Raw genomic sequence first — 112,987 nt, forward strand, 5'->3', positions numbered from 1 at the left:
GGAGCTTATTCTCTAGGTACTGTCATTATCATCCCTAGTAAAAGAGCTTTACAACCCTAAGGCCTTCATCACTCACGCGGCATTGCTGGATCAGGCTTTCGCCCATTGTCCAATATTCCCCACTGCTGCCTCCCGTAGGAGTCTGGGCCGTGTCTCAGTCCCAGTGTGGCTGATCATCCTCTCAGACCAGCTATAGATCGTCGGCTTGGTAGGCCATTACCCTACCAACTACCTAATCTAACGCGGGCCCATCTAAAGGCGATAAATCTTTGGTCCGAAGACATTATCCGGTATTAGCAGTCATTTCTAACTGTTATTCCGAACCTAAAGGCAGGTTCCCACGCGTTACGCACCCGTGCGCCACTCACCCCGAAGGGTTCGTTCGACTTGCATGTGTTAGGCATGCCGCCAGCGTTCGTTCTGAGCCAGGATCAAACTCTCAAGTTTGTGTCACGAACCAACCGGCATAATCCGAAGATCATCAACCGTTTAGCCCGAATTTTAGGAGCCGATACCTGCATTCAAACGTATTTTATGGATACATTTGAGACATGTTTAGTCTTGGCGTGTACCAAGATTAGGCATCGACTTAATTTAACAGGTTACCAAGGCCTAAAAGCCCTTGGACCTGGCGCCGTCGCCCACATGTCCCTTCATCATAAACTAACAATGTCAAAGAGCCGTCCAACATGCAAAAGCGGACAACAATGGTTCCCCGATTGAAAACCGGGGGCCGGTTGTCCGTTGATATTGGCGACCAACATGGTGGGGCGTTTGAACCGCCCGCTCCGTGTCGGTGAGAGGGCTTCTAGACACGACTCACATTCCCGTCAAACCCTTTTTGCAATTTTATTATGGGCAGGCAGATACTGAACGATCTCCGCCCGATTCAGCGTTCGCCGAGCTGTTCAGGCTTGCGGAGCCGGCAGCCTTAGCAGCGGGTTTTTTCGCTGACGGCCCACTTACCATCGGCGTGTTACACTGACCAAAGGTAGGACTGCCCTCACCATAGGCAGGACAATCGCGGCAGACTGCAAACCTACGGACACTGCCATGTTGAACTAACCTGCGCAGCAAACAACGAGGCAGAGAATTGCGATTCGCGCCGATCATAATGATGATTCGTCATATGTAATTGGGATCTCGGATACGCCGGAAAGCTATTGAGTGCTGAATCACCACGCGAGAAATAAGCACAGCGAGCGTCGCGGGGACTTTGCCAGCCTAAGTGATGACAGGCACGCCCGGCGTCACCTAGTACTCTTCCTGATCAAGAAGCATTGTAGTTCAGGTTAAGGAGAGACCAAACCGCCACCGGTAGCTCTAATGCCGAAGAAGCGATGGCTCTTCGTCGGCTTCTTCGGCTTCTCCAGATATTGCTTGGAGGCACATCTCGTGAGACCAGTCCCAGCTCGTGACTGCTTTCCAAACGCCAGCCTCCTCGTCGTAGAAGAGGGAGATTTGCTTATCGCCGGTATATCCTCCCATGCGGTTCTTGGCGTTGGTCGTCACGCATGCTTTTCTGCCGTCAGAAGTTTCGACGATTGTGATTTCACCGAACTTTGCGGAGTCAGGGTCGATCAGAAATCCTCTCACGGCATTCTCGACAGCCGCTTTCTCGGAACACGCTGCCAGTATGGCAATAGGCGCCAACATAATTAGCTTCTTCATTTAATGTGCCTTTCTTCGGGCATGGGAAGAGGTATTGCTCGCGACTTTATCGAGCAAACCAACCAATGCCAGCAAAAATGAGATTCATAGTCCGTGGTTTAATGGACTACATTTCGGTTCAGTCTGGTGGATGGATGTCCGCTGCCGCCTCGCCGCCAACATGAAAGCTCTTAGGAAAGAGCGCGGCTGGTCGCAGGAAGCCTTGGCCGGTGAGGCTGGGCTCGATCGGACCTATGTCAGCGGGATTGAGCGCAAGGTGAAGAACCCCACGATCACGGTTGTTGAACGGATTGCCACAGCGCTTGGCTGCAAGCTGGGCGACCTGCTCGACTAGAATGCAAAAAGTTTTGTTCTTGATACGTTCCATATAAGATGGCCCGAACTGCGCGTCTGCTTTGCGCCCCAATCCCGGTCGCTCAAGAGCAAACTTCGACAATTTGGAAGCAGTCGTCGGACTGTTAGGCATTGATATCCAGAATAGGGTTGAAAGCGGGACTTGCAATCAGAACAACTGAATCGCGCTAAATTGGCTAGTCCCTTGATGCCCAAAACCAGCGAATTTGAGGCTGCTCTTGCGATCAATCTCAGTTATTTTCTCAGACATCACGCATATCCGCGAAATTGGTTGCTGATGCTAGCAATGTGTTCTGCACGCTGGCCATGTCCGCCGATTTTAGCTGCGTAGGCAGCGGCTGGACCTTTTCGGTTGGCGGGAATGTACCGTATCCTGCAAACAGACAATGCCAGCTCGCATTGGAGTAATATGCCTGATCGTAAGCCTCGCCTAGCGCAGCTGCCATATCCTTTTGTGTGAACCATGCTGTCATCATGGCTTTGAACCCGTCTGACAGCGATTGGTTCGCTGCGTTGGCGCGCCAATACTCGGTGTCGGAGCGCTGGTTCATCCGGTAATGTGCCACGATGTAATCCCGGATGCCCTCATATCGCGCCGCTGTACCGCGATTGAAAGCGTCGCGGTGTTGCGCTGAAAACCCGCCCGCTTGGTAAGCCTTTGCAAAATCGAGCGCGGTTGCGATCACCATATGCAGCGCGGTTGCTTCAAGCGGTTCGAGGAACCCCTGTGACAATCCAGCGGCAAGGCAGTTGCGCGTCCAGCTGTTTTCAACCCGTCCGACCCTCATTTTCAGGAAACGAGCATCCTGATCTCTGCTCTCCATTCCAATGGCAGCGCGCAGTTCGCGCTCGGCATCCTCGTCCGAGATATGCTGCGAGGAATAGACATAGCCATTGCCGATCCGGGAGGTCAGCGGGATCGACCAGCGCCACCCCGCTTTCATCGCGACCGCATCGGTTTGCGGTTTGAACGGGCCCGAATGCTGCGTCGGCATCACGACAGCGCGATCATTGAACAGATTGTCATCGAAGGGAATAAAGCGTTCACCTAGAGCCTGCTGCGCGATTACACTGCGAAAGCCCGAGCAATCAACGAAAGCATCGCCTTCGATCCGTTCACCGCCTTCGCACAGCAGTGCTGCGACATCACCAGCTTCGCTCTGCTCAACTTCTGTCACTTTGAGGGGTTTGTGCGTGACACCGCGTTCGGTCGCCCATTCTCTCAAAAACGCGCCAAGCTTGTACGCATCGAAGTGGTAACCGTAGCTCGGCGCGAACGGGAAGTTATCGGACGCTATCGGTGACTTGCGCTGCTCCGCGAGCGTCGCCGCCAAAAACCAGTCATCGGGATGCGCGGGGACATCGAAACCGCGCCGTGCAAGCCCGCAATTGTGAATGAACCCCGGTTCCGTGTGGAGATCGACTGGCCCGGGAAACGGATGGAAATAGCTCCCAAATCCTTCGCGTTCGCTCCACCCGCTAAAGCGTATGCCGAGCTTGTAGGTCGCGTCACATGCTGGCATCCACTCATCTTCGGCAACACCCAAATGGTCGAAGAAAGCCTTAAGCTGCGGCGTCGATCCCTCGCCAACACCAATGATGCCGATTTCAGGGCTCTCAACAACCGTGACTGAGCCGCCGCGCGCAGCCCACTCTTGGTGGAGCAAGCATGCAGTGATCCATCCCGCACTTCCTCCGCCGAGGATGACAACTTTGGGTGGTGTTGGCTCGCTCATTCCTTGGCTAATAGCCAACCGAGAACTTCGGGCAAGCGTTCCGCCCAAGCGTTTTCCTCGTGCTCCGCGCCATCATACTGCTCGCTGCGCCAATCGGTGCCCTTGTTCCAACCGGCGGCCATGAAACTTTTTTCGATTTCAGTTTGATAGGGCGGGTAGTACGCATCGAGCGTCTCCGTGCCATGATCCATCCAGATCCGCCGACCATCCGGATCGCCGAGCTTCTCGGACAGCCAATCACGCCAGATTGCGTCCACCTGGGCTTTGTTGGCCTCGGCTGATTCGGGCAATGCAATGGGCCAATGCGAACTGATGCACGCTGCGCGGCCGAAGATGTCAGGCCGCTCGACAATCGCATAGCAGCTCATAATTCCGCCCATGCTCGACCCCACAATCGCAGTGTTCGGTGGCCTCGTCAGGTTGCGATAATCAGCGTCGATCTGCGGCTTTAGCTCGTCAGCAATCCATTCGAGATAGCGCGCCGATACGATATTTCTGCCAAGCGCAATTTCAATCACGCTATCGCGCAATGATCCAGCGGCATTTTCAGCAGCAAACTGGGGAAGATACTGCCGGTACCGGTCTTCGCCATGCGGCCACATGCCGACGATGATGTGCGGCTCGATTGTGCCGCGCTCGGCGAGCCCGATGATCGCCTTGTCAGCTGCCCAGACTTTGTTGAAATTTGACTGTGCCGGATCGAACAGATTGTGCCCGTCATGCATGTAGAGAACCGGGTAGCGCCGCCCCGATGTGGCGTAGCCCGGCGGTAGCCAGATAGTTAGCTTCTGATCGGGAAGCCCCTCGACGGCGAAGGGGCCGGTCTCGAAAATCGTCCCTTCGGCAACTTGCGTGACTTCATTGGCCTGCGCTTCGTCTGCCAGCGGTGAGCAACCGCCAACCAGCAGCGCAATCGATAGTATGGCCGAACGCAAGATCACTCCGGCGCGATCTCCACCGCAAACCCTCCAGCGCGGGCAATCGCCAGTTCGAGAGTATTGTCCGCACCTACCGGACGGGTCTCCACTTCCATAGCGTGCCGGTCGTCGCCCAATCCATCGGCACCTGCACCGTCACGCCAGATCGTTGCGACATAGCGGCGGTCCTTGTCCAGAAATGCGAGATCGACGGTTACCATTCGGGCATTCTCATCGGTCACACCGCCGAGATACCACTTGTCTGAATTGCGGTCTTTGCGCGCCATGACTGCATACTCCCCAATTGCGCCATCGAGCAATTTCGTCTCCGACCAGTCTGCCGGCACGCGCTTGGTAAAATCGAGCGCGCGGGGATATTTGGCGAGATTTTCCGGCAAGTCTGCGACCATCTGGATCGGCGAATAGATCACCACGTAAAACGCCAACTGCCGTGCGAGCGTGCTGGGTATGTCTGGCTCTGTTGCGCCGCGCCCTTCGAGGCTGAACACGCCCGAGGTATAATCCATCGGGCCCGAGAGCATGCGGGTCCAGACCATCGTTGGGACATGATCGGGCTGGTTCTTTGGCACGGCCCACGCATCATATTCCGCACCCCGCGCGCCTTCGCGGCTGACCCAATTGGGGTATGTGCGCCGCAGCCCCGTCGCTTTGATCGGCTCGTGCGGGTTCATCGCAATTTTGTGCGCCGCTGCTTCTTTTACGACTTTCAAATGGTGGCGCGCCATCTCCTGCCCATCATGCCAGACGAAAGTCTCCCCGCCGTTCCCGTCGGGCGCAATGATACCGCCTGCATCTGCGACATAGCCCGATTTCACCGCATCAATGCCAAGCCGCTCATAGAACTCCATCGCATCGGGCAATTGACGCTCGTAGACATCGATATTGCCACCGGTTTCGTGGTGTCCGATGATCCGCACGCCTTTTTCGCGCGCATAAGCTGCGACGCGTTCGATATCGAAATCGGGATAGGCCTCTGTAAAACTGAAATCCCGGCCATTGCCGAACCAGCTCCCGTCCCAGCCAAGATTCCAGCCTTCGATCAGCACACCGCGAAAACCGTGCTCGGCAGCAAAATCGATATGTTTGATGGCGTTTTCGGTCGTCGCGCCGTGTTTCTCACCGCTTGCCCAACTGCTCTCGTGGAGATGCATTTCCCACCAGATGCCGATATATTTGTGCGGCGTGAACCAGCTGACATCGCCCAGCTTGTTGGGCGCGTTGAGGTTCAGCTCAAGATCACTCTCGTAGAGGCCAGCCGGACCGTCGGCGATCCGAATACTGCGCCACGGCGTATGGAAAGGCGCATCGCGAATGACCTTCGCGCCGCGCGGGCTCGGCGCAAGTTGCGCGCGGAAATTGGTGCCCTGCATCCGCCGGAGCCACATGCCCGAGTAGTCGACCAGCGCGGCTTCGTGGAGCGACATGTGCGTGCCATCGGCCATGTGAAATGTAATCGGCGTATGCGCGACCGAGACGCCGTCTACGGGCGTTTCGGTGTAGAGATGCTCGTAGCGATTCCAGTCACCTGCCTGAATCCACCACGCGCGGCCGCCATCAGCTTGTTCGGTGGCCAAATTGAACTCGGTAAGTTCTTCGGCGATGCGCGCAGTGGAAAAATGTTCCTGCTCGGGAAACTCGTATCGGAAACCAACACCGTCATCGAACACGCGCAGTCGCACGGTGATCTGGCGGGGTGTCTCGTCCTTTTCGGCGAAGGTCAGCGCGAGTTCATTGTGATGATCGCGCACGAATTGCCGCTCACCCCACGGTTGCTCCCAAGTGATGTCAGCAACCGCGTTTGTCGTGGCGACAACTTCAAAATTTCGCCGCATAGGGTCATCATCGGTGAAGTTAAAACCCAAATTGGATTTGGCAATCAAGGGCTTACCATCCCGCTCGATGGAGTAAAACGGGATGCCCTCGCCATCGGCATCGAGTGTTACTGTGATGCGCCCGTCGGGCGACTGAACGGTCTCGGCGTTGGCGGCTAAGCTGGTAAAGAGCGCAGCAATTGCAGCCAAGATATGCGTCAGTCGCATGGTGTTTCCTCGATAATGATGGCGGCGTATGCGGGCAGCGTTTCACTGCTCAAATCACCGGTCGTGAACAGCTCGTTCGCTCCACCATCCCAAGCCGCATCCACTGCAGCGGGCCCTAGGTTGAACAGGCACCGGATGCGCTGGCCATCAGCTTCGCGGACGAGCTCGAGCAGGCTGCCGTTCGGCTTGCAATCGACGACCTTGCCATGATTTAGCGCAGGATTAGCCCTGCGCAGGGCCAGCACTTGCCGTGTGTAACTGAGCAGCGATGCAGGATCATCGACTTGTTGATCAACGGCAATTTCCTGATTGACTGCACCGATCGGGAGCCATGGTTCGCCCACAGTAAATCCGGCATGCACTGCGTCAGAATTCCATGGCATCGGCGTACGCGCTCCGTCGCGAGACAGGGTCAGCGGCCAGTTCGCAATCGCCTCGGGATCGTGGAGCTGATCGAAGGGAATATCGACCTGAGTAAGACCCAATTCCTCACCGTAATAGATAATCGCATTGCCGCGTAGGCAGGCGAGCAGCAACATCTTGAGACGAGCAAAGGCACCGCGGTGTTCCGGCGCGCACCAGCGCGACAATGCACGCGGGGCATCGTGGTTTTCGAACGCCCAGCTTGGCCAGCCGACACCGTCCTTATCCGGCCATTCGGCTTGTGCTGCGCAGATCAGGCCCGGGGTGAAAGTGTCGGCGTAGAGGAAGTTGAATCCGTAGGCCGAATTGAGATGATCATCGCCTGCAGTGAAGCTTTTCATCTCCGCTTCGGCCTCGTCACCGCCCACTTCGGCGACGGTGAAAATCGCGCTATATTCGTCGGTTACTTCACGGATACGGGCAATAAAATCCGGTATAGCCGGATGAGACTGGTTGTGCGTCCGTAACTGGAAGTCGAACGGCCGTGTGCGCTGCTTGTTCGTTTCGGGCGCCGGCGGATTATCGCGCAGCTGCGGATCGTGCATCAGGAAGTTGAGCGCATCGATCCGGAACCCGTCGACACTGCGATCCAGCCAGAAGCGCGCGACGTCGAGCAGCGCGTTTTGTACATCTGGATTATGACCGTTGATCTGCGGCTGGCTGCTGAGGAAATTGTGCATGTAATATTGGCCGCGTCGCGCGTCCCATGTCCACGCGGGGCCGCCGAACACCGATTGCCAGTTGGTCGGCGGCGAGCCATCGGGCTTGGCATCGGCCCATACATACCAATCGGCTTTGTCGTTGTGGCGGCTCGATCGGCTTTCCGCGAACCACTCGTGTTCATCCGAGGTGTGCGAATAGACTTGGTCGATCAGGACTTTCAGCCCGAGCGAATGCGCGCGCGCGATCAGTGCGTCGAAGTCCTCCAATGTTCCGAAAATCGGATCGACATCGCAATAATCGGAGACGTCGTAGCCGAAATCTCTCATCGGTGATTTGAAGAACGGCGAAATCCACGTCGCATCAACACCCAATGAAGCGACGTGATCGAGTTTCTGCGTGATCCCCGGAAGGTCACCAATCCCGTCGCCGTTCGAATCCATGAAGCTGCGCGGATAGATCTGGTAAATCGCCGCACCGCGCCACCATGGCGCGCTGGTATCTGTGCCGGAGGCTGACCGGTCAAGACGCGACATTTCGTTCATTGCGCACGCTCGTCCAGACGACATATCACATAGCCGAAAGCGGGCAGGGTCATGGTGACAGCGCCAGGTGCAGCAATCGCTGCAGGACAATCCCCCGCAATCAGGCTGATGCCGGCCGCAGCATAATCAATCGCCAAGGTACGGGTGATCGCCTCTGCGCTGGTGTTGAATGCCAACACCACCCGCTGGCCGCTCTTTTCATCATGACGGGCGATTGCGAGCAGGCCCGGCCCTTCGAAATCGGCAGTTAGAACACGTGTCATCCCGTGGCGCAGCGCCGGATTGTCCTTTCGCGCTGCTGCGAGTGTGGCAATCTGCCGGTAGAGCGGATGCGTGGTGTCAAAATTGTCTTGCGCCGTCGTGGCGTCCGTGCCGATCAGCTTGTTGTCATTGTAGACACTGACCTGGCTTGGAAACATGTTTTCGCGTGCGAGCTGGTCGTTCCCGTCGGAAACGAAGCCCTGTTCGTCACCATAATAGACAACCGGCACGCCGCGCAGGCCGAACAGCATGGCATTGCCCAGCATCAGGCGGCTGAGCAATTCTTCTTCCCCGGCATCGGGATTGGCCTGCTTCACGAACATGCTGAAGCGACCGAAATCATGGTTGCCGAGGAAAGTGGGTAGCCGCAATCCCGTGGCAGCGCCCCCTTCGTAGAGCGGGTCATCCTCCAGCAGTCGCGCCATCGCAGAGGGAGGCAAAGTGCCCGACACAACCCCTTGGCTGGCCGCGGCAAAAGCCATGTCGAGATTGGTCGGCAGGCCAGCAATGCGGGTCCAGCGCGCGGTCAGCGCGGGATCGACCGTCTGCGTCGCAACCTCGCCGAAAATGTGGAAATTGGGGATGCCTTTGGCCTTCGCACGGTCGAGCATCGCAGGGACGAAGCGCTGCCAGAATTCCGGATTGACATGCTTTGCAGTATCGATGCGAAATCCGTCGATCCCGAAACGATCAATCCAGTCTCCATAAATGTCGATCATCCCGGCAACAACGCGCGGATGTTCGGTAAACAGATCGTCCAGCCCGACAAAATCGCCATAGACCGCGCTTTCGCCTTCCCAATAGCTGTCACCGCGATTGTGGTAATAGACCGGATCGTTGAGCCATGCGGGGACTTTCACATCCTTTTCCGCTTCGGGCACGAACGGGGTATAGGCATAGGACGGGTCGGTCAGCTTGGCGAAGTTTTCCTCCGTCATCACTTGGTCACCCATGAAACCTTCATTGATCTGCTCGCCTTTCACATCGCCGCGTGTGGAATAGGGATATTCGCCCAGATGGCGATAGGCATAGCCTGTCTCGTCGCCTTCCTTGTAGCGGATCACGTCGGCCGTGTGATTGGTGATGATGTCCATATAGACTTTCATACCGCGCGCATGGGCCGCGTCGACGAAGGCCTTGAATTCGTCATTGGTGCCGAAATGCGGGTCGATACTGGTGAAATCGGTCACCCAATAGCCGTGATAGCCAGCGCTTTCGCCGCCTTCCGGCCCCTGCACGGGCTTGTTCTTGAAGATCGGCGCGAACCAGATCGCGGTGATACCCATTTCTTCAAGATAATCGAACTTGGCAGTCAAGCCGGCCAGATCACCGCCATGGAAGAAGCCCTTGTGGGTCGGATCATAGCCGCTGACGAGTTTTTCGTCTGGCAGGCCACCCAGATCATTGGTCGGGTCGCCATTGGCGAACCGGTCAGGCAGGACAAAGTAAACCACCTCGTCCTCTGGCGGACGGTCGCGATACTCTTCCGCGCTGGCGCTTGGCGAAATCTGCTGGCAGCCCATTAGCAGGGCGGGGAGCAAAGCAGTGATGGCGGTTAGGGGGCGCTTCATCAGGCAGTCTTTCTGTTTTCTCGAGGCATGCAATAGGCACGCAGAAATTCGACATGGCCGGGCATGGTTTCGACCAGCTTGGTGTCGCGCTGTTCGATCCGGTCCATCATGGCCGAAAGGTCGTGCGCGGGCATGGCATTGGCCATCGGGTTCCAGCTTTCGGGCATCACATCCTGCCCGACAAAGACCTGGAGCCAGCCCTGCTCGGTGAACAGCTCTTCATGCTCGCGGTGGATAAAGCCGGATGCGCGGAACTGCTCGATCTTAGCGGAGAGCGTGTCCGGCAATTCCATCGCACGGCACCGGTCCCAAAAGGGTTCGCCTTCCCGGCCATTGGCGGTGTAGTGCAGGATCAGAAAATCGCGGATGCGCGTCCATTCGAACTCGGCCTGGCGATTGAACTCCGCGATAGTTGCGGCTGCAGGTTCGGCACCCGGCAACATCTGCAGGAAGCGAGCGAGCGAGGACTGGATCAGATGAATGCTGGTCGATTCCAGCGGCTCCATAAAGCCCGCTGACAGGCCGAGCGCGAGGCAATTGCCGATCCATTGCTGCTGCCGCATGCCGGTTGTGAATTTCAGACGGTTGGGCTCGGTCTGCGGTTCGCCATCGATACTGGCAAGCAGTGTCTCAAGCGCTTCGTGGTCGGACATAAACTCGCTGCAATAGACATGACCATTGCCGATCCGGTGCTGCAACGGAATGCGCCATTGCCACCCCGCTTTGCGCGCTGTCGACTTGGTATAAGGCGTAAAGTCACCCTTCGTTGCACACGGCACTGCAACCGCGCGGTCGCAGGGTAGCCAGTGGGTCCAGTCTTGGAACGGCGTTTCCAGAGCATCACCGAGCAGCAGGCTGCGGAAACCCGAGCAGTCGATGAAGAAATCGCCGAAGATTGTCCGGCCGCCCTCGATTGTGATCGAAGTGATTCTGGCTTCACCACGCGAAACCTCATCGACCTTGCCTTCGATCCGCGTAACGCCCTTCGCCTCGGCATATTTGCGCAGATAGGCAGCGTAGAGCCCCGCATCGAAATGGTAGGCCCACGGCATGTCGGGCACCTGCTCGCCCGGCTTGGGCCGCCACATCTGCATCTTGAGCGCACGGCCCGCGCGTTCGTTGAGCGAATATGTGCCGAGCGATTTGGCGACGCCTTCCTTACGAGCGCGAAGCCAGTAGTGGTGGAAAGGGAGCAATCCCGCCGGATGGCCGATATTGCCAAAGGCATGCATGTAGGTCCGGCCTTCACCGGCCCAACCTGCAAATTCGATCCCGAGTTTGAAGCTGCCGCGCGTCTCGCGGAGAAACTCCGTCTCGTCGATGCCGAGCCCGGCATTGAACAGGCGGATCTGCGGGATGGTCGCTTCTCCGACACCAACGGTGCCGATTGCATCGGATTCAACCAGCGTGATCTGCCGGTCGGTAAAGCGGGAAAGCGCCGCCGCAGCCATCCAGCCGGCGGTACCGCCGCCGACTATTATGATGGATTGCGATTGCTGCTCCGTCACGCCTGTGTCCTCTCCCGTGATCTGGTTTCAGCCCTTCCATACATCTTTCGGTACGGATGGCGGGCAATAAAGGGGCGGATACGGTTGGTGCGACCCAGTCCGTATCCGCCCTGATCAGTTCATCAGAACCTGTATGTGAAGCCAGCCAAGAAACGGCGACCATATTCCTGATTGTCGATCACGGCTTCAGGCACAGGAACGTTGAATTGCGACACGAATGGCGCGTTGGTCAGATTCTGGCCCTGCAGATAAACCGACAGGCCATCGAGAGGTCCACCATCGAAGTCATAGCCGATCTGAGCATCAATGATGGTCTCGGCACGCGCCAACCGGCGTGTGGGTGAACCACCGAAGCCAGTGAAGTCGGCGAGGAACTCGGAGCGATAGCGAACGCTGCTACGCGCATTGAAGCCGCCGCGTTCATAATAAATCGTGCCGTTGGCGACCCATTCCGAATAGCCCGGAATTTGGTCGGTATTGCCATTGGCGTCCTCGATTTTCGTCTTGGTGTAACCAACGCCGCCGGTCGCGCCGAAGCCCTCCAGAGCTGGAACAAAGGCATCAAACGGGACGGTTGCCGACAGTTCGATACCGTAGAAATCGCCACCGCCGGTATTCACTTCGGAATCGAGGAAACCGATTGTGGTCACAGGTGTCTGGCCAGCCGGCGTTGGCAGGCCAGCATAGTCAAAGATCGTCCGCGAACCATCGATGTAGTTCACGATGTCTTTGTAGAACAGCTGCAATGCGACGACACCAGCACCGTTGGCGAAGTACTTCTCGATGTTGAAATCGACGGCGTTCGCGCGATACGGGCGAAGCAGCGGGTTACCACCGCCACCGCTGATAAACGGCGCTTGGCCAGTCGGGCTTTCAGCCTGGTTGTTGTTGATACCGTAGCTAATCGCCGAGCGCAGATCGTCGAGTTGTGGACGCTGGATCTGGCGCGATGCGGCAAGGCGGAACACCCAGTCGCTATCAAGACGCAGCGAAAGGTTTACGCTGGGCAGCACGTCCCAGAAATCATCACCGAGCGTCACGTTGACCTGCTGGCCAGCAGCGAAAGCGATGCCAGATGATTTCTGGTTGGTATGGATCGCCTGAACACCGATATTGCCGGTCAAGACGCCAGCGCTGAGCTGCTTGTCGATATCGACCTGCAGAAAGGCCGTCATCAACTCCTCAGAGATGCTGTAGGCCTTCGCCGGAATATCGTTCGAGGTATTGCGGTCCAGCACCAGAACGCCAGCGTCAATCAGATCACGGGCATCATAGCTGACAATCGGGCCAAGACCCAGATAGCCAAGGTCCGTGGGGCGCAGCATGAACTCGGTCGGGATCGATACTTCGGTCGCGCCGTTAGCGGGCAAGATGAAAAACTCGTCCGGCGTCAGGCTCTTGCTGCGGTCCGTATAGGCCAGTCCGAAATTCACCGCCGAGAAGAAGCTGTCGAGCTCGCGGGTTACACCCAAACGGTACTGGAACAGTTCGTCTTCAATGATCCGGTCATTGAAGTAACCTGCCTGTACGCGGCTGCCGCCCCATCCGAGCGGATCGGTCAGTACAATCAGGTTCGGATCGCTGTAATCGAGCGTGGGACTGAAGCTCGTTCCGCTCGTGTTGGACATAAAGCCGATTGTGTCGGTCGCGCCAACATTGTTGTTGTAACCGGTGCCCGAATAGCTTTCGAGGCTCAGCTCGTTGCGATCAGTGCGCGAGTATCCGAAGTCAAAGAACGCGCTCCAACCATCATCACCCTCGTACTCAAGGTTGATGCCACCCGAATAGAGGTCAGCCTTGCGCTGGAAGATATCGTTACGGACAACGCCTTCGACATTCTCGAATGTGCCCGACGTGGCGAACTCACCGAACTGGGTCGTGGTGGTTGTCGCTGTGCTGGGATCGAAGGTTGTGCCGAATGCCTGGAAGCCAAGTGGCAGTTCGATGCCGCGTTTGATCGAGTCATCATTGAAGTTCGAATAGAACCCATCGAAGGTGAGCATCAGCGTCGGGCTGAGTTCGGCTTGGAAAGTACCGTTCACACCGAAACGCCGGAGCTGGGTCGAGGTGACAAAGCTCTTCGAGCCACCGATTACAAACGGGTTACCGGCCGAACCATCGCCTGCGTAACCCCAGGCGTTAAATTCCTGCAGCTGGTACGGTTCGTCCGTGTAGGCTGCAGCCAGCGCGATGCCGATAGTGTCATCCGCGAATTGGTCGACATACGTTGCGTTGGCGCGGTAGCCGAACTCTTTCGAGCCTGCGTTCAGAGCGCCAAGATCAGCGTATGAACCCTTTGCACCGATAGCGAGAATTTGCTCATTCGATTCGAGCGGGCGGATCGTGCGAACGTCAATCGTACCAACCAAACCCTGCCCTACAAGGCTTGCGGATGGCGATTTGTAAACCACCACTTGGCTGACAACTTCCGACGGATACTGGTCGAACTCGACAGCGCGGTTATCGCCGGTCGACGTTTGCTCGCGGCCATTGAGAAGCGTTTGCGAGAAGTCAGGGCCGAGGCCGCGAATTGCGATTACGTTGGCACGGCCATTGAGACGCTGTGAAGTAACACCGGGAAGGCGCGCAATCGATTCGCCGATCGAGTCGTCCGGAAGTTTACCGATGTCTTCGGCGCTAACCGACTCGAGAATCTGGTCGCTGTTGCGCTTCTCGTTGACGGCGCTTTCAAGCGAAGCACGGAAACCGCTAACGATAATGACATTCTCGTCTTCGTCTGCATCAGCCTCGTCAGCCGTGCCGGTGTCCTGCGCGAAGGCTGCTTGCGGCGCGAGGCCAGCTGCCAATGCGAGCGCCATTGCAGAACCGCTGATTCCCGCCTTGAAAAGGGTGTTCTTAGCCACAGTATTTTCTCCCAATCGGCCGCTCTCTGGCGGCTGAAAACCTTGTCTGTAGAGCACTGTCCGAGCGTCCCACCCGGCGTGTTACAACCGTGTCACTCTGCGGATTTTGGCGTTTGCGAAACCCAGCATACGTATGTTTGTGCAGCGCAGCAAAACCCAGTGTGGCGGTTTTGCATCAATTGTCCGGTGAGCTTCATAGAGGGCATGACGAATTGCGAATTGGGCAAAATTGTTGTTATGTACCTCGGGCGCAGGAGAGGCGCATCAGCCATCGCGGGACTTTAATGGGTCGCAATCCAACCGGAAGACCAACTTCGTTCGATATTGCGTATCGGGCCGGAGTCTCGCAGCCAACCGTCAGCCGCGCGCTGCGCGGAGACAAAGCCGTCAGCAAAGCGACCCGCGAGCGGATCGAAGCGATTGCGCGCGAGCTGAACTACACAGTCGATAAGAACGCATCGTCGCTCCGCTCGCAGCGATCCAACACCATCGCCCTGCTATTTTTCGAAGACCAGACGACTGATGACAGCATGATCAATCCGTTCTTCCTGTCGATGCTCGGATCGATCACCCGGGCGTGCGCTAATCGCGGTCTCGACCTGCTGATTTCGTTCCAGCGCATGGAAGACGACTGGCACACCCAATATCAGGACAGCCACCGCGCCGATGGCCTGATCCTGCTCGGATATGGCGACTACACGCTATACGAAGAGCGGCTCGAGCAACTGGTCGGCCAGAGCACCCATTTCGTGCGCTGGGGCTCTGTCCGGGACGACAATATTGGCGCGACGGTAGGTTCGGACAACTTCGGCGCGGGCAAGCAGGCCGGCGAGCATCTGATCGGCCTCGACCGTAAGAAAATCGCTTTTCTCGGACAGGCTGATGAAAGCTATCCTGAATTTGCGGATCGCTATGCGGGCCTGTGTGAAGCGCTGAAATCGGCTGGTGTCGAACCCAATCCGAAGCTGCTCCACAAGGCACTCACTACGGAATCCGACGGCTACGCAGCCGCAAAAGCGCTGATCGACAGCGGCGAGCCGTTCGATGCCATCTTTGCAGCCAGCGACCTGATCGCAATCGGCGCCATGCACGCACTGACAGACGCCGGCATAGCGGTGCCAAACGATGCCGCTTTGGTCGGTTTCGATGACATCCCCGCCGCATCGCAAATGAACCCTCCGCTGACGACATTGATGCAGGATATGCGCGGCGCAGGTGATTTGCTGCTGGATGTGTTGACCGCATCTATCGACGGCAAAGGCACCGGCGGACGCCAATTGCCCGCGAAACTGATCGTGCGCGAGAGCACCACAGGACACGCTGTCTCCTCCACCTGACAGGCTCGAAGTCGTCGCTCTTCGCAGCCGCACCACATTCGTATGCGATCTTGTCGGTCGGTCGGTTTGCTGCCAGCCCTTGGCCACAGCGTGACAAGAGCATCAGCCGATCCACGCTAGGAGGCCATCACGCCTCACGGGAGAGACAAGTGACATCGATTCAGGAAGTGGTCCAGAAACCGCGCCAAAGCTGGGCCGGACTGTTCAATATCAGTTTCGGGTTTTTCGGAATCCAGATCGGGTTCGCGCTGCAGAACGCCAATATGAGCCGCGTCTTCCAGTCGCTCGGCTCCGCGATTGACGATCTGCCAGCGCTGTGGGTCGCCGCGCCGCTAACCGGCCTGCTGGTACAGCCAATCATCGGTCATCTCTCCGACCGGACATGGCTTGGCAGGCTGGGGCGTCGGCGACCCTATTTTCTTCTCGGTGCTGTCCTCGCAGCGCTCTCGCTGTTCCTGATGCCGCTGTCCGAAGTGCTTATCATGGCAGCTATCCTGCTGTGGGTGCTCGACGCTAGCTTGAACATCTCGATGGAGCCATTCCGCGCTTTCGTTGGGGACATGCTGCGCAAGGACCAGCACACGGCGGGCTACGCGGTGCAAACCGCCTTTATCGGTGCGGGTGCAGTGATGGGCTCGATCATTCCGGAGATCATGACCTGGATGGGCGTGGCCAATGTCGCGCCCGATGGCGGCATACCGGATAGTGTTCGCTATGCCTTCTGGATCGGCGGCACAGCCTTGTTCCTCGCGGTGCTTTGGACGGTGCTAACAACCGAAGAATACGGCCCGGAGCAAATGGCCGGTTTCGGCGAAGAACAGGAAGGCGCCGGACTGGAGCAACCTGTCCGCGCACTTGCGTCGAAAGGCTATCTGAATTGCGGAGTGTGGATCGTTGCGGGCGCGATTGTCGCCGTCGGCGTTTCAGCGTTCTCGCTCGAAAAGGAAGTCTATTTGCTCGCTGTGCTGCTGGCGGCTTACGGCGTTCTCAGCGCCGTGGCCATTTCGATGGCCAAGCAAGGCAACACCACCGGGATGCTGACGTCCATCGTCGGCGATTTCTCCGGCATGCCCGCGATCATGAAGAAGCTCGCCGTGGTGCAATTCTTCAGTTGGTCGGCGCTGTTCATTATGTGGATCAACACCACGCCGGTGGTCACGCAATATGTCTACGGCAGCACCGACACCGCGAGCGCTGCATACAATGAGGGCGCGAACTGGGTCGGTTGGTTGTTCGCGACCTATAACGGCGTTGCGGCCATTGCCGCACTCACTTTGCTTCCGTTCCTCGCGAAGAAAGTCGGCAAGGCGAAAACGCATATCTTCGGGCTCCTGTGCGGCGCGCTGGGTTACGCCAGCTTCTTCTTCATCCGCGACCCGCAAATGCTGCTGATTTCCGAGATCGGTATCGGCATTGCCTGGGCCTCGATCCTCGCAATGCCCTACGCCATCCTCGCCAGCAGCCTGCCGCAGGCCAAGCTCGGCGTTTATATGGGACTGTTCAACGTCTTCATCGTGGTCCCGCAATTGCTGGTCGCGACGGTGATGGGGTCGATCATGATCATGTTTTTCCCGGGTGATCCGATCTGGACGATGGTGTTCGCCGCCGGAACTCTGGTGATCGCGGCGCTCGCAATGACGCGGGTCGATGTGCCGGGAGAAGAAGCATGAAGCGGTTCGCGTTTGCCCTCACCGCGTTGGCTCTGGCCGGATGTGATAACGCGGCAGAACCCGCCAACAATTGGGAACCCAAACCCTACGTTCAGCTGGAAAATCCCGAATGGTCGCGCGATGCCGTGATCTATCAGGTGAACACCCGCCAGTTCAGCGAGGAAGGCACGTTCAAAGCCGTGCAAGAGGAATTGCCGCGGCTGAAGGAACTCGGCGTCGACATTCTCTGGTTCATGCCGATCCACCCGATTGGCGAGGTCAACCGCAAGAGCACCCTCGGCTCACCCTATTCGGTCAAAGACTATTACGATGTGAACCCTGAGTTCGGCACAAAGGAAGACTTCAAAGCGCTGGTCGATGCCGCGCATGAGCAAGGTTTCAAAGTCATTCTCGATCTCGTCGCCAATCACACAGCATGGGATCACCCTCTCGCGAGCGAACATCCCGACTGGTACGAGAAAACATGGGACGGTGATTTCCGCCCGACCCCTTGGTGGGACTGGTCAGACATTATCGATCTCGATTGGACCAAGCCGGGCGTGCGCGAACATATCGGACTGGCGATGGAATACTGGGTCCGCGACTTCGGCGTTGACGGTTATCGCGCGGACGTCGCCGGTTATGTTCCGGTCGATTTCTGGGAGACCATGCGCGCCCGCCTCAACGAAATCCGACCGGTTTTTATGCTGGGTGAGGTTCAGGAAACAGCCTTCCACCGCGCGTCATTCGACGCCACCTACGCCTGGGATTGGCATCATACATCGAAAGATGTCGCGAAAGGTGCCGCCAATCCGACCGCGTTTTACGGCTATTACGCTGAGAACGAGAGCCTGTGGCCGCGCGAGGCCATGCGCATGACCTATATCGAGAACCATGACAGCAATTCATGGGAAGGCACCGTGCGCGAAAACTACGCTGCGGGGCTGGAAGCGGCGACAGCACTCGCCTTCACCGGCGAAGGCATCCCGCTGGTCTATAACGGGATGGAGGCGTGCAACAACAAACGCCTCGAATTCTTCGAAAAAGACGGCATCGACTGGAGCAAGCTAGGCGATGCGCGAACCTGCGAATACGGCCAATTGCTCGCCGATCTGATTGCCTTCCGCAAAGCCAACCCCGCGCTTGAGAACGGCAAATGGGGCGCGCGTATGCAGAAAGTCGAAACCGACCAGCCAGACCGCGTATTCGCATGGGTCCGCGAAGAGGACGGCAACAAGGTGCTCGGCCTGTTCAACTTCTCTGGTGAGACAACCGAAGTCAGGTTTGCCGATGGCTTGGCTGCAGAAAGCTACGCAGAGTTCCGTGGCAGCAAAACTACCGTTGCGTCTGGTGATAGCATTACCATCTCGCCATGGGGTTTCCGGCTATTCTCCAAACTCACTCCGTAGGCACCCTGTGCCGTATGGCTCGCGGGCCAGCGATTTGAGTGATCATGTGTCTCTAGCCGGCCCCGCAAATGGGCGGCTCCGGAATGGCAGCTTTCCGCCGCTCGCCAGCCAATAGCTGACGGCCTGCTATCGGCCCATATGAGGACCATCAATCGAGGTAAGTTTTATGTGGGCTTAGCGTGGGATCGGCACAGGTTTAACCAAGGTCGCCCCACTTGATACCCAAGCTCGCGACCAGCCGAACGGCCCTCCCGCCGTATCGTTCAAATTTCCCTAGTGAAAGTGGTGGTGCCGCTTAGAGGATTCGAACCTCTGACCCCATCATTACGAATTTAGTGGAATGGAATAGACTTTTCTATATTCACCAGAGGATTAGATCTCTCGAGCAGATCAAATTTTTCGTTGCCCCACAGAGAACCCAAAGTGCGTTGCTCGATCGTTCTCACGCTTACCTTGTGAAAGCGCTTTCGGCCAATTCAAACTCACAACAAGACCTGGGCCAGACCCACTCAAGGGCTGCCTTTGAGAGGGGACCAGCATGACCATTTATCCGAATTTGGAAGTGCAAGCAGACACCGCATAGAAAAAGCAATGCCCAAAGCCTAAACAGTTCCGCTAAGCGACCACCCTTTGCTCTGCTATTGCCCGTCGAGGCAGCTTACAATTGAGCCAACTTATTGCCAGCCTTTCGACAAGCCCCTCACAGAGCAAATTTATGTGCCTCGCATTGCACTGGCTAGCTCGAATTTGAATGCTTTGATTCCATTTTCGCGAGAGACTTCAATCTGCCTTAAAGTCAAATTGGCCTCATTGCGGCTTAAGACGCAGAAAGAACCGCACAGCTCCCAGTAAATGAGAGGGTCATGGGTTACTAGAAGGATCCCCTCAAACACTTTTGTGTGTTCAACCTTCACAAGATCCAAAGCGCGTGTGAGATTTGGAATATCCAGCGCTCGGAAGGCCTCATCGAGAAAGAGTAAATTTCCAACAGGGTTGACCAGAGATCTGACCAGAGCCGCGATTGCACGCTCCCCACCCGACAAATACGATGGCCATCTATCCAACACTTCCCTCATGCGAAACTCATCTAGCCAGTTCTGGATAGATTGTTCGGCTCTGTCGGCGTTTGCGGCTTCTAATCCCAGTAGCATATTTTCGCGTACGGACATCCATGGGAAAAGGTTGTCTCTTTGAAAGACTAATGAGGCTCCCGAATAGGTACCCTCACACACGTAACTTTGGGCGATTAAATTGCTTCCACGATCAATTTTGGACAAGTGACGTAGTAGAGTGGTTTTCCCAACTCCATTCGCTCCAAGCAAACCCACAATCTGCCCGGACGGCAAGCACAAATCGCCAGAGAGTGATAGACCTGCTCCAATATTAGCATCGGAAAGCCTAAACTTCATTGGCCGCGCCCCGCTCAATTGGCTGCCAGCGTGAGAAATAGGCGAAAGTGAACGAAGACAGTTGGTCTAGAATTATCGCAAAAAAGGCGATCGCAGCGGCACAAACATAGGCATAATCGTAATTCGTCAAGTCAACATAGGCTTTTGTCATCGCGCCCAAGCCATTCCTACCATCGCTCGACTTGACCTCTCCAATGTACGCGACGACCCAGCTGAAGGCTAATGCGATACGAAAGGCGACGCCGAGTGAAGGTATTGCATAAGGCAACAGCACCATCCTAAACTTGTCGAATGAGCTAAGTCGGTAAACATTGGCGATATCCAGCATCGCTCGCGGTAAAGCAGTAAATGCGGTGTAAGCGGCGGTTACAAATAAGAGAGTGCTAAGGAGGGCGACTAACAAGGTGACCTGCACGATACCGAAGCCAAAAAGAGAAATGGAAAATGGCAAATAAAAGACGACAGGTATTGGCGCGAATATTGACACGATCGTCAAGATCAGCGCCCGAACTTTAGGGAGCGAATAAGCAATCAAGGCGAAAAGATTACCGAATGCTAAACCTAAGAGGCTTCCAGCCAAGATCTCCATGGAAGAAATAAATCCTCCAATCAGCAAAGCTTTCCATTCATCAATTATGATTTCAATCATGCTTAGATTTAGCTCAATTCTGAATGGAACGCCCCTCGCACAGCTCAGTCTTCGATTACATACAAATTCGGAGAACCTAAGCGGTCAGTTGACGATATGAGCCCTTGGTTGCGCAAGAAGTCAGCCTTTTGTCTTATGTCTTTCTTGAGAGCGTCGTCTATTTGCGCGCTCCAGTCGTGCTTTCCCCACGCAAGGCGGATTACCTCTCGATCAAGCTTAAGGCGCTCAGCAACTATGGCCTGAGCTTCGTCAGGATTGCTAATCATCCACTCTTTCGCCCGAAGGATTTGCGAAGTCAAAAATGCGATAGCCTCTGGCTTGGTCTTTCTGCTCTCGTCAGACGATGCAAAAACACTTTGTATCTTTGCATCACCGCCGACAATTGGACGTCCAAGTCCTTCCAGTTCCAGCTTCTCAACAAAAGGCGGCCATATAGCCCAGGCCCTAATGTCTCCCGACCGGAACGCTGCCTCTGCCTGTGGCGGCGAAAGGAAGTCAAAACCGGGTTCAGGCAAACCGACCTGCTCAAAAGCACGAAGAACGCCGTAGTGTGAACTTGTGCCCTCGAGGACACCGATCCGAACACCAGAAAGGTCGCGGATACTGTTCGCAGACACTGTATTGCTGACCAAGATTTCCTGCCTGAGCGTACACGAAACGCCCTGAACACTTAGTTCAACTCCATTGGCTCGGTTTATCAGGATTGGGGGTGCCGCCGCAAATATGACATCAAGCTGGCCAGAGTTAAGCGCCGCCGCAATCTCTTGATTTGAGCCAAATGTAGTCACTCGCGCACTAAAATTGCCGTCGTCGAGCCAACCAAAATGTTCAGCAACATAAAGAGGACCATAATCTACGGCCTCTGAGAATGTTCCAATGGCAATGACCTCTGGATCACGATTTACGTTGGAGAGCTTGTTGGCAAAAAAGAGGCCGACTGCTAATAGCAAAATTGCCAAGCCGCCAATAATTATTGTTTTTCTATTCATGGCTTCACCCCCTTGAAGCTTGCTGGAAGCAACCGCTTTGGCGGTAACTTAGCCGAAGCGAGACCGTTCGCAAGATCTAGGTTTAGTACAAGGCGGAGATCGGTCCTTGTCAAATCAACACCAGTAAAGTTCGCTCCAGCCACGTCAGCCCCAGCAAGCATCGCACCGTCCATTTGAGCCCCTGCAAAATCGACATTGGTTAAATTTGCAGATGCAAATTCCACACCTGTAAGCCTTGCTGAATTGAATTGACTTCCGCTAAGAATCGAGTTTCGAAGGCTGACAGCCTGCAAGGAAGCGCGCTGAAATCTGCACGCCTCGCATCTGAAAAAGTCCATTTGAGCGGAGTCGAATACCGCACGTTCAGCGTTAAGACTGAGCGCTTTCGCTGATACCAAATTTGAACCGCTCAACTTTGAGTTGTATAAATCCACGCGATCAAGAGTGGAGTACGAAAACTCAGCTCGTTCAAGGTTCGCTTCTGAAACGCTCAATGCGCTGAGATCGGATCTAGAGAAATTCGCACCTGGTAGATTAGCTTCTCTCAACAAGAATTCGTAATCTGAAACGTCAGATCCATTCTCTTTTTCTGCATTAACCCAGTCGAGCGCGACAATTCCCAAACCAGTCGAGAACACCCTCTGGTCGACCTCGTTTTCGAAATGGGTCTCCTTGAGATAGTCGCGGAAGAGCGTTCTTCCCCTGTCAAGGTGCGCCTTTTCCTGATAGCCCAAAAGCCAACTCATAACATTAGTAAAAACGCCTGAAAATCCATGGCTGGGTGGTGTAGGTGAGTCTGAAAAAGATGCGAGGTAAAGCTGACGGATCGCTTCTGAACGCACGGCTGATGTGTCTGACGAGAGCCTATCGACTGCGGACGAAAAGCGAGATTCGACCTTAGCTATATCATCAGATGCTGTGCTCTCTACATACTGCGAGAAGGCGATCATGAACGGCAAAAGCACCGCCAAGCAAAATGCCGCGAAGGTGATAATTATTGATCGAACGTGCCTTGGCTCGTTCAACAGTTTCACCAGAATCGGTTGGTCGCATTCTTCGCTCATTTTCTTAAACGCTCTCCCCCAAGTAATACAATTCAGTTACATCGTAGGAGCACTTTATAGCAAGTGATTGTCAAATGGCCAAAGCCGACACTGTCCCTTGAACATAAACCGCATTATCATTCCGCCAGTGGGTTCCCGTATGGACATCGCGCCCCTCCGCTTGACCCACAATAGCGTTTCGCAGACTTTGGGAGCTGATAAACAAGTCTCTGAACGAAAGGAGAATGATGAAACGATTGTATGCCCTAGCCCTTCCGATCCTTGCCCTTACGGTTGGAGCGAAAGCGGAAGAGATCGATGAGACGATGGCAAGAGGTGTCCGGGCTGAACTCACAAGCCCAAAGCCGCCAGCCGAACTAGAAGTCTGCGTTGCCAATGCGATCACACAAATCGGTGGTGCAGTGCCGGTCCCACTTCGCAATGGTGGCGATAATGTGATGATGCTCGGCTATGGCCACACACCAAAAATCGTAATTCTGATTGATGCCAGAGACGATGGATCGCACCTGAAGGTCTATACCAAGTCCGGCGACATGGACGATAAGCTGGTCCGTAGTATGCTCGAGGCATGTGATGAAATGACGGTAGTTGAATGAATACGCTAGAAAGCATCAAGCCTAAAGCGCAACATAGCGTGTTTGACCTCGCCGAAGAGGCGGGATTTGATGTCTCAGACTGGATCGCCAGTTCCAATGACACGCGCGGCCACAAAGCCAACCCGAAATACTGCTACGAATGGTCTTTCATTGAACCAGGCCGCTTGATTATTCTCAATCTTTGGCACGCTGCAATGCGTGAGGAAGATGGTCGCATCACAACCACCGGTAATTTCCGAAAGGATGCGGACTATTACCGCACTGTAGTTCGAAAAGCCCAATGGGCAGAACGAGCTCAAAAGTTGGACGAAGCCTTGCAGGTTGCACTGAAAGACAACCTTCCGGTGCGGGTGATCATGCTGGACGGAAAACAACGAGACAAAAATGATCCTGATCGAAAACCGTCAAAAGTCGCGAAACGCGAATTGGATTCTGAACCCTGGACCATAACTGCCTACGACTGGGAAACCGGTCAATGTGAGCTAGCCAGGGGTGTATTCACTCAACAATGCGTCGATCAGTTCGACCTAGATCAAGTCGATAAAGCGAGCCCGAAGCGAACAGAGGCGACAAGCCAGCCTTTTGTGCGCGATCCTGCGGTTCGGCGTAACGTCTTGAGGCGGTCAAAAGGACACTGTGAGCTATGTGGTCAGCGAGGATTCCTAATGGTGAATGGTGCGCTTTATCTCGAAACACACCACGTTATTCCGTTGTCAGAAGGTGGACCCGACACCGAGCATAACGTGGTGGCGTTGTGCGCGGACGATCACCGCCGTGCGCACTATGCATCAGATCGCGACGGCATTGCTGCCAATCTCAAGTCCGTTGTAAATGAACGCCTGTAGTGCGGACGGGACAGCCGCTTAGCGAAAAAATAAAGGGCAGCCCGAGCACGCCTTCGCATGCCCGAGCCACAAGTCTTAGTCCTCTTATACCAGCCTTAACGCGTCATAGTCTTTGAGACCCTTCCCCTTTGCCAAGACCTTCGAGCAGCTTTTGCAGCGAAGAGAATAGGGTTCTCTGACAGGCATGCGATGCCAGTCAGCTTCGTAACGCGCCTGACAGTGTTGGCAGGTCAGAATGTCAGTTCCAGTTTGAAAGCCCATTCTGTGCCGCCTCCCCGATACCAGCCGCACCGGCCTCAACCGCCGCAAGCAGCGTATCGTTGGCAAGGTGCGAATACCGCATGGTCGATTGGTGGTCGGCATGGCCCAGGATACGCCCGATCGTGAACAGATCGATTCCGCCGTTGGCCATAAAACTAGCAGCGGAATGCCGTAGATCGTGGATGCGAAGGCCTGATACCTTCGCCTCCTTCCTCGCCGTCGCCCATGCCCTCTTAATAGTATTATAGGGCTTGCGGGTCTCAGGATTGGGCAGAAGCCACGGGCAGTTCGGGATTTCGGCCAAGCCTTCGATCACTTGGGCGGCTGGTCCAGATAGCGGCACCCGTCTCGCCTTCCCGGTCTTGCTGTCCGGTATGAGCCAGGACCGTTGTTCCAAATCGACGTGCTCCCACTTGGCGTTGAGCAGCTCGGACTTCCGTGCACCCGTATAGAGGAGCAGGCTGACGATTGCCCAAAGCTGCGGATTGCTCGAACCCTTGCAGGCTCTCAACAGACGCTGCGCCTCGTCCTTGCTGAGATACCGTTCACGAGCGTTGTCAAACTTGAAGCGAGGCACCGCCCTAACCGGATTGATTTCTGCGCCCGGAATATTCCACTGCCGCGCCAACTCGAATGAGCGGCCCAACATCATGCGGAGCTTCTCTACGGTGGCCGGAGCGTATTCTGTGCGCTTCTCTGCAAGCCACTTCGAGATGTCCTGCTGCGTGATCTCATCCAGCCGGTGCTTGCCCCATTTCGGTACCAGATGGGTATTCAGGACTGCTTCGGTGTTCTCTGGCCGCTTCTGATAGGTCTTCGCGTGGTCGATGTGTTGCTGCGCCAGTTCGGCGTACGTCGGTGTTGCTTTCTTCTTTTCCTTTCGTCCGGCTGGATTGCCGTTCAACTCGACCTCGGAGCGAAGCTTGCGCGCTTTAACTTTCGCCGCACCGAATGTGATCGCTTCGTACTTTCCGATCTTAAGCTGTCGCTGCTTTCCGTGTGGATCGATGTAGCGCAGATAATACGTCTTCCCGCCACTGGCGCGCACCTCCAGCACAAAGCCTGGAACGATCTTGTCCCAGTAGTCGGTTTTCTTTTTGCCGTACTGGCAGGTGGCGTCGGCGCACTTTGCGGCGCTCAATGTAACCTTAGTCATGTTCATTTCTCCTTCTCGAAGTTCGTTGTTCGGCAGTGCGAGAGCACGCCGGTTGGTGATTCAGGGGTGTGGGTGCCGGTCAGCCGGATCGGGGCTGCTGGGTTAGCGAAATTGCCAGCTACGGCGGGTTTCGAGCCAACCGCAGGCGCAGCTCAGCGCCGCCCGCTCGCACGGACGGGCACAGAAAGGCTGGCAAACTGGATTCCTGGCCAAGCAGACCAATGGACCGGCCTAAGGGTCGTCTGGCTCTGACCAATCGTGAGCAAAGAACACTTTCGCACCGCGCTCCCGGATTGAATAGTTCCAGAGGTGCTTGGCTGGGTCGTCACCGGTGTAGCGTTCAAGCACGTTGATTATGGCCCGGCGGCTGGCACCTGATCGCGCTGCTGCTTCTCGGCTAATGGCCATTTTTTGTTCGACACCGTCTGTGAGACAGGCACGAATTGCCTCGATGATTTGCTGGTCGCTGCGCTGTGCGTCAGCCTCGCTGTATTTGTCGAATTCCACTGCATCGACAGACTTTACCGACGCCAATCTTTCGGCATAGCTTAGGTCTTTGGCATCATCGTACGAGTAGGCCTCATCGTCGTTCGGGCCGCGCCGCTTTGTGAATTGGAATTGCACAATCTTCTCGTTTCGGCTGGTGCGTTCTTCGAGGGGCACAAGCAAACAAGCGGCATCAAAATCCTCAACAATATCGCTTGTCCCTCCATAGATCGGTTGACCGTCCGGTGAGCCGTTCTTGCGAGTATGTGCCAAGGCAACAAATGTCCCTCCCTTCAGCGTAAATTGTCTAACAAGGTTGCCGAAACCGGCACTTTTCGCTTTGTCCATTAAATCGACAAATTTTTTCAATGTATCGATTATGACAATCACGTCATTGCATTGGTCGGAGGTAACCATCTCGGCAATAGCCTCCGACAACCTGGAAGTGGTGAAGCCGCTCATACCGGGCACAAGCGTGTTCGCCTGCAGCTCGTCCAATAGAACGACCTTTTCGGCGACCCCGCGACCGCTATCGTCGGCATTGATGTAGTAGACGTTTTGTGCCCTGATCGTTTTACGATCAACGCCTTCAGACAAAAGATGGAGCACGATAAGGGTCTTACCCGCGTTTGGCGGCGCGTAGATCACTGTGGATTGTCCAAAGAGAATTGCCCCTCCAAGCAGTCCTGTGTGTTCCTTGGCGTGCCTCTCTAGTTCTGCTCCCATTCCTGCGAGGCTGAATGCGGCGAGCGGTGAATTCTCGACAATAGGCGGCAGGTTAGTGCTTTCTGTCTCTGCTGCATCTGGTTCAGCTCCGAACTCCTGCAAGGTATCAAGCACGGAAAGCGCAGAGGCGCTATCAACCCAGTCATTGGGTTGAAAATAGTCACCAGAGGGGAGTGTTATGGGGTCATCAGGTCCATATACTGTTGAACGCCCATCAAAGTGCTTCCTAATGGCGCTCACTGGTACGGATGAGTGCAAGGCGTACAAAACTACTTTTTGCAATGGTCCGGCATTGGCCCAAAGTAGTGGGAAAATCCCGATAGCTTGCAGTGATCGCCGCTGTGCCTCAACTTGCTCATTGCCATTCGCAACGAGTGCAACTGTATTTTTAGGGATTGTACCGATCAACGAACCTGAATTCGGATCGACAAAGGTATCAAAACCGAACGCTTGCCAAAAGCGCTCAGCTTCGCCCACGGGCGAACTTGTGAATTGTGTCATGATTAAACCTTCAAACTTGTGCTCGGCGAAACGAGCGATTGTTCTATTTGCGCGCCGCGCGAAGGTTCAGTTTGAAGTCTCGTTAAAGTCTGCTGGTCTTAGCCGAGCAGTGGCGAGAAAAATGGGGACACGGGGCCGGATTGTCAAGTCCACACCGAGACCCCCCAGATTCTCAGGATCTCAGTTCCCCGCCCTCCCCCTGCCGAAATGCCCACACAGCCGTGACACCAAGCCATCGGTTCTTGACACGAAAAGGACGAACGCAAAGCCGCTGTCGCCAACCGTGTAAATCAGCTCAAACCAGTCGGGATGCACCTCCAACCAATCCCAGTTCGGTTCGAAGTCAGGTTCACCAAATCGCTTGCCTGTCAGCGGGTTGTGCAGCGGTGAAAATCCAAGTTCTTGTACTATCACTTCTTCTGTGTCGCCTTCATCAATCACCGCGATGTGAGTGAGGTCTGAAAGGCCGTTCTCTTTTGCCGTTATCAGATGGCCTTCGATCAAGTCTCGCAGGTCGGTGGGAAGGTTTTGTGCCAGCCCAGTGTGTTGGTCATAGATAGAAATCATGGTCGTATCCTTCAGGCATAAAAAATGCGCCCGAGGCGGGATGCCTGGACGCTGTGTTTCGGTTGGGTAGTGGCTGGTCAGTTGGCTTGGTGTGACCTGCAGTGGTCGAGCAAGGCTTGATCGCCGTCAGGCCGATCTTCAACGAGCACCACTTGGCCCTGCCCGTCGTCGCTCAGGATGAACACGAGCTCGAACCAGCCGTCCGAGTAAGCGATGTATTCAGCTGAAGTGGGATCCAGCCGATCGTCCGGTTCGAGGATGAGGATTGTGCAAAGCTCTGCGAGCGGCTGGTCGTTAAAGTCGGCAAGCCTGTCGCGCGTTGCTGATATTACCGCTTTAGCGGCTGGATGTAGGCTGGAAGCTAGGACCGCCTGCAGCCCTTCCCATGTGTCGATTGTTGTCATGTCGGTTCTCCATAGAAAAAGCCCCCGGAATCGCTTCCGAGGGCTTCAGGGTTTTGATGATTGTTGAGTTAGAAGGCGGCGACCACTTTCACGTCCGGATGCCCAGTTATGCGAAGGGGTATTTCAAAGTACTCCTGCACATTCTCACAAGCGTTACGCTTGGCCACATCGAGCATCGCCCGCTGCTGTGCCTGTGCGGTGATGGCTTTCCTTGCCGTCGCGTAGGCGCGTTTGTTCAAGGCCTGCACCTTGTCGTCGTTCATCGTCAGAATGCCGCCATTTATGGCCGTTGCCCTTTCCGGCGCGAACGCAACGTCGGACAGTCTCAGCTTCGGCAGTTTGACCCGCACAAGCTTCGCCTTCTCGTCGTAGTCGACATCGGCAAGGGTCAGGTCTGCAAGGTTGAGCCGGTAGTCCACCGATGCCGGAACGATCAGTACCTGCTCGCTTTCGAAGATCCACCAGTCGGTGTCCTTGGCGCGAACCTTTGCTGTGCCCTGATAGGACCACACGACCATTTTGTTCTCGGCGCGAAGGCTCTCGACAGTGGCCGACAGCACCTCGCTTTCCTTGACCTGGAAGAAGCCATCTTCCTGCACCTCGTGGACGACTTGGACCTTCGGTGCGATCCAGTAGCCGAGGCCGAAGGTTGCGAGCGGTAACGACGCGACAATCAGGCTCCGCGCCATCCGCTTATCTTGCTCTCCTATCTCTGTGACATTGGTCATCTCGTTCTCCAGTAAAGAAGCCCTCTGACTTTCGTCCTCGGGCTTCGAGTTTGTGGGCTAAAAGACCGACAGAATGCCGTTCTCATATAAGATGCTCGATTTTCCGCACCCTTCGGCAGCGCAGTTTGCGCCTAGGGCTTCTCAGTCTATGGTGAGTGATGTCGCGGTGGGGAGGCGATGGGAATGAAGTCAGAGAAACCAACTCTCCGAACGGATGACCTCCTAAAGCGAGGGTTTATCCATGCCTGCGAGTGGCGGATCATCGAAAATCGCTTGAAGCAGTCAGCGCGCCTTCCCGATCATCCAGGCGTCTACGCCTTCTGCATAGATGGAGTCGCCCAGTACATCGGACTGGCCTCTAAAAGCCTTGCTCGGAGGATTTATGGTTACGAGAAGCCGGGATCTACACAACGAACAAATCAGCGCCTCAATGAGCTACTTCTGGCGCAGGCTAAGTCCGGGATTTCTGTGCAAATCGTGGTGGCCTCGCCGCCAGACTTCGAATGGAATGGCTGGTCCATCAGTGGGGCAGAAGGTCTCGAAGCGGCTTTGATCAGAGATTACTCACTTCCCTGGAATGTGCGGGGTTCTACTGCGAAAGTCTCAGCCCCGCGGCGCAATACGCCCTCACCCAAGAGACCAACAGAGGGTTTCAATACGAACCGTCATCCAGGCAAGTACGGCCCCCTGAGGAGCTTTCTGGAGGATTGTCGCCAAGACCGGATATCAATGACCTTCAGGCAGATCGAGGACCTCGTTGGCAAGCTGCCAAAATCGGCGTCCCTTTATCAGGCTTGGTGGGGCAACCATGAAGGTAACTCCCAAGCCAAAGCGTGGATGGGTGCTCGCTATCTTGTGGAGGCAAATCCAGCCGGAAGGTCGGTGATTTTCCGCAAATTTGAGTATTGACGCCGTGAATTGAGGTTAGCACCAACTCCGTCGCGAACCCGTCCAGTTCTCTGCCAAACCTTCGTTCACGAGGATGCTCCCGAGGCTTTGCCCGTTGCGGGTGATGATCCTCAGCTTACGGCCGTAGCGATCTTCGTCACGATCAATAGCTCTGAGGCGGAAGCCACCTTTATTGAGCAAGGCTGTTAGACGGCTGGTCGCTCGCTCTCCCAAAGCACGCTCGGCCGGGCAGTCTGGGCTGCTGACCTCAGGGGTGTTGATGTCAGCTATTCGGATCTTCTGCCCCTTGAGCCAAATGGTATCTCCGTCGACCACACAGGTAACCCGGATCGGTCCGCTGCAACGTGAGAAGGCAACTTCGTACTGCTCAGACCCTCCGGCAGGTGGTATTTCGGTTGGCGATGTTTGCCACAGCCAGGCGACGGCTATGCCAATTATCGGCGCGAAAACTAAAGCTCCGTAAGGCCAATTCTCTTCCCACCAGGCTTTGCGCTTCCGAGAACTTGGCTCGAAGTTCAGCACGTTCACCGGCCGCTTGTTCAGGGGTGGTGCTCGGAAAGGTCGCCTAGAGCGTGTCATCAATTCCTCCGACGTAGGGCTAGGAGCCTACCCAACAATTGAAATATTGTGTTGATTTTTCGTGTTTGAGCAAGGGTTTGATTTGATTGCGGCAGAATAAGTGGGCAACCCAACAGTATGAACCGAGCCTATGTTTCGATCGACGCATGCCACCTTCCTCAGGTCACCGATGCAGAGCTGCTGGGTCAGTTGGCTGCAGGACTGCCTTTTGCGTTGGAGCCAGCACAGCGTGCGGCCTGGGAGTTTCAGATTGCGCATCTACGCGAACTCGCTGTGGAGTTGCCACCGGCCCACTTCTTTCTTGAGTTCCTTATCCCGCGCATGGGCCGCCGGGCCGATCTCATTGTGGTCATCGATGGACTGATATTTGTCGTCGAGTACAAGGTTGGTTCGAGCCAATTCGACCGTTCTAGTGTGGATCAGGTCTACGGCTATGGCCTTGACCTCAAGCACTTCCACGAGACCAGCCATACTGCGTCGGTAGTTCCTATTCTGGTTGCCACTCATGCGGAGGAACCAGTTGATAACTCTCTTCAATGGGAAGACGACGGCCTGGCTCGCCCATTGAAGGTAAGCGCCGACGGGCTTGCACCCGCAATAAACTATGTCTGCCGCATCTGGGGCGGGCAGCCTATTGGACCGGTTGAATGGGCTGAGGGACGGTATCGGCCGACACCCACCATCGTTGAGGCTGCCCAAGCCCTCTATCGCGGCCATGATGTGGAAGAGATTTCACGTTCGGAGGCAGGCGCTGAAAACCTTACTCACACTTCAGACTACATCGCCTCCGCGATCGAAGATGCCAAACGCAATGATCGAAAGATCATCTGTTTCATCACCGGCGTCCCTGGTTCCGGTAAGACCCTTGCGGGTCTAAACCTGGCAACTGCAAGGCAGCGGGCCCACGGCGATGAGCACGCGGTGTTCCTTTCCGGTAATGGGCCGCTCGTCGAAGTGCTCCGCGAAGCCTTGGCGAATGATGCTGTCGATATCGCACGCGTCGCTGGCGAGAAGACTTCCAAGGTCAAAGAAAACCGCCGCGCTTCGGCCTTTATCCAAAACATCCATCACTTCCGCGACGATGCTCTTTCTACGGAGGCGGCACCGATCGAACGCGTTGCGATCTTTGACGAAGCGCAGCGCGCTTGGGACGTGGAACAGACGTCAAAGTTCATGCAGCAAAAAAAGGGCCAGCTCGGGTTCTCAATGTCCGAACCTGAGTTTCTGCTGAGCGTAATGGACCGGCACGACGGCTGGTGCGCCATCATCTGCCTGGTTGGCGGTGGCCAGGAGATCAACACAGGAGAAGCCGGCATTGCGGAGTGGCTTCGCGCGTTGCAGCGTTCCTTCCCGCACTGGCAGGCGCACATCCCGGAAACACTCGAGCACAAGATTGATCTGGAAGAAGAGATTACGGCTCCAGCCTTGCACCTGGCCACTGCCCTTCGCTCGTTTCGGGCTGAACGACTTTCTGACTTTGTGGGCGAGGTAATCAAAGGGGATGCTGAGGCTGCCCGAGCGATAAGCCATGAACTCCAAGATTTTCCGTTGTTCGTCACGCGCGACATGGACGCGGCACGCTCATGGCTTCGGAGCAATGTTCGCGGCAATGAAAGGTCGGGCTTGCTTGCTTCGTCGAATGCTGCGCGGCTTAAACCCTACGGCATCTTCACTAAGGCCAAGATCGAACCAGCGAAGTGGTTTTTAGCTCCTCCTGAAGACGTGCGGTCATCAAATGCTCTGGAGGACGCAGCAACCGAGTTTGACGTTCAGGGTTTAGAGCTCGACTGGACCTGTGTCTGTTGGGACTCGAATTTTCGCCGGAAAGGCAAAGTCTGGGAAACGATGCAGTTTCGCGGCACGCGGTGGCAGGCGGTGAATGATGCGGCGCGGCAGGCGTTCATTGCTAATTCCTACCGTGTGCTGCTGACCCGTGCGCGCCAGGGGATGGTGGTTTTCGTGCCTGAAGGGACTTTGGTGGATAAGACCCGTGAGCCGGAATTCTACGATGCGATCTTCGAGTTCTTGCGCCTCTCAGGGTTCAAGCCCCTGCCCTAATCTCTTTGGAGCAATGTCAGCTTTGCGCCCTAATGTCGGTCGTTGAAGACCTTACCCCGATAGTCCGGAAGCAGACGTTGAAAGTGCCCTCTTTAATGGCCGCAATGTCGGGCAACTATGTAGGGGGGCTCAAGAATGTATGGTGCTCGGACCCAAGGCAGCTCAACAGTACCCTCGCTTTGAAAGACTGTGCCGTAATGGCATGATCCCCTTGTTCAGCTCCGCCGAATGAAGGTCAGTGTCCTGCTTGCGAAGTTCACGAGCTCAGCATCGTTGATGTCTTCGGTTTGGTAAGTCGGATTTGTGTCGTGGTGATAGCGGTTTGCGAAGTCCAGTATCGCCCGCAATTCTTCCGTATCGGCGAGCGAAAGAATCTGGTTAGCGGTGCCGATGCGCTGATCACAAAGGGTCCAGAAACGTCCAACCATCGATCCAGGTGGGAAATGATTGGCGTAGGCGACCCGCAAGAACGCCTCGATCATGTAGCGTAAATCTGCCGCGACCGTTCGCTCTTGCGCTGGGTCGGCGTTTTGAACGTAGGCCATAGCACGAGCGAAACGGTGATCATGCTCGGTAATGCTGTCGTGGTTCACATCCCATGCCTCAATGATCGAACCGACGGCAGCACGAGCGATACGCAAAGCTGACCGGTTATCCCGGGGCGCGACCTTCCAAAGGGCAATCAGGAACGGCTTGGAGTGCGAAAGCACGATGACCTGCCTGACACGATCCAGCAGGCGCCGTATTTCTTGCACCGTAACCAGCGAACGATGCTCATCGAGGCTGGTCATTGGGTCATCAATGACCACGATCGCGTTGGCGAGGTTTGCCGATTGATGCAGCGAGGCAAAGAAGAATGCCAGCGCAAGGGTGTTTCGGTCTCCGGCGCTCAGCGCAGTGCGGAATGATGGCCCCGCGTCTGCTGCCAGCGGCACATCGACATTATTGATGACGACGTTGTAGGTGGCGGACGATCCGACACGATTGTTAACAGGGCTGACTCCGCCTAATCGGAACCCTGCGTTGAACCTGCCAAGGTAGTTATTGATCGACGCCTCGTAGGTGGGAAATATATTTTGGCGGTAGTTATCCAGCGCAATCCGAGCGTTGTCCCTCGCGGTTTCTGTCTCCTGTTTCGCGGCTCTTTCAGCCAGATAAGCGTTACAACGGGGTGCGATCTGCTCGCTATGTCTCGAACTGGTAGCCTTTAGGCGATTCAAATCAGTCGTCAGCGCCGCCACGTTGGCGGCCTGCGCCTGCTCCTTCACGATGGCGATCTGTCCATTCAACCCTACGAGCAGATCGGAAATAGCTGCGATCTCGTCCCGCTTGACGTGGAAAGCTTCGATGGCGGTGATCGCAGCTGTATCTAGAGCAGCGGCATCCAATGGTGCGGCGCGTTTCGCATTGAGCGCGGCTTGCACGGCATCCCGCGCGGCTTTCCAGGCGCGGGCGAATTCCGCTGTATCGATGGCGAACTCCGGCACTTCGAGAAAGCGAAGCCAAAACGCCCGGCGTTGCGTCGCAACACCAACTTCGCGTTCAAATGCAGCCTGAACTTCGCCACTATGCGCATTCGTCAAGTCGCCACTTGCGGCAGCGAGGTCCGCCTTCAGCGAAGTGTATTCAGCACTGAAAAAGGCTCGGTAATGATCAATGATTTGAGAGCCGTTGAGGGGTTGGGCACAGAATGGACAACTCTTCTCGGCCCAAGGTTGACCATCGCTGGAAAGGATGACCACTCCATCGCTGACCCACCGTTCACCATTGGTCCCGATCTGCGCCAAATGGGTCTGCACCTGCGCCGCCGCATCAGCGTCAAGATGCTCCATACCGCGCGCCAGTAATGCATTGATGCCATCAATATCGAAGGCTGGAAGTATCAGCGCGTCAAACTCCGGTTCGGTTTGCACCGCCGCGCCTGATTGCGCTGCGGCAAGCGCTCGTTCGGCATCCAATATGCTGGCATCAACGTCTTCGATATCTTGGAGCGCGCAGAACTCATCGACGGCAAGCCCGAACCTAGCGATCGCAGGGATCGCCGCCTCTTTCTGGCGAAGCTGCCGATTATGCTCTTCAATGGCTGCAATGTGACCTTGCAGAGCTGAATTTAGCGCAACGCCCTGCGCACCGAGAATGAGTTCGTGTAGATTTTGTCGATGACCTGCCTCGATCTCGATGCCGGAACATACATTCTCCGCTACAAAAGCATCGTCAAAAACGACTAGATCGCTGAGCGGCGCCGACCAAGCACCGTTTTGGAATGCGTGTTGCGCACCATCCAAATCTTCCAGGACGATGTGAGGCGGATTTGCCGCACCGACCCTATGACGGTCTGAGATCAATTTGGGATCACCGCTGCTCAGCGAGCGGAGGATGGCGGCCATCGTCGTCTTTCCGCGGCCGTTCTCAGCGTAAATAATGCTCATCCGCGCGAAGGGTAGCTGGCCACCGAGCGCAACGGCATCAAACTGTCCGACGTTGTTAAGTGAATTAATGTGACCGACCACGGTTTTCCCCAAATACGACGTTACAATGGTAGGGTAATTGCAGCGAAGCAGTTCTCTTGTCGATTCCTTGCCGCTACTACTATGGAGTATTTATGGCCAAACCAATCAACTTGCCAAATGGACGTTCTTGGAAGACGCAATCGGCAGCGTTGGCACATTTTAAGGACATGCTTGGCCGATATGATGACAATGAAGTGGTCGAAGACCGTAACGACCACGACGATCTGATCGCGCTTCTCGAACGTTATGATGGCGTGGTCACAGACCAGCCCTCGAAGATAGGCGCTGGTGTTGACGAGTTTTTTCGCAAGCGCAACTTGTTTGATGGCTTTTCGACGCCCAGTTTTTGGGCGCGCCGTACTGACGGTAGCGAAACCGACTTTAGCTACATCTGGGCAGTCAAAGGCGAACCGAAGTCCGGTGCGCAGGAATTCTACGACGCATGCCGTGCGTCCGTTAATGCCGATCTTGTCGCTGCCAAGCGCAATCACTTCAATACTTATGGGGATGCCACCGGGCGCGTTCCATGCGAACTGACCGGCCAGCTAATCGGCGTCGGTGAGGCGCATCTCGACCACGCCTATCCGACGTTCGGCCATTTAGTGGTGACATTTCGGGCTGCGCGTGGTTGGCAACATGAGGTTCCGAAAGGTGTGCTGAGCCCACCTGCCGATAGCCAAGCGACCACCACCTTCGTTGATCCCGCAGTATCTAAAGCATTCGCGGCGTTCCATCACAGCGCGGCGCTGCTTCGTATAGTCCGTGACAAGATGAATCTTTCCATGGCGGCAGGGCAACGCAAGCCGAAGGTGAAACAGCCAGTGGCAATATGACGTTGGCGGTCGCACACCAAAGAGCCTAGAACGGTGGCTGCCGACAAGAGCCGACGCTTTTTCGCCCCGCTTAGGTAGCGACAATTTGATCGACGTTTGCTGCTTGGCAGGCGGTTACGAACGGCAGCTATGCCGAGCTTGGCTCAGAAAGCCGCCTGTCAGCAACCGGCCCACAAGTGGACTCTCCTATGGGCTAAGCTTTATGTGGGATGAGCGTGGGATCGGCACACGAAAGAGCCAAGGTCGCCCCACTCGATACCCAAGCTCGCGACCAGCCGAGCGGCCTTTCCGCCTTAGTTGTCGAATTTTCCTACTGAAAGCTATGGTGCCGCTTAGAGGATTCGAACCTCTGACCCCATCATTACGAATGATGTGCTCTACCGACTGAGCTAAAGCGGCTCCGGCGGGGTCGATGGCCTGCGCCTGACCCGCTTGATGTCTGGAGGCCCGAGCCGGAATCGAACCGGCGTGCACGGATTTGCAATCCGCTGCGTCACCACTCCGCCATCGGGCCTCTGTTCCCATGGGCAAGGCCCATGGCGGAAGCGGGCATCTAGCGTCTCGCGCACTGATAGGCAATGCGATTCTTGCCGGTCTGCCGATAGTAAAAGCGGGCTGGCACATCAGACGCGTTTCGCTATGAAACCTGAATGAGTGTGAACAGTCTGATAGATCCGATTACCGCTGCTGGTGGCAGCGTAACACTGAACAACGCCGAAAGCTGGATGCAGGGCCGCACGCTGTATGGCGGCGCGTCCGCCTTGATCGCATACACCGCAGCTATCCGGGCCTTTCCCGATCTTCCCCCGCTCCGCGCGGGCCAAGTGGGTTTCGTCGCACCGGTGGGTGAGACATTCGAACTGCGCAGCGAGATGATCCGGCAGGGCCGCAATGTCGCACAATTGCGGAGCGAAATCCTTTCAGAAGGAAAGGTAGCGCTGACCGCGTTCTGGCTGTTTGGCACAGCGCGCGAACCGAATGCTGTCCATCCTGCACCCCTCCCCAGCCCCGATCCCGGCAGACCGGAAGATTCGCGGCCGGCCAACACCGACCGCGCACCTGAATTCCTGCGCAACAATTACGATGTGCATTATACGGCCGAACGGCGCGGGGCAGACGAGCCCGTGGTCAGGCGCTGGACCCGGCTGAAAGAGCCCGCAGACATCGATCCGATCTCCGAACTCATCCTGATGGGCGACACGCTACCCCCGTCAGCTGCACGGATCATGCAGCGGCGCGGACCGATCAGTTCAATCAACTGGTCGTTCAACCTGCTCGATCACCAGCCCAAGACGCGCGATGGCTGGTGGCTGGCAGAAACAGCCAGCGACCACGCCGACGAAGGTTATTCGAGTGAGCGCCTGCGGCTATGGAATGCCGATGGGAAGCAGATGCTGTCCGGCATTCAGGCAGTTGCGATTTTTGGCTAGCGCGCCGACGCGCTAGACGTCTTCAAACTTTGGCGCACGCTTGGCCATCCCGGCCATCACAGCCTCGATCTGATTTTTCGTGCGCATGATGCCGTGCTGCTCGATGCTTTCTTCCATCAGCAATTCGTCGCCCGCAGTATCGGCCATCTTGTTGTGCAGCCGTTTGGCCGCGCGAATTGCGTGCGGGTTGCGATTGGCAATTTCGGTCGCAATCGCAGTGGCCCGGGCATGCGGATCGCTGTCCACGAAAGTCGCCAAGCCATATTCCTGCGCTTCTTCGCCGGTGAACTGGCGGTTCGTGTAGACCAGTTCCCTCAGCACATCGTCACGCACCATGCCGCGCCACAACGCGTAACCGCCCATGTCCGGTACCAGGCCCCATTTGAGTTCCATGATCGCCATGCGGGAATCGGGCGCAGCAACCCGGATGTCCGCACCGCTGGCAATTTGCATGCCGCCGCCGAAACACACGCCGTGGATCGCGCAGATCACCGGGACGGGCAGCTTGCGCCACTGGGTTGCGACCTGCTGGAACTTGTTCGAATTGCCGAAGGTTCGCTCGGTCAGAGAAGGCTCGTCGGATGATGGTTCGCGGCCGAAGCTCGACGTGTCGAGGCCCGCACAGAAGCTTGCCCCTTCGCCCGAAAGCACAACCGCCCGCAGGCCTTTCATAGTGTGCAATGCCTGACCGGCCTTGATGATCTGTTCGAACATCTCCGGATCCAGCGCGTTCATCTTATCGGCGCGGGTTAGACGGACCTGCGCAACACCGTCATCGCCGAGTTTGATCGAGACACGCTCGTTCTGCTGAAATTCCATGCTCGTCACCTGCCGATTCTTTCTGATTATCGATTGGCAGACATGGTTGCGGATGCGGCGTTTGCTGTCCAGACCTTCTTGGGCTCTGCGCCTCAGAAGCGTCCGCCAGACCGCATGCTGTAGGCGCGGTCGGACGTCACGATCAGGTGATCGACAACCTTGATACCCAGCACCTGAGCGGTCAGCGCCAACTGCCGGGTGGAATTCACGTCGTCATCGCTGGGGCGGCAATCGCCGGACGGGTGGTTATGGGCGAGCAGGATCTTGCTGGAATCCAGCGTCAGCGCCCGTTTGAACAGCCTGGAAACATCGCAGCGGACCTGGTGGTCATTGCCCCAGCCCATCTCCTCATCGACCAGGTAGCGCTGCTCCGCGTCGCAAAATACGACCAACAAACGTTCCTCGTTCGCCCGGCACAGGCGCGAGCGCAGATAGATCAGCAATTGCGGATTAAGCGGGTCGACCGGAACGGATTGCAGTTGTTCGCGCTGCGCAGCCTCTACGATGGTTTTGGCAGCGACCAGCATTTCGCAGGCATTACCGAACTGTCCGCCGACTTCGCGCAATTCCGAAGGGGGCGCGGCAAGCGCCTGTGCGAGCGACCCGAAACGGCCCTTCAAAACTTCTGCTAGCTCGCCCGAGCGCTCTCCCGCGAAGGGCGAGAGGAGCTCCGCCATTGCCTGTAATTGCCGTGGAGGCTGACCCGCCGGTGGTGCAACCATATCCCGAACGCCAGGATGATGATCTGAAAATAGAACGGACCCATGTAGAGGATCGCGTAGGCAATCGGAGAGATCGTCTCCACCAGTTCCCGCGCCAGATGTGCCAGGAATGCCAGAATTTGTAAGCCAGCCAGCCATAGGGTGTACATCCGGTTGGCCCGCAGTGCGATTACGATCATCGCGGCGCATGCGGACAAATCTATAAACAGATGTCCGAAATCCACACCTTGCAAGGAGAGATCACGGGCAACGAACAAATGGTACACGTCATCGGACAGGATCATCCAGAGTAGTACCAGGCTCATTCCTCGTTCCGGCCCGCGTCCGAAACGAAACGCGGCGAGGACGAGGAGGAAAACCGCCACCGACTGCCCAATTTCCCGATATTCGTTCCAGAAATTTAGCGCAGCCAGAGCATTACCTTCCGCTTCTTCAGGTGAGCTCGCTCTCTACCAAAACAGCGTCGAGCGCGGAAGCAGGGATTACAGTGGGGACGCCTTCGTCCGACCCGGCATGTTCACGATAAATCTTACTCAGTTCGTCATGCACGCGCAGCAGGCTGGTCGACATCGACATCGCTTGCTGTTCAGCCTGGGTCAGACGAAGAACCGCCTTCTGGCCAACATCGATTGCGATGTCAGGATTTTGGCGGGCTGAAATCATCGCCTGCTTGAGCTTGGAACATGCGATCATCGCTTCATCCGAAAGGGCTTCGGCTTCGCGGATCAGCTTTTTAATGTTCAAGGCGTCATTGCGCATTGTGTCGTTCATTGAAAATCTCCGGCGGGTTGAGACCCGCGAAGATTACATTCACGAGTCTTGAGAACTCGCGTCGATGGAGGCTTTTCCGTCCAGAACTTCGCCGACCGATACAGCCGCCGAAACGACCAGGATGATCGCGGCGACCACTCCGAAAGCGATGCCGATCATTGCAGCCAAGCGCAAAAGAACGGCGTTTTCACCATCTAACGCAGTTGGGACGACCACCGGCTCCCGGGGTCCTGACCAAGGCACATCGATGAGGACGTGATGCGCATCAGAAAGGACGATCTCGCCGGGGTCGACCCGAGAACCCTGATCGGGGAAGATCGGTTCATCCGGCAGCTGAGAATTCCTGTATATAGGTTTTCTATAGGGGTCTTCGCCCTTGTATTCGTAGTCTGGTTCCGCCCTGTACGCCTCGACCAGCGCATTGAGGCTTTCCGCCTCGAATTTATCCTTCAGTGCACGGATATGCTGGTTTATGCGCGCCTCGGACACGCCGAGTTCGGCGGCGATTACCTTGATTGGCACGCGCCGATCCACACGCTCGAGCACGGCGCGTTGCTTCTCGGTCAGGTCAAGAGTGGCTGCCGATGTCATGGGTGAGGGAATGTCCTCATGGTGCAAAGAGTAAATTATTGTTCACGCCGAATCAACGCACAGAGGCACCGATTCGGTCCAGACAATAAAAATCCTTATATTTGAGCGAAGCGTTCAGCCATTTACGCCAAGCGAGGTAAGGTAACGCTTAACGTTACGCGCAGCCTGCCTAAGTCTTTGCTCATTTTCGACCATGGCGATTCGCACAAACCCCTCGCCCATCTCGCCGTAACCTACGCCCGGGGCGACAGCTACTTCAGCATTGGTAAGAAGTTGCTTGGAAAATTCCAGGCTTCCCATGTCTTTGAGCGCTGGCGGCAACGGCGCCCAGGCAAACATCGAGGCGGGCGGTGGCGGAATATCCCAACCGGCACGGCCAAATGCCTCGACCATCACGTCGCGCCGCTTCTGATACAGCAGCCGGTTGGATTCGACGATATCCTGCGGGCCGTTCAGTGCCGCACAGGCGGCGGCCTGAATCGGGGTGAAGGCGCCATAATCGAGATAGGATTTCACGCGCGTCATCGCCGCGATGAGTTGTTTGTTGCCCACTGCAAAACCCATGCGCCAGCCGGCCATCGAATATGTCTTCGACATGGACGTGAATTCAACCGCGACATCCTTCGCGCCGGGAACTTGCATGATCGACGGTGTCGGATTGCCATCATAATACAGCTCTGAATAGGCGAGGTCGGACAGGATCCAGACCTCGTTCTCCTTTGCCCACGCCACAAGTCGTTCGTAAAATGCCAGATCGACCACTTCCGCAGTCGGATTGGACGGATAATTCACCACCAGTACGCTGGGCCGCGGGACGGTGAACGCCATGGCATTTTCCAGCGCGCGCCAGTATTCTTCATCGGGCGTCGTCGGAACTGCGCGGATCGTTGCACCGGCAATGATGAAACCAAACGTATGGATCGGATAGGATGGATTTGGCGCCAGAATAACGTCGCCCGGGGCAGTGATCGCATTCGCCAGGCTGGCCAGACCTTCTTTCGAACCCATGGTCACGACGATTTCTGTTTCAGGATCGACATCGACGCCAAACCGCCGAGCATAGTAATTCGCCTTGGCCTTGCGCAGCCCGGGAATGCCTTTTGACTGCGAATATCCATGCGCATCTGGCTTCTGCGCAACTTCGCACAGCTTCTCTATCACATGCGCCGGCGGCGGCTGGTCGGGATTACCCATCCCCAGGTCGATAATGTCGCGCCCTTCATGCCGCGCGGCTGCCCGCATCGCGTTCACTTCGGCGATGACATAGGGTGGCAGTCGTTTCATGCGGTAGAAGTCGGTGTTCATTTTGTTACCTGCAGGGCCTTTCGCTTGGAATTCCTATTCAGAAACAGAAGATCTGCTGTTTCAATGTTGTGACCTATCCAAGGTCAGCTACAATCACGCAAGCCGCAATCTATATCCAGAGATAGATTCGTACCACGCCCTCGCACCGCAGGACTGTCATGACCGACCCCAAAGATCCGACTGCCCCCTTCGCCGAACTGATGAAAGGCCAGGCGGCCATGATGCAAGGTATGCTGCAGCAATTCATGCCGGGGATGACTGGCGCCGCAGGGTCATCGCCATTCGCAGGTGCCGCACCGATGACGCCCGGCGCCATGGGTGCGCCAGCGGACATGGATCACTGGCACGAAGTGTTCGGCAAGCTGCAGAAAATGTGGATGGATCTGCAGGCTGAGCAAGCGCAATCGACAGAGCCGAAACTGGCGATTGTCGATCCGCTCGAATGGTTTGGTGCAATGCAGAACTGGTATCGCCAGATGCCGATCACCGAACCTGCGAACCAGAAGAAGCTATGGGAAGACAGCCTTGAACTTTGGCAGACAGTGCTCGGCAGATACGGGATTGGGCCAGAAGCGGTCACCGAAGACGAGCGCGAGCTGCCGCGCAAGGACCGCCGCTTTGCCGATCGGCGGTGGAGCGACCAGCCTGCTTTTGCCCTGATCCACCAGACTTACCTGCTGATAGCCGAGCGGCTGTCCGGCATGGTCGATGAAATGGAAGGGCTGGATGAAGGCCAGCGCGAACAGCTGCGCTTTGCCACCCGGGCGGTGACCGAGGCGTTGAGTCCGGCAAACTTTCCGATGCTCAACCCGATCGTGATCGAGAAGACGCTGGAGCAGAAGGGCGAAAACCTGGTCAAGGGTATGGAGCATTTCGCGGCCGACATGAAAAAGGGGCAATTGACCCATGTCGATCCCGATGCGTTCGAACTCGGCAGGAATATCGCGGTTACCCCGGGCAAGGTCGTATACGAAACCGATCTCTACCAGTTGATCCAGTACACACCGACTACTGACGAAGTGCTGGAAACGCCGCTGGTGATTTTTCCGCCCTGGATCAACCGCTTCTATATTCTCGACCTCAATCCCAAAAAGAGCTTCATCCGCTGGGCCGTCGAACAAGGCGTGACCACCTTCGTAGTCAGCTGGAAATCCGCGGACGAAAGCATGGCCGATGTCGTGTGGGACGATTACATTCGCGCGCAAATCGATGCGATCAACCACATTCGTGCACGGCTGAAGGTACCGTCTGTCCACACCATCGGTTACTGCGTGGCCGGCACTACGCTGGCAGCAACACTGGCGATCCTCCACCGCCGGGACGAACAGGACAAGGTCAAAAGCGCGACCTTCTTCACCGCTCAGGTCGATTTTGCAAAAGCAGGCGAATTGCTCAACTTCATTGATGACCGGCAGTTGTCAGGCATCGAGCAGCTGACCAATTGCGGCTATCTCGATGGCCGATACACTGCGGCGGCATTCAACATGCTCCGCGGCAGCGATCTGATCTGGAATTACTGGATCAACAATTATCTGCTGGGCGAAGATTATCCGGCGTTCGACCTGCTGCACTGGAATGGCGATGTCACCAATCTGCCTGCCAAATGGCATCAGGAATATCTGCGCGACCTCTACCGCGACAACAAGCTGGTGCAGAGCGATGCGTTAAGCGCCGACGGAACCGCTATCGATCTCAAGCTGGTCGAAACACCGTGCTATGTTCAGGCTGGCAAGGAAGACCATATAGCGCCTGCCGAAAGCGTCTGGCACATTACCGACCACTTTCAGGGGCCGATGCGTTTCGTGTTGGCAGGTTCGGGCCATATCGCCGGAGTGGTCAACCCGCCCGGATCGGGCAAGTATCAGTATTGGACCAACGAGGCGGATGTGTCTTCGTTGCAGGAATTCCGTGAGGGGGCGACAGAAACGCCCGGCAGCTGGTGGCCCGACTGGATCGACTGGCTCAAACAGCAGGACAACACTCTTATACCCGCGACAGGCAAGCGAAAACCGGGCGGTAGAGGCGACAAAATTATTGAAGACGCGCCTGGACGCTATGTGAAGAGCCGCTAGTTCTGCTTTATAAACAATAGCTTGCAGGACTATGCTGCACTGCACAAAAACTTCTTGACTTCGCAGTCGCAATCCCTATTTTGTGCACTGCAACAAAAGGGTGCTGCACCCGCGAAGCAAGAGGTACTGACCATGGCTACCAACGCCAGTAAAATCGATGCTGCTGCTGAAAAGGCATACGCCGAAGCTGCTGCCAAGAAGACAGACGCCAAGCCTGCTGCTGAAGACGCAAAGTCGGATGTCAGCGTGAAGGCAATCGCGGAAGCCGTGAAGGCGGACGAACCTGCTCCGGCCAAGAAGGCACCCGCGAAGAAAAAGGCTCCGGCCAAAAAGAAAGCTGCGGCGAAGAAGGTTGCTGCCAAAAAGCCTGCAGCCAAGAAAACCGCAAAGAAAGCGCCTGCAAAACGCAAGGCCGCCGTCAAGAAAATCACGAAATCCCCCGCAAAGGAAACCATTATGACCAAAGCACAGACCAAAGCCACCGATTACACCGCACAGGTAAAAGAAGGTCTCGCTGACCTGCAGACCCGCGCCAAGACGGTTTACGACAAGGGCACCGAATACGCCGCTGAAATGGGCGAATTCACCAAGGGCAACGTCGAAGCAGTCGTTGAATCGGGCAAGATCCTCGCTTCCGGCATGCAGGACATGGGAAAGACCTATGTCGAAGACGCCAAGGGTGCAGTTGAAACCATGACCGCAGACGTCAAGGAAGTCGCAGCTGTTCGCTCGCCGACTGAATTCGTCCAGCTTCAGGGCAAGTTCGCTTCGCGCAATTTCGACGCAACCGTCGCTGCCGTTTCGAAGAACACCGAAGCATGGGTCAAGCTGGCTAACGAAGCATTCGCTCCGATTTCCAGCCGCATGAGCCTGGCTGCAGAAAAGATCCGCAAGGCTGCCTAATCTCCTGATCGCCCGAAAGGGCTGAACAGGAACGAGGTTTCAGCCGGAACTCTCCCTCTCCCTCTCCGGCTATTCCTCCTGCGGGTCGGACGGTAATCCCGTCCGGCCCGCTTTCTATTTGGGTCCGACATCTCTTTGGGCGTGAGACTTGAACGGCCCGGCTATTTGCCCCGGCCATTTGCCCCGGCCATTTGCGAGGCGTTAATTTGTCACCGGCAAGAACAGAATTCGACCACCTGCCCCCGCAGCGCCCAACTGGCCCTTGCAGTTCGCGCGCCGCATACGATATTGGCCACGCAATGATCACGACCCCACCCTGCCAACTTGCCGCCCATACCGCGAATCGCGCGGCTGGCGAGGATTCGCCTGACGATGGCGATATCGGTGAAGGCCAGGTCGGCATCGCGACCAAGTCAAAAGCGAAACCGAAAAAGCCCAGCCAGTACAAAGTGCTGCTGCTGAACGACGATTACACGCCGATGGAATTCGTCGTGATGGTCCTCAAACGGTTTTTCCGGATGGATCTGGAACAAGCGACCAGAGTGATGCTGCATGTCCACCAGAAGGGTGTCGGCGTGTGCGGTATATTCCCCTACGAGGTTGCTGAAACCAAGGTGAACCAAGTGATGGATTTCGCCAAAGAGAACCAGCACCCGCTCCAGTGCACGCTGGAAAAAGCCTGACCGACCAGCAATATTGTGCGGCCTGTGCATCGCGGGGCATGACCGCGGGCGAAATACGCGCTAGAGTTGTTTCAGCGACAACAATAACGAGCCAGGCCGCGTAAGCGTGTTCAATTTCATTCCCGCCATTGACCGATACATTTTCCGGCTGGTGATCCTGCCGATGCTGGGCGTGTTTGCGATTGCCGCCTCGCTGCTGCTGCTCGACAAGATGCTGCGCCTGTTTGATTTTGTCGCAACAGAAGGCGGGCCGGTAGGCATCGTTTTCAAAATGCTCGCCAGCCTGATCCCGGAATATGCGAGCCTCGCGATTCCTCTCGGGCTGCTGCTGGGCATTTTGCTGGCATTTCGCAAACTCGCCACCTCCAGCGAGCTCGACGTGATGCGGGCAGTCGGGCTGGGTTATGGCCGGCTGTTGCGCGTGCCTTATATCATCACTGCGGTGCTGATGGCGGTCAATGTTGCGCTGGTTTTCTATATCCAGCCGGTCAGCCGGTATTATTACGAACAGCTCGAATACGAACTTCGCTCCGGCGCGCTGGGCGCGTCGATCAAGGTCGGCGAATTCACCACCCTCGCTGACCGCATGGCGCTGCGGATCGAACAAAGCGAAGACGATGGCAGGCGGCTGAAGGGTATCTTTGCCCGCGCATCGAACAGCGAAGGTCAGGTGCTGTCCATCACCGCGCGCGAAGGCAATTTCCTGGCCACCAACGACAGCCCCGACACCATCATTCTGCGGCTGACCGATGGCACGATCGTGCAGGACACGGGCGGCGAGAAATCGACCCCGCGCGTGCTCAGCTTTACTCGTCACGACCTGCCCATCGACCTGCCCCGGATCGAGGAATTCCGCGACCGCGGCGATGCGGAGCGCGAGTATATTCTGCCGGAACTGCTCAGTATCGGCTGGTCGGACAATGAAAGCGAGGCCAAACGGGATGCGAGCCAGGCCAGCTTCAACTTCCGGTTGGTCGAAGTGGTCATGATGTTGCTGATGCCGTTACTGGCGGTGGCACTGGCGATCCCGCCCAAACGATCGACATCGGCCCTCGGGGTTTTTGTGTCGATCGTGATGGTCGTCGCCTACCACAAGGTGAACCAGTACGGAGAAGACATCGCCGCGCTTGGCCGGGTTGAACCGATCGTCGCCTTGTGGGGCCCGTTCCTGTTATTCGCCGCGCTGATCCTGTGGATGTATTACCGGGTCGCTTTCGTGCCCGGCGGTCAGGCCATCGGCGCGCTGGAGGCAGCGAGCGCCAAGATGGGCAAACGCGTCCGCAAGCTATTCGGCCGCAAGAAACGCAGCCGGCTTGCCGGACCGGCCATAGAAACAGCACCGGCAGAATAGACCATGCAGCTCGACTTCTTCCCTTCGCGAACGCTGACGTTCTATCTGGCGAAACTGTTCGTCGTGCGCATTCTCGCGATGCTGGCGGTGCTTGTCCTGGTGCTGATGGCGCTCGACCTGCTCAGCACCACCGGGGAAATTCTTGCCGCACCCGGCAATGGACAATCGGAACTGCTGACTTATGCGATGCTGCGAATACCGCAGCTGATCTCGCGTTTCCTGCCGTATTCGGTTCTGCTTGCCACCCTGATTACGCTGGTCACGCTCAACCAGAACAGCGAGGTCGTGGCGATGAAGGCGGCCGGGCTTTCCGCGCATCAGGTACTGGCACCGTTGTTGCTCACTGCCGCGATAGTTTCCGTTGTCAGCTTTGCCTTTAACGAACGTATCGTGACCCGCGCCACTGCCACGTTGAAGGCATGGGAAGGCGCGGAGTTTGGGCCGATACCGGAAGATTCCGCCGTGAAGACGAATGTCTATCTGACTGACGGCGCCAATATCCTCGCCGCAAGCAGGTTGACCGGAACCGGCGAAGCCATACGGATGGAAGGCGTCACCTGGTACAGCCGCGACAGTTCGGGAATGCTGGCCCAGCAAGTGCGTGCAGAGCGCGCCACCTATGCCGCGCCCGGCTGGAAGCTCGAGAATATAGAAAGCTTCGATGTTGCCTCTGCCGACACGCGGGCGCAGGACACCATGATCGTCGGTGAAGGTTTGACCGTTGCCCAGATAGAACTGGATAGCGTCGATCCCGATGCCCAGGATTTCTTTTCGTTGTCACGCTCAATCGATGCCTACGAAGCCGTCGGTCGGCGCACCAGCGAATTGCGGGCAAAATGGTGGCACAAGCTATCGGGTCCGCTTTCCGCTTTCCTGATGCCGTTACTCGGTTCGATCGCGGCGTTCGGGCTTGCACGGTCGGGCCAGCTGTTCCTGCGCGCAATTATCGGCATGGCGCTGGGTTTTGCCTACTTCGTGGTCGACAACGCCGCTTTGGCGATGGGCAATTTCGGCGGATACCCGCCATTTCTGGCGGCCTGGGCCCCGTTCTTCCTGTTTACGCTGATCGGTGAGACGGTCCTTATCCGTACCGAGGAGTGACCGACTGGTCGCTACGCCTGGCACGGCGGGACGATGCTGCGCATCTGCCGGGCATAGAAAGATCAGCCAGCGCGCTGTTCGCGCAAAATCCCGAACTTGCAGGCATCGATTTCAGCGATGTCTCGAGCGTTGCGCAGCATGAAGCCCTGATTGCAAAGGGCCATTCCCTCGTCTCATCTGCCGACGAAAAGATCGTCGGGTTTCTTGCAGCTGAACCTCACAGACGGGAACTGCATATCTGCGAAATGTCGGTGGATGCCAATTATCAGCAGATGGGGATAGGCGCCGGGCTCCTGCGCGCCTGCATGATCGATGCGCGAAATTCAGGCTTTTCCGCGCTGACGCTGACCACATTTCGGGATATTCCGTGGAACGCCGCATTCTATGCGCGACTGGGGTTTGCGGAAGTCAGCGACCTCGACGCGCACCCACGGCTTGCGGGCGAACTGGCCAGCGAAGAGACGAACGGTTTGCCGCGAAGCCTGCGCTGCGCGATGATCTATTTTATCGATTGATCCCGGCTAACCCGCATGGTGCTGCGCGCGATACGCGCAACCAGCGTGAACATACCTTTGTGGTTCGCACCGTCGAACGTCGATCCAGCGCCAAGATGCGCGGCCAGCCTGCGGTGTGCCTCCGGCAGCGAATGATAAGGCATGCTGGGCATCAGGTGGTGCAGCGCATGATAACGCAGGCCGACCGGTGCCCAGATTTCCGCGATCCTGCCCGGCGGCGGGACATTGACCGAATCCAGATACTGCGCAGTAACCGTCATCGCTTCGCCGTCATTCTCCCAAAGATGCGCGACCAGCGTCCGCAGCTGGTTGAGAACCGCGGTAAACGAGAACACGGCAAGTGCGACGAGGATCGGTTTCCAGCCGAAAGCAAAGATGCTGCCGATCAGGCACCACGCCCAGATCATTCCCAGCGTTTCCTGCCAGAAAACGCGCGGCTTCAACTCGCCTTCCGGCGGACGGCGGCGAAAATCGGGATTGATCGACAACGCCGAGACACGTTCCCATACGAGTTTGCGGATCGGCGGGAAAACCGCGCCAAGCGGAACCAGAATGCCAAACCGCAAAACCAGCGCTGGCGGCGCCAGCAGCGCGATCAGCACGAACAATGGCAGCGACCACGGCTTCATCAATGCCAGGGGCAGGTATTCAGGGTCTTCGATTGTACCGTACTGGGTGCGCTTGTGATGCAAGGTGTGAACCCCTTCATACATGAAGGACGGGGTCAGCATCGGGATACCAACCAGCAAGTTCCACGCCTTGCGAAATCCCGGCAGCGCGTTCCTGTGGATGTGCGACAATTCATGGATAAACAGCAGCGCACGGTACAGCAGCAGGGCGGATGCGAGGCCCGCAGCGATTGCCAATGGCACGCTGTCCGTAAGGATCGCCAATGCCAGCGCCGCATAACCCAAGCCTGCCGAAAGCAGCATGTCGGTCCAGTAAATTGACGCTTTTGCCTCCGCGATATCCTTCGTCAGGTCGCGGGCGGCGCGCAGCATATCCTTGTCGTCGGCAATCCGCGCGCGTTTTGCCGGCTCGGCAGTGGCGCGCGCGTTTGCCGCAGGATTGATCGTTTGTTGCATAGTCATAATTTCAAATCCGAGAGGGCCCATACCGCAATCCGGCGGTTCGCAACAGTCCTTGTCGCCTGTCATGCCGCATGCGGGCACTCTGGGCGAGACTGACCTGGGTCGCTTGACAAGACAGGATATGCACACACAGGGCTAATCCAGCATGAACAGGGCGCAGAAAGCGTCAGGCCGCAAGGTCAAGCAAGGGTACTAGAGTGAACGACATGCAGATAGTTATCGCCCCCGCGAAGAGCAAGAAGGAGCGCGCCGCCTTCGTCGACCTTGGCCGCAAGTTTGCAGCGGCGACGCCGCACAGTGTTCCGCAATTGCGCAGCGAAATGCTGGAACTTGTCGATCCGGCCAAGAACCCGTTTTTCGAACATGCCCGCGTTCAATTGCTGATGGCGTTCAGGGGCGGAAAGCCGGTCGGCCGAATTTCGGCGCATATCGACGAACTCGCGCTGGAATTGCCCGCCGAGCAGGGAATGGGCCGCGGCACCGGTATGTTCGGCTATTTCGATGCAGAAGATGAACAGACCGGTCACGCGCTGCTTTCTGCCGCAGAAGACTGGCTGCGAGCGCAGGGCATGACCCATGTCCTCGGCCCGATCAGCCTGTCGATCTGGGAAGAGCCGGGCCTGCTGACCTTCGGCCACGATCATTCGCCGCTGATCATGATGGGCCACCACCCCGCCCACTATCAGGGCTGGATAGAGAGCGCCGGGTACAGTGAAGCGAAGAAGCTGCTCACCTACGATCTGGACGTGGAAGTTGATTTTTCGCCGCTCATCCGGCGCATCGTTAAATCCGGTCAGAATAATGACCGCATTCACCTGCGCAGTGCAGACAAGAAAAATTTCGAAGATGAAGTCCGGATTATCCTGCACATCCTGAACGATGCGTGGTCAGACAATTGGGGCTTCATTCCGTTTACAGAGCGCGAAATATCCTATGCGGCGAAGAAACTGAAACCGCTGGTGCACCCGGAACTTGTCCGGATCATGGAGCTTGACGGACGCCCGGTCGCATTCATGATCGCGCTCCCCGATGTAAACCGCGTCCTCTCGCAAATTCGCGGCAAGATGCTGCCGTTCGGCTGGCTCAAATTGCTCCGCTGGTCGAGAAATCCGATCGGGAGCGACATGCGCGTTCCGCTGATGGGCGTGCTAAAGGAATTCCACAATTCGCGCTTGGCGAGCCAGCTGGCTTTCATGATGATTGATGCAGTGCGACAAGACGCACGCGCCGCGTTCGACACAAAACGGGCCGAAATCGGCTGGATTCTCGACGATAATCAGGGAATGATTGCAATCGCCGATGCCATTGGCAGCAAGGTGAACCGCGAATACGTGATCTTCCGAAAGGACCTCTGACGGTCTTCGCAGGGCTAAGCCGTTTTGCCGCAGCGACCAAACTACATCCGCTGCGGGAACCACCCGCACCGCCGCGACTTTAATTATCAATGTATCACGCAACTTCAGACGCATAGGGCCCATATGGTCAAAGCCGCTTCACAGCCACGCGACCGCACCATGCCTGAGTGCGTTCTTGTCGTGGAAGACGACACCGTTCTTGCACTGTCGATGGAGCAGACGCTGATCGAAGCTGGCGTGAAGTCGGTCTATAGCTGTGCGAGCACGGAAGAAGCGGTCAATCACCTGCGCGAAAAACGCCCGGACGCAGTGATCATCGATATTCATCTTGCAGATGCCGACGATGGATATGTAATCGCGGAAATCGTCTCGCTGCTTAGCCCGCGGTCGCCGCGTATCGTTTTTTCCACCGGTTCGCCGAAGGAAATACCGGCGAGTGTAGCCAAACTCGGCAAGATACTGGAAAAACCGTATCAGCCCGAGGAATTGCTCGCCGCAATTGAAGGGAAGCCAAAAGGCATTCTCAAACGGCTGATCTCCAGCAGCAACTGACCGCTGTCAGCACCTCGGTGCCGCCCAGATCCAAACCACAGCGCCGCCGCAAAACCGGTAACTTTGCCGGAGCGGACCGCACTGCATCCACCCACCGTTCCGTAGAGAATTGGCCAACTGACCTGTAATTTGCTCGCGCTCGACGCGAACTCGACGCGAAGATGGCATCAGTAAAAATAGAAAGGCCTCCGTTCTCTCATGGAGAAAGGAGGCCTTTCGGGATCATATCACCAGCCGTTTGGACGGGAGGGGGGTCTCGGCGGTGATACAAGAATAATGCTCGGCAATTTAGTCGGTTCCCGGCACCGTTCGTTTTGCTGCAAAAATTTTCCAAGTCCTTGATTTACTGCATGGAAAATTTGCCAAACGGTCATCCGCTTGTTCGATCGCTCTCGCGCGTTATAAGTCTCCCAGCATCATTCCAATCCGCTTGCTATCACCATTGGCGAATTGATTTTTCTTGGTGGAATGACTGGAACAATAGGGGTGAGCGAGCGTTTCACGCACGCACAGAATTCAAACGGAAGGGTATTCATGTCACTTGGAAAACGCGTCGCCGAGCATCTGCCATTTTTGCGGCGCTATGCCCGCGCACTGACCGGGTCACAAAAGACAGGTGACACATACGTTACCGCAACTTTGGAAGCCGCTCTTGCCGATGACGAGCTGAAAGCATCGCTGGAGAACGGCAGAGTTCCTCTCTACCGCGCTTTCAACAAGGTCTGGGCCAGCTCCTACACAGAAGCAGAGCCGGAAGGCGATGCGCTGACCGGGCATGAAGCTGCTGCCCAGGACCATCTCGGCCGGATCACTCCGCTCAATCGTCAGGCATTGCTGCTGACGACGCTGGAAGATTTCAGCATCGCCGATACCGCCACCATCATGGATATGAAGTCCGAAGACGTCGAATCCCTGATCAAGGAAGCAGTGCGTGAAATTGACGATGAATCGGCAACCAGCGTGCTGATCATCGAAGATGAGCCGCTGATCTCGATGCAGCTGGAAGATCTGGTGACGTCGCTTGGTCATGAAGTGTGCGGCACTGCCGCGACACGGACACAGGCTGCCGAAGTTGTCGCCAACAAGACACCCGGCCTTGTGCTTGCAGATATCCAGCTGGCTGATGGTTCTTCAGGCCTCGACGCGGTCGACGATATCCTCGCGATTTCCAGCGTCCCGGTTATCTTTATCACCGCATACCCGGAACGTTTGCTGACAGGCACCCGTCCGGAACCGACCTATCTGGTCACCAAGCCATTCCAGGAAGAGACTGTTCGCACAGCGATCAGCCAAGCATTGTTCTTCGGCTCCAGCCGGCCGCTCTGAGCTAAAATTGAGACGAAGCTGCGCCCGGCCACACGGCCGGGCCAGTTTCCCGACCGGCTATTTGAGCCGGTTTGCCCTGATCGAGAATTCGCTCGGGCGCCGCAGCGGAACCACCAAACGGCAGGTTACACCCTCTGGCTTGAAGCTAAGCTCCACCGGATTGCGCAGTTCGTGCGCAACAATCTTTTCGATCAGATTCGTGCCAAATCCGTTCTGCCTGTTCTGAGGCACGGGCGGACCGCCGCTTTCCGTCCAGAATACTTCTGCGAGACTGTCCGTCAGCTTGCTCCACTTGACGGTCACTTTACCGCCCGCAGTGCTCAGCGCGCCATACTTGGCAGCATTGGTCGCAAGCTCGTGGATAGCGAGGCCCAGCGAAAGAGCGTCATTGGGCGCCAGTTCGACGTCCGGGCCCTCCAGCTCAAGCACTTTGTCGTGGTGCCGCGCATAAGGGGCCATTTCCGCTTCCACCAGCGCACGTATCGGGGTGGTCCCCCAGTCCGATTGGGTCAGCAAATCATGCGTGGCCGAAAGCGCGCGAATACGGCCGTCCAGACTGTCGGCAAATTCGTCGAGACTGTTTGAGCGGCGGCGGGTCAGCGCGATGATCGACAAGACGTTGGCCAGCGTGTTCTTGACCCGGTGATTGAGTTCGCGGGTCAGCGAATTACGGATCGAATTCTGCTCTTCGAACCAGTTGAGCGATGCCCGGTCTTCCAGCGCCTGGCGGGTCAGCAAACGCGCGACAACAATCAACAGTGTCGCGACGAGGATACCGAACAGCAAAGTCAGCATGGAAAGCCGCGACAATGTGTTTCCTCTGGCGGATTCAACTTCGAGCAGCATCTCCCGCCCGCCGATCGTCACCGGTTCGGTAACGGTAAGCCCGGTGGACAGCGCCGGCTCAATCTCCGCCATAAGCTGGCCGGGGGCGACTTCACCGTCATACAGGCGAAGGCCTTTCTCTCCGCGCGTTTCGAGTTCCAGTGCCGACGACAGAATGTCCTGGGCGCTGAACGGACTGTAAACGAAGCCTTTCAACCGCTGTGGCGAGCGGCCGTCCTGAAAGACCGGCATGTACATGATGAACCCGGGATCTGACCCGGCCCCTTCCTGCAACAGGACGAGTTTACCCGATGCGATGGGGCTGCTCGTCCGCTCGGCTTCATCCATTGCCGCCCTGCGCGTGGCATCGGAATACATGTCGTATCCGATAGCCCGGCGGTTCCGCTCATTATCAGGACGGATATAGGTGACGGGAATAATCTGCGTCTCGTTCTCGGCAGACTTGGGATACACTTCGATCCGGCTTCCATATTGCTTGATGTACTGGCTCTCGAATTCGTCGACCTCCGACGGGCGCAAGCGTTTGGCCCAGCCAAACCCCTCCGATCCGCGATAGGCGGAATCAACCCGCAGATTGCTCACAAACCGGTTGAACAAGACCGGGCTGACATCATCGACCGAACTGAACAACGCAGCCCCTGCACGCAGATACGAGGCTGTCGAGCCGCCACGTCGCTCCAGCGCGGAAGCAACAGCCTGCGCACGTTCACGCAGCTCAGCATGCTCGCGCTGATGCTCGCCATCCTCGATAGCATAAACGCTCAGGCTGGTGATCGCCGCAATAAGCAGGAATATCGCAACGGGAACCGCGCGGGGGAACTGCATCAACAGGCGTCTGGCCTTACGTTCTTTTGGAAACTGCTGAACCAAGACACCCTTTCACGTTGGCCGGCAGACAAGGAAAACGATAACAGGACGCCGGCTAGGCTTCATAAAACTTCATGCTCGTGTGGCTGGAACCAAAGAGAGGCCCCATCGTTCCCCAATTAAACCGCATCAGTTATGGGTATATTCGGCGAGGGCCGGATTTGACAGAGGGTCTCTGGAGCTTTGATGAGCATTGATGGAAAAGATTGCGGGCCTCCGGGCTCGAAAAACGAGGCCGCTGCGGCAAAGAATGCAAAGGAATCCTCGCCGGAATGGGCGAATGGTTTGAAGCAGTTGTACGATTCCGTGGTGGATGAACCGCTTCCGGATGCGTTCAAGGACCTGCTGTCGAAACTGGATGACAATTCCTGATGGCCGAATCCAAGCGGACGGCCGCCGAGAAGGCCGATTTCAAACGCGAATTAACCGAGGTTGTCCCTCACCTTCGCGCATTTGCACGCGGCCTGTGCGGCCGCCCCGATATGGCCGACGACCTTGTCCAGGAAACCATGCTGAAGGCTTGGGCTGCGCAAGAACGCTTCGAACCGGGCACATCTATGCGTGCCTGGACCTTCGTGATCCTGCGCAACGCCTACCTTACCGATATGCGGCGCAACCGCTTCCGCGGCGAATATGACGAAGGTGTTGCCGAACGAATTCTGACGGCACCTGCCGGTCAGGAAGAACCAATCCATCTGTCCGACATGCACCGTGCATTGCTGACCCTTCCGCCTGAACGCCGAGAGGCTCTGCTGCTGGTGGGCGCTGGCGGCTTTTCCTACGAGGAAGCGGCCAGCATCTGCGGCTGTGCAATCGGCACAATCAAGAGCCGTGTCGGGCGTGCACGCGCAACGCTATCGTCCATGCTCGAAGATGGTGACATCCCGCAGCGTTCCATCAACGACGAGAGAGCGCACCGCGCAATCCTGGAGGAACTGGACGAAGTGGCAGCCGGCAACGGTCAAGCTGCGGCCAAGGCCTGACGCGATTGCCTGACAACCGCACCTTGTCCCCCGCGCATTAAGACGCCACACTAGGCAGATGAGCGGGGACAACTCAGCAACGGGCGCGGGCCAATCGCGCCCAAGCCGCCGGATGGCTTTTGCCGAGCAGGAATTGCGCCTTATTTCGGCACTGGTGCTACTTATAGGGTTGGGCCTGTTTCTGGCACTGCCCTTTGTCCTCTCGATAGGTTCGGTCGTATTCCTGCCGGTGACGACCGCGATAATCCTGACGATCATCCTGTCGCCGCTGGCCGACAGGTTGGCTGCATGGGGAATCCCCAATGTCCTCGCCTCGCTGGGCGCGCTGCTGTTCTTCTTTGCTCTCTTGCTACTGGCCCTCGCGCTGATCCTGCAACCGGCCGTAGCACTGTTCGACAGTGTCCCGGAAATGGCACGGCAAGTGGGTGACCGCTTCACCGCATTGCGGGATGAATTCGAATGGATCGCCATGGCGGACAAGCAATTGTCGGCCCTGATGGGCCAATCGGGTGCTCGCGAAGTGGTATTGGCGAGCCCCTCGGTGATCGAACAGCTTGCCTTTGCAACCCCGAGCCTGCTGATCGAAACCCTCCTCACCTTGCTGATGGCGTTTTTCATGATCGAGGCACGGGTTCGCCTGCGCCGGCACCTGCTGTTTGACCGCGCAACACACGGCACCAGCATCAAGGCCGCACGCGTCATGCGCGAGGTTCAGGACCGTGTTGCCGCCTACATTCTCACCGTTACGTTCATCAATGCCTCGGTCGGAATCGTGGTCGCGCTCGGCGCGTGGATGCTCGGGGTAGAAGCCCCGGTTATGTGGGGCGGGCTGGCCATGTTGCTGAACTTCCTGCCCTATATCGGGCCGCTGCTTATGACCGCGCTGCTTACCTTGTTCGGCATCGGCACTGCAGAGACGCTCGTTCTGGGGTTCATTCCGGCCGCTGCGTATCTTGGCCTGCACACCATCGAGGCAAACGTTGTTACGCCTTCGATCCTGGGTGCACGATTTACCATGAACCCGGTCCTGATCCTGATTGCGCTTAGCTACTTCTCATGGATCTGGGGCGTGTTCGGTGCGCTGCTGTCCGTGCCGATCTTGCTGATGCTGACCGCATTTTTCGACCACGTAGGCAGACCAAACCTGATCGGCTTCATATTCGGCGAACCGCTATTCGCGACAAGTCTGATGGCACTGGGTTCCGACGAAACAACAGACTGAACCCATCACTCACAACAAAAAGGCCCGCCAGTGCAGCAACACTGGCGGGCCTTTGTTTGTTCGATCAGGCTGTGATCAGGAAGGGTATTTCCATGTCGTGCCGCGCGCCAGATTTTCCGACGCGAATGCCCAGTTGAGCTTCTTGTTGATCACTCCGTCGAGGTAGGCCGGACGCGCATTCTGGTGGTCCAGATAATAGGCATGTTCCCACACATCGATCGTCAAAAGCGGGTTGGAATCGCCGTCTGCAAGAGTGTCACCGTCGTGGGTTTCTTCGATCGACAGCTTGCCGTCTTTTTCAGCCAGCCACACCCAGCCGCTGGCGAAGTGGCCCGCGCCGCGTTCTGCCAGCTTGCTCTTCAGATCGTCGACCGAGCCGAATGCTTCATTAATCATCGCGGTGAGTTCTGCGGAAGGCGAAGAGCTCTCTTCGGCCATCGAATGCCAGTAGAACCCGTGGTTCCAGCTCTGCGCCGAATTGTTGAACAGGCCCTGATTGGAACCGCGCGCCGCAGCGATCACTTCTTCCAGCGATTTGTCTGCGTGATCCGTACCCTCGATCGCGTCGTTGGTCTTGGTAACATACGCCTGATGATGCTTGCCGTGGTGAAACGACAGCGTTTCAGCAGAAATGACCGGCGCCAGTGCCGTGTCGGAATAAGGGAGCGGGGTGAGTGAGAAAGCCATGATATCTCCTTCGATCAATCGAATTGTTGTTAGTCTTTAGCCAACCAACGCCTAGTCAGCAAAATCGTTGCAGGAAAGTGATCAATTTTCCTGTGCGTGATCGACAGTCGCGGTGACCGCGACGTTCATGGTTACATTGGCGAGCGTGCGCATGATGTCCGGCAGCATCTCGACCGCAACAAGGATTGCCAGCGGCTCGATCGGGACACCCATCGCCAGCGCAATCGGGCCGATGGATACGACGAAGCTGATCGATCCCGGCAGGCTGACCGAACCGACGCTGATGATCAGCGCCACCGCGATACCGGCGGCAAGCAATGCCGGGGTCAACTCCACACCCGCCAGCGTCGCGACATAGATTGCCACCGCCATGTTCATCGCTGGGCTGGTGACCCGGAAAATCGCCACCGCCAGGGGAAGAACAAAGTCCGCAGTCGTATCACTCACGCTCAGGCGCTTGGCGCTTGCAAGCATTGCGGGAAGGCTCGCCAGCGAACTTTGCGTGGAAATTGCGACTGCCTGCGAGGGAAGCATTTCGCGGGCAAATCTGAGCGGGGATTTGCGCGCGCCCAACGCAGCAAGCAGGTAAGCTGCCAGCAGGACAATTGCGCCCATTGCCGAAACACTCAGAATATAGTGCGCCAAGGCAGCAAATGCCCCGCCCCCGCTGCGCGCCGCAACACCCAGCGCCAGCGCGAAGACCCCGATTGGAGCAAGCCAGAGGACCCAGCCGATGATCGTCAGCATGGCATTGGCGAGCGCATGGAAAAACCCGACCAGTGTTTCGCGTTGACCGGACGGAAGCCGCGAAATGGCCACAGCAAATATGGCAAAGAACAGGGTCAGTGGCAGCATCGCCGTTTCCGCTGCCGCGGCGATCAGGTTCGGCGCAATCAATGAGGTGATGAAATCGCCCACTTCGGGCACTGCCTGCGCCTCGACATTGTCTGCCACCAGCATGGATGATGCCGCATCCGGAATCGGGAATGCCGCAAGCAATGCCGGCATGAACAGGGCCGACACCAGACCGCTGAGCACCAGCATCCCAAGCATTAGCGCCAGCATGGTCCGGGCGACCTTGCCCGCCTTGGCAGCTTGCGCCATTTGCGAAATCCCCAGCACCAGCAAGGCTGCAACCAGCGGAATAATTGTCATCTGCAAGGCGCGAAGCCACAGCGTGCCGACCGGACGCGCGAGCGCCAGCAGCGGATCGATCAGGCTGGAATTGGCAAGTATCAGGCCAAGCGTAAGCCCGGCTATCAGACCGCCGAAGGTCCACCACACCGGCAGGCGGATGGTTACCAGTTCGACCGGCCCCTTTAATGTCTCGTTCAAATCATTGCCCCAATTGCTGTGCCAGCCCTTTCCTTTCAGGCCTAATCGCGCCAGAAGCGCGTGGCAAATCCCGATAGATCATTGCGCGCACAGCGCGAACTTTTTGACGACGAGAAAATATCAATGGCACGCAAGTTTTTCGGCACCGACGGTATCCGCGGGGAAACCAACAAGGGCGCGATGACCGCGACCATGGCCATGCGCGTTGCGCAGGCTGCAGGCAATTATTTCAATCGCGGCGACCACCGCCACCGGGTCGTGATCGGCAAGGACACACGCCTATCGGGCTACATGATCGAAAGCGCGCTGGTGGCTGGTTTCACCAGTGTCGGCGTTGACGTGATCATGACCGGGCCGCTGCCGACCCCGGCTGTGGCATTGCTGACACGCGAAATGCGCGCCGATCTGGGCGTCATGATTTCTGCCAGCCACAACCCGTATCAGGATAACGGGCTAAAACTGTTCGGCCCGGACGGCTTCAAGCTCTCCGACGAGGCGGAGACGGAAATCGAACGCATGATCGAAGACCAGCCCGATCTGGTTCCGGCCTCTGCCATCGGCCGCGCCCGCCGGATCGAGGATGCGAGGGGCCGCTACATTCACGCAGTGAAGCAATCGGTGTCGGATGAAACGCGGTTCGACGGGCTGAAAGTGGTGGTCGATTGCGCCAACGGCGCGGCATATCAAGTCGCCCCGTCAGCCATCTGGGAACTGGGTGCCGAAGTCGTGACCCTGGGCGTGTCGCCCAACGGCACCAATATCAATGACGGCGTCGGCTCGACATCGCTTGGCGCGCTGAAGGCCAAGGTGGTCGAAGAAGGCGCCGATATCGGCATTGCGCTGGACGGTGATGCCGACCGGCTGATCGTGGTCGATGAAAAAGGTCAGACGGTCGACGGCGACCAGATCATGGCGCTGGTCGCAACCCGGATGCACGAAAAAGGTGATCTGCGCGGCGGAGGGATCGTGGCCACGGTCATGTCCAATCTTGGCCTTGAAAGGTATCTCCAGACGCAGGGCCTGACGCTGGAACGCGCCAAGGTCGGCGACCGCTATGTGCTCGAAAAAATGCGCGAAGGCGGCTTCAATGTCGGCGGCGAGCAATCGGGCCACATGATCCTGATGGATTACGCGACCACCGGCGACGGCACGACCACCGCGCTGCGAATCCTCGCTAGTCTTGTCCGTTCGGGCGTGAAAGCAAGCGAGCTGATGCACCTGTTCGATCCGGTGCCGCAATTGCTCAAGAATGTGCGTTATGAAGGCGGCTCTCCGCTGGATAATGAATCGGTCAAAGCCGTGATTGCAGAGGCGGAAACCGAGCTGGCTGGCACGGGCCGTCTGGTCATTCGTGCGTCAGGTACCGAACCGGTCATCCGGGTCATGGCAGAGGGCGATGACGAGGCGCAGGTGAACCGTGTGGTCGACCGGATATGCGATGCTGTGCGGGATGCCTGCTGATGCTGGAAATGCGACCTGACTGCCAGCGGTGCGGCACCGATCTGAAGGCGGAAACACCCGGCGCATTCATTTGCAGTTTTGAATGCACTTTCTGCGCCGAGTGTACCGATGCGCTCGACGATATTTGCCCGAATTGCGGCGGCGAGTTGATGGATCGCCCCACCCGCTCGAAACAAATGCAGGAAAAATTTCCCGCCAGCACCGATCGCAGGTTCGGGGGCAAGAACTGATGGCAGGCTCACCGCCGCGCATTCTTTCGATCGCCGGCTCCGACAGTTCCGGCGGCGCAGGTATTCAGGCCGACATCAAGACCATTTCGATGCTGGGCGGCTATGCAATGACTGCGATCACCGCGGCGACAGCACAAAACACGCTGGGCGTTCAGGCCATTACACCGTTCCCCGGCGATTTCGTGGCGGCGCAGATCCGGTCCTGCACCGGCGATATCGGCGTGGATGCGATCAAGATCGGCATGTTGCACGACCCTGATATCGTTACCCATGTGGCAGACGAACTGGATCAGCTGGACGCGGGCATCCCGATAATTCTCGATCCGGTGATGATTTCAACATCCGGCGCGGCCCTGATTACTCCGGAAACCGTCGCCTTGCTGAGGGAGCGGCTATTTCCGCGCGCCCGCTTGGTCACCCCCAACCTGCCGGAACTGGAGCACCTGGCCGGGCGCACGCTGCGCACTACCGAACTGATGCGCGATGCGGCGCTGGAACTGGCCGAGCAATATGGTTGTTCGGTACTGGCCAAGGGCGGCCACACCGACGACCAGCGGATCATCGACACGCTGATCGGTCCGGGAGACGAACGCGCTGTTTCCTTCGACCACGCACGAATCGATACGCCGCATACCCATGGCACCGGATGCACCCTGTCTTCGGCGATCGCGACGCTACTGGGGCACGGCCAGCCGCTCGAACATGCAGTCCGGCTGGGGCGGAAATTTGTCTACCGCGCGATTGAGGCGGCACCGGGCTTTGGCGGCGGCAATGGGCCGCTGGGTCACCACACCGTTCGCCGGCTCGACTGAATCAGCAGTCGAGCTCGTAAAATTCGGCAATGTGACACCAGGCATCTTCAGCCGTTTCGCACCAATGGATCAGTTCCAGATCCTTGCGGTTGATGGTACCTTCTTCTGCAATCGCTTCGAAATTGACCACCCGGTTCCAGAATTCCTTGCCGAACAGGACAATCGGGATGCGCTTCATCTTACCGGTCTGAATCAGGGTCAGCAGTTCGAACATCTCATCGAATGTGCCGAAACCGCCTGGGAAGACCGCGACTGCACGCGCGCGCAGCAGGAAATGCATCTTGCGCAGCGCAAAGTAATGGAAGTTGAGCGACAAATAGGGCGTCACATAAGAATTCGGTGCCTGTTCGTGCGGCAGGATAATGTTGAGACCAATGGACTCGGCGCCCGCTTCCGATGCGCCGCGATTAGCAGCTTCCATGATCGACGGGCCGCCGCCTGAACATACGACGAACTGGCGTTTGCCTTCTTCGACGATCGCCTTTTCGCTAACCAGCTTCGCCAGCTTGTGCGCTTCGGTGTAATATTTCGACTTGGCCGCAAGGCTTTCAGCAATAGCCTTGTTCTCGGGATCGGCGTTTGCGACCAGCTCTTCAGCCTTTTCCGGGGACGGAATACGCGCAGAACCGTAAACCACCAGAGTCGATCCGACACCGGCCTCGTCCAGCAGCATTTCCGGTTTCAGCAGTTCCAGCTGGAAGCGTACCGGGCGCAATTCCTCCCGCAACAGGAAGTCCGTGTCGCGAAACGCCAGCTTGTATGCCGGATGCTGTGTCTGCGGAGTGCTGTGCGGTTCGGATTCGAAAAATTCGGCTTCTTTTTCGGCGGGGTAGAACTTGCGATCTTTTAATTCGTTTTCTTTATCAGTCATTCCCGCGCGATAGGAGCAGCCGCCGCTCCGCACAAGATAGCTAATCGCAAATCCGGCGCAGTGTGATTACGCGTTAATCCACAACCGGATGATCCAGGCGACAATCCCCAAGACAGTGACGCTGGCCAGCCATATCGCCGCCATCCATCCCAGCCGCTGCCACAGGGGCGTGGTTTCGGGGTCCGGCATCAGTGATACCCCGTGTCGTCAACTTTGCCGCGGAACACCCAATATGCCCAAGCCGTATAGCCGATGATCAGCGGCATGGTGATCGCCACGCCCACCAGCATGAATATCTGGCTGCTTTCGGGCGATGCGGCGTCCCAGATGGTGATTCCCGGAGGAACGACATAGGGCCACATCGTCACGCCAAGCCCCGCCATGCCCAAAAAGAACAAGGCAATCGCAAGCCAGAATGGTTTGGAATGACGCGATACAGACAGCGACCGGAGCAAGGTGACCGCAACGATTGCCGTCAGGATCGGTACCGGCGCGGCGAAATAGATTTCAGGCTCGGTCAGCCAGCGTGCAGCGTATTCGGAATTCAGCACCAGATTGTAGAGACTGACTGCGCCCATCAGCACGAAGGTGGCCAGCGCGGCTTTCTTTGCCAGGCTACGAGCGTGGTCCTGGCTCTCTCCGTCCAGCTTCCACACCAGCCAGGTCGCGCCCAGCAGAGCGTATCCGGCCACGGTGCCGATACCGGTCAGCAAGGTGTACGGGGTAAGCCAGTCCCACCAGCTGCCAGCATATGACCGGCCCGAAACCTCGATCCCCTGCAGCAATGCGCCCAGCGTCATGCCCTGCGCCATCGCAGCAACGAAAGAACCGCCGGTAAAGGCCGCATCCCAGAAACGGCGATGGCCGGGATCGCGCCAGCGAAACTCGAATGCAACGCCGCGGAATACTAGACCAAGCAGCATGGCAATGATCAGCGGATATGTCGCCGGCAGGATAACCGCATAGGCGAGCGGAAATGCAGCGAACAGTCCGCCTCCGCCAAGCACCAGCCAGGTTTCATTGCCATCCCAAACCGGGGCGATCGAATTCATCGCCCGGTCCCGCTCCGACCCGACTTTGAATGTCGGGAACAGGATGCCGATGCCCAGGTCGAACCCGTCCATGACGACATAAGCGAACACCGCAAAGGCAATGATGAACGCCCAGATGGTGGTCAAATCGATAGCAAATGCCATCAGGCGTCTCCTCTATCCGTTGGTCCCGAATCCATTGGCCCCGATTCCGTTGGCAGTGTTTCCTGCTGCCCCGGGTTCTGGGTTGGTCCCGGCGTGATACCGGCTGTGCGGATCGGCCCGCTATCGCCGCGCTTGACCCCGGTTTCGCCGGTATGCGGCTTGTGGCTCATCAGGCGCAGAATGTACCAGGTGCCCACACCGAAGACGGCGAAATACACGAGGATGAATGCAAGCAGCGATGCACCAACTGCCGGGGCATCGAGCGGGCTTGCCGCATCGGCAGTGCGCAAGAGGCCGTAAATCACGTATGGCTGGCGCCCGACCTCTGTCGTGATCCAGCCGGCAATGACAGCGACGAAACCCGAAGGCCCCATGATCAGCGCCGCGCGGTGCAGCCATGACCAATCATAGAGCCGCTTCCGCAGACGTCCGAGCAAGCTCCACATACCGATCCCCAGCATCGCAAAACCGATCCCGACCATTATCCGGAACGACCAGAAGACCACACCAACAGGCGGTTCTTCATCGTCGGGGATCGTGTCCAGACCGGCCAGCGGCGCATTGAGATCGTGTTTGAGGATCAGCGAAGATGCCTTGGGGATTTCGATCGCGTAACGGACCGTTTTCGCCTCGCTGTCAGGTATGCCGAACAGGATCAGAGGGGCACCGTCGGGATGGCTCTGGAAATGACCTTCCATCGCCATGACTTTCTGTGGCTGATGCTCCAGCGTATTCAGGCCGTGCATATCCCCGGCGAAAATCTGCAAGGGTGCGACGATGGCCGCCATCCACATAGCCATCGAAAACATCTTGCGCGCGTGGGGATTGGTACGGTCGCGCAGCAGATGCCACGCGCCCACCGCACCAACCACGAACGCGGTCGTCAGGTACGTCGCCATCAGCGTGTGCACCAGACGATAAGGGAAGCTGGGATTGAAAATGATGGCGAGCCAGCTTTCACCCGGCAGGAACTGACCATTTTCGCCCATGACATGGCCGACCGGCGTTTGCATCCAGCTGTTCACGGACAGAATCCAGAATGCGGAGATAAACGTGCCCAGCGCGACCATGCAGGTGGCGGCGAAATGCAATTTCTTGCCGACCTTGTTCATGCCGAACAGCATCACCCCCAGGAATCCCGCCTCGAGGAAGAACGCGGTCAGGACTTCATATGCCATCAACGGGCCGATCACCGGCCCGGCTATGTCGGAAAAGACCGACCAGTTGGTCCCGAACTGATAAGACATGACGATGCCCGACACGACGCCCATGGCAAACGCGATCGCAAAAATCTTCAGCCAGTATTTGAACAGGTCGAGATACAGCTGCTTTCCGGTTTTCAGCCACAGCCCTTCAAGGACCATCAGGTAGCTGGCCAGGCCAATCGAAAAGGCCGGGAAGATGAAATGGAAACTTACCGTGAACGCGAATTGGATCCTGGCAAGGAGCAGAGCGTCTAGACCGTCGAACATGAGGTATCCTACCGAAGGTTTTGCTTCGTCTCGAATGTAAATACTGCAAGAGCAGTGCGCTACTGCGCACTGCTCTTGGCAAGGGTTTTAGTCGACGCGGGTGGTTCGAAGGTAGGGGCGGTGTGCGGTCCAGCCTTGCGGGAACAGGCCCTTTGCCTCCTCATCAGCGATCGAAGGCGGAATGATTACCTCGTCCCCGCTGCGCCAGTCCGCCGGTGTCGCAATCCGTTTTGCATCGGCCAGTTGCAGCGCATCAATCACACGAAGAATTTCGTCGAAATTGCGCCCGCAGCTCATCGGGTAAGTCATCATCAGGCGGATCTTCTTGTCCGGATCGATGATGAATACCGACCGTACAGCAGCGGTGTCGCTCTGATCCGGGTGCAGCATGTCATACATCCGTGCAATCGACAGGTCCGCGTCGGCGACGATCGGAAATTGCAGATCTGTATTCTGAGTGTCGTTCACATCCGCAATCCACTTGCGGTGTTCCTCGGCGGTATCGGTCGACAAGCCCAGCGGCTTGGTGTTGCGCTTGGCAAACTCGTCCGCAAGCTGGGCGGTGCGTCCCATTTCGGTGGTGCAAACCGGGGTAAAGTCCGCCGGGTGGCTGAAAAAGAACACCCAGGAATCCCCAGCCCAATCATGCAGGCTGATCGGCCCCACTTGTGTGTCGACGGTAAAGTCCGGCGCAATATCTCCAATATGAAGGCTCATAATCCATACTCCAATTTTGATTTAATAGTTGATTGGTTCAGTCTGCGGTTGGCGGTGCCTCCGCAGTTCCGGTTCAGTTGTTCCGGCCAGGGCCGCCACCAAATCCGCGACCTTGTCCCGCGCCCTGCCCGGCCTGCCCGCCGCGGGCGACGCAGCGTTCAAAGGCTGGAAGATGCCGCTCTCGGGACGCCCACTGCAGCTTTGTCAGAGTTTCCCGAACTTGCGGGTCCACGATGCCCGGAAGTAGCCGGTCATAGAGCGCGATGTTCTCCTCCTCGGCGGTCACCCCGGTTTCGCATGCTGACAGGAGCGTCTCCGGCGCTTCGATCTGGCCGGCCAGGTCATTGCTGGGCGAATATTCCAGCCCGAGCCGGTCCATCTCGGCTTTTACCAGATCCGCATGATGGCGCTCGGCACTGATGATGTTCGAAAACGGGCGCACATTGCCGAATTTTTCCAGCACAGCAGTATAGGTTGCCTCGGCGAGATATTCGTCAGCCAAAGCCAGTTCGAGCGCCTCGGCATCGGTGGCTGCGGGGGCAGATTCTGCTGGCGTCGAGCAAGCTGGTGCCGAAACAGCAAGCGCTGCGGCGAGCGGGAGAATTTTGAAATGTCTCATTCCACGTCCTTTCCTTGTCCCCACCCTGATAGGATGATCCGCTAGGAAAGGCCAGAACGATTATACGATTACATAAATCGTAATTCTCAATCTATCGTCAAAGCGGCTCATTTGGGCGATTTGGGGCGGAAAGGAGCGATAATCCGAGCTTCACTTATATTTTTTGATTAATTGTGCTGGTCAGAAGTCAATGCTGCGCAAGGCGATTATCGAGGGCGTACGCTCCGCAGCCCCTGAACCAGAAATAGGCCAAGGCCCCCATGATCGCGATGTTCTTGAACAGCGGGCCTGTGTGCCCCGGAGCTATGTGCGTGAAGAATGTAATTGGCACCAGCGTGAGGAGAATAATGACAGCCGACAGGCGGGTCATGAAACCCAGCGCCAGGCTTATCCCGAAAACGATGAATACCGCGCCGCTCAACCACAGCAATAACGAAGGGTCGGCAATCGAGTTGACCACATCGCGCCATGGGGATTCCGCCATTCTGTCCAGCATCATCTGGTGCATGCCGAAATGGCCGAGACCGCCGATGATGAAGATCAGGCTGGTCATAACCCGGAACACCGGATCGATCAGCGCCGCTACGGGGCCAGAGGGCGTCAATATCGTTTCGATGCGTTCAAGCATGTCAGCCCGCTTCCCGCATCGCTTTGCGCCACCGGCCGAAGGTTTTCTCCGAAACACCGATTTCGCGGCAACTCTCGCACACGCCTTTGCCGCTAGCGATAAGCGCGGCGATTTCGCGGCATTTGCGATCTTTGTCGTGAATGGCGGCCATCAAATCATACCCCGGGCAAGATAGTGATCCACTGGCGGGGCGGGCTCACCCGTATCTTTCATGAGATCCGCGAACGCGCGGTCCTGCGAAAGATACAGATTGCCGTTCAGCTCCTCCAGGAAATGCGTCCGCTTGAGACGATCGGTGACAGGGCCCTTCACTTCGGAAAGGTGCAATCCGATCCCGCCATCACCAAGCCGGTGGTTGATCGCCTCCAGACTTTCGAGACCCGATGCGTCGATTTCGTTCACCGCGCTGCACATCAGGATGACATGCCGCAGCTGGGGCCGTTCGGCGACACGTTCTAGCACGTATTCTTCCAGCCACCGGGCGTTGAGATAAGTCAGGCTCTCATCAATCCGGATCGAAAGAACGTGCGGGACGGTGAAAACGCTGTGCCGCTCGACATTGCGGAAATGTTCGGTCTCCGGCACGCGGCCCACAATCGCGGCATGGGGCCGCGATGCGCGCCACAGATACAGCAGCAGGCCCACCCCGACACCGGCAATCACACCCATTTCGACCCCGGCCAGCAAGGTGATTCCGATGGTTGCAACATGTGCCGCAAAATCAGCTTTTGAATAACGCCACAACTGCCCCGGGGTCTTGAGATCGACGAGACTGAGAACCGCGACGATGATCGTGGCAGCAAGAGTGGCGATCGGCAGATTAAACAGCAGCGGCGTGAGGAACAGCGAGGCCAGAGCAATGCCGACAGCGGTGTAGGCACCGGCGGCGGGCGTTTCCGCCCCCGCATCGAAATTGACGACCGAGCGCGCAAATCCGCCGGTAACGGGATAGCCACCGGAAAATGCGCTGGCTATGTTGGATGCGCCAAGCCCGATCAATTCCTGGTCGGGGGCGATACGCTGACGGCGCTTGGCGGCCAGCGTTTGGGCGACTGATACACTTTCGACGAACCCGATGATGGAGATCAGCAGGGCGGGAACCCACAGCTTCTCGATCAAGGACATGTCGGTCGACGGGAGTGCGAAGGGCGGCAGCCCTTGCGGGATCGCGCCGACAATGTTCACGCCTTTTGCCTCCAGGCCGAACACCATCACCGCAATGATTGTCAGCGCAACTGCAACGACGGGGCCGGCCTTGGCCGTCATGTCGGCGGCACGCGATTTCAGACCCAGGGCCATCAGCGCCGGTTTCGCGCCCTTGCGCACCCAGAACAGAAACAAGGTCACGGGAACGCCGACCATCAGCGTCCAGATGTTGATATCGGCGATGTTGCTAGCGAGCGAACCGAGCATCGCCGGCCAGTTGTCACCGCCAGCCTTGATCCCGAGAACATGCTTCAGCTGGCTGGTCGCAATCAGAATACCGCTGGCTGTGATGAACCCGCTGATCACCGGGTGGGACAACAGGTTTGCGAGGAAACCGAGCCGCAGGAACCCCAGGATCGCCAGCATCACTCCGGAAATGGCAGCAAGAGTAATCGCCGCCTCGAGATATTCCGCACTGCCTTGCGCGGCCACTGCCCCGGCTGCACTCGCAGTCATCAGCGATACAACTGCAACCGGCCCGACCGCCAGGGTCCGGCTGGTACCGAAGATTGCGTAAGCGACCAGCGGAAGGATCGAGGCATACAAGCCGACAACCGGCGGCAAGCCTGCCAGCAGCGCATAGGCAAGGCTCTGCGGAATCAGCATGATCGTGACGATCACCGCCGCCATCATGTCATTGGTCAGGACCGACCTGTTATAGGTCCGGCCCCATTCAAGGATCGGGAAATACCGTCCCAGCATCAGGCGCTGCGGCTCTCTTTGGGTTTAACCATCCATTCATGCCCTTTGAGCATTCCGTTCCAGTAAACCCATGGCAGAATTTCGGATTTCAGGATCCACGACAGGCGGGCAGGACGGGTGCCGTCGATCAGCCATGAGGGGAAGCTTGGCAGCAATTTTCCGCCATAGCCAAACTCTGCGAGCACGATTTTGCCGCGCTCCACCGTCAGCGGGCAGGAACCGTAGCCGTCATATTCGCAGCGTGGATCGCGCCCGGCCAGAACTGCCAATGCGTTAACCGCCACCAGCGGGGCCTGTTTGCGGGCGGCCGCTGCGGTCTTGGCATTGGGCATGCTGCCAGCATCACCCAGCCCGAAGATGTTGGGATAACGCGTGTGCTGCAGGGTTGCCTGATCAACATCCACGAAACCGCTTTCGGCGGCCAGAGGGCTGTCGGCAATGAATTGCGGCGCAACCTGCGGCGGCACGACGTGCAGCATGTCGAACTCGCGTTGATCAAGACCGTCTGCCGTTTCGAATGTCGCGACCTTCTTGTCGCCATCGACTGAAACCAGCTTCGACCCAAGCCGCAGATCGATACCGTAACGTTCGACATATTCCATCAGCGCCGGAACATACGCATCGACACCGAACAGCACGCCGCCAGCATTGCAAAACTCGACCTTGATATCGCCGAGGACCCCGCGATCTTCCCATTCATTGCAGGAAAGATACATCGCCTTTTGCGGCGCGCCGGCGCATTTGATCGGCATTGGTGGCTGGCTGAATATAGCCCGTCCGTTTTTCAGATTGCGGACCAGTTCCCAGGTGTAAGGGGCAAGATCATACCGGTAATTCGATGTGACGCCGTTCTTGCCAAGCGTCTCTTCGAGACCCTCGATCTGTTCCCACGCGAGGCGGATGCCCGGCGCAACGATCAGCACCTTGTAGGTCAGCTGCGTGCCATCTTCCAAGGTTACCTGGTTCTGTTCCGGCTGGAAGGTCGATGCCGCTTTCTGGATCCACTGTGCGCCAGAGGGGATGACATCAGCCATCGCGCGCCGGGTCACTTGCGGTTCGAAGACGCCCCCGCCAACCATGGTCCAGCCTGGCTGATAGTAGTGATCTTCGCTTGGATCGACGATGACCAGGGAGACGTCACCGTTTCGCTTGAGCATCGACGCTGCGGTGGCAATGCCAGCCGCGCCGCCGCCGATGATAACAACGTCGTAAGATTTGGCTTCAGCCATGCTTGTTCTCCTGAGTGCGGCTTACTTGCCCAGCCGGTCCCGAAATTGGGAAAGATCGTATCCGGCTGAAGCAGCGCGTTCGATAAGGCCATCCGCATCGAGGCCAGCAGTATTCGCCAGCGTATCGAGGGTGATCGACCTTGTGCCAGTCCGGCAATAGGCCAGCAGCGGGCCATCGGTCCCCCTCCGTACCGCGCCGAACGCGGCGACGGCAGCTTCGGGGAACTGACCGCCCCAGACCGGGATGTGATGGAAAGCGAGACCCGCATCCTGCGCTGCAGCGCGCATATCAGCGATCGTGGGCTGGCCCTCCTCCTCGCCATCGGGCCGGTTGCAGATGACCGCGACGTATCCGGCATCGGCAAGCGTCTGCATCTCGGCCGGCTGGAATTGAGGGGCAACTGCGAAGCCTTGGTCGACAGTGCGAATATCCATGATCAGTCTTTCTCTATCAGGCGGACAATGCCCATGCCGGCAATCATCGCCGCCACGAAAGTCGCAGCGGAGGCCGGTTCGATAACCAGTGCCGCCACGGCAGGTCCGGGGCACAGACCGGCAACGCCCCAGCCGATACCGAACAGGGCAGACCCGCCTATCAGCTTGGGTGTCAGGTCAGTGCGGGTCGGAAGCGCGAATTTCGGCGCGAACAGCGGATGCGCGAGACGCGCCTGTATCCGCCATGCGATCGCCATCACGATCACCGCACCACCCATCACGAAGGCAAGCGTTGGATCCCAGTTGCCGAAAATATCCAGAAAGCCGCGAACCCGCGCCGGATTGGTCATGCCGCCCAAGGCCAAGCCGCCCCCGAACAAGGTGCCTGAAAGAAGCGGCGGGAGATAACGCGCGATCATTGCAGCACCTCCAGGCCCATCGCGTTCATGATCGCGACTGTGGCGATCCCTGCGGCCATGAAAGTCACCGTTGCCACAACAGAACGCTGCGACAACCTGCTGACACCGCAAACGCCGTGCCCGCTGGTGCAACCACTGCCCAGCCGTGTGCCGATCCCGACAAGCAAGCCGGCTGCGATCAAGGCGCCGGTACCGGCAAACTTAGCATCCAGTCCGCCAGACCAAACGGCCACGATAAACGCGCCAAGCGGCAGCCCGATGATGAACATCCACGCGCTGCTTTTAGACATACCGCTGTCGCTGATGCCCAGCGCGCGGGAAGCTATGCCGGAAACACCGGCGATACGCCCGGCACCTAGCAGCATAAGCGCCGCAGCCAGGCCAATCAGAATGCCGCCGCCAAGACCGGCGAGCGGAGCCGCATCGGGAAATCCGGGAAGCATCATACCGCGTTCACCGGAATCTTGATGTAACTGACGCCATTATCCTCAGGCTCGGGCAAGCGCCCGCCGCGAATGTTTACCTGCACGCTGGGCATGATCAGGTTCGGCATCGCCAGCGTCTTGTCACGGGTTGTCCGCATTTCGACGAATTCATCTTCGGTCACGCCGTCCTTCACATGGACGTTCTCTTCACGCTGCTGCTTGACCGTGGTTTCCCACGCATATTCATCGCGGCCCGGCGCCTTGTAGTCATGGCACAGGAACAACCGCGTAGCTTCAGGGAGCGACAACAGCCGCTTGATCGACTGGAACAATTGCCGTGCATCGCCGCCGGGAAAATCGGCGCGGGCCGTGCCAAAGTCAGGCATGAAAATCGTGTCACCGACGAACGCTGCATCACCGATGATGAATGCCATGTCGGCCGGGGTATGGCCGGGCACATGCAGGGCGATACCTTCAATCTCGCCAAGGCTGAATGTCTCGCCATCGTTAAACAGTTTATCGAACTGCGAGCCATCGCGTTCGAAATCGGTGCCCGCATTGAACAGCTTGCCGAAGACTTCCTGCACGCGGATGATATCCGCACCGATCGCCAGTTTCCCGCCGAGCTTTTCCTGCAGATAGGGTGCAGCCGAAATGTGGTCCGCATGCGCATGCGTCTCAATCAGCCATTTCACCTTCAGATTATTCGAAGTGATATACTCAACGATCAGATCTGCAGACCCGTGCGATGTGCGGCCTGATGCGGCCTCGTAATCCAGCACCGAGTCGATGATCGCGGCGTCGTTCGTTGCCGGATCATGCACAACATAGCTTACGGTATTGGTAGCCTCGTCGAAAAAGCCCGCAATTGACGGGCGCAAAGCCTTGTTTGCCTGCGCACGCTCAACCTGAGCGGCAGCAGCCGAAAGATTCGAATCATGGTCGCTCATAGCGCCTCTCCATACTCAATTTCATAAAATATGTATATGTATTGCAATTGTTCTGTCAAGTGATATTAGGGGTGCATGCAGGAACAACAACACAGCGCCCCGACCAATACTGGCCTCCGGATTGGTGATCAGGCCCCGAACTTCACAGCGCGCAGCACCAGCGGCGACATCCAGTTGTCCGACTACCGCGGCAAATGGTTGATATTGTTTTCGCATCCGGCGGATTTTACGCCCGTCTGCACCACGGAATTCGTCGCGCTGGCAAAGGCCGCACATGATTTTGAAGACCGTGGCTGCGCGCTCATGGCCCTGTCGGTCGACAGCCTGTTTTCCCACTTTGCCTGGCTCAGGCTGGTTCGCGACCGGTTCGGCGTGGAAGTGCGCTTTCCCATCGTGGAAGACCCGACCCTGGTCATCGGCCGGGCATACGGGATGGTCGCGCCCAACGACAATGATAGCGCGACGGTGCGCACGACTTTCTTCATCGACCCGGAAGGCACGATCCGAGCGATGACCTGCTATCCTGCCAATGTCGGACGCTCGACCCCGGAAATGCTGCGCACGCTCGACGCTTTGCAGGCGGTCGACGAAAACGCAGCGCTGGCGCCGGCCAACTGGCAGCCTGGCGAGGCCATGCTTGCCCCGCCCCTGACCGATCTCGCTGCAATTTTTTCGGCAGAAGGGGAAACCGACTGGTTCCTTCAGGAACTGCCAGCGGGGAAAGTAAAATGAGCGACGCACCGCATATCGAGGCTTTGAAAGCGATCGCTCACCCGCTGCGCTACTCCATCATTGATGCGCTGGCGAAAGGCGATCAGAATGTCGGCGAAATCGAGGGCGCGACAGGCATCGGCCAGCCCACGCTATCACAGCAGCTTGCCGTTTTGCGGAAGGCCGGTCTGGTTGAGACCCGCAGGCAAGCCAAGCTGGTGTATTATTCCATCGACAAGGACCGCGCCAAAACCGTTCTGGAATCGCTGGCGTTCCTTGGGGAGCCAGCAACCGGCAGATCCGCCGACAAGCCGGAAAGGTCCAAAGGCGCCGCCAATTTCGCGCGACTGGTCACCTGACGCGGGCAGGTCAGCAAGACAATAGAACACTGAATGTGCGGGTGTTTATGGATGCCCCGTGAGGATTCGAACCTCAATTGACGGAGTCAGAGTCCGTAGTCTTACCATTAGACGACGGGGCATCATTTTCGCTGCGGGGTGTCCGGCCAGTGTTGGCTCGGGGAATCGCTATTCCCCTGCTGCGAGGGGCGCAAATAGTTTCAAGTGACACCAGGGTCAAGGCCGCACTGCCGTGCTGGCTTGCTCAATCTGCATTGTGCCGTTAGCATCAGCGCCAAGTCCCCGCGAACTATTTGCGGGAGGAAAAAGAAAGTACTGGAAAATGGCGGAATTTTCTCCGCCGGACAGAAATAACGGGGCTGGTCCAAAAGGGGCCGCAAAGTCCGGCAAGGTGGCAGATTTTCGTTACCGTGCCCCCTCTCAGCCCGAAAAGAGGAACCGGTCGAAGGGTTCCAAACGTAAAGGCGGGGGCAGCAATGCATCCGCTGCGCAGCCTTCTTTTCAAAATCCCGGAAACAGGAAACCGCATTACCGGCAGGCATATGCCGCGCTCGATCTCGGCACGAACAATTGCCGATTGCTGATCGCGCGGCCCACAGGGGAAAATTTCACCGTGATCGATGCATTCAGCCGGGTGGTGAAACTTGGCGAAGGGCTCGCCATGTCCGGCAAGCTGAGCGACGAGGCAATGGACCGCACGCTCGGCGCGTTGCAGGTGTGCGCAGAGAAGCTGCGCCGGCGCAATGTTCACCTTGCGCGTTCGGTCGCGACGGAAGCCTGCCGCAGGGCCTCGAACGGACCCGCTTTCATCGAACGGGTCCGCGAACAGACCGGCATCGCTCTCGATATTATCTCGGCCCAGGAAGAGGCGCGGCTTGCTGTGCTGGGGTGCCATATCCTGCTGGAAGGCGGCGATGGCCCGGCAGTCATCTTCGACATTGGTGGCGGATCGACCGAGCTGGTCCTGATCGAACCGGGCGAGAAGGTTCCGCACATCCTAGACTGGCAAAGCGTGCCGTGGGGCGTCGTTTCGCTAACCGATACTGTCAGCGCGGCGGAAGATAACCGCGAGCAGCGACTGGATCGTTATACCGAAATGCGCCGGATCGTTTCGGAAAGCTTCGCCCCCTTTGCCCAGCGGATCGCCAAGCGCGCTTCTGGCGGCGAAGATATCCGCTTGCTCGGCACCAGCGGCACCGTCACAACACTGGCAAGCCTGCATCTGGAACTGCCGCATTACGACCGGCGCGAGGTTGACGGCCTGATCGTCGAATCGTCGTCCATGCGAGAAATCAGCACGCGCCTCTCATCGATGTCACCAGAGGAACGCGGCGCATTGCCATGTATCGGCAATGACCGCGCCGAGTTGGTCGTGGCCGGCTGCGCAATTCTGGAATCGATCCTGGACATCTGGCCGGCTTCCCGGCTGGGTGTGGCAGACAGGGGCATCCGCGAAGGTATCCTGCGCAGCCTGATGGCGGCAGATGTAGAGGGCGAAAAAGCCCGGCAGGAATTGAGGAATATGCGATGAGCAGGTCTGGCCGCGATCTTGGAAAACGTGTCCGTACGGGCAAGGGCCGCACTGCATCGCAGGTGCGCTGGCTGGAGCGTCAGCTGAACGACCCCTATGTCAAACGGGCCAAAGCCGACGGCTATCGCAGCCGCGCTGCTTACAAACTGATCGAGCTGGATGAAAAATTCAATCTGCTCAAAGGATCAAAGCGGGTCGTCGATCTGGGTATCGCGCCGGGCGGATGGAGCCAGGTCGTACGCAAGATCGCCCCTAAAGCGGCGATCGTCGGGATCGACTTGCTGGAAACCGACCCGATCGAAGGCGTGACGATTCTTCAGATGGATTTCATGGACGACAAGGCCCCGGCTGCGCTGGAAGCCGCGCTGGACGGGCCGCCCGATCTGGTATTGTCCGACATGGCGGCGAACACTGTCGGCCATAAACAGACCGATCACCTGCGCACCATGGGGCTGGTCGAAGCCGGCGCGTGGTTCGCGGCAGAAACGCTGGAAAAGGGCGGCACCTATGTCGCCAAGGTGCTGGCCGGGGGAACCGACACCGAACTGCTCACTTTGCTGAAGAAGCACTTCAAGACAGTCAAACACGCGAAACCACCGGCGAGCCGCAAGGGCTCTTCCGAGTGGTACGTGATTGCTCAAGGGTTCAAGGGGCGCGACTAGCGCCCCTCAATAAATTAGGCTTGCTGGTTACTCGACCGGAGCGGTCGTGCCAGCGCCGGCGACGGGCTGTTCTGCACCCATTGCACCGGCAGCTTCCACTGCGTCGACAGGTGCGCCGCTGACCGCGCCCGGTCCTTCACCCGCGCCGTCCAGGCCTTCTTCTGCTGCCGGTTCAGGCGCAGTGTAGGCGGGCACAGGAAGGTTCGATCCGTTGGCATTGAGATAGAGTGCGATCGCCGCACGATCTTCGATCTTGGACAGACCAGCGAAGCTCATCTTAGTGCCATTGGCAAAACCACGCGGGTTTTTCAGCCATTCGCTCATGTTTGTCCAATCCCAGTTACCGCCTTTTTCAGCAAGCGCGCTGGAATAGGCGAAACCGGGTGCGTGGTTGCCGATCGGCTTGCCCATGATGCCCCACAGATTCGGGCCGATACCGTCGGCGCCGCCCTGGTTCACAGTGTGACATGCAGCGCATTTGGCGAAGACCGCTTCGCCAGCCTCGACGCTCGCCAGGCTGAGAGCTTCTTCGATCGACATTTCACCGCCGCCGCCTGCGGATTCGGCGACTTCGACCGGGTAACCCAGTTTCTCAGGGCGTTCGGCGTGGAAAACCCTCGAACTGATGGATGAAAGACCCAGTGCGATGATCCCGGCAAACAGAACCCATCCGGCGGCAGTATTGAAACGATCGTCCATGCGTAGATATTCCGCGAAAATTTGCTGTGGCGTGTGTGCGCGTCGCTTTAGGGACAGGGCGGCGATACTGCAATAGCTGCGATTGCAAGTTCTGTTGCTGCATGCGCATCCCCCGTTGGGCTGGCGCCTTTATCACCCCTTGGCGCGAAGCCGATGCGGATAAAGATTGCCCCCTGCCGGTAGCTTGGTTACGCGAATCGGCACGATGCAAAGTATACCCAAACCCGCCGCCGCCATGGTCGAACAGATGCGCCAGGCAGCCAGCGCCAACCCGATGCGGGCCGTGTCCTTTCAGGGATGCCCCGGCGCAAATTCTCACCGCGCAGCCAGCGAAGCCGCCGGCGATTACCTTCCCTTGCCATGCTTCAGTTTCGAAGATGCACTGGAAGCGGTAAAATCGGATCAGGCCGGTTGCGCAATAATCCCGATCGAAAACAGCCAGCATGGCCGCGTCGCAGATATCCATTTCCTGTTGCCGGAAAGCGGTCTGTCGATTGTCGGCGAGCATTTCATGCCGATCACACATGCACTGATGGCTGTACCGCACAGCGACGGCTCGCTTGGCCCATTCACGACAGCTTACAGTCACCCGCAGGCACTGGGCCAATCGCGGAAGTTTCTGCGTGAACGCGGGATCGTGCCGCTAAGCCATGCCGACACGGCGGGCGCTGCTGCCTATGTCGCCGAAATGGCAGATCCCACGGTGGCTGCAATCGCCCCCAAAATGGCCGCCGACCTTTATGGTCTGAGCATTGCAGAGGATAAGGTGGAGGACGCACATGACAACATGACGCGTTTCGTGATCCTGTCTAAACAAGCGCTCGATCCTGCGAGCCTGGACGGTGAAACGGCGATGACGACCTTCATCTTCGAGGTGAAGAACATTCCCGCCGCGCTGTACAAGGCGATGGGCGGTTTCGCCACCAACGGGGTCAACATGACCAAACTGGAAAGTTACCAAAGGGGCGCGAGTTTCTCCGCCTCCATGTTCTATGCCGATATCGTCGGCGCACCCGGCGATCCGGCGGTGGACCGGGCGCTGGAAGAACTGGCGTTTCACAGCAAGGAAATGCGCATTCTGGGGACCTACCGCCAGGCACGCCCACGCGGCTGAACGATTTCAACGGCTTGGGGGTATCAATTGCTTGCGCCTCACTTCACGCTCTGCCACCAACGCCGCTGTGACGACAGGTAGGGGTCTGACTGAGGGGGGCGGCGAAGAAAACGCTGCAAGCGGCTATGACGCCGTGCGCGCAGACGATTCCATCCAGTTTTCCCCCATCACAGAGCCGGAGAGGCCGGAACCGCCCGGCTGGCTGGAAGATTTCTTCAGGTGGCTCGGCGAGCTGCTCGAACCTGTCGGGCGAATGTTCGGCGCGTCCTGGTTTATCGTGAAGTGGGTGCTGCTCGCAGCGGCGGTTGCCCTGCTGCTGTATCTCTTGTGGAAGCTACTTGCTCCGGTGCTGGATTTGCGCAAATCCAGCAAACCTGCAGAAACTGATGACTGGGTTCCGGCAGAGAAAGAGGCGCTGGCCCTGCTCGATGAAGCGGACAGGCTGGCCGCCGCCGGGCAATATGACGCTGCGACACATTTGCTGCTGAAGCGCAGCGTGGGGCAAATTGCAGAGGCGCGGCCCGATTGGGTCGACCCGTCCAGCACCGCACGCGAGCTGGCCGTGCTGCCATCGCTGCCGCTGGCAGCGCGCACGGCCTTCGCCACTATTGCCGACCGGGTAGAACGCAGCCTGTTCGCATTGAAACGGCTCGGCGCAGAGGACTGGGAGGCGGCCCGCTCAGCCTATGCGGAATTCGCGCTTCAGCGCCTGAATGGTGATGCGCGATGAGCAGCAGCAAAACCTTTGACCCGAAAATCGTGCTGGGCCTGCTGCTGTTTGGCGCGATCGCATTCGTTGCGACTTTGTATTTCATCGGGGTGGGTGAAACCAGCCGCGGTACCAACGACGGCGGCGCGCATGCTTATGGGCGCGGCCTCAATGGATATGCAGCGCTGATTCAGCTGCTCGAGGAAGAGGGGCACGAACCCGAAGTTTCACGCAGCGCGGGCAGCCTGGACGACGAAGGCATTCTGATCATCACCCCGCCCGCCTATGCAGATGGCGACGAGATAAAGGCCTTGATCGAAAAGCGCCGGTATCTCGGCCCGACCATCGTCGTGCTGCCCAAATGGCTGGCCTACAGTCCGCCAACCCAAATCGGCAGCGATGTGAAGGAAGGCTGGGTCGTCCTGGCCGATCCAATTGTTCCAGAGTGGGTCGAAGATCTTGATTATGGCATCGAGCTGCAGCTGAAGGATAAGGAAACCGGCTGGGTCGGACTTGGCCAGCGCGGACAGCTGCCCCAGCCGGACGCCGCGATGTCTGCCAATTCCACACAGATCGTGCCGATTATCCTGGCAGAAAACGGCGATCAGCTGGTCGGCTATCTCGACGACGGCGATGCCTATCCCGTTCTGGAGGAAGCAGCCGGAGTTCAGGGCGATCCCGACGCAGAAATCGACCGCTGGAACGTGATGTTCGTTTTCGAACCCGACCTGTTCAACAATTACGGTTTCGCCAGCGAGCAAAGAGCCGACATCGCACACCAGATTGTCGATCTGGCGATGGAAGGCGAGGATCTGTCGATCACTGTCGATCTGACGCTGAATGGCCTTGGTGCCGCACAGAATTTGCTGACCCTCGCATTCTCGCCGCCGTTCATTGCAGCGACCCTGTGCTTGCTGCTGGCAATGGTGGTCGTCGCCTGGCGGGCCTTTCGCCGGTTCGGTCCGCCTGTCACGGAAGGGCGCGCAATCGCATTCGGCAAGTCCCGACTGGTCAGAAACAGCGCTGGCTTCATCGAACGGTCGAAACGGACGCACCTGCTTTCCGGGCCCTATGCGAACATGCTGCGCGAACGGATCGTGAAAGCTTTGGGCCTGAAGAACGCAGATGACGAGGCGATCGACAGCGCGGTCGCGCGACGTGCGCCCGAAGCACCCGCTTTCTCGCAATCTTTCGCCAATTTGCGGAATGCCAAATCACCCAATGAAATACTGCGCGCTGCTGCCGCGCTGAAATCCATCGAAAGGATGCTGACCCAATGACCGATACACCCATGACATCGGCAGATACGGCAATGACGCTCGACGAAGTGCGCGGTCTCGCCGCGTCGATCCGCGAGCAGGTATCGAAAGCGGTCGTCGGCCAGACTGAGACCGTCGACCATCTGCTGATCGCACTCATCAGCGAAGGCCACGTCTTGCTGGAAGGCCCGCCGGGGACCGCCAAGACATTTCTTGCCCGCTGCTTCAGTGCTGCGCTTGGTCTCGACTATGGCCGTATCCAGTTCACCCCTGACCTGCTGCCGGGCGATATCCTCGGTTCGAACCTGTTCAATTTCCAGACCAGCACCTTCACGCTGACGCGCGGACCCATTTTCTGCGAACTGCTGCTGGCCGATGAGATCAACCGGACACCGCCGAAAACGCAGGCCGCCTTGCTCGAGGCGATGCAGGAACGGCGCGTGACGCTGGACGGTGAAACGCACAGCCTGTCGGACCGGTTCATGGTTGTCGCAACGCAGAACCCGATCGAGAACCAGGGCGTTTACCCCCTGCCCGAGGCGCAGCTTGACCGGTTCCTGTTCAAGGTGTTGATCGATTACCCCAGCCTTGAGGAAGAGGCCGCCATCGTCACCCGCTTCGGCGACAGGCAAGGTCCGCAAACCCCGGCAGATTTCGGGATCGAGGCAGTTACAGATACGGCAAGGCTCGGGCGCGCCAGCGCCGCGCTGGCGCAGGTGACCGTCGCGTCGGAGATAACCGATTACATCGTACGCCTGATCCGCGCGACGCGCGAAAATGCAGACCTGACCAGCGGGGCCAGCCCGCGCTCAGCCGTGCTGCTGGCCAATGCTGCGCGGGCGCGGGCCGCACTGGAAGGCCGCGATTACGTGATACCGGATGATGTGAAGGCGCTGGCAACTGCGGTTCTGCGCCATCGTCTCGTCCTGAGCCCGGCCGCCGAAATCGAGGGCCGCGAAGTGGAAGCGCTCGTCGCGGAGCTGGTCGAAAGCACAGAGGCGCCAAGGTAAGAGCACAACCGCGTGAAATTCCCCATCCTTCCCACGGCCCGCGCGGCCTGGCTGACCGCACTGGCAGCGCCAATTGCCATCGTGATCGCCGCAACCGCGCCCGATGCCTGGCTGATGGTGCCTGCTGCTGCGGTTGCCTTGCTGGTGCTCGTGGTGCTGGATGGCTTGCTCGCCGGAAAATTGACTGACTGGCGCGTCATTGCACCAGCCGATTGCGAAGTGGGCGAGCCACTGAAAATGGGAATTCTGGCGGAATTTCGCGGGCGCGCTGCATGGTCGCGGCCCGAAGCGGCGTTGCAGGTCGACACGAGGCTCGCAGAAACAGGCAGTATCGAAACGCTGCTGGAATTCGATACTGCGGCTGACACATGGCAAGGCTTGGCTGAACCGGTGCCCAATCGCAGGGGGACAGCGGGTATCGGCCAGATGTGGCTGCGATGGTCGGGGCCGCTTGGGCTTGGGGCCAGGCAGGTGAGCCATGAACTGAACAATGAAATCCGCATCTGGCCCGATTTGTCTCCGGTGCGCTCGCCAGAGCTGCAGAATTACCTGCGTGACGCGCAATTCGGTCTGATCGCGCGGCGCATTCGCGGTGAAGGCACCCAGTTCGAGGCGCTGAGCGAATACGAACCCGGCATGGACCGGCGGCGGATCGACTGGAAAGCCAGCGCCCGCCACACACGTCTGTATGCGCGCGAAAACGAGAGCGAGCGCAACAACCAGATCGTTTTCGCTTTCGATTGCGGACAAGCCATGTGCGAACCTGTCGACGGCCTGCCGCGGATCGACCGTGCAGTGACCGCCGCGCTGACCGCTTCCTATGTCGCGCTGAAGGGGGGCGACCGGGTTTCGCTGTTCGGATTTGCCCAGCGCCCTGAAGTGATCACACCGTTTATCAGCGACACGCGCGCTTTCTATCAATTGCAGTCAGCCGCGGCGGGCCTCGACTATCATGCGGAAGAGCCGAACTTCACGCTCGCCCTCGCCTCGCTCACCGCCAAGCTGAAACGGCGGTCACTGATCGTCCTGTTCACCGATTTCACCGACCCGACCGGGGCGGAAATCATGGTCGAAAGCGTCGGCAGGCTGACGGAAAAACATCTGGTCCTGTTCGTCACAATCGAAGATGCAGAACTGGCAGAGCTGGCCGATCAGGACCCCGCCACGATCAGCGATCTGGCTGCCGCAGTTACCGCCGACACGCTTTCCCGTCAGCGCGCAGTCGTGCTGCAAAGGCTGCGGCAGATGGGGGTCGACATCATCGAGGCACCGTATGACCAGATCGGTTACCGGCTGATCGACGCCTATCTCGACATCAAACGCAGCGGGGCAATCGGATGAAGGCGCCCAGTCTGAATATCTTCAAGCGCAAGCAGGAAATGGCCACCGCGCCGGACATCGAGGCCGCAACCCTGCGGTCCGACAGATTCCGGCTGCAGCGCGAAAATGAATGGCGCAGGCTGGAAGAAATTCTCGACCGGCTGGAAAGCGGGCGACTGCGCAAACTTTCGGACGATGACGTGCTTGCCCTGCCCGCACTTTACCGGATGGCAGCATCCAGTCTGGCAGTAGCGCGCGAGACATCGCTCGACGCTTCTACGCTGGGTTATCTCGAAACGCTGGTCCAGCGCGCATGGTTTCAGGTGTACGGCCCCCGCCAGGGCCTGACATCCTGGATGCGCAAGTTCTTCGGCGGGCAACTGAGCCAGTCGATCCGCGAAATCTGGCTGGACATCTGTGTGGCGCTGTTCGTCATGATCATGGGCACCATTACCGGCTGGATTCTGGTGAGCCGCAACGTCGAATGGTATTATTCGCTGGTGCCGACCCAATTCACGGACACCCGTGTTCCCGGGGCCAGCCGCGAGATATTGCTGGAAAGCCTGAAGGTTGAAGACAGCGCACAGGGCATGTCCGCTTTCGCAGCCCAATTGTTCAGCAACAATGCCGGGGTCGCGATCCTGGCCTTCGCGCTGGGCTTCGCCTTCGGAATACCGTCATTGATGTTGCTGGTGCATAATATGGCCGTACTCGGCGCGATGATGTGGCTGTATGCGAGCGTCGGTCTGCATTGGGAATTTGCCGCGTGGCTGAGCGTCCACGGAACCACCGAATTGTTCGCCATCCTTCTCGCCGGGGCGGCTGGAATGCATATCGGACGGAAGATGGCGTTCCCCGGCAAGAAATCGATCATGGCCGCCGCTGCAAAGGGCGGGCAGCGCGCTGCCCAGGTCATGATTGGCGTGGTCACCATGCTGATCTTTGCCGCAGTTCTTGAGGCTTTCCCGCGCCAGCTTGCCGGGACCGAGGCGCGCGCGATTATCGGCGTGTTCATGCTGCTGTTCTGGCTCGCCTATTTCTTCGGCTACGGCCTCGGCCGCAAGAGGCCTGCGTCATGAGCCGCTCTTCTTCAAACCCGGCCAAAATCCGCGAGCGACTGGCCAAACGCCAGCGAACCCTCGTCACTCCCGAAGGCGTTGCGCTGCCCCTGACGATTGCATCGCGAAGCGCCCGTGCCGGTGCCTTGCTGCTCGATTTCACAATTCTGTCGGTCACCACAACGGTGCTGACATTGCTGCTGATCTGGATTGCTTCGGGCACCGTGGTCGAAACCGAATTGACCGAATTGCCCGGATCGACCGAGTTCCTGTTCGTGGTCTGGTCGCTGATGTGGTTTATCGCTTGGAACGGCTATTTCATATTCTTTGAAATGGGGCCGCGAGGCGCAACTCCCGGAAAACGGGCCGTGGGAATACGCGTGGCATCACGGGCGGGAGATCGCCTGACACCGGAAGCCGTCGTCGCGCGCAATCTGCTGCGCGATGTGGAACTGTTCCTGCCGCTGGTATTCCTGCTGACTGCCCCCTCTGGTGAAGCCGGGCTGGCCGGCTGGGCCGCGATGCTGTGGTTCCTGGTGTTCCTGCTGTTCCCGTTCTTCAACAAGGATGCGATGCGCGCCGGCGACCTGATTGCCGGAACATGGGTGCTGGAAGTGCCCAAGACCCGGCTTGACCATGCGATATCCACCGGCGGGGCTGCCGCTCATGGCTCCAGCCAGCTCACCGGCGCGGCATATCGCTTTGGCGACGAAGAGCTGGCCGTCTATGGCGAATATGAACTGCAGACCCTTGAACGGGTGCTGCGTGATGGACGGCCCGAAGCGATCGAGGCGGTTGCCGAGACGATCTGCCGCAAGATCGGCTGGAATCCCGGATCAGGGGATGAACGCGCCTTTCTCGAAGCGTTCTATGCCCAGCTGCGGGCCAAGCTGGAAAGCGACATGCGCTTCGGCAAGCGAAAGGTAGACAAATTCGCATGACAAGCGGTTTCGAAATTCGCGAGGGTGCCCTGGACCAGCCGCAGGTAAAAGACCTGCTGTCGGCGCATTTGCAGGAAATGCATCGTTGGTCGCCGGCCTGCAAAGTGCACGCAATGCCAGTCGAACGCCTGCAGCAGCCTGATGTGACATTTTTCGCCGCCTGGCAGGGAGAAGACCTCGCGGCGGTCGGCGCGCTGAAGCAGATTGATGACGCCCGCTGCGAGATCAAATCCATGCGTGCGGCCCCCGCATTTCGCGGCCGCGGCGCGGGGGAGGCTATCCTCGTTCACCTGCTGGCCCAGGCGAAAGCGCGGGGGTGCAACTGGATTGGGCTGGAGACTGGCCGGCACGAAGAATTCATCCCCGCCCAGCGGCTTTACCAGAAACACGGCTTCACCGAATGCGAACCGTTCGGCGACTATGTTTCCGATGATTTCAGCCTGTGTATGGAGCTTCGCCTCTAACCGTCATTCGTCATCGAATATGGCAACTTCGTTCAGGCCGTCGCTGGCCGCGCGGCCGCGATACATACCCTGGGTGTTGAAGCTGAAGATCGCCTCGCCTTCGGGAGAGACGATGATCACCCCGCCATCACCGCCGAGATCCTTCACCTCTGCCATGACGGCGTCGGCCACTGATTGAATAATCTCGCCGGTCAGTCCGACACGGGCAGCCTGGCTGTCAGCATCACTTACGCCAAAATCATCCAGCGCCATCTGCCCGGTCAAACGCAGCCGGGTGCAGATTTCCTGCGCGACGCCGACACGGATGAAATATTCGCCCGCCCCGGTCGCGGAAACCGCACAGCTGCGATTGTCCGCATAAGTGCCCGCTCCGATGATCGGCGCATCCCCGATCCGACCCCACCGTTTGCCGGTCAGCCCGCCAGTCGACGTGCCAGCGGCCAGATTCCCGTGAGTGTCCAGCACGACCGCGCCGACCGTGCCGAACTTGTGATCGACATCCAGCGCGGTAAGTTTTTCCGCTTTCATGCGTTCGAGCGCTTTCCTGCGGTGTTCGGTTTCGAACCACGCTGGCTCAACCAGTTCGATACCTGCATCAGCCGCGAATTCTTCTGCGCCTTCACCGCTCAGGAACACATGCCGCCCGTCCCGCATCACCGCCTCTGCCAGCAAGATCGGGTTTTTCACCCGGCGCACACCGGTAATCGCGCCCGCCTTGCGCGATGCGCCGTCCATCAGCGCGGCATCCAGCTCGTTCACGCCTTCCCAGGTGTAGACTGCGCCCTTGCCTGCGTTGAACTTGGGATCATCCTCCATCGGAATTATCGCCGCCTTCACCGCATCCATGGCTGTTCCGCCCTCTTCCAGCACCGCTATCCCGGCATCGAGCGCAGATTGCAGCGCGGCCTTGTATGCGGCCTGTTGCTGCTCGGTCATCTTGTCACGGTCCATCGTCCCGGCCCCGCCGTGAATGGCAATCGACCAACGCGGCTGGTCTGCCGGATCGTGTGCGGCGATGGGTGTTGCGGCGAATACGGCAAGCACGGCCGCGAGTATGGTGAAATAGCGCATGGCGCGAAAACTAGCAGGTCACGCGGCCATGACCAGCCCAATCAAACAGAGGGTTTTCCACTGCAATCATTAACCGATTTCATCTTTCACCGGCGGCATGGTAAGTTTCTTTTTCGTTCTATTGGGGAGAATGGACATGCGTTTGGGTAATTATGTTTTTGATCAGGAAGTGGCGATGCAGCTACTTTACAAGCTCGGCGAGGCCGCGCTTATCCTGATTGTTGTATGGGCACTGGCCAAGGCAGCGAAATGGGCCTTTGCCAAGCTAGTCGACAATGTCAGTTTCTTCCAAAGGAGCACCGGCAGCGGGTCGAGCCTGGGCGAGTCTTTGGGCAAAATTGTCAGCCTGCTTATCTGGCTGCTCGGCCTGCTTGCGATATTGCAGGTGTTCGATCTGGGCGGGGTGATGAGCCCTGTGCAAACGCTGCTCAACAATATCATGGGCTTCATCCCGAACCTTGTCGGGGCCGCGCTGATCTTCTTTGTCGGTCTGATGATCGCCAAGATCGTGCGTGACATCATCATCACTGCGCTGACCACGGTCGATTTCGACAAGTGGGCCAATCGCGGCGGTGTCGATACCGTCACCGGCAACAGCACCATCAGCAAAACGATCGGGACGATCGTTTACTCTCTGATCGTCGTGTTCATCTCGATCCTGGCTCTCGATACGCTGCAACTCGAAAGCGTTTCGGCACCGGCCAGCGATATGCTGCGGATGATCTTCAACGCGATCCCGAACATCATCGGTGCGGCATTGCTGCTGGGCATCGGTTACCTCATCAGCCGCTTCGTCGCCGATGTGCTGCGGGAAGTCCTTGGCGGCCTCGGGGTTGATCGATCGCTAGGTGCAACCGGCCTCCTGCCCGAAGGCACCACCGCGACCGACATTATCGGCCGCGTTGTCCAGATCGCCATCGTGCTGTTCTTCGCAATTGCTGCGACGCGCCTGCTCGGCTTTCCGGAACTTACCAACATCCTCGACCAGATCCTCGAGCTTGGCGGACGGGTGATATTCGGTGCGGTCGTGATCGGTGTCGGCTTCCTGATCGCAAACCTTCTGGCGAAGGTAGTCAGCGGAACCGACGAAGGATCGATGGCCAGCACCATCGTTCGCTGGGCGACGATCGTCCTCTTCACCTTCATGGGCCTGCAATATACCGGCGTTGGCGAGATCATTACCGAAACAGCGTTTTCGGCAATCGTGATCGGTATGTCGGTGGCAGGCGCCCTGGCGTTCGGCCTTGGCGGCCGCGACTGGGCTGCCCGCAAGCTGGACCAGATGGACGGCACGGAAACCGGCAATCCCCCGAAAGCGAAGAAGAAAGCCGCGCCAAAATCGGACAAGCCGCTCCCACCAGGGGCGTAATGCTGACTGGCCAGCTTTAACAAAGCGGCAAACAAAGGTAGGGGCGCAGGGTCATGATCCTGCGCCCCGCTTCTTTGTCCGACATACCCGCGCTGGCCGAACTGGGCCGATCCAGCTTTTGCGCCAAATTCGAACATCTCTATGATGAAGGCGATCTCCAGCCATTCCTGCAGCAAGTGTATTCCATCGAAGGGGTTACCGGAGACTTCAACGAGCCGAACTTCATCTACCGGCTGGCAGAAGATGAAACCGGCCTGATCGGCTATTGCAAGATCGCTATCGAAAGCGGGTACGCCGAACATTCCGATGCCCGCAAACCGATGGGACTATACCAGCTTTACACAGCACCGGACCGCACCGGACAGGGCATTGGCGCTGCTTTGACCGACTGGGCACTGGGAGAGGCCCGTGAGCGCGGCTGTGATGCGGTTCAGCTATCGGTCTACAGCGAGAATTTCGGCGCGCAGAAATTCTACCAGCGCTATGGATTTGCCAAGATCGCCGACATTGAATTCTGGGTCGGCAAGCAATGCGACCATGAATTCCTGTTTGAACTCAGGCTCGATTAAGCGCCGGTTTCCAGAAATTTTCTGACTTCTGCGAATGTGTCTTTCGCTTCCCGCGTGAAGGTAAGCGCCATGAATACATGGGGGCCGCCTTCATATTCTAGCAGACGCGTCGGGACACCTGCAGCACGGGCCTTGGCGGCGAAAGTCCTGCTGTCGACCATGAACACATCGTGCCGCCCCTGGAAAATGGCCATCGGCGGCAAGCCTGAAAGGTCGGCATAAAGCGGACTTGCAACCGGATCATCGAGCGGCCGGTCGTGCGCCCACCACTGGCCAAGGACGCGCAGGCTGTCCACTTCCAGCATTACGTCATGCGGTTCTATCCCGCGGGCTGCTTCGTCTCTCATTCCCATGTCGAGCCATGGGGCGAAGGGAATCAGTCTGGCTGGCAATGACTTACCGTCATCGCGGCGCAACAGAGCAGTCGCAATCGCCAGATTGCCTCCCGCGCTGTCACCGCTCAGCGCGATCCGTTCATCGCCCCAATCAGCCTTCACGGCCTCATAGACCTCTTCTGCCTGCGCATAGACGGATCGGTAATCGTGTTCCGGCACCACATTGTACAGCGGCACGGATATGCTTGCCCCCGTTGCATCGACCATTGCGGCGACCAGCGGCCAGTGCTCCTTGAACATGGGCAGGAAGAACCCGCCCCCATGAAAATAGATGATGTGCCATTCACCCTTGCCGCCCTTGGGATGAAGTGTGACCACCGGCTGATCTGCCGCCGTCCAGCGCTCTATATCGAACCGGGTTTCGAATTTTTCGGGCATGGGCGCATCGACCGGCGCAGGCCGATGCGGGACATTCGCCTGCAACTTTTCCGCGCCCTTGAAATCGCTTTCCTGCCTTCCGACGACCCATTCGCCCAGCCTCATCCTCAGGCTAGGCTTGCTGAAGCGAAGCTCGCAAATATCGTCTTTGGCCAATCTTTTTCTCCCTCTGTGAACAGAGAGAAGACGTTGACGCACGTCAGGTCAAGTGAGCGGAGCCTAGGCCAGACCCGCGATCAGTCCGTTGCGCAGCCAGTTCGCAAGGATCGCTCCCGCCTGCGCGACCCCCTCACCCTCACCCGTCACGCCGACCAGATGGGCGCATACCTCGCCAAAAGTCTGGCCGCCCAGCATCATACACAAGGCTTCACCTTCGTGCGTATCTGTCAGCATGAACACTGGTTTGAAGCCATCACGCCAGACGGCGCAGTATTGGCCGGCGCCAGAGGCACACTTGCCTGCTTCGCCGATACCATCGCCAAGCAAACGCCAAAGGGCGACGATATCGTGGTCAACCCGCCGCACCTCCATGCCGGGCACGAATTTGAAGCGTAGCCGCGCCCAATCGTTTTCGTTGTAGCGGCCCGTCGCTTCGGCGAATGCGGGGCCATCAACTGGCTGCGCATCCGCAGCAACGAAACAGCGGTGCATCGCCGCTTCGAGCCAGGCCAGTTCGGCCACCTCCGGATCATCTGCGAACAATAGCTCGAGCGTGTCTGCAAAGCCATTTCCTGCATCATCCAGCGTCCAACTGCAGGGCGGGCAGGTTATCAGATGATGCGCAGCCGCGCGGCGAAACGCATCTTCACCGACCCATTTGGCGGTCCGCTCATACGTACCGCGCAGCGCATCGACGAGCCTTGCCCGGTAAGCATTGCGGTAGATTGCCAGACCTTGTGCATGCCTGCCTGTCCAGCCTTCAGGCAAGGCACTCGTATCGTCGAGGACATGGGCCATGAATTCCTGCTGCAGATCTGCGATTGTCTGCGCCGACATCAGGCGCCTGCCATCGCGGGACAAGCCCCATCAAACTCGCGCGCTGCATCCAGTTCTGCGAGCAATTCAGGCAAGGGCGGAATGGCATCGTCCCGCTCGATCATAACCGCCACCGGCCCGGTCATATCGCGGGTCTTGGCATAAAGCTGCCAAACTTCGTCACATACCGGCTGGTCATGCGTGTCGATCTTGATTTCACCATCGGTATGTCCGGCAAGATGTATCTGGCGCACCCGGTCCATGGGCAGGCCAGCCAGATAGGTTTCCGCTGAAAATCCGTGGTTGTGGGCGCTGACGTAGATGTTGTTCACATCGAGCAGCAGGTAGCAGCCCGTGCGCATCGCCATGGCCGAAATGAACTCCCATTCGGTCATCTCATCTTCGGGAAATGTCAGGTAACTGGACGGGTTTTCAAACAGCATCGGCCGCGAGAGCGTATTCTGTGCGTGATCGATATTGTCGCACACCAGATCAAGCGCCTGGTGCGTATAGGGCATTGGCAGCAGGTCGTGACTGTTGTGCGCGCTGGTCCTGGTCCAGCAGAGATGGTCCGACACCCATAGCGGTTCGATCCGGCGCACAAGCCGGTTCAGCGCATCCAGATAATCGCGATCAAGGCCGTGTGCGGAACCGATCGACATGGATACTCCGTGCATGGCGACCGGCAAATCGGCACGTACATGCTCAAGAATACGCAGGGGATTGCCTCCATCCACCATGAAGTTTTCCGAGATTACCTCAACGAAATCGACAGGCACTCTGCCAGCCTCAAAATCGCGGTAATGGTCCCGGCGCAATCCCAGGCCGTAGCCAGAGAATGGTTCGATTGCGCTCATGCTACGCTCCGTGAAAAAGCGGCCCGGCAGTGTGGGGGAGGGGGTCGGGACTACCGGGCCGCAGCCGAGCAAGCATTCGCTCGATCGGCGGGTTTGATCTAGAGGGTCAGTCGGCGATCAACCGATATCGCCGATCGTGCCGCCCTTGGTCAGGCAATCACCGGCCTTCATTGCCTTGAAGCCGTGACCCTTGCAGGCATTCTGCCCTTTGCAGGCATTTTCAGTCGTCGCGCAGTCTGCATTGCCTGCACAGTCATGCACGCCGTAACAATGGACCGTGTCGCTGGCGCCGATTGCGCGGCCGGAACTGCCGGCAGGTGCGTCAGCAGCGAAAGCGGCGGCGGAAGAAAGAGCGAAAGCTGCTGCGGTCGCAGCGAAGATCGATGTGTTGGTCATCAGGGCATCCTTCAATTCAGTAACGGGATTGTATGTGTCCGTTTCGGACGCTGGGTAATTCGCCCCTCTGCAGCAGAAGGTTACACACAAGACTTTCATCGGCCCGCTGCAATCAATGTAACCAGACCTGCATTTGCACCGAACTCCTGAGCGTCCCCGGCATGATCGGGGCCCCCTAAGACATTCAGGAGATATGACATGCACAGCAATGAAATCGGAAAGATCGGCGCCCTCGTTCTGGCCGCCGGAATCAGCGCGGGTCTGGCTATGACCCCGGCTGCGGCTCAAAGCGGCGGCAAGGAAAAATGCTACGGCGTTGCCAAGGCTGGAAAGAACGATTGCGCAGCCGGCCCCGGCACCAGCTGCGCCGGCACTTCGACCCGCGATTATCAGGGCAACGCCTGGAAGCTGGTCGACAAGGGTTCCTGCGAAACGATCAAGACGCCCAAGGGCAAAGGCTCTCTGAAGCCGATCAAGCGCTAAGCAAAGCGCCCCAACAAGCACGTAGCCAGCAAGGGATTTGAGCGATGCAGCGTTTGACCATGGTATATGACCGGACAATCCGGATTCTTTCCGGCAGGCTGATTGAAAGCCTGGCGCTGCTGCTCAACCGGCTGGCGCTGGCAGGGGTATTCTGGCGTTCAGCCAGGACCAAGATTACCGAAGGCACCATCCTGCAAATCGACGAGACGCAATATTACCTGTTCGAGGAATTCGGCCTGCCGATCCCCACCGATATTGCCGTTCCGTTGACTGCCTATGCGGAACACTTCCTGCCCGTGCTGGTCGCGTTGGGGATTGGCACCCGCATCGGTGCGGCGGGGCTTCTCGCCATGACGATGGTGATCCAGCTGCTGGTATTCCCCGAGGCGTGGTGGCCGGTCCATGCCCTGTGGGCAGCGATGGCTCTGATCCTCATTTCCCGCGGTGCCGGTATCTTTTCGCTGGATGCGATTGTAACCAGACTGCGCGATCAGGCGAAACGCTAGGCAGGCGATAGGTACAGGAGCGGGACCCGTGATTGCAGACGAACAGACCTTGGCCCGCCTGATGGCCTCATCCCAGCAGGGCGACAAGCAGTCGTACAGCGTATTGCTGACCGAGGTGCAGCTCTGGCTGGAGCGATATTTCCGGCGTCGCTGCGCCCCTGCACAAATGGATGACCTTGTGCAGGAGGTAATGATGGCCGTTCATAAAAAACGTGCCACTTATGACCCTGCCCGGCCATTCCTGCCCTGGCTTGCGGCAATTGCCCGCTATCGCTGGGTCGATCATCTGCGCAAAGTATACCGCAGCGCCGAGGATGCGCTGGAAGACTACGATGCGCCTGAGGACAGTGAAGAGGAAGCAGTGCTGGCCCGCCTCAGCCTGGATCGGATGTTTGGCCGCATTCCGGCAAAACAGGCCAGCGCAATCGAGATGGTCAAGATCGAGGGACTGTCGATCAGGGAAGCGGCAACGCGAACTGGCCAATCGGAATCCGCAGTCAAAGTGAATATCCATCGCGGGCTGAAAAAGCTGTCCGCGCTTATCGAGAAGGCAGAATAACGATGAATAGGGTGCCCAATCCCCTGATCGAACAAATGGCAAACGAGCTGGAGCCAGTGCGCGCCTTGCGCTTTCGCGACGGTGCATTGCTGGTCGGTCTGGCCGTGATCATAACAGTGCTGGGCGTCGAACTGCTCGACGGGATCTGGCGCGGGATCGCAGCGGGAGAAGCGTCTCCGTTTTTCCTTATTGCCAACGGACTGCTGCTGGTGCTCGGCTGCGCCAGTGCGAACAGCGTGATCGGGATGGCAACCCCGCAAGTCGGCAACCGCCATGACGGTCCCGGATGGGCGATGGCGATGGCAGCGGTGCTTCCGCTGGCCGCGTTCGTCACCTTGTTGGGCCATGATCACCCGGTGGCAGCTTTGCAGGATCCTTATGGGCTGGGATGCTTCGCTTCCGGAATGGCTGCGTCCATCCTGACTGCCGGCGCACTGATCCTGTGGCTTCGCCGGGGTGCCCCGGTTTCGCCAAAACTTGCAGGATTGCACATCGGTGTGGCGGCAACTGCGCTAGGCTCCGCCGCCTATGGCCTTGCCTGCCCGATCGACACGGTCAGCCACCTGGGTTTGTGGCACGCCGCGCCGGTGCTGGCCGGCGCCGTAATCGGGATGTTTGCCCTTCCCCCATTGCTCCGCTGGTGACGGCCAGAAGCATCCCTAGTGCCGCGTTAACCAGATGCGAACCATCCGTGCAGAGCGATGCTTCATAATTGCCGCCTAGTGGGTCAGGAATGAACCCCGTCACTTCTCGGAAGATCCCCCTCTTCAGCTCCAGCGACAGCGAAACAGGACCGGTAGACCGTATCCTCGATGCTGTCAGAAATCATCTCGGCCTCGAGATCGCATTCGTTTCCCGTTACGTCGATGAGGACCGGGAATTGATGAATGTCAGCAGCGATCTGGACCTTCCTATGGGCCCGGGTTTCCGCGAGCCGCGCGAAAATTCCTATTGCTGGCATATTCTGCAGGGCACGCTGCCGGAACTGATACAGGATCCGGCAGACTTCCCTTTCACGAATGAGCTCGCAATCACCGAAATGCTGCCCGTCGGCTGCCATTTGAACGTACCGCTCAAACTGTCGGACGGTTCGATCTATGGCAGTTTCTGCGCATTGAGCAGGCTGCCGGACCGAAGCATGGGCGAACGTGATCTTGGCGTGGTCAAGGCGTTTGCCCAATTGGCGGCGGAACAGATCGAAGTGACGCTGGAACAGGATGTCAGGCGATCCGCGCTGGAAAGCACGATCAGTCAATTGATTGCCGGACAGCGTCTGACGATTCTGCATCAGCCGATCCATATGCTGGACGGCGACCGCGCCGCAGGCGTCGAATGCCTTGCACGGTTCCCCGATGCGAAGACGCGTGGGCCAGATGCATGGTTCGGCGAGGCTGACGAGGTTGGCTTGGGTATCGAGCTGGAAATGCTGGCCGTGCGCTCTGCTCTGGAAACGCTGCCTTACGTTCCCCACGGATTCTACATGTCAGTCAACGCTTCCCCCGCGACGATTATTTCCGGCGCGCTGGAGCAGGCGCTGAACGAAAGCGATGGTGACCGACTGGTCATCGAAGTGACAGAGCACCAGCAGGTAGAGGATTTCACTGCCCTGAAGGAAGCCCTTCGCCGCATCGGGCCAAAAGCGCGCATCGCAATCGACGATGTTGGCGCAGGTTATGCAGGGCTGCGCCATATCGTCGATCTGGAACCCGACATTCTCAAACTCGACATGAGCCTGACTCGCGACATCCACCGTGATCCGGCCCGCCGCGCGCTGGCATCGGCACTGGTAGCTTTCAGCAAGCAGATCGGCAGCACATTGATCGCGGAAGGTGTCGAGAATTGCGACGAACGCGACACGCTGAAGTCACTCGGCGTGAAATACGGTCAGGGTTATTTCTACAGCCGCCCGCTTCCGGTGGTCGCTTCGCAGCAATGGTTGATGAAGACCGAGGGCGGGCGCGGCGACAATGTCGAGATCCGCAAACCGCGCGATATTGCCTTCGATAATGGCGTAGAAGTCGGTCAGCTAAGGCTTAGCGCCTGAACCTTCAGAGCCACTTCCATTTCCAGAAGAACACGATTTGCGCGGCGATAATCGTGACACACAGGGCCACAACGACCCAGAACGCATCGGCATCGTTCATGCCGGGCATTCCGCCAACATTGATACCGAGTAGCCCGGTCAGAAAGCCCAGCGGCAGGAAGATCGCCGCAACAATCGTAAGCAGGTAATTCGTCCTGTCCGAACTGGCCACTGCGCGCGCCCGCAATTCATCCATCAACACGACCGCGCTTTCCTTGCTGATGTCGATGTCGTCGAGATAGCGGCGCAGGCGGGCGATAGTTTCGGCAATTTCGCGTCGGTCGTGATCTTCGAACCATGCCGGGGCTTCGCGGCTGATAGCCTCGAATGCCACATGCTGTGGCCCCATGTGGCGCTGCAAACCCAGGCAATTCCGCCGGATGACCGCAATCTTCACCAGCATGGATTCGGCCTCGGCCTCGGGGTCCGAAGCCTCCAGCAGGTCGATATGGTCGTTCATGTCGACGATCGACGCGTTCATGCGGGCAATCATGTTTTCGGTTAGCGATGTAATCAGCGCCCCGGCATCGCTGGGTCCGCTGCCCCGATCAATTCCCGCCAGCGTATCGCGCGGGGTCTGGAGCGGATCGCGGCGCAGTGTAATCAGCCGCTGGCCGTCGCTCCACAGCTGCATGGAAACCATGTCTTCCGGCTCCGCACCGGGGTTGAAGTTGATCCCCCTCAGCGTCGCCACCAGCGTATTGCCTTCGCGGAATGCACGCGGCCGGGTTGCATCGCTGGTGAGCAGTTCCGCCGTTGGCTCAGGGACATCCATCTGATCCTGCAGCCACTCGTAAACACCGGGCTTGTTGCGGCACAAATGAACCCACAGCACTTCGCCGTCAGACTCCGGCTCCCAGTGGCCAACCTCGTCCCATTCGATCCGGCGGCCGCTGCCGCGTCCGTCGAGTACCCGCCCGAACAATAGCGGAGTTTCAGCGAAATTATTGTTCTGGTCGGTGGCTTGGATCATGCGCGCTTTTTGCGCAGATCGCCGCACGGCGCAATCGGCCATCAACTGCGAAAGGGCCGAATTTGCCATTACATGAGCCGCCGGATGTGCACGCACGCCGATGAAAGCTGTCGCAAATTCGTAGGAAAGCCTCCATATGCCGATCAGCAACTGCCCTGTGCAGTTCGATCCGTTTTAGCGTAGACACGTGCCACATACTCTTCATGTGACAGACAAAGAGCCAGCAGGATGAATGAAATACGCCCTTGGCGCACCATAGAACGCCGGAAATGCCGCCAGATCATGGTCGGCGACACGCCGGTTGGCGGCGATGCCCCGATCACGGTCCAGACGATGACCAACACGCCGACCGAGGACGCGGTGGCAACTCTCGACCAGATACGGCGTTGCGAAGATGCCGGCGCCGATATTATTCGCGTATCCTGTCCGACCAAGGAAGCGACCGACGCGTTTGGCAAAATTACCAAGGCAGCACGCATTCCGATCGTGGCGGACATCCACTTTCACTATAAACGCGCGCTCGAGGCGGCCGATGCAGGCGCCGCCTGCCTTCGCATCAATCCGGGCAATATCGGATCGAACGAACGCGTCGCCGAAGTTGTGCGTGCAGCGAAGGCAAACGGCTGCGCGATCCGCATCGGGGTGAATGCCGGCAGTCTCGAAAAACACTTGCTGGAAAAATACGGCGAACCCTGCCCCGAGGCACTGGTCGAAAGCGCGCTTGATCATATCAAGTTGCTGCAGGACCACGATTTCCATGAATTCAAGGTCGCTGTAAAAGCAAGCGATGTGTTTCTGGCCGTAGCTGCGTATCAGCAGCTGGCCGATACCGTTGATTGCCCGCTCCACCTCGGGATCACGGAAGCCGGCGGGCTGATCGGCGGGACGGTCAAATCCAGCATCGGGATGGGCAACCTGCTGTGGGCCGGTATCGGCGACACCATCCGCGTATCGTTGTCGGCTGAGCCTGAAGAAGAAGTGCGTGTCGGCTTTGAAATGCTGAAAGCGCTGGGCCTGCGCACCCGCGGGGTTCGGGTGGTTTCCTGCCCCAGCTGCGCACGCCAGGGTTTCGACGTAATCCGCACCGTTCAGGCGCTGGAAGAACGGCTTCAGCATATCAAGACACCGCTATCGCTGTCGGTCCTTGGCTGCGTAGTCAACGGACCGGGTGAAGCGCGCGAAACCGACATCGGGCTGACCGGCGGCGGCAACGGCAAGCACATGGTTTATCTGTCAGGCGTGACCGATCACACTGTGCAGAGCGCCGACATGCTCGACCACATCGTCGACCTGGTCGAGGCGAAGGCCGCCGCGCTGGAGGCGGAAGCTGAACAACAAGCAGTTGCCGCTGAATAATGGGCGCAGTCTTCAAACGCTTCGCCGAGGTCCTGCGTGACGGGATATCATTGTTCTGGATCGCACCGCTGATCGCTGCTCTGGCTGTCGTACCCGAGTTCATCCAGCATGTGGCCGAAATCAACATCGGCATGTTTGCCAGCAAGGAAGCGTTCAATTCGCTCGCTTCGGATCCCCGGCGGATGGTCTGGGGCGTGCTGAAAATCGTCGGCCTGTTTCTGTGCATCATGGCAGCCGCACGGTTCTGGGGCGCACGGGATCGCGGCCAGAAATGGTGGGATGTACGCGGCCTGGCGTGGCGCAATTTCTGGATCGCGATTGTCCTCCTCGTGATTACGGCAATTCCCGGTTTGGTTTTGCCGTCGATCACCAGCAAACAGGTCAGCGACGTGGTCAGCATAGTCATCGGCATCGCTACATTGCCGCTGCTTGCCCTACTGATTGCAGGCCTGATCGGCGACAGGGACACCGGCCTTGCGGCGATCTATCGTTCGGGCTGGCTTGCTACCCTGCGAATTCTGATCTTCGCCGCTGCCGTATGGGTGCCGCTGCAATGGCTTCATGAACTCAATCACCAATGGGCGATGGGGCAGAGTGCTGCTGCGGTCTGGGCATTGATGGTATTCGATTCCCTAGTCGTCGGCGCACTGGCGATGCTGGCAGGCACGGCAATGCACCATGGATACGTCCTCCGGAGAACAAAGGAATAGCTAATGAGCGCGGATTTCGAGACCGATTACCTTGTTGTCGGCGCTGGTGCGGTCGGCCTCGCTTTCGTTGATGCGCTGCTTGACGAAGATCCCGACTGCCATGTGACGATCGTGGACATGCACGCCAAGCCGGGTGGACACTGGAACGACGCCTATTCCTTTGTCGCCCTGCATCAACCAAGCGCATTCTACGGCGTTAATTCCTTGGAATTCGGCGACGATGTGGTGGATTCGCACGGTCCGAACAAGGGGCTCTACCCGCTTGCAAGCGGCGCTGAAGTCTCTGCCTATTTCACACACCTGATGAACCGGCGCCTGCTGCCGTCCGGTCGCGTCTCTTACCATCCCCTGTCCCGGTATGACGGGGATGGTTCAGATGGCCATGCCGCATTTGATTCGATTCTTTCCGGCAAACGGACGAACGTGAAGGTGCGCAAGAAAACCGTCGATGCCACGTTTTACAAGACATCGGTCCCGTCCACCCACAAGCGCCAGTTCGGCGTTGCTCCAGGAACCCCGATGGCAATTCCCGGCGACCTGCCCGATCTGTGGAAACGGGGCAACGACCTGCCAGCCCATTATGCAATCCTGGGCGCGGGCAAGACTGCCATGGATGCAGGCGTATGGTTGCTACAAGCCGGTGTCGATCCTGACGATATCACCTGGGTTCGCCCGCGCGATTCCTGGTTGATAAACCGGACCTACACGCAGCCGGGGCCGGATTTCTTTGAAAAGGTCGTCGAAAACCAGATTGCCCAACTGAACGCTGCGGCAGAGGCAAAGACCGGCGATGAAATGTTCGAATTGCTGGGCCGCGGCGGATATATGCTTCGTATCGACGAAGACGTGAAGCCGGAGATGTTCCACTACGCCACGATTTCGGAAGGCGAGATCGATCTGCTGCGCCAGATCAAGAATGTCGTACGTAAAGGCCGGGTAACTTCGGTTGAACCGGGCAAGATTGTGTTTGCGGATGATGAACATTCTGTGCCTGGCAACACGCTGTTTATCGATTGCACGGCAACCGCTGTGCCGTTCGATGACACCCGCCAGCATGGGCCGCAGTTCCGCGGAGATACGATCGTGTTGCAACCTTTGCATGTTCCTCTGGTGACCTTCAGCGCGGCATTGACTGCATTTCTGGAGGTTCATTTCAGCGATGACGAGACAAAGAACCGCCTCGGCATCCCTGCACCGCTTACCGATACGCCAAACACCTATCCGCTGGGGATGCTCACCAATTTCATGAACCGCGGGGCTTGGTCGCAAAATCCGAAGATCGCAGCCTGGCTGGCGAAATCCCGGCTGGACCCAACTGGTACAACCTTCGCCAAAATGATGGCAGAGGGGGATACCAGGCTTGCTGTGATGGGCGGCTTTCAGGCGGCGATCGAGACCGGTATTCCGGGTCTGCAGCGGCTTGCCGAAGCGGCGCAGGCGGAACATCAGCCGCGATGAGAGGCTCCTTGCTTGCCGCTGCTCTGTTCGCGCTCACACTCGCAGGGTGCGCCTCCACTGGTACGCAGATGACCGCTGCTTCAGGCAGTGAAAAACATCCCGAAGCAAGGCTGTACGATGCCAGCCGCAATGCAGCGGCCGATGTCGACGCCGCGCTTTCGCGGGCACGCAGTTCCGGCAACCACATCCTGATCGTGCTGGGCGCAAATTGGTGTCACGATAGCCGGGCCTTCGCCGGGTGGACCGAAACCCCCCGGTTCAAGGAATTGCTCGGCTATCATTACGAAACCGTATTTGTGAATGTCGGCATGCCGCAGACAGGTGACGGACATAACATCGAAATTGCGAGGCGTTTCGGTATCGATGAAATCGTGGGCACTCCGACTGTCCTGATCCTGTCCCCTTCCGGCAGTCTGCTGAATGGCGAGACCGCCGGATCCTGGCGCAACGCCGCCAGCCGCACCGAACAATCGATTTACGAGGAGCTGGCAGGTTACATCCAGCACGATCCAGAGGTAGTGGCTGAGTGAACCGGCAATACGAGCTGAAGCTGATGGCTTACGAGCCATATTGGCGCGAATTGCTTGGCGCCTGGCTTCTTTCCATCCTCCTGCTGGCCTTGATCAAGGCCGTGCTGATCTGGATGCGCAAACCCAAGCCCGGCGAATTTGCCAGGTTAATTGGCCTCCCTTTTACATTGGCAATTTTTCTCCTTCCAGCGTTGGCATGTTTCCTCGGCGCGCTGCGCGCGCTCAATGACCATGGTTTCGCAGCGGCCATGGCTGTCATGATCGGCGGTCCGCTGCTGGCCATTTTCGCCGCCTACAAATTGCAGACATTTTTCATCTGGCTGCTCACAGGGTTTGGGCAATGGCCGCGCGAGCCCCGGCCCCGCCAACCTGCGGTGCCGCCACCCGCCGGATCAGTGCCCACAATCGACGGCAAACCGATTTCACTGGATTAGCCGTGCTGCACGTCGTCCATCATGCCGATTACATGGCGCCGCCACCGGAACGCGGCACGTTCAAATTCGACAAATACCAGCTCGTGATGATCGCCTTACGCGAATTTGCGCCTGACCACGGGGTCGCCCTGGTCGAACATGCCCCCGAACCGATGGCTCGCGAATGGCTGGAGGCTGTCCACTGCCCTGCCTATGTCGACCAGGTTTTCAGCGCCAGCGTTCCAAAGGACAAGGAACGCCGGATCGGCTTTCCCGTAACTCCGCATATCGCCAGCCGGGTACGCCATACAAATGGCGGAACATGGCTGGCCGCGCAGCTCGCTTTGGAGCACGGTTTTGCGGCGAACAGTGCGGCGGGCAGCCATCACGCTTTGCATGAAACAGGCGCGGGATACTGTGTGTTCAACGATCTGGCTGTCGCAGCCAATCGGCTGATCGCTGAAGGTACTGCAAGGCGCGTTCTGATCGCCGACTGCGATGTACACCAGGGTGACGGCACCGCCAGCCTGACCGCCGGGCGAGACGACATCTTCACCCTGTCTTTCCATGCGGAAAAGAACTTCCCTGTGCGCAAGGCGCGTTCTGACCTCGATATTGCCCTTCCCGACAAGGCTGGCGACGCCGAATATCTCGCTGCGCTCAACCGCCATTTGCCCGGGGTGCTCGACAGGTTTCGGCCCGACCTTGTGCTCTATCAGGCCGGGGTCGATCCGCACGAAGACGACCGTCTGGGCCGCCTTTCCCTCACCGACAAGGGGCTGGACAAGCGCGACAGGTATGTCGTGGCGACGATACGGCAACGCGGCATTCCGGTCGCCAGCGCACTGGGCGGCGGCTACGGCAATGATCAAAGGGCGGTCGCTGATCGTCACGCAAGGTCGATGCTGGCCATGGCAGACGAGAACCGCCGCATTACACCGCGCTGACACAACGGTTCGGCCCTTTCCCGTTCACCTGCCAGCTACGTCAAATTATGCTATACGGTGGATATGAACAGACGAGATCTCATCAAAGGTACTTTGGCAGCCGGTGCCGCGCTGGCTGTCCCCGCTCGCTTGCCTGCACAGGTTCGCGCCGGGCTTCCGCGTGATGCAAAGCTGGCAGAAATCGCCAAGCGGGCGCAGGCCAAGGCTGGCGATATGCTGTGGGCGAATGACTATGTCGGCATCGCAGATTTCGGGCTGAAATCGACAGAGCCTCGCTTCCATTTCGTAAATCTGGTGGCTGGCGAGGTGAAATCCTATCTTGTCACGCATGGTGACGGCTCAGATCCGGAGCATGATGGCTGGCTGAACTGGTTTTCCAACGTTCATGGGTCGCACTGCACCAGCAAGGGGACCTATGCGACCTTTGGCTGGTACACTGGTCGCTATGGCACCTCGATCCGTCTCGAAGGTCTGGATGCGACGAATTCCAACGCTCTCGACCGTGCAATCGTCATGCACAGGGCCAATTATGCAGAGCGTCAGCATCTTGAGAAATGGGGCCGTCTTGGCCGTTCGAATGGCTGTTTTGCGATGGGCGACGCGGAATTCAAACTGGCGCTGCTGCAACTTGGCGGCGGCCGGGTAATCCACGCCGATAGCCTGGGTTTGCAGGCAGACGGCACGGTGGTCACGCCGCCGACAATCGACGAGCCTGCCGATATCGAGATCCTGCAGCGCGATCTGCCCACCGGGATCGAACAATCTAACCCCGGCGTTTATTGACACCGGGATATCCTGAACCGGCGGCCATCAAGACCGCCGGTTCGGTCATAGTACCTCAGGCGATGTCGCGCGGATCGTTTTCGATCGGGATCACCTGCTCGTCGGTAACCCGCGAACGGTTCGGCTTGCGCGGTGCATCCATGCTTTCCAGAACTGCATCGTCACGGCCGTAAATATCGGGGAATGCGGTAAGCGTGCCGTCGATATCCTGAGCCATGGTGAAATAGGTGATATAGGCGGGCATCGTCTTCTGGAACGGCACCTTGGTATATTCGCCAGACTTGAGTTTTTCGACGCCCTCATCAGCCGTCAGCCCGCCCTGCAGAATAGCCAAAGTAATCGCCAGTTCGGTTGCCCGTTCGGTACGGATGCAGCCATGGCTAAGCGCGCGCTTGTCATTGTTGAACAGGTGCCGTGACGGGGTATCATGAAAGAAAATCGCGTGCCGGTTGGGCATATCGAGCTTCATCAAGCCCAGTGAGTTGCCTGGCCCCGGCTGCTGAACGACAGAAACCCAGCCGTTCGCGCCCTTGGTGGCAGAATAACCTGCCCGGCGGGCCCATGCCGGATTGTTCAGCACGCGCGCGCCAAGACCTTCGCCTTTGACGATCGATTGCGGGACAGTCCAAGTCGGATTGAAAATAACCCCTTCGACACTTTCCGCAATCTGCGGCGTCGCCGTGCGTCCGGGTTTGCCGACCACGGTGCGGTAGGTACGCACGATTTTGTCGTTCACCGTCAGACGCAGCTGATATTCCGGAACATTGGTCATCAGATATTGCTTGCCCAGATCGCGCGGCAGCCAGCGCCAGCGGTCCATGTTGGCGCGGATCAACTTGTGCCGTTTGGCCTGTTCAGCCGGAGTTGCGGCCAGTTCGCGTTTCAGGCGGAGATAGTCCGGGTGTTCGGGCATGATCCGGGCGAGAGTCCCGGCAATATCGCCCGATGCAAGCGCATCTGCCATCAATTCGCCGGTTGGATAGCGATCCTGATCCGGATCGAACACGAACCATTGTTTGCGGCTGTCCATCGGCGTGCGCCCGTCGCGCAGATCCTCTACCAGAAATTGGAAGCTCTGGCTGGCGGCTTCGTCGAGCGCGGTACCGCTGCCCATGGCAATCGCAGCACGCAGGCCGTCAAGATTGTAATCGGCCGAAACCAGACCTTCTTCGGAAACTCCCTCAACAACGGCAGCAAGTGCACGAGCATGTTCGACAGGCCACGCCTGAACGATCGGTTGCTTGGGCTTGCCCATTTCGTCGATCGCCTGAACGACTTCTTCCGATATGACAGGCGCGCCGTCCATCTCGACCGTCTGTTGTTCGATCGAGGCCGCGGGTGCTTCATCGGGAAGCAGATTGACCGGCTCTGAATTGCCCGAAGATTGCGCCGCCAGACCAGCAGGCACAAGAATTGCCGTCGCAGCAAGCAGGTGAAAACGCGTTTTTGAACTGTAAATCACTTGAATTCCATCCATCTGGCGCCCTCGAAACAGTCCTGGCGCATTTGTCATTTTTATCGGACTAGTAATTTAGCATCAACCATAATGCCTGTCTCGGGCCTTAATCACAGGAAAGAGATGACGCGTGGTGCGGTGCAGGATATGCCCGCGCCATGTCCGCAGCACGCGCCATTTTGCCGTTCCTGGCCGCTTTGCTGGGTGTCGGCTTCCTGTCGTTGATGGATGCCTTCATGAAAAGCGCCGCTCTTGCCGCCGGGGCGTATAGCGCGGCGGTTTTCAGATCCGCCATTGCCGGGGCAATCATAACCCCTGTCTGGCTGGGCGCCGGCGGCAGATGGCCCGAACGGCCGGTTCTGAAACTCCACCTGATCCGGGGCACCGTGTCAGGCTTTATGGCACTGAGCTTCTTTTACGCCCTCACCAAGCTGCCAATTGCCGAAGCCATCGCGATCAGTTTCATCGCGCCTTTGCTGACACTTTATCTTGCGGCAATCATGCTGGGCGAAGTCATCAGGCCGCAGGCTGTGCTGGCTTCGATCCTCGGCCTCGCGGGAACTATCGTGATCATCAGTGGACGGCTGGGCGCTGCCGAATACGACACGGAAACGATGAAGGGGCTTGGCGCGATCCTCTTTTCCGCCCTGCTCTACGCATACAATTTCATCGTCATCCGCCAGCAGGCGCAGGTATCCAGCCCGCTGGAGGCGACGACTTTTCATAGCGGCGTTGCCTGCGCGGTGCTGCTGGTGTTTGCCCCGTGGTTCCTGACGGTGCCAGAATGGGAGCCTATGGGCGATATCGCCATCGCATCGGTGCTGACACTGGGCGGCGCGCTGGCGATCACCTGGGCCTATGCCCGGGCAGAAGCGCAATCATTGGTGCCGATGGAATATAGCGGCTTTTTGTGGGCAGCCCTGTTTGGCTGGATGTTCTTTCGCGAGCCGATCAGCACAGCGACAATCGCCGGAACCGTCCTTATCGTGATCGGCTGCTGGATAGCGACCAGAACGAGACCCAAGGTCCCGCAAACGGAACAAAGCGCGCTGTAGGCGCTTGATTGTTTGAAAGTATCACAATTTCGGCGCTGTTTGATCGATTTTGACGGTCTGGTCCCCTTGACCAATGCGGCCGGACGTAGCAGGTGCCGCGACAGAAATTCAGCCCGGAAAACGCCCGATTCACCACCGGGACCAAACGGGCCTCATCCATGAAAGGATTACCCACAGCATGACCCAGGTCGGCAAGGACACACTCGGAACACGCAGCACCATGGACGTAGGCGGCAAGTCCTACGCATATTATTCGCTCGACAAGGCAGCGGAAAAGATCGGTGATGTCAGCAAGCTGCCATTCTCGATGAAGGTCCTGCTCGAAAACCTGCTGCGTTTCGAAGATGACGGCTTCACCGTTTCGACCGACGATATTCAGGGTCTGGCTGACTGGCAGAAAAATCCGAAAACCGGCAAGGAAATCCAGTACCGCCCGGCCCGCGTCCTGCTGCAGGATTTCACCGGAGTTCCCTGCGTTGTCGACCTTGCCGCGATGCGCGATGCCATTGCCCAGCTTGGCGGCGACACTGCGAAGATCAACCCGCAGGTTCCGGTAAACCTCGTCATCGACCACTCCGTGATGGTCGACGAATTCGGACATCCGAAGGCTTTCGAAAAGAACGTCGAGCTTGAATACGCACGCAATGCGGAGCGTTACGACTTCCTCAAATGGGGCTCGAAGAGCTTCCAGAACTTCTCTGCCGTGCCTCCCGGCACCGGCATCTGCCACCAGGTGAACCTCGAGCACATCGGCAAGGGCGTATGGTCCAGCGAAGACGGCGACGGCACCACTGTCGCCTATCCTGACACCTGCGTCGGTACCGACAGCCACACCACGATGATCAATGGTCTCGGCGTACTTGGCTGGGGCGTTGGCGGCATCGAGGCGGAAGCTGCGATGCTCGGCCAGCCGATTTCCATGCTGGTACCCGAAGTCGTCGGCTTCAAACTGTCTGGCAAGATGTCCGAAGGTATTACTGCGACTGACCTCGTGCTGACCTGTGTGCAGATGCTGCGCGAAGTCGGCGTGGTTGGCCGTTTCGTAGAATTTTACGGCCCTGGCGTCTCTGAACTGAGTTTGGCCGACCGTGCAACGATTGCCAATATGGCACCGGAATACGGCGCAACCTGCGGCTTCTTCGGCATCGACGACAAGACGCTTGATTACATGCGCCTCACCGGCCGTAGCGAAGACAGCATCGCGCTGGTCGAAGCCTATGCGAAGCAGCAGGGCATGTGGTTCACGCCTGAGAACGAGCCGGTCTTCACCAACACGCTGGAACTGGACGTCGGATCGGTCGTCCCCTCGCTGGCCGGACCGAAGCGCCCGCAGGACAAGGTCATCCTCCCCGAGGTGGACGAACTGTTCAACAACGACCTCAAGACGCTTTACAAGAAAGACGGCCCGGTACGCACCGCGGTTGAGGGCAAGGACCACGACATCGGCGACGGCGACGTTGTTATTGCCGCCATCACCAGCTGCACCAACACATCCAACCCCGATGTGCTGATCGCCGCCGGTCTGGTCGCGAAGAAGGCCAACGAAAAAGGCCTGAAGCCCAAGCCATGGGTCAAGACCAGCCTTGCACCGGGATCGCAGGTCGTAACGGACTATCTCGAGAAGGCGGGCCTCCAGGCCGAGCTGGACCAGATCGGTTTTGATCTGGTCGGTTACGGCTGCACGACCTGCATCGGTAACTCCGGCCCGCTTGCGCCGCCGATCAGCAAGGCAATCAACGGCAACGACATCGTCGCTGCGTCGGTTCTGTCAGGCAACCGTAACTTCGAAGGCCGCGTCAGCCCCGACGTTCGAGCCAACTTCCTCGCATCGCCGCCGCTGGTGGTCGCCTATGCGCTGAAGGGGACAGTCACCGAAGACATCACCGAAACCCCGCTGGGCCAGGATCAGGACGGCAACGACGTCTTCCTCAAAGACGTCTGGCCGACCAATGCGGAAATCGCTGAAATCCGCTCGAGTTCGATCGACCGCCAGATGTTCGAAAGCCGCTATGCCGACGTCTACAAGGGTGACGAGCACTGGCAGGCAATCGATGTGACCGGATCCGACACTTATCAGTGGCGCCCGGGCAGCACCTATGTTGCAAACCCGCCTTATTTCGACGGCATGGAAATGACCCCTGCCCCGATCACCGATATCACCGACGCGAAACCGCTCGCGATCCTCGGCGATTCGGTCACCACCGACCACATCAGCCCGGCCGGTGCGATCAAGGAAGATTCGCCAGCGGGCGAGTATCTGATGAGCAATCAGGTCGCGAAGGCGGACTTCAACTCGTACGGCTCACGCCGCGGCAACCACGAAGTGATGATGCGCGGCACCTTCGCCAACATCCGCATCAAGAACGAAATGGTTCCGGGCGTCGAAGGCGGTTACACCACCTATGGCGGCGAGCAGATGGCGATTTACGACGCTGCGATGAAGCACAAGGAAGACGGTACCCCGCTGGTCGTTATCGGCGGCAAGGAATACGGTACCGGTTCCAGCCGCGACTGGGCGGCCAAGGGCACCATCCTGCTTGGTGTTCGCGCGGTCATCGTGGAAAGCTACGAACGTATTCACCGTTCCAACCTGATCGGCATGGGTGTGCTCCCGCTCCAGTTCAAGGACGGCGACAGCCGCAATTCCCTCGGACTGAAGGGGGATGACACCTTCTCCATCAAGGGTCTGGCAGGCCTTACGCCGGGCCAGGATGTCGAAGTGGAAGTAACCCGTGCCGATGGCGAGAGCATCACCTTCACTGCCCAGTGCCGGATCGATACCGCCAACGAAATGGAATATTACAAGCACGGCGGCATTCTGCAGTACGTGCTGCGTAATCTGGCCGCGTAATGCGCAGCCACTTCCTGTGCCTCGCAGCGGTTGGCAGCTTTCTGCTTGCCAGCTGCGGGGCCAGTGAGGCCTCTGCCCCCGTTGCCGATACAGATACTGGTTCAATTGGCGGGCAGGTTCTGACCTTGGACGCAGCGGCGCTTGCCGGGAAACTGGAAGCGGGCACGGTTCATTTGATCGATGTGCGGACGGCAGAGGAATTTGCAGACAGCCACATCGCAGGCGCAGTTAATATCCCGCTCGCCCAGTTCGACCCGAAGGCGTTGACCAATTCGGATGGTGACGAAGTCATCCTCTACTGCCGAACGGATCGCCGTTCTGGGATTGCGGCCAGCGAGCTCGCGGAACACACCGGTCGTGATGCAGTCCATCTCGATGGCGGGATCATCGGTTGGGAAGAAGCGGGCATGCCCGTTTCGAAGTGACTTGCCACACTCAGGTCATGCCTGAGCGCTGATCTCAGCGATAACTCCAGATACAAAAAGGGCGGCATCACGCGGTGCCGCCCTTTTTCAATGCGTGTTCGTGAGAGCTTAGCCGCCGTTCACAACCTTGAACTTGCGCCGGCCAAGGATCGCTGCGGCAGCAAGGCCGAACAGGATTGTCATCGGCGGGGCAGGAACCTGTGTACCGCTGCTGGTCGATGTCGACGATGTGCTCGACGATGATGAACTGCTGCTCGATGACGACGATGAAGACGACGACGAGGACGACGATGAACTGCTGGTCGAAGAACTCGTAATCACGCCGGAACTGGTCGAACTGGTTGCCCCGCCCGACGAAGAAGAGCTGGAGCTGGAGCTCGAAGATGACGAGCTGCTGCCCGAAGAAGAACCGCCCGTGCTGGTTGCGCCGCCATTGCTACCGCCGGATGACGAGGAAGACGACGAGCTGCTGCTCGACGAAGAACTCGAGGACGAACTGCCGCCCGAGCTACCGCTTGAGCCGGAACTGCCCGAGCCTCCGCTGCCGCCATAGCTGGAGCTGCCACCATGGCTCGAAGAGCCGCCATAGCTGGACGAACCGCCCGGCTTGCCGCCCGATCCACCACCGGAACTGGAAGAACTGGAGGAGGAGGAAGACGATGAAGAGCTAGAGCTCGACGAGGAGCTGCTCGACGACGAACTGACATTACCCGAGGATGACGACACGTTGCCTGAAGACGAACTGACGTTACCCGAAGAGGAGGAGACGTTGCCTGAAGACGAGCTCACATTGCCTGAGGACGACGAAACATTCCCCGAGGACGAGGAGACGTTGCCGCTCGAACTGGACACGTTGCCCGACGTCGAGGTGGTCGTGCTGCTGATGCCGCCGGTGGAAGTCGAGACCCCGCCGGTCGAGGTCGAGACCCCGCCGGTCGAGGTCGAAACGCCGCCAGTGCTGGTCGAAGTCGACACGCCGCCGGTCGATGTGCTGACACCGCCCGTGGTGGTCGTGCTGCCGCCGCTGGTGTTGTTGATGTCGATATCGATCACGATGCCGCTGGTGCCGGAAGTCCCGCTGCTGGTGGAGGTCGATCCGCCCGAGGTGGAGGTCGATGTGCCGCCGCTGCCGCCGCTGCTGATCCCGCCCGACGTTGTCGTGGTCGAAGTGACCACTACGCTGCCGCTGGAACCACCGCTGGAACCGCCGAAGAACCCGCCAAAGAACCCGCCACCAAAGCCGCCGCCGAAACCGCCGCTGCCGCCAATTACGGTTACGCCGCCGCTGCTGCCGCCGCCGGTGAATGTCGGCTGGGGAACAGGTGCGTATGGTGCCGGAATGGCGCGCATCGCAGTGCGATAGACTGGCGGACATTCAGCAGAACCGGCCACTGCGCCGCCCGCTTGCGCACCGTTTGCCCGCATGCCGCCATGGCCGGGCAGGTAACCGCCTTCAACCGGTTCGCATTCGACAACGCGCTTAACCACGCGGCGCTTGCGCTGGACTGTCTTGGTCACGCGGCGTTTGCGCGGCTGGTCTTTCACATAGACCGGCTGCGCCTTGACCGACTTGGTCGCGCCCTTGGCCGACTTGTAGGTCGGGCTGTCCGTTACCGGTGGTTCGGCGACGTGCACCGCACCACCTGCTAGAAGCGCACCGCCCGCTGCGGTCGCGGACAATTTCGCCAGGGCCATCTTTACCGACATGGACAAGCTCTCTCAATTACTCTGGGGAGGCCAGAAGGCGGCGGGTCCGCATTCGGGCATTTCCCTGTCACATCAGAAAGAGCACAACACACCTAACCGGCAATTACGTTAACCATGAAAAACGGCCTGCGAGGCATGTTTTTTGCCCATCAATCGGCGCGATTCCGCGAGTTGTCCCACAATGGAACCGAAAAACCGGCAATCCCTTATGCGGGCTTAACCATTTGTGTCGAACAAACCCGATTGACGGTCCAATCCGGGCGAATCACTTGCGGGACGGGGAATCGCCATGCCGAGATGCTGCCAACCGCCATCATTCAGGCACCGCCCGCGCGCGGTCCGCGCCACCAGACCAAGCTGAATCAGGAACGGCTCGACCACTTCCTCGATCGTGTCGCGCGGTTCGGCGAGGCCCGCTGCCAGCGTTTCAACGCCAACCGGCCCGCCCTTATATATATCGGCAATCATCCGCAGATAGCGCCGGTCCATCGCATCCAGGCCGAGCCGGTCGACCTCCAGCCTGCCCAGCGCGTCGTCGGCGATCTTCGCGGTTACCACGCCGTCGCCCGCAACATGGGCGAAATCGCGCACGCGCCGCATCAGCCTCCCGGCAACGCGCGGGGTGCCGCGTGACCGGCGGGCGATCTCGCGCGCGCCGGCTGGGTCCACATCCAGACCCAGCAGATTGGCACCGCGCGTCACCACACGCTCCAGCTCATCCTCGGTATAGAAATTGAGGCGCACAGGAATGCCGAAGCGGTCGCGCAGCGGCGTAGTCAGCAGGCCCTGACGCGTGGTCGCGCCAACCAGCGTGAAGGGCGGCAAATCAATCCGCACGCTGCGGGCGGAAGGCCCCTCGCCGATAATCAGATCAAGCGCGCGGTCCTCCATCGCGGGATAGAGCACCTCCTCAACCACCGGATTGAGACGGTGAATCTCGTCGATGAACAGGACATCGCCCTCTTCAAGATTGGTCAGCAGCGCCGCAAGGTCACCCGCCTTGGCGATTACCGGCCCGCTGGTGGCACGGAAACCGACGCCGAGTTCCTTGGCAACAATCTGCGCGAGGGTGGTCTTGCCGAGGCCGGGAGGGCCGAAGAACAGCACATGGTCCATCGCCTCCCCGCGCGATTTTGCGCTCTCGATAAACACCCGAAGGTTATCGCGCGCCGCCTCTTGCCCGATAAATTCGCCAAGCGATTTCGGCCGCAGCGCTGCATCGGGATCATCCGGCTGGCGATCGGGGGTATGGAGGGGGACGGGATCGGTCATCATGGACACTTCATGGGGGAATCTGGCGCTGGCTCTCCTGGTACGACCAGGGAACCCAGCGCTGCCCAGACACTCAGCAGTCTGTTCAAAACGGGTTCACCGTGTAGCCGCGCTGTTGCAGCAGCGCGTGCGCGGTCATTGCCGACAGCGCGGTTTCGACACCGGGGATAAGGTCATCCTGCGTGATGCCGTAAGCGATGCCGCTTTGCCCGCACAGGATAAAGCGCACGCCGTGGTCCAGCATTTCGCGGATCATCGCGCCCGAAGGGTTCGCGCCGTCCCTGCCCTTGGCCGCCCATGCCTCATCGCTCAGCAAATCCATCGACGCCTTGCCATGAACCACCACAGCGACGCGGATATTGTCGGGATCGACACCTGCGGCCACGTGCATATTGATGAACCGTGCCGCGCTTTCGAAACCGCGGCTGTTCTTGCCTTCTTCCGCAGGCACCGCAACATCGAACGCGTGGGAAAATTCGGTATCCGCCGGGACCGGCCCCATCCCTTCGACCGGTGCGTGCGGGCCGAAGCCTTCGAACACCGGGCCGGTTTTGAACGCGGACATATCCTGCGCGGAAACCGGTGCTGCAAATGCCAACACCGCCAAAATGATCAACCGAACACAAGCCATATACACAATCCTATTTGCCGAACCCTGAAAGCAATTCATTCGAGCCGCTGCGACTTTCGATCAACAGCCTATTGAGCTCGCCGAACAGGTTATCACACCCGTCCGATTTGGCTATTACCCTTCCCATGAAAATCAGCAGACGCAAAGCCCTGACCGCATTGGCATCCACTGCGAGCGCCGCCGCATTCCCCAGAGCCGCCGCATTGGCCGCGACCAGGAATGACTGGTTTGACGATGCCATTGTTGTCGATGCCCTTGGCCGGATGGGTGATCCCTATGCCGAAGAGGGCGTCACCCGTTTTACCGAACGTGGCTGGAAAGAATCGCTGGAGACAGGTGTGACTGTCCTTCGCACCACGATCTTCCCTGTCGGCAATCCCGACAATGCATGGGAAGTGTATCGCGAAAGCGTGGCGGAACATCACGACGTATTCGGCGCAAATCCTGACAGGCTGGCGCTGATCAAATCCGGCAAAGATATCATTCACGCCAAGCGCGACGGGAAGCTGGGCGTAATTCTGGGCACACAAGACACATCGATGATCGGCGCTGAGCTCGACCGGATGGCGATTCTGCGCGAGGACGGGCTGCGCACCGTCCAACTGACCTACAACAATCGCAATCTGGCCGGCGATGGCGCGATTGAGCCCGCGAATGCGGGGATTTCCAAACTTGGCCATGCAACCATCGAGGCAGCCGAGGCCGAGAAACTGCTGCTCGACCTGTCGCATGGCGGCGCCCAGACGATGCACGATGCCGCCCAAGCGGCGAAGCGCCCGTTGACCATCAGCCACACCGGCGCGCGCGCGCTGGCCGATCATCCACGCAATGTGTCTGACGAGCTTATCCGCAAAGTCGCAGACGGCGGCGGAGTCATCGGCGTCTATTTCATGCCCTATATCGTGGCAGATATGGAACCATCAGCGTCGGACGTGATCGCGCATATCGAACATATTGCCAATGTCGGCGGCGAGGATGCTGTCGGCATCGGGACCGATAACGGCATTCTGCCCCTTCCGTTTGACGATGAAATGAAGGCCGCGCTGGACGCGATGCAGCAAGACCGCCTCGACAAAGGGATCGCTGCGCCAGGTGAAAAAATAGGCTTCTATCCGCTAGTGCAGGAGTACAACTCGATTGACCGCTACCGCCGATTGGTCCGCGATCTGGAGGCGCGCGGGTGGAGCCAGACGCGTCTTGAAAAACTGATGGGCACCAATTTCCTTCGGCTCTACACCGAAGTCTGGGGCGGTTAGAGCTTACCCTGCTGCTTTCTTCAGGGCCACGCGGATCAGGTCATTTTCGCTCGCATCCTCGCCCAGCTCGCCCTGCGCGGCGGCCACGGCGCGCGCGGCAATCGCCGGTTTGAAACCGAGGTTTTCCAGCGCGCTGACCGCATCGGCGCTGGCCCCGCCCGCAGGGGTAATGGCAACGCCCATTCCGCCGCCGCCAGACACCGGCAGCGCGCCCGCCTTGTCTTTCAGTTCGTTGACGATGCGCCCGGCCAGTTTAGGCCCGACCCCGTTGGCGCGCGCGACCATCGCTGCATCGCCATTGGCGCACGCGCTTTGCACTTCAGCGGTGGAGAGCGCGGACAGGATCGCCAGCGCTACCTTGCTGCCCACTCCCTGAACCTGGGTTAGCAGGCGGAACCAGTCGCGTTCCGCGCTTTCCGCGAAACCCAGCAGCCGCATGTCGTTTTCCGAAACCTGCAGATCGGTATAGATAGTGCAGCCTTCGCCCTGTTCGCCCAGCGCCGCCAGCGTCTTGGTCGAACAATGGACCAGATAGCCCACGCCCTGAACGTCGATCACCGCCCAGTCATCTCCGGTCTCGTCGAGCAGGCCTTTCAGTTTCGCAATCATGGTTTGTTCCTGCCGCAAGCGGACGCGATGCGCCAGAGGAAACCGGATTGTTCAGCCAGTGATCCACAAGCCTGAACAGATGGAACACATGGAACACAGTCCTGATGATCAATCCATCGCAGGTGCGGGGCGGACTGAAGGCCGGTTGTCTGGGAGGCGCACGAAATAGGCATTCCCGCTGCATAGCCCGGCCCGCGGGCAGTAGGAAAACCGCATCTGCGTCAAGCAATCCTGTATACCGCCGCGCTCGACACAGGCGGCAGATTGCGCAAAGAGAAGCGGCATGAGCTGGAACACTTTTGGCCGCGTATTGCGGTTCACGACATGGGGCGAAAGCCACGGGCCTGCGCTGGGCGCGGTGCTGGACGGGTGCCCGCCGGGGATCGCGCTGAGCGAGGCCGATATCCAGCCATTCATGGATGCGCGCCGCCCGGGTCAGTCGAAATTCACCACCCAGCGGCAGGAACCGGACCAGGTCAAAATCCTGTCCGGCGTGTTCGAGGGCAAGACCACCGGAACCCCGATCAGCCTGATGATCGAGAATGTCGACCAGCGCAGCAAAGACTATTCCGAAGTCGCCAACGCCTATCGACCCGGCCATGCCGATTATGCGTATGACGCGAAATACGGGTTCCGCGATTACCGCGGCGGCGGGCGTTCCAGCGCGCGCGAAACGGCGGCCCGGGTGGCCGCTGGCGGGGTGGCACGGCTGATCATGCCGGATGTGACCATCACCGCCTATGTCAGCCAGATCGGCACTGACGAGATCGACCGGGATCAGGCCGACTTTGCCGAAATTGGTAACAACCCGTTCTTCTGTCCCGATCCCGCCGCAGCAAAACGGTGGGAGCAATTGGTCGATGATGCGCGCAAGGCCGGATCGTCGCTGGGTGCGGTCGTGGAATGCGTTGCAACGGGCGTGCCCGCCGGATGGGGCGCGCCA

Annotated in this window: 113 protein-coding genes, 3 tRNA genes and 1 rRNA gene (2 of these 117 only partly in view); 59 read left to right on the top strand and 58 right to left on the bottom strand. The window is 58.3% G+C overall.

The window, feature by feature from the left end; genetic code table 11:
• Positions 1–447, bottom strand: a 16S ribosomal RNA gene (locus GRI43_RS08475); it reaches 1,041 nt to the left of the window's first position.
• An 876-nt stretch (positions 448–1,323) separates the two neighbouring features.
• The gene (locus GRI43_RS08480; RefSeq protein ID WP_160730721.1) at positions 1,324–1,671 is read right to left on the bottom strand and encodes a hypothetical protein; all 348 of its coding nucleotides are present in this window, start codon (positions 1,669–1,671) and stop codon (positions 1,324–1,326) included.
• A 130-nt stretch (positions 1,672–1,801) separates the two neighbouring features.
• On the opposite strand from GRI43_RS08480, the gene GRI43_RS08485 reads away from it, so the two are divergent.
• On the top strand, positions 1,802–2,005 hold the full coding sequence (locus tag GRI43_RS08485; RefSeq protein ID WP_160730722.1) for a helix-turn-helix domain-containing protein: 204 nt from the start codon (positions 1,802–1,804) through the stop codon (positions 2,003–2,005).
• Between the two features lie 262 nt (positions 2,006–2,267).
• Here GRI43_RS08485 and GRI43_RS08490 read toward each other — a convergent pair whose 3' ends face one another.
• The 7 genes from GRI43_RS08490 to GRI43_RS08520 form a co-directional block, all read right to left on the bottom strand.
• Positions 2,268–3,761 carry a tryptophan halogenase family protein gene (locus GRI43_RS08490; RefSeq protein ID WP_160730723.1) on the bottom strand — a complete coding sequence of 498 codons (1,494 nt, stop codon included), beginning with the start codon at positions 3,759–3,761 and terminating at the stop codon, positions 2,268–2,270.
• Complete coding sequence (locus GRI43_RS08495; RefSeq protein ID WP_160730724.1) at positions 3,758–4,696, bottom strand: alpha/beta hydrolase; 939 nt, start codon at positions 4,694–4,696, stop codon at positions 3,758–3,760. The genes GRI43_RS08490 and GRI43_RS08495 overlap by 4 nt, the downstream gene beginning before the upstream one ends.
• A 2-nt stretch (positions 4,697–4,698) precedes the next feature.
• Positions 4,699–6,738, bottom strand: a complete 2,040-nt coding sequence (locus GRI43_RS08500; RefSeq protein ID WP_160730725.1) for a glycoside hydrolase family 97 protein — start codon at positions 6,736–6,738, stop codon at positions 4,699–4,701.
• A complete protein-coding gene (locus GRI43_RS08505) occupies positions 6,729–8,366 on the bottom strand; it encodes an alpha-amylase family glycosyl hydrolase (protein WP_160730726.1) in 1,638 nt (545 codons plus the stop codon). The genes GRI43_RS08500 and GRI43_RS08505 overlap by 10 nt, the downstream gene beginning before the upstream one ends.
• Positions 8,363–10,198: an alpha-amylase family glycosyl hydrolase gene (locus tag GRI43_RS08510; RefSeq protein WP_160730727.1), complete on the bottom strand. Its 1,836-nt coding sequence runs from the start codon at positions 10,196–10,198 to the stop codon at positions 8,363–8,365. Before GRI43_RS08510 ends, GRI43_RS08505 begins: the two co-directional genes overlap by 4 nt.
• Positions 10,198–11,649, bottom strand: a complete 1,452-nt coding sequence (locus GRI43_RS08515; RefSeq protein ID WP_202391718.1) for a tryptophan halogenase family protein — start codon at positions 11,647–11,649, stop codon at positions 10,198–10,200. The genes GRI43_RS08510 and GRI43_RS08515 overlap by 1 nt, the downstream gene beginning before the upstream one ends.
• A 179-nt stretch (positions 11,650–11,828) precedes the next feature.
• Positions 11,829–14,525 (bottom strand): TonB-dependent receptor, encoded by a 2,697-nt coding sequence (locus tag GRI43_RS08520; protein WP_160731645.1) that lies wholly within the window; start codon positions 14,523–14,525, stop codon positions 11,829–11,831.
• Positions 14,526–14,854: 329 nt separating this feature from the next.
• Between GRI43_RS08520 and GRI43_RS08525 the strand changes: the two genes are divergently transcribed.
• From GRI43_RS08525 to GRI43_RS08535, 3 genes are all read left to right on the top strand, one after another.
• Entirely contained in the window at positions 14,855–15,907 is a 1,053-nt protein-coding gene (locus GRI43_RS08525) for a LacI family DNA-binding transcriptional regulator (RefSeq protein WP_160730729.1), read from the top strand.
• Positions 15,908–16,065: 158 nt separating this feature from the next.
• Complete coding sequence (locus tag GRI43_RS08530) at positions 16,066–17,577, top strand: MFS transporter (protein WP_160731646.1); 1,512 nt, start codon at positions 16,066–16,068, stop codon at positions 17,575–17,577.
• The gene (locus tag GRI43_RS08535) at positions 17,574–18,965 is read left to right on the top strand and encodes an alpha-amylase family glycosyl hydrolase (protein WP_160730730.1); all 1,392 of its coding nucleotides are present in this window, start codon (positions 17,574–17,576) and stop codon (positions 18,963–18,965) included. Before GRI43_RS08530 ends, GRI43_RS08535 begins: the two co-directional genes overlap by 4 nt.
• 713 nt (positions 18,966–19,678) lie before the next feature.
• On the opposite strand, the gene GRI43_RS08540 is transcribed toward GRI43_RS08535, so the two are convergent.
• Genes GRI43_RS08540 through GRI43_RS08555 form a run of 4 tightly spaced genes read right to left on the bottom strand, consistent with a single transcriptional unit; the run spans position 19,679 to position 23,076 of the window.
• Positions 19,679–20,374, bottom strand: coding sequence for an ATP-binding cassette domain-containing protein (locus tag GRI43_RS08540; RefSeq protein WP_160730731.1), 696 nt, complete (start codon positions 20,372–20,374; stop codon positions 19,679–19,681).
• Positions 20,364–21,023, bottom strand: coding sequence for an ABC transporter permease (locus tag GRI43_RS08545; protein WP_160730732.1), 660 nt, complete (start codon positions 21,021–21,023; stop codon positions 20,364–20,366). Before GRI43_RS08545 ends, GRI43_RS08540 begins: the two co-directional genes overlap by 11 nt.
• A 44-nt stretch (positions 21,024–21,067) precedes the next feature.
• Positions 21,068–22,012, bottom strand: a complete 945-nt coding sequence (locus tag GRI43_RS08550; RefSeq protein ID WP_160730733.1) for an ABC transporter substrate-binding protein — start codon at positions 22,010–22,012, stop codon at positions 21,068–21,070.
• On the bottom strand, positions 22,009–23,076 hold the full coding sequence (locus GRI43_RS08555; protein ID WP_160730734.1) for a pentapeptide repeat-containing protein: 1,068 nt from the start codon (positions 23,074–23,076) through the stop codon (positions 22,009–22,011). The genes GRI43_RS08550 and GRI43_RS08555 overlap by 4 nt, the downstream gene beginning before the upstream one ends.
• 224 nt (positions 23,077–23,300) lie before the next feature.
• Between GRI43_RS08555 and GRI43_RS08560 the strand changes: the two genes are divergently transcribed.
• Complete coding sequence (locus GRI43_RS08560) at positions 23,301–23,672, top strand: hypothetical protein (protein WP_160730735.1); 372 nt, start codon at positions 23,301–23,303, stop codon at positions 23,670–23,672.
• Entirely contained in the window at positions 23,669–24,517 is an 849-nt protein-coding gene (locus tag GRI43_RS08565) for an HNH endonuclease (protein ID WP_160730736.1), read from the top strand. Before GRI43_RS08560 ends, GRI43_RS08565 begins: the two co-directional genes overlap by 4 nt.
• A gap of 238 nt (positions 24,518–24,755) precedes the next feature.
• Here GRI43_RS08565 and GRI43_RS08570 read toward each other — a convergent pair whose 3' ends face one another.
• From GRI43_RS08570 to GRI43_RS08590, 5 genes are all read right to left on the bottom strand, one after another.
• Positions 24,756–25,934 (bottom strand): site-specific integrase, encoded by a 1,179-nt coding sequence (locus GRI43_RS08570; protein WP_160730737.1) that lies wholly within the window; start codon positions 25,932–25,934, stop codon positions 24,756–24,758.
• A gap of 231 nt (positions 25,935–26,165) precedes the next feature.
• Positions 26,166–27,647 carry an AAA family ATPase gene (locus tag GRI43_RS08575; RefSeq protein ID WP_160730738.1) on the bottom strand — a complete coding sequence of 494 codons (1,482 nt, stop codon included), beginning with the start codon at positions 27,645–27,647 and terminating at the stop codon, positions 26,166–26,168.
• Between the two features lie 180 nt (positions 27,648–27,827).
• Positions 27,828–28,214: a hypothetical protein gene (locus tag GRI43_RS08580; RefSeq protein ID WP_160730739.1), complete on the bottom strand. Its 387-nt coding sequence runs from the start codon at positions 28,212–28,214 to the stop codon at positions 27,828–27,830.
• Between the two features lie 77 nt (positions 28,215–28,291).
• On the bottom strand, positions 28,292–28,618 hold the full coding sequence (locus tag GRI43_RS08585) for a hypothetical protein (protein WP_160730740.1): 327 nt from the start codon (positions 28,616–28,618) through the stop codon (positions 28,292–28,294).
• A 68-nt stretch (positions 28,619–28,686) separates the two neighbouring features.
• Positions 28,687–29,346 (bottom strand): DUF4230 domain-containing protein, encoded by a 660-nt coding sequence (locus GRI43_RS08590; RefSeq protein WP_160730741.1) that lies wholly within the window; start codon positions 29,344–29,346, stop codon positions 28,687–28,689.
• A gap of 183 nt (positions 29,347–29,529) precedes the next feature.
• Between GRI43_RS08590 and GRI43_RS08595 the strand changes: the two genes are divergently transcribed.
• The gene (locus GRI43_RS08595; RefSeq protein WP_160730742.1) at positions 29,530–30,255 is read left to right on the top strand and encodes a GIY-YIG nuclease family protein; all 726 of its coding nucleotides are present in this window, start codon (positions 29,530–29,532) and stop codon (positions 30,253–30,255) included.
• A gap of 15 nt (positions 30,256–30,270) precedes the next feature.
• Here the strand turns inward: GRI43_RS08595 and GRI43_RS14070 are convergent, their stop codons facing one another.
• On the bottom strand, positions 30,271–30,834 hold the full coding sequence (locus GRI43_RS14070) for a thermonuclease family protein (protein ID WP_160730743.1): 564 nt from the start codon (positions 30,832–30,834) through the stop codon (positions 30,271–30,273).
• Between the two features lie 117 nt (positions 30,835–30,951).
• Here GRI43_RS14070 and GRI43_RS08605 point away from each other — a divergent pair, with 117 nt between their 5' ends.
• Entirely contained in the window at positions 30,952–32,892 is a 1,941-nt protein-coding gene (locus tag GRI43_RS08605) for a DUF2075 domain-containing protein (RefSeq protein ID WP_235903700.1), read from the top strand.
• Between the two features lie 215 nt (positions 32,893–33,107).
• Here the strand turns inward: GRI43_RS08605 and GRI43_RS08610 are convergent, their stop codons facing one another.
• Positions 33,108–35,402: an AAA family ATPase gene (locus GRI43_RS08610; protein ID WP_338090030.1), complete on the bottom strand. Its 2,295-nt coding sequence runs from the start codon at positions 35,400–35,402 to the stop codon at positions 33,108–33,110.
• 92 nt (positions 35,403–35,494) lie between these two features.
• Here GRI43_RS08610 and GRI43_RS08615 point away from each other — a divergent pair, with 92 nt between their 5' ends.
• Entirely contained in the window at positions 35,495–36,235 is a 741-nt protein-coding gene (locus tag GRI43_RS08615) for a DCL family protein (RefSeq protein ID WP_160730744.1), read from the top strand.
• Between the two features lie 323 nt (positions 36,236–36,558).
• Here GRI43_RS08615 and GRI43_RS08620 read toward each other — a convergent pair.
• Together GRI43_RS08620 and GRI43_RS08625 are read right to left on the bottom strand one after the other, a co-directional pair.
• Positions 36,559–36,634: transfer RNA gene (locus tag GRI43_RS08620), tRNA-Thr, on the bottom strand.
• Positions 36,635–36,675: 41 nt separating this feature from the next.
• Positions 36,676–36,749: transfer RNA gene (locus GRI43_RS08625), tRNA-Cys, on the bottom strand.
• A gap of 136 nt (positions 36,750–36,885) precedes the next feature.
• Here GRI43_RS08625 and GRI43_RS08630 point away from each other — a divergent pair.
• Positions 36,886–37,665: an acyl-CoA thioesterase gene (locus tag GRI43_RS08630; RefSeq protein WP_160730745.1), complete on the top strand. Its 780-nt coding sequence runs from the start codon at positions 36,886–36,888 to the stop codon at positions 37,663–37,665.
• A gap of 12 nt (positions 37,666–37,677) precedes the next feature.
• On the opposite strand, the gene GRI43_RS08635 is transcribed toward GRI43_RS08630, so the two are convergent.
• The 6 genes from GRI43_RS08635 to GRI43_RS08660 all read right to left on the bottom strand — a co-directional run bounded on the left by GRI43_RS08635 (position 37,678) and on the right by GRI43_RS08660 (position 41,873).
• Positions 37,678–38,484, bottom strand: coding sequence for a crotonase/enoyl-CoA hydratase family protein (locus GRI43_RS08635; RefSeq protein WP_160730746.1), 807 nt, complete (start codon positions 38,482–38,484; stop codon positions 37,678–37,680).
• Between the two features lie 92 nt (positions 38,485–38,576).
• The gene (locus GRI43_RS08640) at positions 38,577–39,161 is read right to left on the bottom strand and encodes a JAB domain-containing protein (RefSeq protein ID WP_160730747.1); all 585 of its coding nucleotides are present in this window, start codon (positions 39,159–39,161) and stop codon (positions 38,577–38,579) included.
• The gene (locus GRI43_RS08645) at positions 39,113–39,511 is read right to left on the bottom strand and encodes a hypothetical protein (RefSeq protein WP_160730748.1); all 399 of its coding nucleotides are present in this window, start codon (positions 39,509–39,511) and stop codon (positions 39,113–39,115) included. Before GRI43_RS08645 ends, GRI43_RS08640 begins: the two co-directional genes overlap by 49 nt.
• Positions 39,512–39,638: 127 nt before the next feature.
• Positions 39,639–39,977, bottom strand: coding sequence for a hypothetical protein (locus GRI43_RS08650; RefSeq protein WP_160730749.1), 339 nt, complete (start codon positions 39,975–39,977; stop codon positions 39,639–39,641).
• A gap of 39 nt (positions 39,978–40,016) precedes the next feature.
• Positions 40,017–40,568, bottom strand: coding sequence for a helix-turn-helix transcriptional regulator (locus GRI43_RS08655; RefSeq protein ID WP_160730750.1), 552 nt, complete (start codon positions 40,566–40,568; stop codon positions 40,017–40,019).
• A 114-nt stretch (positions 40,569–40,682) separates the two neighbouring features.
• Positions 40,683–41,873, bottom strand: coding sequence for an LL-diaminopimelate aminotransferase (locus GRI43_RS08660; RefSeq protein WP_160730751.1), 1,191 nt, complete (start codon positions 41,871–41,873; stop codon positions 40,683–40,685).
• Between the two features lie 158 nt (positions 41,874–42,031).
• On the opposite strand from GRI43_RS08660, the gene GRI43_RS08665 reads away from it, so the two are divergent.
• From GRI43_RS08665 to GRI43_RS08690, 6 genes are all read left to right on the top strand, one after another.
• On the top strand, positions 42,032–43,945 hold the full coding sequence (locus GRI43_RS08665; protein ID WP_160730752.1) for a PHA/PHB synthase family protein: 1,914 nt from the start codon (positions 42,032–42,034) through the stop codon (positions 43,943–43,945).
• A gap of 573 nt (positions 43,946–44,518) precedes the next feature.
• Positions 44,519–44,848: a phasin family protein gene (locus tag GRI43_RS14090; RefSeq protein ID WP_420850008.1), complete on the top strand. Its 330-nt coding sequence runs from the start codon at positions 44,519–44,521 to the stop codon at positions 44,846–44,848.
• 299 nt (positions 44,849–45,147) lie between these two features.
• The gene (clpS, locus tag GRI43_RS08675; protein ID WP_235903701.1) at positions 45,148–45,531 is read left to right on the top strand and encodes an ATP-dependent Clp protease adapter ClpS; all 384 of its coding nucleotides are present in this window, start codon (positions 45,148–45,150) and stop codon (positions 45,529–45,531) included.
• Between the two features lie 106 nt (positions 45,532–45,637).
• Complete coding sequence (gene lptF, locus GRI43_RS08680) at positions 45,638–46,882, top strand: LPS export ABC transporter permease LptF (RefSeq protein ID WP_160730754.1); 1,245 nt, start codon at positions 45,638–45,640, stop codon at positions 46,880–46,882.
• A gap of 3 nt (positions 46,883–46,885) precedes the next feature.
• Positions 46,886–47,983: an LPS export ABC transporter permease LptG gene (gene lptG / locus GRI43_RS08685; protein ID WP_160730755.1), complete on the top strand. Its 1,098-nt coding sequence runs from the start codon at positions 46,886–46,888 to the stop codon at positions 47,981–47,983.
• A complete protein-coding gene (locus GRI43_RS08690) occupies positions 47,980–48,498 on the top strand; it encodes a GNAT family N-acetyltransferase (RefSeq protein WP_160730756.1) in 519 nt (172 codons plus the stop codon). The genes lptG and GRI43_RS08690 overlap by 4 nt, the downstream gene beginning before the upstream one ends.
• On the opposite strand, the gene GRI43_RS08695 is transcribed toward GRI43_RS08690, so the two are convergent.
• Positions 48,483–49,589: a fatty acid desaturase family protein gene (locus GRI43_RS08695; RefSeq protein WP_160730757.1), complete on the bottom strand. Its 1,107-nt coding sequence runs from the start codon at positions 49,587–49,589 to the stop codon at positions 48,483–48,485. The two genes, GRI43_RS08690 and GRI43_RS08695, sit on opposite strands and share 16 nt — an antisense overlap.
• A gap of 206 nt (positions 49,590–49,795) precedes the next feature.
• On the opposite strand from GRI43_RS08695, the gene GRI43_RS08700 reads away from it, so the two are divergent.
• The 3 genes from GRI43_RS08700 (at position 49,796) to GRI43_RS08710 (ending at position 52,822) form a co-directional block, all read left to right on the top strand.
• Complete coding sequence (locus tag GRI43_RS08700; protein ID WP_160731650.1) at positions 49,796–50,944, top strand: N-acetyltransferase; 1,149 nt, start codon at positions 49,796–49,798, stop codon at positions 50,942–50,944.
• A 159-nt stretch (positions 50,945–51,103) separates the two neighbouring features.
• Positions 51,104–51,496 (top strand): response regulator, encoded by a 393-nt coding sequence (locus GRI43_RS08705; RefSeq protein WP_235903702.1) that lies wholly within the window; start codon positions 51,104–51,106, stop codon positions 51,494–51,496.
• A 534-nt stretch (positions 51,497–52,030) separates the two neighbouring features.
• Positions 52,031–52,822: a response regulator gene (locus GRI43_RS08710; RefSeq protein WP_160731651.1), complete on the top strand. Its 792-nt coding sequence runs from the start codon at positions 52,031–52,033 to the stop codon at positions 52,820–52,822.
• Between the two features lie 57 nt (positions 52,823–52,879).
• On the opposite strand, the gene GRI43_RS08715 is transcribed toward GRI43_RS08710, so the two are convergent.
• Complete coding sequence (locus GRI43_RS08715; protein WP_160730759.1) at positions 52,880–54,493, bottom strand: CHASE domain-containing protein; 1,614 nt, start codon at positions 54,491–54,493, stop codon at positions 52,880–52,882.
• Between the two features lie 228 nt (positions 54,494–54,721).
• On the opposite strand from GRI43_RS08715, the gene GRI43_RS08720 reads away from it, so the two are divergent.
• The 3 genes from GRI43_RS08720 to GRI43_RS08730 are packed head-to-tail and all read left to right on the top strand — an operon-like array spanning position 54,722 to position 56,740.
• The gene (locus tag GRI43_RS08720; protein WP_160730760.1) at positions 54,722–54,907 is read left to right on the top strand and encodes a NepR family anti-sigma factor; all 186 of its coding nucleotides are present in this window, start codon (positions 54,722–54,724) and stop codon (positions 54,905–54,907) included.
• Entirely contained in the window at positions 54,907–55,518 is a 612-nt protein-coding gene (locus GRI43_RS08725) for a sigma-70 family RNA polymerase sigma factor (RefSeq protein ID WP_160730761.1), read from the top strand. Before GRI43_RS08720 ends, GRI43_RS08725 begins: the two co-directional genes overlap by 1 nt.
• Positions 55,519–55,576: 58 nt before the next feature.
• On the top strand, positions 55,577–56,740 hold the full coding sequence (locus tag GRI43_RS08730; protein ID WP_160730762.1) for an AI-2E family transporter: 1,164 nt from the start codon (positions 55,577–55,579) through the stop codon (positions 56,738–56,740).
• Positions 56,741–56,815: 75 nt separating this feature from the next.
• Here the strand turns inward: GRI43_RS08730 and GRI43_RS08735 are convergent, their stop codons facing one another.
• Complete coding sequence (locus tag GRI43_RS08735; RefSeq protein WP_160730763.1) at positions 56,816–57,427, bottom strand: superoxide dismutase; 612 nt, start codon at positions 57,425–57,427, stop codon at positions 56,816–56,818.
• A gap of 81 nt (positions 57,428–57,508) precedes the next feature.
• Positions 57,509–58,762, bottom strand: a complete 1,254-nt coding sequence (locus GRI43_RS08740) for a dicarboxylate/amino acid:cation symporter (RefSeq protein WP_235903703.1) — start codon at positions 58,760–58,762, stop codon at positions 57,509–57,511.
• A 123-nt stretch (positions 58,763–58,885) separates the two neighbouring features.
• Between GRI43_RS08740 and glmM the strand changes: the two genes are divergently transcribed.
• The 3 genes from glmM to thiD are packed head-to-tail and all read left to right on the top strand — an operon-like array spanning position 58,886 to position 61,265.
• Positions 58,886–60,223 (top strand): phosphoglucosamine mutase, encoded by a 1,338-nt coding sequence (gene glmM / locus GRI43_RS08745; protein WP_160730764.1) that lies wholly within the window; start codon positions 58,886–58,888, stop codon positions 60,221–60,223.
• A complete protein-coding gene (locus tag GRI43_RS08750; RefSeq protein WP_160730765.1) occupies positions 60,223–60,453 on the top strand; it encodes a DUF1272 domain-containing protein in 231 nt (76 codons plus the stop codon). The genes glmM and GRI43_RS08750 overlap by 1 nt, the downstream gene beginning before the upstream one ends.
• Complete coding sequence (gene thiD, locus GRI43_RS08755) at positions 60,453–61,265, top strand: bifunctional hydroxymethylpyrimidine kinase/phosphomethylpyrimidine kinase (protein WP_160730766.1); 813 nt, start codon at positions 60,453–60,455, stop codon at positions 61,263–61,265. The genes GRI43_RS08750 and thiD overlap by 1 nt, the downstream gene beginning before the upstream one ends.
• Before the next feature lies 1 nt (position 61,266).
• Here thiD and GRI43_RS08760 read toward each other — a convergent pair whose 3' ends face one another.
• From GRI43_RS08760 to GRI43_RS08820, 14 genes are all read right to left on the bottom strand, one after another.
• On the bottom strand, positions 61,267–62,136 hold the full coding sequence (locus tag GRI43_RS08760; protein WP_160730767.1) for an LOG family protein: 870 nt from the start codon (positions 62,134–62,136) through the stop codon (positions 61,267–61,269).
• A gap of 66 nt (positions 62,137–62,202) precedes the next feature.
• On the bottom strand, positions 62,203–62,325 hold the full coding sequence (locus tag GRI43_RS08765; RefSeq protein ID WP_160730768.1) for a DUF2474 domain-containing protein: 123 nt from the start codon (positions 62,323–62,325) through the stop codon (positions 62,203–62,205).
• Positions 62,325–63,332, bottom strand: coding sequence for a cytochrome d ubiquinol oxidase subunit II (gene cydB / locus GRI43_RS08770; RefSeq protein ID WP_160730769.1), 1,008 nt, complete (start codon positions 63,330–63,332; stop codon positions 62,325–62,327). Before cydB ends, GRI43_RS08765 begins: the two co-directional genes overlap by 1 nt.
• A complete protein-coding gene (locus tag GRI43_RS08775) occupies positions 63,332–64,804 on the bottom strand; it encodes a cytochrome ubiquinol oxidase subunit I (protein WP_160730770.1) in 1,473 nt (490 codons plus the stop codon). The genes cydB and GRI43_RS08775 overlap by 1 nt, the downstream gene beginning before the upstream one ends.
• A gap of 87 nt (positions 64,805–64,891) precedes the next feature.
• Positions 64,892–65,521 (bottom strand): peroxiredoxin, encoded by a 630-nt coding sequence (locus GRI43_RS08780; protein WP_160730771.1) that lies wholly within the window; start codon positions 65,519–65,521, stop codon positions 64,892–64,894.
• 73 nt (positions 65,522–65,594) lie between these two features.
• Complete coding sequence (locus tag GRI43_RS08785; RefSeq protein ID WP_160730772.1) at positions 65,595–66,140, bottom strand: ferritin-like domain-containing protein; 546 nt, start codon at positions 66,138–66,140, stop codon at positions 65,595–65,597.
• Positions 66,141–66,327: 187 nt separating this feature from the next.
• Positions 66,328–66,768 carry a DoxX family protein gene (locus GRI43_RS08790; RefSeq protein ID WP_160730773.1) on the bottom strand — a complete coding sequence of 147 codons (441 nt, stop codon included), beginning with the start codon at positions 66,766–66,768 and terminating at the stop codon, positions 66,328–66,330.
• Position 66,769: 1 nt separating this feature from the next.
• Positions 66,770–66,919 (bottom strand): helix-turn-helix domain-containing protein, encoded by a 150-nt coding sequence (locus GRI43_RS08795; protein WP_160730774.1) that lies wholly within the window; start codon positions 66,917–66,919, stop codon positions 66,770–66,772.
• A complete protein-coding gene (locus tag GRI43_RS08800) occupies positions 66,919–68,676 on the bottom strand; it encodes a SulP family inorganic anion transporter (protein WP_202391684.1) in 1,758 nt (585 codons plus the stop codon). The genes GRI43_RS08795 and GRI43_RS08800 overlap by 1 nt, the downstream gene beginning before the upstream one ends.
• A complete protein-coding gene (locus tag GRI43_RS08805; protein ID WP_338090031.1) occupies positions 68,676–69,905 on the bottom strand; it encodes an NAD(P)/FAD-dependent oxidoreductase in 1,230 nt (409 codons plus the stop codon). Before GRI43_RS08805 ends, GRI43_RS08800 begins: the two co-directional genes overlap by 1 nt.
• A 21-nt stretch (positions 69,906–69,926) precedes the next feature.
• Positions 69,927–70,340, bottom strand: coding sequence for a protein tyrosine phosphatase family protein (locus GRI43_RS14075; RefSeq protein ID WP_333908199.1), 414 nt, complete (start codon positions 70,338–70,340; stop codon positions 69,927–69,929).
• A gap of 2 nt (positions 70,341–70,342) precedes the next feature.
• Entirely contained in the window at positions 70,343–70,759 is a 417-nt protein-coding gene (locus GRI43_RS08810; protein WP_160730775.1) for a DUF6691 family protein, read from the bottom strand.
• Positions 70,756–71,205: a YeeE/YedE family protein gene (locus GRI43_RS08815; protein WP_202391685.1), complete on the bottom strand. Its 450-nt coding sequence runs from the start codon at positions 71,203–71,205 to the stop codon at positions 70,756–70,758. Before GRI43_RS08815 ends, GRI43_RS08810 begins: the two co-directional genes overlap by 4 nt.
• Positions 71,202–72,134 (bottom strand): MBL fold metallo-hydrolase, encoded by a 933-nt coding sequence (locus GRI43_RS08820; RefSeq protein ID WP_160730776.1) that lies wholly within the window; start codon positions 72,132–72,134, stop codon positions 71,202–71,204. The genes GRI43_RS08815 and GRI43_RS08820 overlap by 4 nt, the downstream gene beginning before the upstream one ends.
• Positions 72,135–72,209: 75 nt before the next feature.
• Here GRI43_RS08820 and GRI43_RS08825 point away from each other — a divergent pair, with 75 nt between their 5' ends.
• Both GRI43_RS08825 and GRI43_RS08830 read left to right on the top strand, forming a co-directional pair.
• Positions 72,210–72,866 (top strand): peroxiredoxin, encoded by a 657-nt coding sequence (locus GRI43_RS08825; protein ID WP_160730777.1) that lies wholly within the window; start codon positions 72,210–72,212, stop codon positions 72,864–72,866.
• The gene (locus GRI43_RS08830; RefSeq protein ID WP_160730778.1) at positions 72,863–73,204 is read left to right on the top strand and encodes an ArsR/SmtB family transcription factor; all 342 of its coding nucleotides are present in this window, start codon (positions 72,863–72,865) and stop codon (positions 73,202–73,204) included. Before GRI43_RS08825 ends, GRI43_RS08830 begins: the two co-directional genes overlap by 4 nt.
• Positions 73,205–73,252: 48 nt before the next feature.
• On the opposite strand, the gene GRI43_RS08835 is transcribed toward GRI43_RS08830, so the two are convergent.
• Positions 73,253–73,326: transfer RNA gene (locus tag GRI43_RS08835), tRNA-Gln, on the bottom strand.
• A 200-nt stretch (positions 73,327–73,526) separates the two neighbouring features.
• On the opposite strand from GRI43_RS08835, the gene GRI43_RS08840 reads away from it, so the two are divergent.
• The gene (locus GRI43_RS08840) at positions 73,527–74,735 is read left to right on the top strand and encodes a Ppx/GppA phosphatase family protein (RefSeq protein ID WP_160730779.1); all 1,209 of its coding nucleotides are present in this window, start codon (positions 73,527–73,529) and stop codon (positions 74,733–74,735) included.
• Positions 74,732–75,397: an RlmE family RNA methyltransferase gene (locus tag GRI43_RS08845; RefSeq protein WP_160730780.1), complete on the top strand. Its 666-nt coding sequence runs from the start codon at positions 74,732–74,734 to the stop codon at positions 75,395–75,397. The genes GRI43_RS08840 and GRI43_RS08845 overlap by 4 nt, the downstream gene beginning before the upstream one ends.
• Before the next feature lie 27 nt (positions 75,398–75,424).
• On the opposite strand, the gene GRI43_RS08850 is transcribed toward GRI43_RS08845, so the two are convergent.
• Positions 75,425–76,096, bottom strand: a complete 672-nt coding sequence (locus GRI43_RS08850; protein ID WP_160730781.1) for a c-type cytochrome — start codon at positions 76,094–76,096, stop codon at positions 75,425–75,427.
• Between the two features lie 205 nt (positions 76,097–76,301).
• Here GRI43_RS08850 and GRI43_RS08855 point away from each other — a divergent pair, with 205 nt between their 5' ends.
• From GRI43_RS08855 to GRI43_RS08890, 8 genes are all read left to right on the top strand, one after another.
• The gene (locus GRI43_RS08855; protein ID WP_160730782.1) at positions 76,302–77,210 is read left to right on the top strand and encodes a prephenate dehydratase; all 909 of its coding nucleotides are present in this window, start codon (positions 76,302–76,304) and stop codon (positions 77,208–77,210) included.
• Between the two features lie 67 nt (positions 77,211–77,277).
• Entirely contained in the window at positions 77,278–77,940 is a 663-nt protein-coding gene (locus GRI43_RS08860; protein ID WP_160730783.1) for a hypothetical protein, read from the top strand.
• On the top strand, positions 77,937–79,199 hold the full coding sequence (locus tag GRI43_RS08865; protein ID WP_160730784.1) for a DUF4350 domain-containing protein: 1,263 nt from the start codon (positions 77,937–77,939) through the stop codon (positions 79,197–79,199). The genes GRI43_RS08860 and GRI43_RS08865 overlap by 4 nt, the downstream gene beginning before the upstream one ends.
• A gap of 32 nt (positions 79,200–79,231) precedes the next feature.
• A complete protein-coding gene (locus GRI43_RS08870) occupies positions 79,232–80,188 on the top strand; it encodes an AAA family ATPase (protein WP_160731655.1) in 957 nt (318 codons plus the stop codon).
• A 12-nt stretch (positions 80,189–80,200) separates the two neighbouring features.
• A complete protein-coding gene (locus GRI43_RS08875; protein ID WP_160730785.1) occupies positions 80,201–81,529 on the top strand; it encodes a DUF58 domain-containing protein in 1,329 nt (442 codons plus the stop codon).
• Positions 81,526–82,587, top strand: a complete 1,062-nt coding sequence (locus GRI43_RS08880) for a stage II sporulation protein M (protein WP_160730786.1) — start codon at positions 81,526–81,528, stop codon at positions 82,585–82,587. Before GRI43_RS08875 ends, GRI43_RS08880 begins: the two co-directional genes overlap by 4 nt.
• Positions 82,584–83,507: an RDD family protein gene (locus GRI43_RS08885; RefSeq protein WP_160730787.1), complete on the top strand. Its 924-nt coding sequence runs from the start codon at positions 82,584–82,586 to the stop codon at positions 83,505–83,507. The genes GRI43_RS08880 and GRI43_RS08885 overlap by 4 nt, the downstream gene beginning before the upstream one ends.
• Positions 83,504–83,971, top strand: a complete 468-nt coding sequence (locus GRI43_RS08890; RefSeq protein WP_160730788.1) for a GNAT family N-acetyltransferase — start codon at positions 83,504–83,506, stop codon at positions 83,969–83,971. The genes GRI43_RS08885 and GRI43_RS08890 overlap by 4 nt, the downstream gene beginning before the upstream one ends.
• 3 nt (positions 83,972–83,974) lie before the next feature.
• Here the strand turns inward: GRI43_RS08890 and GRI43_RS08895 are convergent, their stop codons facing one another.
• The gene (locus GRI43_RS08895) at positions 83,975–85,042 is read right to left on the bottom strand and encodes an isoaspartyl peptidase/L-asparaginase family protein (protein WP_160730789.1); all 1,068 of its coding nucleotides are present in this window, start codon (positions 85,040–85,042) and stop codon (positions 83,975–83,977) included.
• Positions 85,043–85,178: 136 nt separating this feature from the next.
• Here GRI43_RS08895 and GRI43_RS08900 point away from each other — a divergent pair, with 136 nt between their 5' ends.
• Both GRI43_RS08900 and GRI43_RS08905 read left to right on the top strand, forming a co-directional pair.
• Positions 85,179–86,411 (top strand): mechanosensitive ion channel, encoded by a 1,233-nt coding sequence (locus GRI43_RS08900; protein WP_160730790.1) that lies wholly within the window; start codon positions 85,179–85,181, stop codon positions 86,409–86,411.
• Between the two features lie 53 nt (positions 86,412–86,464).
• A complete protein-coding gene (locus tag GRI43_RS08905) occupies positions 86,465–86,980 on the top strand; it encodes a GNAT family N-acetyltransferase (protein ID WP_160730791.1) in 516 nt (171 codons plus the stop codon).
• Here the strand turns inward: GRI43_RS08905 and GRI43_RS08910 are convergent.
• From GRI43_RS08910 to bufA2, 4 genes are all read right to left on the bottom strand, one after another.
• Positions 86,977–87,909 (bottom strand): alpha/beta hydrolase, encoded by a 933-nt coding sequence (locus GRI43_RS08910; RefSeq protein WP_235903705.1) that lies wholly within the window; start codon positions 87,907–87,909, stop codon positions 86,977–86,979. The two genes, GRI43_RS08905 and GRI43_RS08910, sit on opposite strands and share 4 nt — an antisense overlap.
• Before the next feature lie 63 nt (positions 87,910–87,972).
• A complete protein-coding gene (locus GRI43_RS08915) occupies positions 87,973–88,749 on the bottom strand; it encodes an HvfC/BufC N-terminal domain-containing protein (RefSeq protein ID WP_160730792.1) in 777 nt (258 codons plus the stop codon).
• Positions 88,749–89,585: an MNIO family bufferin maturase gene (gene bufB, locus GRI43_RS08920; RefSeq protein WP_160730793.1), complete on the bottom strand. Its 837-nt coding sequence runs from the start codon at positions 89,583–89,585 to the stop codon at positions 88,749–88,751. Before bufB ends, GRI43_RS08915 begins: the two co-directional genes overlap by 1 nt.
• Before the next feature lie 117 nt (positions 89,586–89,702).
• Complete coding sequence (bufA2, locus tag GRI43_RS08925; protein WP_160730794.1) at positions 89,703–89,981, bottom strand: BufA2 family periplasmic bufferin-type metallophore; 279 nt, start codon at positions 89,979–89,981, stop codon at positions 89,703–89,705.
• Positions 89,982–90,179: 198 nt separating this feature from the next.
• Between bufA2 and GRI43_RS08930 the strand changes: the two genes are divergently transcribed.
• The 5 genes from GRI43_RS08930 to GRI43_RS08950 all read left to right on the top strand — a co-directional run bounded on the left by GRI43_RS08930 (position 90,180) and on the right by GRI43_RS08950 (position 93,573).
• Positions 90,180–90,464, top strand: coding sequence for a BufA1 family periplasmic bufferin-type metallophore (locus GRI43_RS08930; RefSeq protein ID WP_160730795.1), 285 nt, complete (start codon positions 90,180–90,182; stop codon positions 90,462–90,464).
• Positions 90,465–90,508: 44 nt separating this feature from the next.
• Positions 90,509–90,970, top strand: coding sequence for a DoxX family protein (locus tag GRI43_RS08935; protein WP_160730796.1), 462 nt, complete (start codon positions 90,509–90,511; stop codon positions 90,968–90,970).
• A 28-nt stretch (positions 90,971–90,998) separates the two neighbouring features.
• Entirely contained in the window at positions 90,999–91,529 is a 531-nt protein-coding gene (locus GRI43_RS08940) for a sigma-70 family RNA polymerase sigma factor (RefSeq protein WP_160730797.1), read from the top strand.
• Positions 91,530–91,531: 2 nt separating this feature from the next.
• Positions 91,532–92,173, top strand: coding sequence for an NrsF family protein (locus GRI43_RS08945; protein ID WP_160730798.1), 642 nt, complete (start codon positions 91,532–91,534; stop codon positions 92,171–92,173).
• Between the two features lie 89 nt (positions 92,174–92,262).
• Positions 92,263–93,573 (top strand): sensor domain-containing phosphodiesterase, encoded by a 1,311-nt coding sequence (locus GRI43_RS08950; protein WP_160730799.1) that lies wholly within the window; start codon positions 92,263–92,265, stop codon positions 93,571–93,573.
• 4 nt (positions 93,574–93,577) lie between these two features.
• Here GRI43_RS08950 and GRI43_RS08955 read toward each other — a convergent pair whose 3' ends face one another.
• Positions 93,578–94,585, bottom strand: coding sequence for a zinc transporter ZntB (locus GRI43_RS08955; protein WP_160730800.1), 1,008 nt, complete (start codon positions 94,583–94,585; stop codon positions 93,578–93,580).
• A gap of 228 nt (positions 94,586–94,813) precedes the next feature.
• Between GRI43_RS08955 and ispG the strand changes: the two genes are divergently transcribed.
• The 7 genes from ispG (at position 94,814) to GRI43_RS08990 (ending at position 100,782) form a co-directional block, all read left to right on the top strand.
• Positions 94,814–95,941, top strand: coding sequence for a flavodoxin-dependent (E)-4-hydroxy-3-methylbut-2-enyl-diphosphate synthase (gene ispG / locus GRI43_RS08960; protein WP_160730801.1), 1,128 nt, complete (start codon positions 94,814–94,816; stop codon positions 95,939–95,941).
• Positions 95,941–96,651, top strand: a complete 711-nt coding sequence (locus GRI43_RS08965; protein ID WP_160730802.1) for a hypothetical protein — start codon at positions 95,941–95,943, stop codon at positions 96,649–96,651. Before ispG ends, GRI43_RS08965 begins: the two co-directional genes overlap by 1 nt.
• Positions 96,652–96,654: 3 nt before the next feature.
• Positions 96,655–98,109, top strand: a complete 1,455-nt coding sequence (locus GRI43_RS08970; RefSeq protein ID WP_160730803.1) for an NAD(P)-binding protein — start codon at positions 96,655–96,657, stop codon at positions 98,107–98,109.
• A complete protein-coding gene (locus tag GRI43_RS08975) occupies positions 98,106–98,639 on the top strand; it encodes a thioredoxin family protein (protein ID WP_160730804.1) in 534 nt (177 codons plus the stop codon). Before GRI43_RS08970 ends, GRI43_RS08975 begins: the two co-directional genes overlap by 4 nt.
• Positions 98,636–99,073, top strand: coding sequence for a hypothetical protein (locus GRI43_RS08980; protein ID WP_160730805.1), 438 nt, complete (start codon positions 98,636–98,638; stop codon positions 99,071–99,073). The genes GRI43_RS08975 and GRI43_RS08980 overlap by 4 nt, the downstream gene beginning before the upstream one ends.
• A 2-nt stretch (positions 99,074–99,075) precedes the next feature.
• Positions 99,076–99,999: an arginase family protein gene (locus GRI43_RS08985; protein ID WP_160730806.1), complete on the top strand. Its 924-nt coding sequence runs from the start codon at positions 99,076–99,078 to the stop codon at positions 99,997–99,999.
• A 63-nt stretch (positions 100,000–100,062) separates the two neighbouring features.
• A complete protein-coding gene (locus GRI43_RS08990) occupies positions 100,063–100,782 on the top strand; it encodes a murein L,D-transpeptidase catalytic domain-containing protein (RefSeq protein WP_160730807.1) in 720 nt (239 codons plus the stop codon).
• A gap of 55 nt (positions 100,783–100,837) precedes the next feature.
• Here the strand turns inward: GRI43_RS08990 and GRI43_RS08995 are convergent, their stop codons facing one another.
• The gene (locus tag GRI43_RS08995) at positions 100,838–102,259 is read right to left on the bottom strand and encodes a L,D-transpeptidase family protein (RefSeq protein ID WP_160730808.1); all 1,422 of its coding nucleotides are present in this window, start codon (positions 102,257–102,259) and stop codon (positions 100,838–100,840) included.
• A gap of 137 nt (positions 102,260–102,396) precedes the next feature.
• Here GRI43_RS08995 and GRI43_RS09000 point away from each other — a divergent pair, with 137 nt between their 5' ends.
• The 6 genes from GRI43_RS09000 (at position 102,397) to GRI43_RS09025 (ending at position 108,219) form a co-directional block, all read left to right on the top strand.
• A complete protein-coding gene (locus GRI43_RS09000; RefSeq protein ID WP_160730809.1) occupies positions 102,397–103,293 on the top strand; it encodes a DMT family transporter in 897 nt (298 codons plus the stop codon).
• A 178-nt stretch (positions 103,294–103,471) separates the two neighbouring features.
• Positions 103,472–106,144, top strand: a complete 2,673-nt coding sequence (gene acnA, locus GRI43_RS09005; RefSeq protein WP_160730810.1) for an aconitate hydratase AcnA — start codon at positions 103,472–103,474, stop codon at positions 106,142–106,144.
• On the top strand, positions 106,144–106,569 hold the full coding sequence (locus GRI43_RS09010; protein ID WP_160730811.1) for a rhodanese-like domain-containing protein: 426 nt from the start codon (positions 106,144–106,146) through the stop codon (positions 106,567–106,569). The genes acnA and GRI43_RS09010 overlap by 1 nt, the downstream gene beginning before the upstream one ends.
• Before the next feature lie 133 nt (positions 106,570–106,702).
• Positions 106,703–107,122: a hypothetical protein gene (locus GRI43_RS13875; protein WP_235903706.1), complete on the top strand. Its 420-nt coding sequence runs from the start codon at positions 106,703–106,705 to the stop codon at positions 107,120–107,122.
• A gap of 54 nt (positions 107,123–107,176) precedes the next feature.
• A complete protein-coding gene (locus GRI43_RS09020) occupies positions 107,177–107,932 on the top strand; it encodes a hypothetical protein (RefSeq protein WP_235903707.1) in 756 nt (251 codons plus the stop codon).
• 68 nt (positions 107,933–108,000) lie between these two features.
• Positions 108,001–108,219, top strand: coding sequence for a hypothetical protein (locus GRI43_RS09025; protein WP_160730812.1), 219 nt, complete (start codon positions 108,001–108,003; stop codon positions 108,217–108,219).
• Between the two features lie 273 nt (positions 108,220–108,492).
• Here the strand turns inward: GRI43_RS09025 and ruvB are convergent, their stop codons facing one another.
• Complete coding sequence (ruvB, locus tag GRI43_RS09030; protein ID WP_160731658.1) at positions 108,493–109,548, bottom strand: Holliday junction branch migration DNA helicase RuvB; 1,056 nt, start codon at positions 109,546–109,548, stop codon at positions 108,493–108,495.
• A gap of 85 nt (positions 109,549–109,633) precedes the next feature.
• Positions 109,634–110,179, bottom strand: a complete 546-nt coding sequence (locus tag GRI43_RS09035) for a DsrE family protein (protein WP_160730813.1) — start codon at positions 110,177–110,179, stop codon at positions 109,634–109,636.
• 125 nt (positions 110,180–110,304) lie between these two features.
• Here GRI43_RS09035 and GRI43_RS09040 point away from each other — a divergent pair, with 125 nt between their 5' ends.
• Positions 110,305–111,435, top strand: a complete 1,131-nt coding sequence (locus GRI43_RS09040; protein WP_160730814.1) for a dipeptidase — start codon at positions 110,305–110,307, stop codon at positions 111,433–111,435.
• Positions 111,436–111,438: 3 nt separating this feature from the next.
• Here the strand turns inward: GRI43_RS09040 and ruvA are convergent, their stop codons facing one another.
• Positions 111,439–112,044, bottom strand: a complete 606-nt coding sequence (ruvA, locus tag GRI43_RS09045) for a Holliday junction branch migration protein RuvA (protein WP_160730815.1) — start codon at positions 112,042–112,044, stop codon at positions 111,439–111,441.
• Between the two features lie 283 nt (positions 112,045–112,327).
• On the opposite strand from ruvA, the gene aroC reads away from it, so the two are divergent.
• A protein-coding gene (gene aroC, locus GRI43_RS09050; RefSeq protein WP_160730816.1) for a chorismate synthase crosses the window boundary here: on the top strand, positions 112,328–112,987 show its 5' portion. The gene runs 414 nt beyond the window's last position; 660 of the gene's 1,074 nt are visible here — the first part of the coding sequence; it begins with the start codon at positions 112,328–112,330; its stop codon lies beyond the right edge, outside the window.

Origin of the sequence: Pontixanthobacter luteolus, assembly GCF_009828095.1 — a bacterium.
GTDB classification, from domain to species: Bacteria; Pseudomonadota; Alphaproteobacteria; order Sphingomonadales; family Sphingomonadaceae; genus Pontixanthobacter; species Pontixanthobacter luteolus.

Excerpts from the sequence above, each read along its gene's own strand:
- GRI43_RS08480 (WP_160730721.1), bottom strand. The coding sequence starts at position 1,671 with ATGAAGAAGCTAATTATGTTGGCGCCTATTGCCATACTGGCAGCGTGT.
- GRI43_RS08485 (WP_160730722.1), top strand. The coding sequence starts at position 1,802 with ATGGATGTCCGCTGCCGCCTCGCCGCCAACATGAAAGCTCTTAGGAAA.
- GRI43_RS08490 (WP_160730723.1), bottom strand. The coding sequence starts at position 3,761 with ATGAGCGAGCCAACACCACCCAAAGTTGTCATCCTCGGCGGAGGAAGT.
- GRI43_RS08500 (WP_160730725.1), bottom strand. The coding sequence starts at position 6,738 with ATGCGACTGACGCATATCTTGGCTGCAATTGCTGCGCTCTTTACCAGC.
- GRI43_RS08505 (WP_160730726.1), bottom strand. The coding sequence starts at position 8,366 with ATGAACGAAATGTCGCGTCTTGACCGGTCAGCCTCCGGCACAGATACC.
- GRI43_RS08510 (WP_160730727.1), bottom strand. The coding sequence starts at position 10,198 with ATGAAGCGCCCCCTAACCGCCATCACTGCTTTGCTCCCCGCCCTGCTA.
- GRI43_RS08515 (WP_202391718.1), bottom strand. The coding sequence starts at position 11,649 with ATGGCTGCGGCGGCGCTTTCCCGCTTTACCGACCGGCAGATCACGCTG.
- GRI43_RS08520 (WP_160731645.1), bottom strand. The coding sequence starts at position 14,525 with ATGGCGCTCGCATTGGCAGCTGGCCTCGCGCCGCAAGCAGCCTTCGCG.
- GRI43_RS08525 (WP_160730729.1), top strand. The coding sequence starts at position 14,855 with ATGGGTCGCAATCCAACCGGAAGACCAACTTCGTTCGATATTGCGTAT.
- GRI43_RS08535 (WP_160730730.1), top strand. The coding sequence starts at position 17,574 with ATGAAGCGGTTCGCGTTTGCCCTCACCGCGTTGGCTCTGGCCGGATGT.
- GRI43_RS08540 (WP_160730731.1), bottom strand. The coding sequence starts at position 20,374 with ATGAAGTTTAGGCTTTCCGATGCTAATATTGGAGCAGGTCTATCACTC.
- GRI43_RS08545 (WP_160730732.1), bottom strand. The coding sequence starts at position 21,023 with ATGATTGAAATCATAATTGATGAATGGAAAGCTTTGCTGATTGGAGGA.
- GRI43_RS08550 (WP_160730733.1), bottom strand. The coding sequence starts at position 22,012 with ATGAATAGAAAAACAATAATTATTGGCGGCTTGGCAATTTTGCTATTA.
- GRI43_RS08555 (WP_160730734.1), bottom strand. The coding sequence starts at position 23,076 with ATGAGCGAAGAATGCGACCAACCGATTCTGGTGAAACTGTTGAACGAG.
- GRI43_RS08560 (WP_160730735.1), top strand. The coding sequence starts at position 23,301 with ATGATGAAACGATTGTATGCCCTAGCCCTTCCGATCCTTGCCCTTACG.
- GRI43_RS08565 (WP_160730736.1), top strand. The coding sequence starts at position 23,669 with ATGAATACGCTAGAAAGCATCAAGCCTAAAGCGCAACATAGCGTGTTT.
- GRI43_RS08570 (WP_160730737.1), bottom strand. The coding sequence starts at position 25,934 with ATGACTAAGGTTACATTGAGCGCCGCAAAGTGCGCCGACGCCACCTGC.
- GRI43_RS08575 (WP_160730738.1), bottom strand. The coding sequence starts at position 27,647 with ATGACACAATTCACAAGTTCGCCCGTGGGCGAAGCTGAGCGCTTTTGG.
- GRI43_RS08580 (WP_160730739.1), bottom strand. The coding sequence starts at position 28,214 with ATGATTTCTATCTATGACCAACACACTGGGCTGGCACAAAACCTTCCC.
- GRI43_RS08585 (WP_160730740.1), bottom strand. The coding sequence starts at position 28,618 with ATGACAACAATCGACACATGGGAAGGGCTGCAGGCGGTCCTAGCTTCC.
- GRI43_RS08590 (WP_160730741.1), bottom strand. The coding sequence starts at position 29,346 with ATGACCAATGTCACAGAGATAGGAGAGCAAGATAAGCGGATGGCGCGG.
- GRI43_RS08595 (WP_160730742.1), top strand. The coding sequence starts at position 29,530 with ATGAAGTCAGAGAAACCAACTCTCCGAACGGATGACCTCCTAAAGCGA.
- GRI43_RS14070 (WP_160730743.1), bottom strand. The coding sequence starts at position 30,834 with ATGACACGCTCTAGGCGACCTTTCCGAGCACCACCCCTGAACAAGCGG.
- GRI43_RS08605 (WP_235903700.1), top strand. The coding sequence starts at position 30,952 with ATGAACCGAGCCTATGTTTCGATCGACGCATGCCACCTTCCTCAGGTC.
- GRI43_RS08615 (WP_160730744.1), top strand. The coding sequence starts at position 35,495 with ATGGCCAAACCAATCAACTTGCCAAATGGACGTTCTTGGAAGACGCAA.
- GRI43_RS08630 (WP_160730745.1), top strand. The coding sequence starts at position 36,886 with ATGAGTGTGAACAGTCTGATAGATCCGATTACCGCTGCTGGTGGCAGC.
- GRI43_RS08635 (WP_160730746.1), bottom strand. The coding sequence starts at position 38,484 with ATGGAATTTCAGCAGAACGAGCGTGTCTCGATCAAACTCGGCGATGAC.
- GRI43_RS08640 (WP_160730747.1), bottom strand. The coding sequence starts at position 39,161 with ATGGCGGAGCTCCTCTCGCCCTTCGCGGGAGAGCGCTCGGGCGAGCTA.
- GRI43_RS08645 (WP_160730748.1), bottom strand. The coding sequence starts at position 39,511 with ATGAGCCTGGTACTACTCTGGATGATCCTGTCCGATGACGTGTACCAT.
- GRI43_RS08650 (WP_160730749.1), bottom strand. The coding sequence starts at position 39,977 with ATGAACGACACAATGCGCAATGACGCCTTGAACATTAAAAAGCTGATC.
- GRI43_RS08655 (WP_160730750.1), bottom strand. The coding sequence starts at position 40,568 with ATGACATCGGCAGCCACTCTTGACCTGACCGAGAAGCAACGCGCCGTG.
- GRI43_RS08660 (WP_160730751.1), bottom strand. The coding sequence starts at position 41,873 with ATGAACACCGACTTCTACCGCATGAAACGACTGCCACCCTATGTCATC.
- GRI43_RS08665 (WP_160730752.1), top strand. The coding sequence starts at position 42,032 with ATGACCGACCCCAAAGATCCGACTGCCCCCTTCGCCGAACTGATGAAA.
- GRI43_RS14090 (WP_420850008.1), top strand. The coding sequence starts at position 44,519 with ATGGGCGAATTCACCAAGGGCAACGTCGAAGCAGTCGTTGAATCGGGC.
- clpS (WP_235903701.1), top strand. The coding sequence starts at position 45,148 with ATGATCACGACCCCACCCTGCCAACTTGCCGCCCATACCGCGAATCGC.
- lptG (WP_160730755.1), top strand. The coding sequence starts at position 46,886 with ATGCAGCTCGACTTCTTCCCTTCGCGAACGCTGACGTTCTATCTGGCG.
- GRI43_RS08695 (WP_160730757.1), bottom strand. The coding sequence starts at position 49,589 with ATGACTATGCAACAAACGATCAATCCTGCGGCAAACGCGCGCGCCACT.
- GRI43_RS08700 (WP_160731650.1), top strand. The coding sequence starts at position 49,796 with ATGCAGATAGTTATCGCCCCCGCGAAGAGCAAGAAGGAGCGCGCCGCC.
- GRI43_RS08705 (WP_235903702.1), top strand. The coding sequence starts at position 51,104 with ATGCCTGAGTGCGTTCTTGTCGTGGAAGACGACACCGTTCTTGCACTG.
- GRI43_RS08710 (WP_160731651.1), top strand. The coding sequence starts at position 52,031 with ATGTCACTTGGAAAACGCGTCGCCGAGCATCTGCCATTTTTGCGGCGC.
- GRI43_RS08715 (WP_160730759.1), bottom strand. The coding sequence starts at position 54,493 with ATGCAGTTCCCCCGCGCGGTTCCCGTTGCGATATTCCTGCTTATTGCG.
- GRI43_RS08720 (WP_160730760.1), top strand. The coding sequence starts at position 54,722 with ATGAGCATTGATGGAAAAGATTGCGGGCCTCCGGGCTCGAAAAACGAG.
- GRI43_RS08725 (WP_160730761.1), top strand. The coding sequence starts at position 54,907 with ATGGCCGAATCCAAGCGGACGGCCGCCGAGAAGGCCGATTTCAAACGC.
- GRI43_RS08730 (WP_160730762.1), top strand. The coding sequence starts at position 55,577 with ATGAGCGGGGACAACTCAGCAACGGGCGCGGGCCAATCGCGCCCAAGC.
- GRI43_RS08735 (WP_160730763.1), bottom strand. The coding sequence starts at position 57,427 with ATGGCTTTCTCACTCACCCCGCTCCCTTATTCCGACACGGCACTGGCG.
- glmM (WP_160730764.1), top strand. The coding sequence starts at position 58,886 with ATGGCACGCAAGTTTTTCGGCACCGACGGTATCCGCGGGGAAACCAAC.
- GRI43_RS08750 (WP_160730765.1), top strand. The coding sequence starts at position 60,223 with ATGCTGGAAATGCGACCTGACTGCCAGCGGTGCGGCACCGATCTGAAG.
- thiD (WP_160730766.1), top strand. The coding sequence starts at position 60,453 with ATGGCAGGCTCACCGCCGCGCATTCTTTCGATCGCCGGCTCCGACAGT.
- GRI43_RS08760 (WP_160730767.1), bottom strand. The coding sequence starts at position 62,136 with ATGACTGATAAAGAAAACGAATTAAAAGATCGCAAGTTCTACCCCGCC.
- GRI43_RS08765 (WP_160730768.1), bottom strand. The coding sequence starts at position 62,325 with ATGCCGGACCCCGAAACCACGCCCCTGTGGCAGCGGCTGGGATGGATG.
- cydB (WP_160730769.1), bottom strand. The coding sequence starts at position 63,332 with ATGGCATTTGCTATCGATTTGACCACCATCTGGGCGTTCATCATTGCC.
- GRI43_RS08775 (WP_160730770.1), bottom strand. The coding sequence starts at position 64,804 with ATGTTCGACGGTCTAGACGCTCTGCTCCTTGCCAGGATCCAATTCGCG.
- GRI43_RS08780 (WP_160730771.1), bottom strand. The coding sequence starts at position 65,521 with ATGAGCCTTCATATTGGAGATATTGCGCCGGACTTTACCGTCGACACA.
- GRI43_RS08785 (WP_160730772.1), bottom strand. The coding sequence starts at position 66,140 with ATGAGACATTTCAAAATTCTCCCGCTCGCCGCAGCGCTTGCTGTTTCG.
- GRI43_RS08790 (WP_160730773.1), bottom strand. The coding sequence starts at position 66,768 with ATGCTTGAACGCATCGAAACGATATTGACGCCCTCTGGCCCCGTAGCG.
- GRI43_RS08795 (WP_160730774.1), bottom strand. The coding sequence starts at position 66,919 with ATGGCCGCCATTCACGACAAAGATCGCAAATGCCGCGAAATCGCCGCG.
- GRI43_RS08800 (WP_202391684.1), bottom strand. The coding sequence starts at position 68,676 with ATGCTGGGACGGTATTTCCCGATCCTTGAATGGGGCCGGACCTATAAC.
- GRI43_RS08805 (WP_338090031.1), bottom strand. The coding sequence starts at position 69,905 with ATGGCTGAAGCCAAATCTTACGACGTTGTTATCATCGGCGGCGGCGCG.
- GRI43_RS14075 (WP_333908199.1), bottom strand. The coding sequence starts at position 70,340 with ATGGATATTCGCACTGTCGACCAAGGCTTCGCAGTTGCCCCTCAATTC.
- GRI43_RS08810 (WP_160730775.1), bottom strand. The coding sequence starts at position 70,759 with ATGATCGCGCGTTATCTCCCGCCGCTTCTTTCAGGCACCTTGTTCGGG.
- GRI43_RS08815 (WP_202391685.1), bottom strand. The coding sequence starts at position 71,205 with ATGATGCTTCCCGGATTTCCCGATGCGGCTCCGCTCGCCGGTCTTGGC.
- GRI43_RS08820 (WP_160730776.1), bottom strand. The coding sequence starts at position 72,134 with ATGAGCGACCATGATTCGAATCTTTCGGCTGCTGCCGCTCAGGTTGAG.
- GRI43_RS08825 (WP_160730777.1), top strand. The coding sequence starts at position 72,210 with ATGCAGGAACAACAACACAGCGCCCCGACCAATACTGGCCTCCGGATT.
- GRI43_RS08830 (WP_160730778.1), top strand. The coding sequence starts at position 72,863 with ATGAGCGACGCACCGCATATCGAGGCTTTGAAAGCGATCGCTCACCCG.
- GRI43_RS08840 (WP_160730779.1), top strand. The coding sequence starts at position 73,527 with ATGGCGGAATTTTCTCCGCCGGACAGAAATAACGGGGCTGGTCCAAAA.
- GRI43_RS08845 (WP_160730780.1), top strand. The coding sequence starts at position 74,732 with ATGAGCAGGTCTGGCCGCGATCTTGGAAAACGTGTCCGTACGGGCAAG.
- GRI43_RS08850 (WP_160730781.1), bottom strand. The coding sequence starts at position 76,096 with ATGGACGATCGTTTCAATACTGCCGCCGGATGGGTTCTGTTTGCCGGG.
- GRI43_RS08855 (WP_160730782.1), top strand. The coding sequence starts at position 76,302 with ATGCAAAGTATACCCAAACCCGCCGCCGCCATGGTCGAACAGATGCGC.
- GRI43_RS08865 (WP_160730784.1), top strand. The coding sequence starts at position 77,937 with ATGAGCAGCAGCAAAACCTTTGACCCGAAAATCGTGCTGGGCCTGCTG.
- GRI43_RS08870 (WP_160731655.1), top strand. The coding sequence starts at position 79,232 with ATGACGCTCGACGAAGTGCGCGGTCTCGCCGCGTCGATCCGCGAGCAG.
- GRI43_RS08880 (WP_160730786.1), top strand. The coding sequence starts at position 81,526 with ATGAAGGCGCCCAGTCTGAATATCTTCAAGCGCAAGCAGGAAATGGCC.
- GRI43_RS08885 (WP_160730787.1), top strand. The coding sequence starts at position 82,584 with ATGAGCCGCTCTTCTTCAAACCCGGCCAAAATCCGCGAGCGACTGGCC.
- GRI43_RS08890 (WP_160730788.1), top strand. The coding sequence starts at position 83,504 with ATGACAAGCGGTTTCGAAATTCGCGAGGGTGCCCTGGACCAGCCGCAG.
- GRI43_RS08895 (WP_160730789.1), bottom strand. The coding sequence starts at position 85,042 with ATGCGCTATTTCACCATACTCGCGGCCGTGCTTGCCGTATTCGCCGCA.
- GRI43_RS08900 (WP_160730790.1), top strand. The coding sequence starts at position 85,179 with ATGCGTTTGGGTAATTATGTTTTTGATCAGGAAGTGGCGATGCAGCTA.
- GRI43_RS08905 (WP_160730791.1), top strand. The coding sequence starts at position 86,465 with ATGATCCTGCGCCCCGCTTCTTTGTCCGACATACCCGCGCTGGCCGAA.
- GRI43_RS08915 (WP_160730792.1), bottom strand. The coding sequence starts at position 88,749 with ATGTCGGCGCAGACAATCGCAGATCTGCAGCAGGAATTCATGGCCCAT.
- bufB (WP_160730793.1), bottom strand. The coding sequence starts at position 89,585 with ATGAGCGCAATCGAACCATTCTCTGGCTACGGCCTGGGATTGCGCCGG.
- bufA2 (WP_160730794.1), bottom strand. The coding sequence starts at position 89,981 with ATGACCAACACATCGATCTTCGCTGCGACCGCAGCAGCTTTCGCTCTT.
- GRI43_RS08930 (WP_160730795.1), top strand. The coding sequence starts at position 90,180 with ATGCACAGCAATGAAATCGGAAAGATCGGCGCCCTCGTTCTGGCCGCC.
- GRI43_RS08935 (WP_160730796.1), top strand. The coding sequence starts at position 90,509 with ATGCAGCGTTTGACCATGGTATATGACCGGACAATCCGGATTCTTTCC.
- GRI43_RS08945 (WP_160730798.1), top strand. The coding sequence starts at position 91,532 with ATGAATAGGGTGCCCAATCCCCTGATCGAACAAATGGCAAACGAGCTG.
- GRI43_RS08950 (WP_160730799.1), top strand. The coding sequence starts at position 92,263 with ATGAACCCCGTCACTTCTCGGAAGATCCCCCTCTTCAGCTCCAGCGAC.
- GRI43_RS08955 (WP_160730800.1), bottom strand. The coding sequence starts at position 94,585 with ATGATCCAAGCCACCGACCAGAACAATAATTTCGCTGAAACTCCGCTA.
- ispG (WP_160730801.1), top strand. The coding sequence starts at position 94,814 with ATGAATGAAATACGCCCTTGGCGCACCATAGAACGCCGGAAATGCCGC.
- GRI43_RS08965 (WP_160730802.1), top strand. The coding sequence starts at position 95,941 with ATGGGCGCAGTCTTCAAACGCTTCGCCGAGGTCCTGCGTGACGGGATA.
- GRI43_RS08970 (WP_160730803.1), top strand. The coding sequence starts at position 96,655 with ATGAGCGCGGATTTCGAGACCGATTACCTTGTTGTCGGCGCTGGTGCG.
- GRI43_RS08975 (WP_160730804.1), top strand. The coding sequence starts at position 98,106 with ATGAGAGGCTCCTTGCTTGCCGCTGCTCTGTTCGCGCTCACACTCGCA.
- GRI43_RS08990 (WP_160730807.1), top strand. The coding sequence starts at position 100,063 with ATGAACAGACGAGATCTCATCAAAGGTACTTTGGCAGCCGGTGCCGCG.
- GRI43_RS08995 (WP_160730808.1), bottom strand. The coding sequence starts at position 102,259 with ATGGATGGAATTCAAGTGATTTACAGTTCAAAAACGCGTTTTCACCTG.
- GRI43_RS09000 (WP_160730809.1), top strand. The coding sequence starts at position 102,397 with ATGTCCGCAGCACGCGCCATTTTGCCGTTCCTGGCCGCTTTGCTGGGT.
- acnA (WP_160730810.1), top strand. The coding sequence starts at position 103,472 with ATGACCCAGGTCGGCAAGGACACACTCGGAACACGCAGCACCATGGAC.
- GRI43_RS09010 (WP_160730811.1), top strand. The coding sequence starts at position 106,144 with ATGCGCAGCCACTTCCTGTGCCTCGCAGCGGTTGGCAGCTTTCTGCTT.
- GRI43_RS09025 (WP_160730812.1), top strand. The coding sequence starts at position 108,001 with ATGGCCGGGCAGGTAACCGCCTTCAACCGGTTCGCATTCGACAACGCG.
- ruvB (WP_160731658.1), bottom strand. The coding sequence starts at position 109,548 with ATGACCGATCCCGTCCCCCTCCATACCCCCGATCGCCAGCCGGATGAT.
- GRI43_RS09035 (WP_160730813.1), bottom strand. The coding sequence starts at position 110,179 with ATGGCTTGTGTTCGGTTGATCATTTTGGCGGTGTTGGCATTTGCAGCA.
- GRI43_RS09040 (WP_160730814.1), top strand. The coding sequence starts at position 110,305 with ATGAAAATCAGCAGACGCAAAGCCCTGACCGCATTGGCATCCACTGCG.
- ruvA (WP_160730815.1), bottom strand. The coding sequence starts at position 112,044 with ATGATTGCGAAACTGAAAGGCCTGCTCGACGAGACCGGAGATGACTGG.